Origin of the sequence: Aeromonas salmonicida, from assembly GCF_028355655.1 — a bacterium.
Classification (GTDB): domain Bacteria; phylum Pseudomonadota; class Gammaproteobacteria; order Enterobacterales; family Aeromonadaceae; genus Aeromonas; species Aeromonas salmonicida.
Window position 1 is genome coordinate 4,238,653 of the sequence record NZ_CP110645.1, and the last position, 113,392, is coordinate 4,352,044.

A 113,392-nucleotide genomic window follows, 5' to 3' on the forward strand; every position below is an offset into this window, starting at 1 on the left:
CAAGATCGACATGCACTGTGATTATTGCGGCGCCCAGTACCAGTTCGATGGGATCGACGTCGAAACCCTGTTCAGCAGGGCTCCCGATAATGATGCAAACAAGTTACACTAATTGAAGGCGGGCAAAACCCGCCTTTAACTTAAATAACAAAAAAATACCCTATTTTATAAAGTTTGATGGCGATCTCTAAACTCTACCACCTAAGTGATAGGATGAATGCCAGATAGAACCCTACCAACCTCTGAACCCAGGAGAATACAATGACAATCGTGGCAGAACCCACCCTGGCCCAACAATTAGAACTGGACCAGTACGGCATCAAAAACAGCCAAGAAATCGTTCGCAACCCCTCTTACGACCAGCTTTTCGCGGAAGAGACACGTTCTGACCTGGAAGGGTTCGAGCGCGGTGTAGTGACCGAACTGGGCGCCGTTAATGTCAACACCGGTATCTTTACAGGCCGCTCCCCGAAAGATAAATATATCGTCAAAGACGCCACCACCCAGAATACTGTGTGGTGGTCTGACCAGGGTAAAAACGATAACAAAGCCATTACCCCGGAAGTGTGGTCACATCTGAAATCCCTGGTGACCAAACAGCTCTCCGGCAAGCGCCTGTTTGTGGTCGATGGCTTCTGCGGTGCCAACCCGGATACCCGTCTGGCCGTGCGCGTCATCACAGAGGTGGCCTGGCAGGCTCACTTCGTCAAGAACATGTTCATTCGCCCGAGCGATGAAGAGCTGAAAGCCTTCAAACCTGACTTCGTGGTGATGAACGGTGCCAAATGCACCAACCCGAACTGGAAGGAACAGGGTCTCAACTCCGAGAACTTCGTTGCCTTCAACCTCACCGAGAAGATCCAGCTCATCGGCGGCACCTGGTACGGTGGCGAGATGAAGAAAGGGATGTTCTCCATGATGAACTACTTCCTGCCCCTGCGCGGTATTGCCTCCATGCACTGCTCCGCCAACGTGGGTCAGGACGGCGACGTTGCCATCTTCTTCGGCCTCTCCGGCACCGGCAAGACCACCCTCTCCACCGATCCCAAGCGTCAGCTGATCGGCGATGACGAGCACGGCTGGGACGATGACGGCGTGTTCAACTTCGAAGGGGGCTGCTACGCCAAGACCATCAAGCTCTCCAAAGAAGCCGAGCCGGACATCTTCAACGCCATCCGTCGCGATGCGCTGCTGGAAAACGTGACCGTTGCCGCCGATGGCACCATCGACTTCGATGATGGCTCCAAGACCGAGAACACCCGCGTCTCCTACCCCATCTATCACATCGAGAACATCGTCAAGCCGGTCTCCAAAGCGGGTCATGCCAACAAGGTGATCTTCCTGACTGCCGACGCCTTTGGCGTGCTGCCTCCGGTTTCCAAGCTGACCAAGGAGCAGACCAAGTACCACTTCCTGTCTGGCTTCACCGCCAAACTGGCCGGTACCGAGCGCGGCATCACAGAGCCGACTCCGACCTTCTCCTCCTGCTTCGGTGCGGCCTTCCTCAGCCTGCATCCGACCAAGTACGGTCAGGAGCTGGTGAAGCGGATGGAAGCGGCCGGCGCGGAAGCCTATCTGGTCAACACCGGCTGGAATGGCACCGGCAAGCGCATCTCCATCAAGGATACCCGCGCCATCATTGACGCCATCCTGGACGGTTCCATCGAGAAGGCCGAGACCAAGATACTGCCGGTCTTCAATCTGGAAGTGCCGACCGCACTGCACGACGTGAACCCGGCGATCCTCGACCCGCGTGACACTTATGCCGACAAGGCCGAGTGGGATGCCAAGGCAGAGGATCTGGCCCAGCGCTTCATCAAGAACTTCGAGCGCTTCACCGACAACGAAGAGGGCAAGCGCCTGGTCGCGGCAGGTCCGCAGCTGTAACGCCAGCCCCCATCTTCTTGCAAACTGCAATACCGGTCAGCCCTGCTGACCGGTATTTTTTTAACCAGATGGCGGCGTTTGATCCCCCCCAAACCTTGCCTTGTGGGCGGTTGCGCGTTAGATTCAGCCCAACTTTATACAATATACAATTTTGCAACTATTCCTCTGTGACTCGACCATGACCCCACCCTACAAGACCCGAACCCAGATGGTGATGGAGAACCTCCGCGGCCGGATCCTGCGTGGGGAGTTTCCCGCCGGCGCCCCTCTTCGTCAGGATGCCATCGCCAAGGAACTGGCGGTGAGCCGCATTCCGGTGCGGGAAGCCCTGATGCAACTGGAGGCCCAGGGACTGGTGAAATTCGAGGCCCACCGCGGCGCCGTGGTCACCATGCTGGACGCCTCGGCCATCGAGGAGCTCTTTTATTTGCGAGCCCTGCTGGAAGCCGATACCCTGTTTCACGCCGTCGACCTGATGACGGAGGAGACCTTTGCCAAGGCAGAGGCCATCCTGGCCCAGTTTGATCAGGCGCTCGAGTCAGGCACCCAGATCGAACACTGGGCAGAGTTGAACCACAGTTTTCACGCCACCCTCTATCAGGCTGCCGGTCGCCCCCAGGCGCTGGAGCTGATTGCCCAGATCAATCTGAGCTGTGACCGCTATGTACGCTTCGAGCTGCTGTTTGCCAGCGACGGAGTGGACAAGGCCGAACGTGAGCACGCCCAGTTGCTGGCGCTGTGTCGCGCCCGCCGCAAACACGAGGCTGTGGTGCTGCTCAAACAACATATCGAGGCGGCCGGCCAGTCGATCAAACGGATCCTGGACAGCGGCCACAACCACTGAACACTCACATCACTACAATCTGGCATTAACGACATGAATCATTTCGAGATTATTGAAACCCGCGTCGCCCAGGTCAGGGCCGCTCTGGCCATTCAAGAGCTGGACGCCTTCATAGTCCCCCACGATGACGAGCACCTGGGCGAATACATTCCCGCCTACGCAGAGCGTCTGGACTGGATCACGGGTTTCAACGGCTCCGCCGGACTCGCCATCATAATGGCGCAGCGGGCGGCCCTGTTCATCGACGGTCGTTACACGGTGCAGGCCCGCATGCAGGCACCGGCCGAGCTATTCGAGTTTCTTCATCTGAACGAAGATCCCCATGTGCAGTGGCTGGCTGAACAACTGCCGTCCGGTTCCCGGGTCGGCTTTGACGCCCGCCTGCACAGCTTCGCCTGGTATCAACACGCCAAGGCTCTGCTGACCGAACGCGGCATCGAGCTGGTACGGGTCGATGAGAACCCCATCGACCTGCACTGGAGCGATCGCCCTGCGCCGACCAAGACCCCGGTCATTCTCTACAGCGAAGAGCTGGCAGGCCAGTCGAGCCAGGCCAAGCGCGAACTGCTGGCCACAGACCTGCGCAAGCGCGGGCTGGATGCCGTACTGCTGACCCAGGCCGAGCCCATCAACTGGCTGCTCAACCTGCGTGGCCGTGACGTGGAGCGGCTGCCGGTAGTGCTGGGTTTTGCGGTGCTCTACGCCAACACCAGCATGGATTTCTTCGTCGACACCGACAAGATTGACTGCATCGCCTTCTCCAGACATGTGGGACAGGATGTCTCCGTCTACCCCATCGACAAGCTGGGTGACGTGCTGCAACGCATTGGTGAAAACCAGCAAAGAGTACTGGCCGACCCCAACACGGCCAACGCCTGGACCCAGCTCATCATGGAAGAGGCAGGCGCCATCCTGGTGGCCGGTCAGGATCCGACCATGCTGCCGAAGGCGTGCAAGAACCCGGTGGAGCTGGCCGGTATGCAGCGCGCCCACCTGCGTGACGGCGTCGCCGTTACCCGTTTCCTCGCCTGGCTGGATCGGCTGATCGCCTCCGGCGAATTCGAGGGGGTGGATGAAGGCACGCTGGCCGATCAGCTGGAAGCTTTCCGTCATGAGCAGGAACACTACGTCGAGCCGAGCTTTGACACCATTTCGGCGCTGGGGCCCAACGCCGCCATGTGCCACTACCGTCACACCAACGGCACACCACGCCCCTTCGGTCAGGACAGCATCTATCTGGTGGATTCCGGTGCCCAGTATCTGGACGGCACCACTGACATCACCCGCACCGTCAAGGTGGGTGAGGTGACTGACGAGCACAAGGCCATGTTTACCCGGGTGCTGCAGGGCCATATCGCGCTGGATCAGGCCCGCTTCCCGCGCGGTACCGCCGGCATCCAGCTCGACGTGCTGGCCCGCATGCCGCTGTGGCAGGCGGGTTACAACTATGACCACGGCACAGGCCACGGTGTCGGTCACTTCCTTAGCGTGCACGAAGGCCCCCAGCGCATCGCGCCCAAGGGGAGCCTGGTGGCGCTGCAACCAGGCATGGTGCTCTCCAACGAGCCGGGTTACTACCGGGAAGATGCGTTCGGCATCCGCTGCGAAAACCTGGTGGTCGTGACCGAACAGGAACAGATGGGCGAACTGGCGATGCTGGGCTTCGAGCGCCTGACTTATGTGCCGTTCGATACCCGCCTCATCGATCGCAGCCTGCTGAGCCCGGCCGAGTTCCGCTGGATCAACGAATACCATGTCGAGGTGTTCCGCCGCCTGAGCCCCCTGCTGGAGGGCGAGGATCTCCTCTGGCTGGAACAAGCAACCAGCCTCATCTGATGACACAGGGCCTGCGGGCCCTGTTTTTTTGCCTCCCGTCTTGACCTGTATCAACACCCAGTCCCCTCAGGTCAGGACAATGACCGCCATGAAACCCCATGATCCCGACTCAATGCACAGCACTCGTGCCAGCAAGGCATCCGAGCACCCCAGGCTCAAGCGGGAGCAGCAAACGGTCAGCGCCATGATCCGCCTCTACTGCCACCACCACCATCAGGATCCCTCCTGTCGGCACTGCCAGCAGTTGCAAGCCTTCGCCCACCAGCGACTGCGGCGCTGCCGTTATGGTCACGGCCACAAACCGACCTGCGCCAACTGCCACATCCACTGCTATGCCCCCGCCATGCGCAAGCAGATCCAGCAGATCATGAAATGGAGCGGTCCGCGCATGCTGTGGCGTCACCCCTGGCTTGCCCTGTGCCATCTGCTGGACAGCCGCCGCAAGGCCCCAAGATTGCCCAACAGCCGGCCCCTGCCGCCCTGACACAGACCTTCAACCACTCGCGCCCGACATCATCGGGTACGCTTGCATCAGCCAGGATGGCCCACTAACCTGTGACCCCTTTGACTGCCGCACGGCAGCACGCACGCAATGACAGGAGCCCGGATGCATCAGCCCCCCGTTTTGAGAGTGGCCACCCACGCCGACATGCACGCCATCTGGCAGATAGACGTCAACGTCTTCGGGGAGGATGTCTATCCAGGCTTCTTCTTTCGCCAGGCCATGGACCTGTGGCCCGAGCTGCTGCTGGTGGCCGAACTGGATGGCAAGCTGCTTGGCTATGCCCTGGGTGGATTGGGACAGGATCGGTCGCAAGGCTGGCTGCTCTCCCTGGCTGTGTTACCCGAGGCGCGCGGCTTCGGTCTTGCCGAGCGCATGATGCTGCAGCTGGAGCAGGCACTGACCCAGGTGCTGGTCGAACGCGTCAGACTGACGGTGGATCCGGCCAATCCGGCCAAACGCCTCTACTTTCGACTCGGTTATCAGCAAGTTGCCGAGGAGCGCGACTATTTCGGCCCGGGTGAAGATCGCCTGCTGCTGGAAAAAAGCCTCGGCTAATCCCGCCGCTGACGTCGCCTCCCGTCCCCGAGTCTCATAATTGGTTACACTTTGCTGGTTTCATGCTCAATCCGGTTGGCGTAAAGTTGCACTCACTGACCGAATTAACCAGATTAGATGCCAGCCCAGGAGGCCCATCATGTTGAAACGTATGACCCTTATCGCCTTGTTGGCCGCCACCACTGCCACCACCCTCAGCGGCTGTGCCAACAGCGATGTCTACTCCGGCGATGTCTATACCAAGGATCGTGCCAAGCAAGTCCAGACAGTGAGCTACGGCACCATACTCTCCACCCGCCCGGTCAAGATCCAGGCCGATGAGAACTCTCTGGTCGGCACCATAGGCGGCGCCGTGGTCGGTGGCCTGCTCGGCAGCACCATTGGTGGTGGCCGGGGCAGCGATATCGCCGCCGCAGGGGGTGCCATCGCAGGCGCCGCCGCCGGTAAAGCTGCCGGCGACAAGCTCAATCAGGTTGACGGCGTCGAGCTCGAGATCAAGAAAGAGAACGGCGAATCCATCGTGGTGGTGCAAAAAGCCAGCCCCACCTTCGTACCTGGCGCCCGGGTACGCATGACCCAGGGCAACGGCAGCATCAACGTGGCCGTGGTGAACTAAGTACCAACTACCAAACGCCCACGAAAAAGCCCTCGCACTGCGAGGGCTTTTTTTATCGTGTTTTCCAGCCAGGGTTACTGACGGATCAGGCGGAAGATGGCGTAGCCCGGATGCTTGGCATCGTCCATCGGCAGGGTGGACTTGTACTCCAGATCCGCGCCGGCCAGTTGTTTGGCCTCCTCGCGGGGAGAGGAGTAGAGCCGCACGTCCACGTTGGCGGGCAGGGCCTTCATGTGCCAGTTGTTGTTGGCCGCCGGGCTGAAACCACCCGGGTTGTCGGCAGACTGGGCCTTCAGGTACTGGGCAATGATCTCCCGCGTCTCGGAGGGATCTTCATGCACTATGTTGCTGCCGTCGATGCCCGGGAAGTGACCGCCACCGCTGGCGCGGTAGTTGTTGGTCACCACGTAGAACTTCTGGACCGGGTCAATGGGCTGGCCGTTGAAGGTGAGCGCACTGATGCGCTGGCCGTTGCTGACCTTGTCCCCTTCCTTGTTGTAACGGGCCGGCTGGGTGATATCCACTTCATAGTTCACGCCATCGATCACATCGAAGTTGTAGGTGGGGAACTTCTCGTTCACCAGCCACTGCACCTCTGTCTTGCCGGTATCGATCTGGTTGAACTGACCGGCGCTCATCTCCAGCCACTCCTTGACGGTGGCTCCGTTCACTTCGACCACCTGCAAGGTGTTCGGATAGATATAGAGGTCGGAGACGTTGCGCAGGGAGATGTCGCCCTGGGCCACATAAGTGAAGTCATTGATGCCGTTGCGACCACCACGGAAGGGGGCCGCCACTGACAGAATGGGGTAGGACTCCTTGAGCAGACCGTCTTGTTGCAGCTGTTCGGCATAGCGGCGCTGGGCATCGCTCACCAGTTGCACCGAGGGATCATCCTGTACCAGAGCAAAGAAGCTGTGGATGGAGGAGGTGATCTTGCCGAGCGGTTCATCCAGCCACTGGTTGGTGGCATCGTGATCCGCCTGTACCAGATCGACGACCCGCTGATCCACGGCGCTGCCTTCGCTGGAATCGATCTTGCGCAGGCTGGCCTGGCTTTGCTTCACCTGCCACTTGCCCTCAACCTGCTCCAGGGTGAGGTCTATGATGCCCAGATGGTTGCCCCAGTAGCCTGGCATCACGGTCGGCACGCCGCTCAGGGTACCGGCCTGGTTATCCACCTCCGGCAGATCCGGGAAATCACCGGGGAAGTTCTTGTGGGCATGCCCCAGCATGAGGGCATCCACCCCTTTTACCTTGGCCAGGTGCCAGGCGGAGTTCTCCATCATGGCTTCGTAGCTGCTGGCGTTGATGCCGGTGTGGGCGACCACGACCACTATGTCGGCACCCTTGGCACGCAACTCGGGCACATAGTGGTTGGCGGTCTCGACCATGTCGGCCACCACCACCTTGCCTTCCAGATGACGCTTGTCCCACTGCAGCACCTGTGGCGGGGTCAACCCCAATATGCCCACCTTGACGGTCTGCTCCTGCCCCTTGTCATCCTTCACCTTGCGCTCCAGCAGCAGGTAAGGGGTGAACTTGTTGCCACTCCAGTCGATCTGCCCCTTGGCATCGCGCTTGAAAGCGTCCGCCTCGAACACGTTGGCGTTCACATAGGGGAACTTGGCACCCTGCAGTGTCTTGGTGAGGTAATCCAGCCCGTAGTTGAATTCGTGGTTGCCCAGGTTTCCGGCGTCATAACCCAGCTCGTTCATGGCCTTGAACACGGGGTGGGCCTGCTTGTCGAGGTAACCGGTGCCAGATTGCTCGAAGATGTAATCCGCCAGCGGCGTGCCCTGAAGCAGGTCACCGTTGTCGAGCAGCAGGTTGTTGGGGTTTTCCGAGCGCGCCGCACGGATCAGCAAGGCGGTACGGGAGAGGCCAAACTTGCGATCTTCCTTGTTCTGGTAGTAATCGTATCCCAGCACGTTGGAGTGGATATCGGAGGTCTGGATCAGACGCAGGGCCACAGCGCCCGGTTGCGTCTTGCTGTCGTTTTCATTGCTACAGGCAGACAACAGCACTATGGCTGCAATAGCACCCAGCTTCATGGTTTTATTCACTGTTTTTTCCCTTTTATTATGAGTGTCGCTTTACCAGCGACGGGAATTTAACAGACGAATATGTCATGGCATGAAGCCGGGATTAATTTTTATGAGGTGTGGCACAAAAATAGCCTTATGAGGCCAGCAAGGCCCCACTCGCCAGTTGCAATGCCAGTCCCAACATGATTAAACCAACAATAGTATCAATAGCTTGCTGCACCCGGCCCCGTGCAAGCCAGGGTGAGAGCGCGGCCGCACCAAAGGCGAGACTGTAGAACCAGACCAGGGAAGCCAGCATGGCCCCTGCCGCAAAGGCCGGGCGCAACGGTTCGGCAAACTGGCTGCCAAAGGAGCCGAGCAGCATCAGGGTATCCAGATAGACGTGAGGATTGAGCAGGGTCACCCCGAGCGTCATGGCCAGCACGCTCTTGACCCCCATCAGCCGGGGTGAATCCACCAGCGCAGCCCCCTGCCCTTGCCAGGCACTGCGCAGGGAGCGCATGCCGAACCAGCAAAGAAACAGCACACCACCCCAGGTCAGCAGCGCCAGCCCGATGGGACTGGCTGCCAGCAGGTTGGCCCCGCCGAATACCCCAATCCCGATCAGGATGAGATCACACAGACAGCAGAGCGTCGCAGCCAGCAGATGGTGATTGCGATGTATACCCCGGCTCAGCACGAAAGCGTTCTGGGCACCGATGGGAATGATCATGGCAAGGCCAAGGGTGAAGCCTTGCAGAGTGGTCGCGAACATGGATAAACCGTCCAGAAGAGTGAGTGGACGGCACTATAAAGGGCGGTGGGGTATTCAGAGAAATTCATTAATCTGCTGAGTGATTCATTTCTCTAATCAAGCGGGATCCTGAGGGCAGGGATGAATTCCATCCGGCACCAACTGTCAATTGCATGATCTGACAATTGTGAGCCTGTCGCTCTGCCCCGAGAATCATTGGGTTTTATTGCATCAGCTTGGGGAAGTTGGTGACAACGACCTGCTCCAGATTGGGCAGCAAAATGCCACTGCTCACCCCCTTGGCGATGGCCTGGTAGCGATTCATCGACCCCGTTTTACGGGTGACCTGATTGAGGTGGTAGTTCACGGTACGTTCCGTGATCCCCAGGATGCAGGCAATTTCACCCGACGTTTTCCCTTCGCTGGCCCAGAACAGGCATTCGGTCTCACGGTCAGTCAGGGCCTCCTGAGGGTCATCTTCCCGCAGACTGACCCGCACAATCCGGATCGCCGCCTCGAAGATGTAGTTGGACATCCAGGAGAGGATGGGCGAGGACTCCAGCAGCAGATCGCTTGACGCCCGCTCGGCAGTGATGAACGACAGTATGCCGTTTTCCCCCGCCGCACCGTGCAGCGGAAACGAAATACCGTTTCGCAGCCCGAACTCCGCCGCCAACCCCATCACATCCAGACTGCCCTCTTGCAGAAAACGCGCCCGTTCATCCAGTCGGTTCCAATAAATGGGCAAGGTCTGCTTGCGGGCCAGCTGGATGATGGGATCACAGGCCAGCATATGGTTGGCCGTATAGGCCTGCACCCAGGAGTCAGGGCACTGATTGAACAGCACCACCTTGGGCCTTTGCATCGACATGGGAATGATCAGTGCGAACCGGTAGTAGTCATAGCCCATACCGAGCGTGAATCGACCGATCAACTCGGCCAAACGATCCCCGTCTGTTACCGAAGTGAAATGTTCGAGGTACTCAAGCAGTTGGTCTTGTTTCATATGCTAGCCCCCCTGGCCAGGGCCTCGATTATAGCGCCGAACACTGAAATGGAGACATCTGAATGCTTGTTTTCAAAGGAAAATTAAAAGAACACCCCAGATGGGAGGTAGAAAACGAGCTTTATCGCTTCCGTAATCGCGTCTTCTCCGATCGTCTCGGCTGGGATGTGGAGTCTCACCGTGGTCTGGAGCAGGACAGCTTCGATACCCCGGACACCCATTGGGTGCTGATCGAGGACGAAGAAGGCCTGTGCGGCTGCATCCGTCTGCTCAGTTGCGCCCAGGATTACATGCTGCCCAGCATATTTCCCACCGCTCTCGCCGGGGAGATGGCACCACGCAGCAGCGATGTGTGGGAACTGACTCGCCTCGCCATCGACGCCAACCGGGCGCCGCGCATGGGCAACGGGGTGAGCGAGCTGACCTGCGTCATCTTCCGCGAGGTTTATGCCTTCGCCAGGGCGAAGGGGATCCGGGAACTGGTCGCCGTGGTCAGCCTGCCGGTGGAGCGTATCTTCCGTCGTCTCGGCCTGCCCATAGAGCGACTCGGTCACCGTCAGGCCGTGGATCTGGGCGCCGTGCGCGGGGTCGGAATCCGCTTTCATCTGGATGAACGTTTCGCCCGTGCCGTCGGCCACCCCATGCAGGGCGAGTATGCCGATGCCAGGGAACTGGTCACCGAGTAAACGCCACATAAAAAAATCCCGGGATAAGGCCCGGGATTAAAAGTTCTCGCTATGGCCCGTTTCCACCCCATGCAAAAACGGACGCAAAAGAGTATCCCCTGAATACCTTTTGACCACCACTGTCACATCTCGCAGTGACAAACCCGCTTTCACCCCGCACACCACGCCAGCCGTGCCTCTCGGCGATCCGGTCAGAGTTTCGTTGTCGTCCTGCCGTCACTCCAGTAGCATCTCTTCTCAATACCCTCTCTGATAAGGAATGCTGATGAAGGCGTTGGACTACAAGCTGCTGCTGGCGCTGGATGCCGTAATGCAGGAGCAGAACTTCGAGCGCGCCGCCCAGCGCCTGCACATCACCCAGTCCGCCATCTCACAGCGCATCAAGCAGCTGGAACAGCAGTTTGCCGAGCCGCTGCTCATTCGCAGCCAGCCACTACAGGCGACCCCCCTTGGCCAAAAGCTGCTGGCCCACTACCGCCAGGTGCGCCAGCTGGAACTGGAGCTGGCCGGCGAGATCGCGCCCGACGAACCGCAGGCCCCGATCCGGGTCAGCATAGCGGTCAACGCCGACAGCCTGGCAACCTGGTTCCTGCCAGCCCTCGCACCTCTGCTGGAGCAGCACCCCATAGAGCTGAACCTGCTGGTGGATGACGAATGCCGCACCCTGGATCGGGTGCGCGAGGGTCAGGCCTTCGGTGCCGTCAGCCTGCACGGCCAGCCACTGGCGGGCTGCTGCGTGGACGAGCTCGGCGAGATGCGCTACCTGCTCACCGCCAGCCCCGCCTTCGTCGCCCGTCACTTTCCCGCCGGGCTCACCCCGGCAGCGCTGGCAAAGGCACCGGCGGTGGCCTTCGATCAGCGCGACGACATGCATGTGAGCTTCATGGCACGCCACTTCGGGCTGGAACCCGGCGGCTATCCCTGCCACACGGTGCGCTCGTCAGAAGCCTTCGTCGCCATGGCCGAGCAGGGACTCGCCTACTGCCTCATCCCGGAACTGCAGATCCGCCAGCAGCTGGCACAGGGGAGACTGCTCGATCTCAGCCCGTCACATCACCTCATCGAGCGCCTCTACTGGCACCGCTGGGTACTGGAGCGCGGGTTGCACAAACAGATCTCCCAGCGTCTGATCAGCGAGGGGCGCCGCGCACTGCAACCCGGTTGACGGGGCCATTCACCTTGGCTTTGAGGGGGTAAAATCGTATAGTGCTGGGCGTTTCTTCATCAGGTCTCCACTCAGGTTCCTCACTTATGTTCCAAGACAATCCGCTGCTGGCCCAGCTCAAGCAACAAATCCGCGAAAACATCCCCAAGAAAGAGGGTGTTATCCGCGCCTCGGACCGGGGCTTCGGCTTTCTGGAAGTCGATGAGAAGACCAGCTATTTCGTGCCGCCCCCCTACATGAAAAAGGTGATGCACGGTGACCGGGTGAGCGCCCTGATCCGTACCGAAAAAGAGAAGGAAGTGGCCGAACCGGATGCCCTGCTGGAGCAGGCAGTGACCCGTTTCGTCGGTCGCGTCAAAATGTTCCGTGACCGCCTCAACGTGGTGCCGGACCATCCGCTGATCAAGGATGCCATCAAGGCCCGCGCCAAGAAGGGTCTGGATGAGAAGTCCTTCAAGGAAGGGGACTGGGTGGTTGCGACCCTCAAGCGCCACGCCCTGAGTGATGGCAACTTCTCTGCCGAGATCATCGAAAAGATCGCCGATCAGGAAGACCACAATGTGCCCTGGTGGGTAGTACTGGCTCGCCATAACCTGGCCCAGATAGAACCGGCTGATCTGCCGGAGTGGAAGGTGATCGAGGAAGAGGAGCTGCCACGTACCGACCTGACCGCGACCCCCTTCTTCACCATTGACGGCGCCAAGACCAAGGACATGGATGACGCCCTGGCCATCCGCAAACTGGACAACGGCTGGGAGTTGCTGGTCGCCATCGCCGACCCGACCGCCTATGTGGCCGAAGGCAGTGAGCTGGACAAGGAAGCCGCCCAGCGCGCCTTCACCGTCTACATGCCGGGTCGCAACGTGCCCATGATACCGCGCACCCTCTCGGACGAGCTCTGCTCCCTGAAAGAGGGCGAGGAGCGCAACACGCTCTGCGCCCGCCTGCTGATCGCCGAAGATGGCCTGCTGCTGGAGGAGACCGAATTCTTCGCCGCCCGCATCATCTCCCATGCCCGTCTCAACTATGACGAGGTCTCCGACTGGGCCGAACAGGGTAAACCCCTTGAGATCGACGCCGGCGTGATGGCTCAGCTGCCGCTGATGAAGGCCATGACGGAGGCGCGGATCAAGTGGCGTACCGAGCATGCCCTGGTGTTCCCGGACAGACCCGACTACGACTTCGCGCTGGGGGAGAACGGCGCCGTGCTGGCCATTCACGTGGAGCCGCGCCGCATCGCCAACCGCATGATCGAAGAGTCGATGATCGCGGCCAACATCTGCGCCGGCCGCGTGCTGGGCAAGAGCGTCGGCTACGGCATCTTCAACGTCCACACAGGGTTCGATGAAGAGTCCCTCGACGGCGCCATCGACCTGCTGAAAAGTGCCGAGGCCCCATTCGAGCGCGACGAGATCGCCAGCCTGACCGGCTTCTGCGCCCTGCGCCGCTGGATAGACAACCTGGACACCCGCTGGCTGGATGGCAAGATCCGCCGCTTCCAGAGCTATGCGCTGATGTCCTCCGAACCGGGTGCCCACTACGGCCTGGGGCTGGATGCCTACGCGACCTGGACCTCCCCGATCCGCAAATACGGCGACATGGTCAACCATCGTCTGCTCAAGGCCGTCATCGCCGGCAAGACACCGGGTGAGCGCCCAAGTACTGAGCTCACCGAGCACCTGACCGCCTGTCGTCGTCTGCACCGCATGGTGGAACGCGACATCGGCGACTGGCTCTATGTCCGTTACCTCAAGGCTGCCGCCGGCACCGATCAGGTGTTCAACGCCGAGATCATCGACGTGATGCGCGCCGGTCTCAAGCTACGCCTGCGCGAAAACGGCGCAGTTGTCTTCATGCCCGCCCGTCACATCCTGGACAGCAAGGATCGGCTGGAGTGCAACTGGGACAATGGCCGCGTCTACCTGGACAAGACCGAAGTGGTCTATGAACTGGGTCAGGTTATCGAGGTCAAGCTGAGTGAAGCGGTGGAAGATACTCGCTCCCTCATCGCCAAACCGGCAGTGGAGCTGGTACCAGGCCCAGCACCAGAAGCCCCGGTGGCCGACAGTGCCGTAACCGAGAATACGGTAGCCGAAAGCACTGAGACACCAGCCGAGGCCGCCCCCAAGGCGGAATAAGCCAAGCCTCTACAGCTCGATGCAAAAGCCCGCAACCCTGCGGGCTTTTTTATACCCCTTGTTTATGGCCAGCAGGAAGACGATGCCCTCACCCTCAGCCCCCTTGAGCCAACAAACGAACGCTCTGAGGAGCGGGTGGCCCGACGAGGAGATGGCTAGGAGTGCAATGACCTTCTACCTGTCTTGGCGCTGACCGGCTTTGGGACCGGGTCCTCACTGACCACTCGGCGGACGCATGGCTTGCCCCGGAGTATGCCGACCAAGGCGATGCCTCCTCTTGGCTAACTGTGGCTTGCTTCTTTTTCACACCGGAGATAAGGTGAACACCACAAATGAACGAACGTTCGCTCAAATAATGTCGACTAGTAGAGAGGAAGCCGACCATGTCCATCAATCACAACCGCCTGGAGCAACGGCGGGAGCTGATCATCCAGGCAGCCCTCGGCTGCTTCATCGAGCGGGGCTTCCACCAGACAGGGATGCGTGACATAGCCGCCGCCGCAGGGGTGAGTCTGGGCAACCTCTATAACCACTTCGCCCGCAAAGAGGAGCTGATCGCGCTGATCGCCTCGCTGGAAGCCGCCGAGTTGCAGCCCCTGCTGGATGAGCTGGATCAGGGCTCCGCCCGCGCGGCACTGGCCCGCTTCGCCGCCGGCTATCTCGCCTGGTCGCAGACGCCGGAGAATCTGCTGCTCGGCACCGAAATCCTGGCCGAGCTGACCCGCCACCCCGAGATGGCCGCCACCTTCGCCAGCAACCAGCGCCAGCTGTGCGATGTCCTTGCCAATACGGTACGGCGGGGACAGCAAGAAGGATGTCTGGAGGCAAGACTGGACCCCGATCTCACCGCCCAACTGCTGCTGGACGGGCTGGAAGGGCAGGCACTGCGCGATGCACTTGCTCTCCATTCGGATCAGCCCTCAGCGGCGCAACGACTGCCACAGCTGCTGGACCTGCTGCTGGGGCCGGCCAACTGAGCCATGGATTCTTCTCCTGCGAGGCAAACCGCTCATGACATCGTCATCCAATAGACTGGAGGGGCTGGATCTGGCCCGCGCCATGGCCCTGCTCGGCATGGTGCTGGTGAACTTTCGCATCGCCATGGGTGTGCTGACAGGCGGACCTGACTGGCTCAAAGCCATGCTGGATGCGCTGGAGGGTCGTTCTGCCGCCAGCTTCGTGGTGCTGGCCGGCATAGGTCTCGGTCTCTCGACCCGCAAGCTGAGCTGGCCGACTGCCATGCAGCAAACCGCCAAGCGGGCCCTGTTTCTGCTGATCCTGGGACTGCTCAACTATTTGGTGTTTCCAGCCGACATCATCCATTACTACGCCGTTTACTTCCTGCTGGGGGCTTGCTGCCTGCGGTTACCCTCCCTCTGGCTGCTCTCCCTGATCCCCCTGCTGGCAGCGGGCTTCGTCATCCTGCTGTTTCACTTCAATTACGATCAGGGCTGGCAGTGGCACAGCTTCAGCTACCCCGAGTTCTGGGCCCTGAACGGCTTCGTCCGCAATCTGCTGTTCAATGGCTGGCACCCTGTGGTGCCCTGGCTGGGCTTTCTGCTCTACGGCCTCTGGCTGAGTCGTCAGGCCCTCGCGAACGCGAGCGTTCAGAGATGGCTGCTGGCCGGCGGTGTGGGGGCCATGGTGCTGGCCAAAAGGCTGTCGCTCTGGCTGCTGACACTAATCCCCCAGCCCGAACTGGCCCCCCTGCTCGCGACCGGGCCCATTCCTCCTGCCCCGCTCTACCTGCTGTTTGGCATGGGGGCGGCCAGCACCCTGATCGCGCTCTGCCTCTGGCTCGGCCGCGCCCTGCCCACAGCTCGCTGGTGGCGAGTCTGGCTGCCGGTCGGACGGCAGACGCTGACACTCTATATCGCCCATATCATGCTCGGCATGGGCGTGCTGGAGGGGCTGGGCTGGCTGAAGGGGCAAGATCTGCCCGAAGTGGTACTGGCTGCCACCGTCTTTGCCCTGACGGCTCTGTTGTTCGCCAATCTGTGGAGCCTGCGCTTCGCCAGAGGACCACTGGAGGGGGTAATGCGCCGCTTGTGCGGTTGAATGCCAATCATGAAAAACTGAAAGTGGGTTACAAACCTACTGATTCATTGGCGATTAATGAGCAAATACTATCTATCCATCGTTATCCCTCTCGGATTTTGCATCTCACACACTGACCCGTTTGAATACAAATTAAATATTCGTGACAGCCATCACATTGACAGCGGGTTTGCGCAAACCACAAAAGGTGACTCAAATCACACTAAATGGGTGGTGGCGGCAAGAAAGATCGAAATGTAGCCAAACTACAGAGCTTGAATGTGATCAGGGTCACTACTTAGGGAGGGGGTATGGCTGGGTATTTGAGAGGTACGTCACAAGACACCCCGTTTTCAGCCTAATTTGATCACAAGCTGGTAGATTGAAGTTGCTTAGACGACTGGGATGGGGGTTCGGCAAAACCCGTCATCCCGACTACCACTTTTAATCAAACAGGCTTAAAACGGGGTCCCGACATGTTATCACCGGATACCAAAGTCAAGATACAGAATTTTGGACGCTTCCTGTCCAATATGGTCATGCCCAACATAGGCGCTTTCATCGCCTGGGGCTTTATTACCGCTCTCTTCATTCCCACCGGCTGGCTGCCAAGCGAAACCTTGGCCAAGCTGGTCGGTCCCATGATCACCTATCTGCTGCCGCTGCTGATTGGCTATACAGGCGGCAAGCTGATGGGCGGTGAACGGGGCGGCGTGGTCGGTGCCATCACCACCATGGGCGTGATCGTCGGTACCGACATCCCCATGTTCATGGGTGCCATGATGGTCGGTCCGCTGGGTGGCTGGGCCATCAAGCGCTTCGACAAAGTGATGGAAGGGCGCGTCAAGAGCGGCTTCGAGATGCTGGTCAACAACTTCTCCGCCGGTCTCATCGGCATGTTGCTGGCTATCCTCGCCTTCTTCGTGATCGGTCCCTTCGTCAAGGTGCTCTCCGGCGTACTGGCGGGTGGCGTCGGCTTCCTGGTGGAAAACCACATGTTGCCGCTCACCTCCATCTTCGTTGAACCGGCCAAGATCCTGTTCCTCAACAACGCCATCAACCACGGCATCTTCTCGCCGCTGGGGATCCAGCAGGCGACCGAACAGGGCCGCTCCATCTTCTTCCTGATCGAAGCGAACCCGGGCCCGGGCATGGGCGTGCTGCTGGCCTACATGGTATTCGGCCGTGGCGCCGCCAAGCAGTCCGCGGCTGGCGCCTCCATCATTCACTTCTTCGGCGGCATCCACGAGATCTACTTCCCGTATGTGCTGATGAACCCGCGCCTCATTCTGGCGGTGATCGCCGGTGGCATGACAGGGGTCTTCACCCTGACTCTGTTCAACGCTGGTCTGGTCTCCCCTGCCTCACCGGGTTCCATCTTCGCCGTGCTCTTGATGACGCCGAAAGCCTCCCTGATCGGGGTTGCCCTCTCCATCATCAGCTCGACCCTGGTCTCCTTCCTGGTCGCAGCCGTATTCGTTCGCGCCCAGCAGCCGGAAGCCGACGAGGCCGACGCCCTGGGTGAAGCCACCCGCAAGATGAAAGCCATGAAGGGCGGCAAGCCCGAAACCGCGGCGGCCAAGAAGCCGGGCGGCGAGCTGATGGCGGTGCGCAATATCGTGGTCGCCTGCGATGCGGGCATGGGATCCAGCGCCATGGGTGCCGGCATGCTGCGCAAACGTGTGCAGGCCGCCGGGCTCGACATCAGCGTCACCAACCGCGCCATCGATCAGCTCGACGATCAGGTGGATTGGGTCATCACCCACAAGGATCTGACCGAACGGGCCCGTCGTCATGCGCCGAACGCTCACCATATCTCGCTCACCAACTTCCTCGACAACGGCCTCTATCAGGAGCTGGTGCAGAACCTGACGCTGGCGGCCAACGATGACGTGGCCAACCCGCAACTGCTGGTCGCGGCCAACGATGACAACTACGAACTTCAAGCGGCTGAAGTGTTTACCCTGAGTCGTCACGACGTGCATCTGGGGCTCAAGGCCGACAACAAGGAGGCCGCCATCCTGACCGCTGGTAGACTGCTGGCGGAACGGGGCTACGTGGCACCGGATTACGTCAACGCCATGCTGGAGCGCGAGCAGCTGGTCTCCACCTACCTCGGCGAGTCTATCGCCGTGCCCCACGGCACCATAGCCGCCAAGGAGTTTGTGAAGCGTACCGGCATCGTCATCTGCCAGTATCCGGCCGGCGTTGCCTTTGGCGAGGCGGCGGACGAGGTGGCACGACTGGTGATCGGCATCGCCGCCCGCAACGACGAACACATGCAGGTAATAACCCGCCTGACCAATGCACTGGATGAACCCGGTCTCATCGACCGGCTGGCCAGCACCACGGATCCCCAGGAGTTTCTGGATCTGCTGGGTGCCGAACAGGCTGCGTAATCATCCTTCATCGTCTTTGGTTGTAGAGGTTAATATCATGAAAACATTGCATTTTGGTGCCGGTAATATCGGTCGTGGCTTCATCGGAAAACTGCTGGCCGACGCCAGCCATCAGGTCACCTTCGCCGACGTCAACGAGACCCTGATCGATCAGCTCAACCACCGCCAGGAGTACAAGGTGCACGTGGTGGGGGCGGATCAAAAGCTGGACGTGGTACGCAACGTGGCGGCGGTCAGCTCCGCCGGACACGAGGTGATCGCCCGTATCATCACCGCCGATCTGGTCACCACGGCGGTCGGCCCCAACATTCTGGACAAGATTGCCAGCACCCTGGCCAAGGGGCTGCAGGCCCGTTTCGATGCCGGCAACCTGAGCCCGCTCAACGTCATCGCCTGCGAGAACATGGTGCGCGGCACCAGCCACCTCAAGCAGGAGGTACTCAAGTACCTGCCGGTCGCGTATCATGCCACGCTCGAATCCTGCGTCGGCTTCGTCGACTCGGCGGTGGATCGCATAGTGCCGCCTGCCGCGGCCAACGACGATCCGCTGGAAGTGACGGTGGAGAGCTTCAGCGAGTGGATCGTCGACCAGACCCAGTTCAAGGGCGAACTGCCCCAGGTGGCGGGCATGGAGCCCACCGACAACCTGATGGCCTTCGTCGAGCGCAAGCTGTTCACCCTCAACACGGGTCATATCGTCACCGCTTACCTCGGCAAGTTGCGGGGCTACCGCACCATTCGTGAGGCGATCGAGGATCCGGTGATCCGCAGCAAGGTGCGCCGCGCCATGGAGGAGAGCGGAGCCGTGCTGGTGAAACGCTACGGCTTCGACCCGCGTCTGCACGCCGCCTACATAGAGAAGATCCTGGCCCGCTTCGCCAACCCCTATCTGGTGGACGAAATTGACCGGGTCGGCCGTCAGCCGCTGCGCAAACTGGCGGCAGGGGATCGGCTGGTGAAGCCGCTGCTCGGCACCCTGGAATACGGCCTGCCCAGCGACCATCTGCAAGAGGGAATCGCAGCGGCGCTGCACTATCACAACGCCGATGATCCCCAGGCGATGGAGCTGCAGGCCCTGCTGGCGGAACTTGGGCCGGCCCAGGCCTTGGCCCGGGTGACCGGCCTTGCCGCCGACAGCGATATTGTCAGTGCCATCGTCGCCCGTTACGACAGCTTGAAGTGACCCTGATGGGGCGCACTCACCGCCAGACCGCCGCCTCAACCGGTTGAATGGCATGGGAATTCGCCTCATATGATAAAAACCGGGAGAGAGGCACTCTCTCTCCCAGTCAGCTGGACCCAATGCACCTATGACCACACACCAGGAAGATGAAGTACTGGAGCGGCTGAACGAGCAGGATGGCCCCCGCGGCTTCTTTCTCGAAGTCGTGACCATCCTGGAAGAGGCGGTCGACTCCCTGATGCGGCGAGCCTTTCGCCAGGAGGAGTATGCCGTCAAATACGCCATCGAACCCCTGCTCAACCAGAGCGGCCCCCTCGGCCAGCTGGAGGTGCGCCTCAAGCTTATCTTTGCCCTCGGCCTCATCTCTCTGGAGCGCTATCAGGATCTCGAAGCCTACCTGAAGATCCGCGATTTTCTGGTGCGCGACCCCAAGGATTACCGCTTCAGCGACAAGCCCATTCGCGATCTGCTGGACAGGCTGCATTGCCTGAACCAGGGCAGCATGATGCCGCAGGATCCCCCTGCCAACGAGGAGGACTGGCCCTTCTACCAGATGCAGCTCAACCGGCTCGATCAGGTGGTGCGCTCGGCCCTGGTGCTGGCGGTGGCCGACTGTGTCACCGACCTTCACAAAGAGAGCCCCATCTAATTCGACGGATAATGGCTACGTAGCGCCCCCCACTCCTCTGCGGCCACGCCCTTTCCGGCCCACCATGACGCCGACTGTCGCGCAGCTCCCCACGGCACTTGCTCCCGACCTCTGCGGGTGTCAATCTGGCCATCTTCCCCGCTACACTTCCTCCAAGCTCATTACCTGAATCGAGGTCTGCATGACTGCTCTTTCCTTGGCCGGGATCGCCCTGGTCTCAGTGCTGGCCCAGTGGCTCGCCTGGTCACTGCGAGTGCCCGCCATTTTGTTTCTGCTGCTCACCGGCCTGACCCTGGGCCCGGTCAGCGGCCTGCTCGACCCCGATGCCCTGCTCGGCGACCTGCTGTTTCCGCTGGTCTCTCTGTCGGTGGCCATCATCCTGTTCGAGGGTGCCCTGACCCTGCATCTGACGGAACTCAAGGGGATCGGCAAGGTGGTGCGCAACCTCTGCTCCACTGGCATGCTGGTCAGCTTCGCCGTCATCGGCAGCGCCAGTTACTTCCTGCTGGGACTGGACTGGCGGGTCGCCATGCTGCTCGGCGCCGTGCTGGTGGTGACCGGCCCCACTGTGGTTGCGCCCATGCTCAACGTGATCCGCCCCACCCGGGAGGTGGATCGCATACTGCGCTGGGAAGGGATCGTCATAGATCCCATCGGTGCCCTGTTCGCCGTGCTGGTGTTCGAGGCGTTACGCCTCGGCAGTCAGGGCGATCTGCTCAGTCACACCCTGCTGGCGCTGGCAAGAACCGTCGGGGTCGGTACCCTGATCGGGGTTGGAGCCGGCTGGCTCACCACACTGCTGATCCGCAAGGACTGGCTGCCGGTCAGCCTGCACAAGTTCGGGGTATTGGCGCTGGTGCTGGTCACCTTCAGCCTCTCCAACTGGCTCAGTCACGAATCCGGCCTGCTGGCGGTGACAGTGTTCGGCATCTGGCTCGCCAATCAGGAGGGGCTGGATCTGGAAGAGGTACTGGCGTTCAAGGAAGATCTCGCCGTCATCCTCATATCCAGCCTGTTTATCCTGCTGGCGGCACGCCTCGATCTGGCCCAGCTCTGGCAGCTCGGCCCCATGGTGCTGGCACTGCTCTGCGTGGTGCAGTTCGTGGCGCGCCCGCTCTGCATCCTGGTCTCGACCTGGGGCTCGGATCTCTCCTGGCAGGCCCGCGCCCTGCTGAGCTGGATAGCGCCGCGGGGCATAGTGGCAGCGGCGGTCAGTGCCTCCTTCGCCATCAGCCTGCATCAGGCCGATATTCCCGATGCGGACAAGCTGGTGCCCCTGGTGTTTGCGGTGATCATCTCCACTGTGGTGTTGCAGAGCCTCACCTCGGCGCCGCTGGCGGGCCTGCTAGGTATGCGTCAGAGCGCCCCCAACACCTGGCTCATCATAGGTGCCAACTCTGTGGCCAGGGCCATAGGCAAGGCGCTGGCGGATCAGGGAGTCCCAGTCTATCTTTCTGACCCTGCTTGGGAATTTTACAAGCAGGCACGCATGAGCAACCTGCCCTGCTATTTCGGCAACCCCCAGTCGGAACATGCCGAGCTGCATCTGCCGCTCACCAGCATCAGTACAGTGCTGGCGCTCTCCCCCAACCGTCACAACAACGCCCTCGGCGTACTGCACTTCGCCCACCTCTACGGTGAAGAGAAGGTCTACTCCCTGCGCTCCAGCGAACAGCACGGCAAGGCGAACCGGGAGAGTGCCACCTTCCGCGCCCGCCAGAACCTGTTCGGGCCCGATATCAACTACGCCCGCTTGAGCGGCCTGCTGAGCCGGGGCGGCCAGATCAAGGCGACTCGTCTGAGCGACACTTTCGACTGGGCGCAATATCAGGAAGCCAACCCCGGTGCCATACCGCTGTTCATACTGGATGCCAGGGCCCAGCCCCGCATCGTCACAGGTCCGGTCACGCCCCTGTCAGGAGAGTTGCTGATCGCGCTGCAACCGCCCAAGGAGACGGCCAGCTCATGAGTGAGACAGAGCACTGTCACAACCCACTGCTCGCCCCCCTGCTGACACTGCTACAAGAGGCGGCAGCCAGCTACAAGGTGCACGAACTGCTGGCCGCCCTGCGCCAGCAAGGAGCCATTCCCACCCTGGCCGGGGATGAACAGCTGCAGCTGTTTCGGGTCAACTTTCTGATCATGAATGCCCTCTACCAGTTGCAGGCTGAGCTCCATGACGCTGGGTGGTGGCTGGTGATCAGCTCCCTGGATATACGGCTAGAGCCCCTTGCAGGGATAACAGATACTCGCCAGAGGTTGGCCCTCGGCCAGTCTCTGCGCAACTACTACCTCGACTGGCAGGTGTTCTGGCAGACCGACCGGGAAGAGGTGGAGGCTCTGCTCAACCGCTTCTGGCGTGCTTATGACGGAGCGGGACACAGGGCGGAAGCGCTGGCCCTGTTCGAACTGACCGCCGATGCCAGCCAGGAGAGAGTCCGCCGACGCTGGCGGGAGCTTGCCCTGCAACACCATCCGGATCGGGGTGGCGATGCAGAGACCTTCATCCGCATGCGCTGGGCCTGGGAGTGTCTGAACACGGCCAGATGAATCAGGCAGATTCAGCCACTAGACTTGAAGAGGCGCTATGAGTCACAGGAGGACGTCATGACAGTCAATGAGCTTCGCCTGCTCTATCAGCAGCAAGCCTTCAAGGAAGCCGAGATACTGCAAGATGCCATACTGCCGGGCTGGATCGTGGAGTTCAGAGGGCAAGATGGCCGTTTGTACGAGATGACTGACACCCTTGGTTGCCCCCTCTCGTTCGGATCGGTCGAAGAGGCCCGCCAGCACATTCATCTGGTGGCAGACTGCCCCATCCAGGTCGAGCATCTCTATCGCTTCTTCGAACGCTGATAGAGACACATGATCAAAAAAAGGCTCCGTTAGGAGCCTTTTTTTCATTCTGGCTGCAGGGGGTCTGCCACCTTGCCCTCCAGTCGCCTGACCGGCTTTTGCAGGATCAGGTTGGCGGGATAGGTGACCAGATCGCCGTTGTCATCCCGCACCCGCACATAGAAGAGACCGATCTCGGTGATGACGCCGGTGACGGAATCATCCTTGTCGAGGATGCGGATCCGGTCGCCAATCTTGTAGGGAAAGGCGAAGAAGATGGTGATGCTGGCGGTGATGTTGGAGAGGATCGACCACTGGGCCACCATGGCCACCCCGAGCACGGCGAAGAAGGAGGAGGCGAGCACCACCAGCCGTGAAAAATCGAGCCCCCATACCCCGGCCAGGATCAGCAGGGTGGCGCAACCGAGCAGAAAGTGGAAGACGTGCTCCACATAGAGCACGCGGTTCTCGCTCACTTGTCGGGTATGGGCCAGCGCCAGCAGACTCTTGTGAATGAGGCTGCGGATCAGGGTGTGGCCCAACAACAGCAGCAGGGTCACGCCAAAAGATTGCCAGGTTGTCATGATTGCTCCTTACCACCAGCGTCTATGTTTGAGCCAGACCGCCAGCCCGGTGGCCAGCGCCACCAAGGATCCGCAGAAGACCCAGAATGCGGTCGGGCTCTCGGCCCCCGGAATGCCGCCCAGGTTGATGCCAAACAGACCGGTCAGGAAACTGGCGGGCAAGAACAGCAGCGCCATCACCGACATCTGGTAGGCGCGGCGGTTGGTCGCCTCCGCCATCAGGTTGTTGATCTCGTCCGCCAGCACACCGGTGCGGGCCACGCCGGCATCGAGATCATCGAGCCAGCGGCGCAGACGGTCAGCGATGTCGAGCAGGCGGCGGCGGTCATCTTCGTCCAGCCAGCTGATCTTCTCGTTGGCCAGACGCGCCACCAGATCCCGCTGGGGGGAGAGGTAGCGGCGGATCATGATGAGTTGCTTGCGGATCCGTGCCAGTCGGCCGTTGGCGGGCAGGTCGCGGGCCAGCACATGCTCCTCCAGCTCCAGGATCTGATCGTGCAGCTCTTCCACAAACTCCCCCGCCCTGTCGGTCAGGGCATCACACACCTCCACCAGCCAGTCGGCCGGGGTATCGGCACCACCGCCCTGCGTCAGCTGGTTGAACACGTCCTGCTCGGAGAGCAGCGGACGACGACGGCTGCTGATGATGAGATCCGGTGTGATGAAGATACGCAGCGCCACCATCTCTTCCGGCCTGTGATCCTTGTTGTGATTGATGCCGCGCAGGATCAGCAGCACAGTCTCTCCCATCCGCACCAGCTTGGGCCTGTTGCTCTGGCCGAGCAGGGACTCCTTGGCAGCATCATTGAGCAAGGGGGTTTGCAGCAGCCAGCGGGCCGCCTCCGGATTACCGTAATCCAGATGCAGCCAGCCAGGGCTCTTCCCCGGGATCTCGCTCCCCGCCGCCAGTGGCTGCATGCCACCCTTGCCATCCAGGGTCAGGGCATAAATCACATCACTGGGTACCCGATCCATCTGCTCGTCCTTTTCATTCAGTCTCATCGGGCCAGCTTACACTAAAGCCCGGCCTGACTCAGCCCCGGGGCAGCCGCTCCTCACCAGCCGTGCTAAGATGCGACCCTCGTTTCAGACACAGGAAACCATGCCATGCCCATCTGGGTTGATGCCGATGCCTGCCCCCTCCCGGTCAAGGAGATCCTTTACCGCGCCGCCCACCGCGCCCAGGTCGTCACCACCCTGGTGGCCAATCAGGGACTGCGGGTTCCCCCCTCCCCCTACATCAAAACCCAGCAGGTAGAGAAGGGGTTCGATGTGGCAGATCATGTCATTGCCCAGCAAGTCATACCGGGGGATCTGGTGATCACCGGCGACATTCCCCTCGCTTCCTGGGTCATAGATGCCGGTGGCGAGGCGCTCAATCCCCGTGGCGAGATCTACACCCGCGAGACCATACAGGCACGTCTCGGCATGCGTAACTTCATGGAAGAGCTGCGCTCGGCCGGGGTGCAGACAGGCGGCCCTGCTCCCTTCAACGCGGCCGACAAGCAGCGCTTCGCCAACGCCCTCGACAAGTGGCTGCTCAAGGGCAAGCTGAGCTGATCCCGCCTCCCCGGCTTGCGGCCGGGGATATTCATGCCTATCCCCTTTTGCTTAATTTTTCCTTAAGTCTGACGCCCTAACCTTGCGGCTGTTCATCCCCCACCCGCAAGGAACCCGCAATGAAACTGACACCACTGCTGTTACTGCTCCCCCTGTTTAGCGCCACTGTACTGGCCGGCCCCCAGTGTACCCAGACCGACAAGACGCAATGGCTGAGCGAAGCCGAGGCCCAGCAGCAGATCAAGGCCATGGGCTACAACATCAAGAAGTTCAAGGTGACCAAGACCCACTGCTACGAGATCTACGGTTGGGACAAAGACAAGCGCAAGGTCGAGATCTACTTCGACCCGACCGACCTGAAGAAAGTGAAAGAAGAGATCGACCAGTAGCGCAACCATGGGCCGGTCCGTCGCCGGCCTCTTTGACGGAGTCTTGCCATGACAACCTCGTCTGAAGTGAAGGTCTGGGATCCCCTCATCAGAGGGTTTCACTGGGCGACCGTGATCCTCTGCCTGCTCAACTTCTTCGTACTGGAAGAGGGCAGCAGGAACCACAGGTATGTCGGCTATGGGTTGGCAGCCCTGCTGCTGATCCGGCTGCTGTGGGGTCTGGTGGGCTCTTACTACGCCCGTTTCGGCCAATGGTGGCCGACCCCTACCCGCGTCCGTGACTACCTGCGCCAGCTGGCCCGGGGTCGTCACCCCTACTATCTGGGTCACAACCCGCTCGGGGCCCTGATGATCTGGGTGCTGTTGCTGTCACTGGTCGGCACCATAGCCACCGGCTGGCTCACCAGCTGGGATGCATTCTGGGGGGAAGAGTGGATGGAAGAGGCCCATGAGGTCGTCGCCAATACCCTGCTGGCCATCATAGCCGTGCACGCCGCCGTGGTGATCCTGACCGACCTCCTCACCCGCAGCGATCTGCTGCGTGCCATGGTGGTAGGGAAAAAACGGGTGCCCGCCGATGCCAGAGTGGAAGATCCGCGCAGTTAATGACCGGGCCGGCCCACCGGCCCCGGTTTTTTGCTACAATGGCCCGCGACACTGGTAAGATGCGCCGCCATTTCTCCACGCCGTAATCACCATGACCGCCCAAGGGCATCTGCTGTTTTCCGTTACCTGCACCCTGCTCGCCCACAAACTCCAGCTCACGCCAGCCCTGTCGGATGCCAGCCTGTGGCAGACCATACCGGCGGCGCTGGCCAGCGCCCTGCTGCCGGATCTCGACCACCCCAAGTCCGTGCTGGGGCAGCGGCTGCCCTGGATCTCGAAACCGCTCTCGCGACTGTTTGGTCATCGCGGCTTCACTCACAGCCTGCTGGCGGTCGCCGCAGCCGTGTGGGGACTGGATCAGAGCCTGGCGCCCGACCTGCTGCCCGCCGGGATCAAGGATGCGCTCATTATCGGCTACCTCAGCCACCTGCTGGGGGACTGGCTCACGCCAGCGGGTATTCCGCTGTTCTGGCCCATCAAGCGCCGCTACCGGCTGCCAGGCTGGCCCCTCAAGAGTGGTGGCGCCATCGAAACCGGCTTTTGCACTCTCACCCTGCTGGCGGCCGGCTGGTGGAGCCACTGGCTCGGCTGAACCGGCCCAGGCACGGCATGTCTGCGAAGGTGGGGACGCATTTGCCCACCCCCGAAAAAAACAAACCCCTGCCAAGGCAGGGGTTTGTCATGGTGATGGCGAGGTGTGACTAGATCATCACACCGGCAATCACGGCGGAGAGCAGGCTCACCAGAGTAGAACCGTACACCAGCTTCAGACCGAAGCGGGAGACCATGTTGCCCTTCTCTTCGTTCAGTGCCTTCACAGCACCGGCGATGATACCGATGGAGCTGAAGTTGGCGAACGACACCATGAAGATGGAGAGGATGCCGACGGTACGCGGGGAGAGCTCGGCAGCAATCTTGCCCAGATCCATCATGGCCACGAATTCGTTGGTCACCAGCTTGGTCGCCATGATGGAGCCGGCTTGCAGGGCCTCACCACTGGGGATACCCAGGATCCAGGCGATTGGGTAGAAGATGTAACCCATGACGTACTGGAAGTTGACGCCAAACGCCACTTCGAACAGGTAGTTGACCAGGGCGATCAGGGCGATGAAGCCGACCAGCATGGCACCCACTATCACGGCCACGGTGAAACCGGCCATGATGTACTCGCCCAGCATCTCGAAGAAGTTCTCTTTCTTCGGTGTGTGGTGCTCGTCGCCTTCGGCGATGGCTTTCAGGTCGGTGACCGAGTTATCCGGCTCGTACGGGTTGATCAGCGACAGCACGATGAAGGTACTGAACATGTTGAGCACCAGCGCGGCCACCACGTAGCGCGGCTCGATCAACTGCATGTAGGCGCCGACGATGGACATGGAAACGGTGGACATGGCGGTCGCCGCCAGGGTGTACATCTGCTTTTCATTCAGGTGCGGCAGTGTGTTCTTGAGCGCGATGAAGTTCTCGGACTGGCCGACGATCATGGAGCTGATGGCGTTGAAGGATTCCAGCTTGCCCATGCCGTTCACCTTGGCCAGCACTGTACCTATGCCACGGATGACGATGGGCAGCAGACGGATGTACTGCAGAATGCCGATCAGTACAGAGATGAAGACGATGGGCATCAGTACCATCAGGAAGAAGGAGAAGGCCCCTTCGTTGACCAGACCACCGAATACAAAATCGGTCCCCTGTTTGGCAAACTCCATCAGCTTGGTGAAGCCGGCGGCAAAGCCACCCACCACGGCCAGGCCCACTTCGGAGTTCAGCATGAACCAGGCCAGCGCCAGTTCGACCACCAGCAGTTGGCCAATATAACGCAATTTGATCTGTTTCCAGTTGTGGCGGTTGGCCAGCAAAGCGAGAGCAAGGACCATGACGAGTCCGAGTATAAAGTGAACGTATTCCATACCTGTAGCACCTGAGTGAATTGTTATATTTGATGGGCGCCATCATAGACATATGCATATTTAAAAATCAGATAGCCATCACAATCTGCGGTAAAAATATGCATGTTGGATAATACAAACGTTTTTAAATTAATTAAACGTATCAGCAGGTAATTAAATACGACAATAAAAAAATTAAATAGCTATAAAACAATCACTTAAATATAAATCACTCAACTTTAAAAGCTGACATTCACATCATCATCACATCTATTTAAATTCACCAACATCTAATTCATGTCATCAGGATAAATTGAAGATATAAATACTGAATCAAAACAAGGCGACAAACGTTTACCTTGCCTTCGATTAATTAGTCAGAAACCATCTACATACACTTTGACCATGCCTGGCATTCTGTTTTGCCACACTAAGCAGGAGAAGCTCCTTTTTTCCCTTCACACTCCTTGCTGCCAGCCTTTGCTCATGCGTTCAAAAATCCGCCACATCCGGTGCCGCATTCTGGTACAATGCGCGCCCTTAGCGCTGTGCGCACCCCGTATTCTCCGAAATAGAGTCCTTTTGTGAACAACACCGAATTTAGCAGCCTCAATCTCTCCCCCGCCCTGCAAGAGAACCTCACCAGCCTGGGTTATCTGCAGATGACCCCGATCCAGGCCCAGAGCCTGCCCCTGGTGCTCGACGGCAAAGACCTGATCGCCAAGGCAAAAACCGGCAGCGGCAAGACAGCGGCCTTCGCCCTCGGCCTGCTCGCCAAGCTCAACGTCAACCGCCTCGAAGTGCAGGCGCTGGTGCTTTGTCCGACCCGCGAGCTGGCGGATCAGGTAGCCCAGGAGATACGTCGTCTGGCCCGCGCCCTGCCCAACGTCAAGCTGGTCACCCTGTGCGGCGGTACCCAGACTGCCCCCCAGTCTGCCACCCTGAGCTTTGGTGCCCACATCGCCGTCGGCACCCCGGGTCGCATTCTCAAACACCTGGAGCAGGGCACTCTCGAACTCTCCGGCCTCAAGACGCTGGTGCTGGATGAAGCGGATCGCATGCTGGACATGGGTTTTGGCGAAGAGATCAACCGGGTCATCAGCTATGCACCCGAGCAGCGTCAGACCCTGCTCTTCTCCGCCACCTATCCGGAGGGGATCGCCCAGATGAGCCGCGGTGTGCAGCGCAATCCGGTCGAGGTCAGCGTGGAGTCCCTGCACGAGGGGAGTGCCATCGAACAGAAGCTATATGAAGTCCCGGCCGGTCAGCGCCTCGACGCCCTCACCTGGCTGCTGAGCCACTATCAACCGGCCTCCTGCGTGGTGTTCTGCAACACCAAGCGGGCCTGCAACGACGTGGCCGATCATCTGGCCGCCAAGGGCTTCTCGGCGCTGGCACTGAACGGCGATCTGGAACAGCGGGAACGGGATCAGGTGCTGGTGCGCTTTGCCAACGGCAGCGCCACCATTCTGGTGGCCACCGACGTGGCCGCCCGCGGGCTCGACATCAAGGAGCTGGGCGCCGTCATCAACTACGAGCTGACCTATGATCCGGAAGTGCACGTGCACCGCATCGGTCGTACCGGTCGTGCCGGCCAGCAGGGTCTGGCCCTGAGCCTCTACCAGCCGAACGAGGCCCAGCGCGTCAACCTCATCGAGGAGTACCAGCAGGCCCCCATGCCGCAGGGCGATCTGGCCGAGATTGGTCGCGAGATCAAGCCGATTGCGCCGCAGATGGTGACCCTCTCCATCGATGCAGGCCGCAAGACCAAGGTACGCGCCGGTGACATTCTGGGCGCCCTGACCGGTGAAGGTGGCATTGCCGGTGCCGATGTAGGCAAGATCCAGATCTCCGAACAGTACTCCTACGTGGCGGTAAAGCGCAGCGTAGGGAGCGCCGCCCTCAAGCGGTTGCAGGAAGGCAAGATCAAGGGCCGTACCTACCGCGCCCGCAAACTGGGTTAACGACGCAGCCTGGCAGCTCATCTGCCGGGCTCAATCTTGACCACGACTCGGGCGCCTTTGCAGGTGCCTGTTTTTTATCGCACATGTGCCATTCCCATGGCATGGACAACACAGATGAACAGAGAACCCCAAGCCGAAGTCAGCTGCCAGAACTGCGAAGCCTGCTGCTGCCGCCTCGAAGTCATGCTGTTTACCGATACCGGCGTACCGGATCGCTACGTGGACGAGATAGAAGGACAGGTGCCCGTGATGCACCGGCTGGAAGATGGTTGGTGTGCGGCGCTCGATCGCAATACCATGATGTGCCGTATCTACGAAGTTCGCCCGCTTATCTGCCGCGAATTCGAGATGGGCGAGCCCGACTGCGTCGACGAGCGGGATAAATGGTTTATCAACCTGAGCTAGTCACGATACGAAGGTACTGACCTAGGCCTGTTTCGCGGCCAGCTGCTGCTTAAGCCAGTGAAGCGCCTCGTCGGTCTGCCCGAAGTAGCGAACCTCCTGAAATGGCAGGTCGTGGAATATCTGATCCGCCAGGTATTGCTTGAAGCTCCCCGCCAGCACCACAGCCAGAAAGGCGCAGCCGTTGGCGGCACACCAGCCGAACTGGCGACGAAAACGGGCTAGAACCTCGGGCCCTGCTGCCTCAAATTCGGTTGCTACCTCGACGATTCCCCAGGGCGCATCACGCAACTGGGCGAGTTGCTGGCTGAAGGCTGACTCATAGGCCATGGCCCCCATCAGATTGAAGGGACCGCTCGGCTGACAGATCAGCACCTGTCCCTGCCGCTGCATCTTGAAATGACCGTGTGCTTGTAACGTCACGTCCGCCTCCTTCCATGGATTTTCACTGTGCCAGCACAGCCGGATGTTGCAACAAGGTAAGGATTTATCTACAAAAAGTCCATGCTACATCCAGCGCCCTGACGCCGACTGCGCCACCTTTTGACTCCCCTGGCCTGACGCTGACGCTCTGTATCACTCCCAGAACGAGCCCATCATGTTCTGTTGCAGTTAACAAAACGTTGCTGTTATCATCCGCGCCGCCACAAACATTCCACCAACAGAAACGTTGGTCATTAGCGCAAGGATCAGAGATGAAAAACAGGGCCTCGAGCCATTACCAGCGGATCTGGCGCTGGCACTTCTACGCCGGCCTCTTCGTCGCCCCCTTCCTGATCCTGCTCTCACTGACAGGGATCGTTTATCTGTTCAAACCCCAGCTCGACAATTTGCTCTATCCCGAGCTGATGAAGGTGCCCCCCGCCGCCCACATCCTGAGCGCCGATCAACTGTCGGGCAAGCCCCTTGGCGCCGATGCCCTGTGGGCCAAGGCACGGGCCACCATGCCGGACGCCAACCTGAGCAAATACCTGCCACCGGCCGCGCCGGATACCAGCGCTCAGTTTATCGTCACGCAACAAGGCAATGAACTCACCTTGTTTATGGATCCTGTCAGCGGCACCCTGCTCGGCACTATGGATAACAAGTGGAACTTGCAGGCGGTGGCTCGCGCCCTGCATGCCGATCTGCTGCTCGGCACCACAGGGGATCGGCTGATCGAGCTGGCCGCCGGCTGGGGCATAGTGCTGCTTGTCAGCGGCCTCTATCTCTGGTGGCCACGCAAGGGCCCGGGGGTCGGCGGTATCCTGTGGCCACGGCTGAACCAGCGAGGACGCCTCTGGTGGCGAGATCTGCACGCCGTGGTCGGCTTCTGGGGCGCGGGCTTCCTGCTGTTGCTGCTGTTGAGCGGCATGACCTGGACCGGATTCTGGGGAGCTCAATTCGCCGACCTCTGGAATCGCTTCCCCGCCGCCATGTGGAACGAAGTCCCCAAATCCGCCCCTCTCGTCCGCAACCTCAACCATTCCCATGAACAAACAGTGCCCTGGGCGGTGGAGACGATGCCGATGCCGAGTTCACAGCCAGCAGCCAAGCGTCATGATCACAGCACCATGCACCAGGGCGGCGAGCAGGATGACATTGTCATGGCCAGCCACCGCATTCCGCTGCAACAGGTGGTGGAGATCGCACAGGCACGCCAGGTCAGCCCGGGTTACAGCATCACACCACCGGTCGGTGAGAGCGGCGCCTACACCATAGCCCTGTTCGCCGACGATCCGCGCAACGATGCCACCTTGCATATCGATCAGTACAGCGGCAAGGTACTGGCCGACGTGCGCTGGCAGGATTACGGCCCGGTCGCCAAGACGGTGGAAACCGGCGTCATGTTGCACATGGGCAAACTCTATGGCTGGCCCCATCAGCTCGCCATGCTGGTCATCTGCCTGATGGTGCTGCTGAGCTCGGTAAGCGGCCTCTGGATCTGGTGGAGCCGCCGCCCGCAGGGTCGTCTCGCCGCCCCGCCGCTGCCTGCCAAATTACCCCCCATGCGCGGTGCCATCGCCCTGCTGATCCTGCTCGGTATCGCCTTCCCGCTGGTGGGCGCCTCCATGCTGGTCATCTGGCTGCTGGACAGCCTCTTCTTCTCCCGCCGGGCCCCCAGATTGGCCCAAGCCAGCTGAGTGTCACTTACCCGAACGACGGGGTGACAAATCCATATGCAAGCAGGGCTCCTTCTTGGAGCCCTGCTTGTTTCATCCCTGTCCTACTTGCTCCCCTCGACCAGCTGGAGGATCTTTCTGGCCTTCTCGAAATGATCGAGTCTGTGAGTCTGGATCCACCAGGTCGCCACCTCCATCAGCAAGTCGGGGTCGTCATTTCTGTTGGCGAAAAAAGCATAAAAAGAGAGCCCGACCGTCTCCCCCTTCTGCGCTATTTTCTGGCGGCAAACCTGGATGATTTTCTGTTTGAGTGACTCGCGCATAAGCCGTTCTCCTGTCTGACTGGTGACGTGCCAACGAGTCGCGTCAGCACACAAAAAGGGCTCCCGCATCGGGAGCCCTTTTCACATAAAAAAACAAGCAAGCATCCCATCAGGAGATCGCCAACCCGATGGAGAGCAGCAGGCTGAACAGGAAGGCGCTGATGGCGGTCTTCTTGAGGGCACCGGTCAGCACCTCGCCATCGTAGCTTTCACGCAGGGTGCGCGCAGCATCGGTGAGGGGCTTCATGGCAGGCAGGAAGATCCAGGGCCAGAAACTGGCGGGCTGGGTCAGCAGGAAGGCGATGGTGCTGACCAGCGCCGCCCCCAGCAACAGCCAGTGGTAGGCGATGGCACGGTTGCGACCCAGCCGCACCGCCAGGGTGATCTTGCCGCTGACCGCATCCGTCTCTATATCCCGCACATTGTTGATGTTGAGAACGGCAGTCGCCAGCAGGCCGCAGGCAGTGGCCGGCAGCAACAGATCCCACGCCAGTGTCTTGGTAAACAGATAGTAGGAGCCGAGTACCCCCAGCAGACCGAAGAAGAGGAACACCGAGATATCCCCGAACCCACGATAGCCGTAAGGGGTCTTGCCCACCGTGTAGGTGATGGCCGCGACTATGGCTGCGCCACCCAGCACCACGAAAGTGAGGATCTGCAGCCACTGATCGCCAAAGGCGCAACCCAGCAGAGAGAGGCCGCTAACCACGGCAGCCAGGGCGGTCAGCCCCATGGCCACGCACATCTGCTTTTGGGTGATGAGACCCGAGACCACGGCACGCTGGGGGCCAATCCGCTCGCCATTGTCCGCACCGGATACCGCATCCCCGTAATCGTTGGCCAGATTGGAGAGGATCTGCAGCAGTATGGCGGTCAGCAGGGAGAGCGCCATTATGGTGCCATCAAAGGCCCCACGACTGGCCGCCAGCCCCGAGCCCAGCAAAATGGAGGAGCACGCGAGCGGCAAGGTTCGCAAACGCGCCGCCAGCAACCAGATAGAGAAGGTATTTGTCATATTGTGATGGCCAAACAATCAGATATTGATCGTGTTAAGGGTTATCGAACTGGATTTCGGTATACTTGGCGCCTCGGGAGGTAAGCTCCCCGGGCGATTTACATGGACGAATGGGCAGATAATATATAGGAATAATCGCTCCTTTGGCATAAACCAACGGCATCCTTCTGCAGGATTGACCGTCACTATCGGCTCATAGACGAAATCCATGTTGGCTCAGACCCATATCAAGCAACAACTGGACGCCCTGCGTCACAGCAACGCCAGCGGCTTCGTCCGGCTGCGCGTGGCGATCGAGGTCGGCTCCTTTCTGGGCTGGCTCGCGGCGCAGACTCTCTATCCCCGCATCTATTGGCATGCCAGAGGGCACGACAAGCCCGAGTATGTGGCGCTGGGTTGCATTCGGGAACTGACCCGTCCGCAAGACATACAACAGGTCTGCGAGCACGCCAACCAGCCCTACGACGACAGCCCGCGCTACTACGGTGGACTGGCGTTCGATCCCGCTCAGCCCGGTTGGCAGGGATTCGGCCCCTGCCGCTTCGTGCTGCCCCGCATCGAGCTGGTGCGCCGGGGCGAGTGTGTCAGCCTTTGCCTCAATCTCTGGCTACCGGAGCAGCAAGGGGCGGCCGAGTTCGATGCCGAAATGCTGGCCGCCGAAAGAGCGCTTGATGCCCTGCTGCCGGAAGCACCGCTTTCCCCCTTGCTGCGGCGCGACTGGCAACGCCAGGATTGCCCTGCCCAGCCGCACTGGCAGCAACTGGTGGAACGGGTCACAGCCCCCGATTTTCAGGCGCACACCCCCAAGGTAGTGCTGTCGCGGGAGAGCCGTCTTACCCTGAATGACGCAAGGGCTGATGCCACACATGATGCCGGCAATGCCGTCTCCCCCTGGGCCCTGCTGGCACAGTGGGCACAGCACGCCCAGGACTGCTTCCACTTCGGCTTTCAGTTTTCCCCCGAGCAGAGCTTCATCGCCTGCTCCCCCGAGCGGCTCTACCGCCGGGAACAGGATCATCTCTTCACCGAGGCACTGGCAGGCACCATACGCCGCTCCGGCGACGAAGCGACCGATGCGGCCCTGGCCGCCGAGCTGCTGGCCGACAGCAAGAACCGGCTGGAGAACAGGCTGGTGCATGCCGACATCCTCAGTCGACTGGCCCCGCTCACCACGGGCGCCAGCCTGACCGAGCCGCGCATTCTGAAACTGCGGCTGTTGCAACACCTCAAGTGCGACATAGAGGCCGAACTCAAGCCTGGTGTGTGTGACTGGCAACTGCTGGACGCCCTGCACCCCACCCCCGCCGTGGGCGGCGCCCCGCGCGAAGCCGCTCTGGCCTTCATCCGCGAGTTCGAGCCCCATGATCGTGGCTGGTATGCCGGTGCCTGCGGCATGCTGAGCCGGGAGACCTCGGAGTTCTCCGTCGCCATCCGCAGCGCCCGCGTCACGGCGCAGACAATCACACTCTATGCCGGGGCTGGCATAGTGGCGGGATCAGAACCCGCCGCCGAGTGGGCCGAACTCGACAACAAGATCGCCAATGTGCTCTCCCTGCTGGGATAGCGTTTTCTCATCGACCCCTCATTCAGCGAGAGCCTCATGTTTGCCAGTCAACATGCCACCTTCAATCACGTCTGGTCTTCCCTCTTGCTGGAAGAGCTCTATCGCCTCGGCGTGCGAGACATAGCGCTGGCCTCGGGCTCACGTTCCGCGCCGCTCACCATGGCCGCGGCCGCCCATGTCGGCTTTCGCCGCCATCTGCATTTTGACGAGCGGGGCTTGGGGTTTATGGCGCTGGGGCTGGCCAAGGGCAGCGGTCGACCGGTGGCGGTGATCATGACCTCGGGCACAGCGGTCGCCAACCTTTGGCCCGCCGTGGCAGAGGCGCAACTCACAGGCGTGCCGCTGATTATCCTCTCGGCCGATCGGCCGCCCGAGCTTATCGACAACGGCGCCAACCAGGCGATCGATCAGCAGGGGATCTTCGGTCGCTACCCCGTCTATCAACAGAACCTGCCGAGCCCCACCCCGACCATACCCGCGGCCTTCGTGCTGAGCTCGGTGGATCAGGCGCTGGCCCAGCAGGCGCTGACTCCCGGACCTGTCCATTTCAACTGCATGTACCCCGAGCCCCTCTATCCCGGCGATGAGTACCTGGATTTTTCCGGCTATCTGGACCCTCTCGGCGACTGGCTGCATTCAAGCGAGCCCTGGAGCCCCTGGCAGCAGAATGAGCAGATCTGTCCCCGCCAGCCCGATTGGGCGGCCTTGCAGGGCAAACGCGGCATCATAGTTGCGGGACGCATTCAGGATCCCGCCCAGGCGCAGGTGGTGGCCGAGCTGGCCGAGCGCCTCGGCTGGCCGCTGCTGGCGGACCTGCAGAGCCAGATCCGCTTCGATGCCCGCAACCTAATCCACATGGATCTCGCCCTGCAAAACAGCTGCTTCGTGGCCGAGCTGGCCCGCGCCGAAGTGCTGCTGCAATTCGGTGCCCGCCTCATCTCCAAGCGGCTCGGCAAGTTCATCAAGCAGCACCCCTGGCAGGATTACTGGCTGGTGGACCCGCAGCCGGCGCGACTCGATCCCGATTACCGGCTGCGCCGCCGTCTGGTGTGCGAGCCCGCCGCCTTCGCCGCAACCCACAAAGTGAGCACTCGCCACCTGCCCTGGCACCGGCTGGCGGAGCGCCAGCAGAGCGCCACCCGCCAGATCCGCAGCGCCTGCGATCGCTTCTCAGAGCTCGGCGTCTGTCATCGGCTGGGCAACCTGATTCAAGGCCAGTTGTTTGTCGGCAACAGCATGCCGGCCCGGCTGATGGACATGCTCGGCGAAGCGGGCAAGGGGCCGAGCCGGGTGATGACCAACCGCGGCGCCTCAGGCATCGATGGCCTCATCGCTACCGCCTATGGTTTTGCCCAGTCGAGCGAGCAGCCAACGACCCTGTTGATTGGCGATCTCAGCGCCCTGCACGATCTCAACAGTCTGGCCCTGCTCGGCAAATCGAGCCGGCCGCTGGTGGTGATCCTGCTCAACAACGACGGCGGCAGCATCTTTCGCATGTTGCCGGTGCCCACCGGCGATCAGCTGCTGGAGACCTACTACTGCCTGCCCCACGGCCTGCACTTCGAGCACGCCGCCGCCATGTTCGGCCTCCATTATCGGGCGCCAACCACGCTGGCTGAATTCGAGCAGGCCTACACCGCAGCCCTGAAAAAACCGGCGTTGGAAAAGAAAGTAACCCTGATTGAAATCAAGGTACCGAGCAGCGAAGTCGCCGAGGATCTCAAGGCACTGGGGGCGGCTATTCGTGGCCTCTAACCCGAACGGCCAGGAACTGCCTCTGGTACTGCTGCACGGTCTGCTCGGCGATGGCCGCGACTGGCAGCCAGTGATCGAAGCCTTGCCTGGAATAGATTGCCACGCGCTGGATCTGCCGGGCCACGGCAGCCATCAAGGGGTGAGTGTGACCGGCTTCGAGCAGGCTCATCAGTGGCTCTGTGATGCGCTAAAGGCACTCGGCATCGAGCAGTACCGACTGGCCGGCTATTCGCTGGGCGGGCGGCTCGCCCTCTATCATGCCAGCCAATCCCCTGCCGGATTGCAGGCCCTGCTGCTGGAAAATTGCCATACCGGTCTGCCACTGGCCGAGCGGGCCGCTCGCATCGAACACGACGAGTGCTGGGCCCGGCGCTTCGAGCGCGAACCGCTGACAGAAGTGCTGGCCGACTGGTATCAGCAGGGGGTCTTTGCCGATCTCGACGAGGCCGCTCGCGCCCGCCAGATAGCCGGACGCCTTGGCAATCAGGGCCTAGCCGTCGCGACCATGCTGCGCGCCACGTCGCTGGGCCAGCAGCCGGATCTCGCGCCCTGGCTCGTCAGTACCCGGTTGCCGGTGACCTGGATCTCCGGCAGCCGGGATCACAAATTCCATCAACTGGCTTGCCAGTTGGTAAAGCAGGGCTGCAATATCAATCACTTGACCCTGGATGGCAGCCACAATCTGCACGCCAGCCAGCCCGAGCGCTTTGCCTCGTGCCTGCGCGACTGGATTGCGAGTACGCCATAAAACGGCATGACACCCTTTACCCGAGCCGGCGTCGCGGGCTTATCACCAACAAGAAAAAGAGAGTGCACATGATTGACGCAATGACGGAAGCGGGACTGTATACCCTCGTCCAGCATGACGATATTGCTCAACTCTATTGTTCAACTCTGCTCTACCAGATCAGAAGGAAAAAACCATGATTGAGGCAATGACGGAAGCGGAACTGTACGCACCTGTCGAGTGGCGCGATTGCTCCGCCGGTTACGAGGATATCCTCTATCACAAGTCCGGCGATGGCATTGCCAAGATCACCATCAATCGTCCCCAGGTCCGCAACGCCTTCCGTCCCCGCACCGTCAAAGAGATGCTGCAGGCGCTGGCCGATGCCCGCTATGACGATCATATCGGCACCATCATACTCACCGGCTTCGGCGAGAAGGCGTTCTGCGCCGGTGGCGATCAGAAGATCCGTGGCGACTACGGTGGATACCAGGACGACGAAGGCACTCACCACCTCAACGTGCTCGACTTCCAGCGTGACATCCGCACCTGCCCGAAACCCGTGGTCGCCATGGTGGCTGGTTACGCGGTCGGCGGCGGCCACGTGCTGCACATGATGTGCGATCTCACCATTGCCGCCGACAACGCCCAGTTCGGCCAGACAGGTCCGAAAGTCGGCTCCTTCGACGGCGGCTGGGGCGCCTCCTATATGGCCCGCATCGTCGGCCAGAAGAAGGCCCGCGAGATCTGGTTCCTCTGTCGCATGTACGATGCTGGCCAAGCGCTCGACATGGGGCTGGTCAACACAGTCGTGCCTTTGGCCGAGCTGGAGCGCGAAACCGTGCGCTGGTGCCGCGAGATGCTGCAAAACAGCCCGATGGCGCTGCGCTGCCTGAAAGCGGCCCTCAACGCCGACTGCGATGGCCAGGCCGGCTTGCAGGAGCTGGCGGGGAATGCCACCATGCTGTTCTACATGACCGAAGAGGGTCAGGAAGGGCGTAACGCGTTCAACGAAAAACGTCGTCCCGACTTCTCCAAATACAAGCGGAATCCCTGATGAAACTCGCTCTCTATCGCTACCAACTGCCTTTTACCCAGCCCCTGACCTTTCACGGCAAGGTGGAGGTGGCGCGAGAGGGCCTGCTGGTTCGCGTTGACAAGGGCTGGGGGGAGATAGCCCCCCTGCCCGGTTTCTCCAAAGAGACCCTGGCCGAAGCGCAAGCCGAAGCGCTCGCTTGTCTGGAGCAACTGGCTCAGGGACAGCCCATCTCGCCCCTGCTGCCTTCGGTGCAATTTGGGTTCGATTGCGCGCGCCGGATCTGGCCTGAACAGGCCGCCACCCTGCCCGCACCCTATCCCCTTATTCAAGGCTCCCCCCAGGAGCTGCTCAAACACTGGAAGGACTGGCTGCACCAGACCCCCAGCAAGGCCAAGCTGAAAGTGGCCCGTTACCCCATGCGCGACGAGCTGGCGCTGATCCGCCTGCTGTGCGATCGCATCCCCACTCTCAAGCTGGTGCTGGACGCCAACCAGGGCTGGACCCGTGAGGAGGCCTGGGCCTTCTGCGGTCACCTGGATCCGAACCGAATCGAATATCTGGAAGACCCTTGCGCCGACTTTGACGACATCGCCTTCGTGGCGAACCGCACCGGCATGCCGGTCGCCATCGACGAGCTGTTGGCACAAGGCAAACCCTGGGAACCTATCCCGCAACTGAGAGCCCTGGTGCTCAAGCCCATGCTGCTCGGTTCTCTGGCCAACAGTGAAGCCCTGGTGGCCCGCGCCCGCGAGCTGCGCCTGAAAGTGATCGTCTCCTCCTGTTTCGAGTCCGGCCTCGGCCTCGGCCAGCTCGCCCGTCTCGCGGGTGAATGGGCGCCGGATCAGGCACCGGGGCTGGACACCAAACGCTGGCTGGCAAGCGACCTGCTGGATACCCAGGGCACCCCTGACCTGAGTCTGCTGGAGCCCCTGTTTCACCGTGACTGAAGGGGCCTGCATGCTGCCGACATCTGACCATCACTCCCATTTAGAACCATGCCCGGTGCGCCACTGGGCACAAGCCGCGCCCCACCGGATCGCCATCCACACAGCAACCCCCCTCAACTATCAGCAGCTGGATGCAAGGCTCAACAGCCTGTGCCTGCAACTGGAAGGGGCCGGCTTGAAAAGCGGCGACCGGCTGGCTGCCGTGGTGCGCGGCGCTCTGCCAGACGTCTTGCTGGCCTGGGCCTGCGTGCGCAGCGGCATCATTTTCTGCCCGCTCAACCCCGCCTTTCCACTGACCAGACAGGCCGCACTGGCACAGCAGCTGGACGTGGCCGCCTTCTGGTCGGCCGACGAAATTCCGGTGGGAAGTGGGTGCCCACTGCGGCTGGATTTCAGCACAGAAGTGGCGGCTACCGAGCAGCCCTGGCCACTTGCGCCTGCCCAGTTGAACAACATGATCCTCACCTCGGGCTCCAGCGGCACACCGAAAGCCGTGGTTCATCGCCTTGCCAACCACCTGGCCTCGGCGCGGGGCTCAGCCTCCCTGATCCCGCTGGATGAAGAGTGCGGCTGGCTGCTCTCCCTGCCGCTATTTCACGTCGGCGGCTACGCCATCCTGTTCCGGGTCTTTCTGGCAGGCGCCAGCCTGGTGCTGGACGATCGCAGTCAGCCCCTCAAGGCGCGCCTCGAATGCCAGCCCATCACTCACCTGTCGCTGGTACCGACCCAGCTCTGGCGGCTGATGGCTGAGGGTTTTGACCCCGCTCGCACCCGCTTGCGCGAGCTGTTGCTCGGTGGCGCCGCCATCCCGCAGCCCCTGGTTGCTCGCCTTGCGGCCATGGGCTTCACCCCCAAGGTGAGTTACGGCCTCTCCGAGATGGGCAGCCAGGTCTGTACCGGCCAGGCGACCACTGCGGGCCTGGTTGGCAAACCGCTGCCGGGGCGGGAAGTCTGCATTCAACAAGGGGAAATTTGCGTACGCGGTGACACTTTGTTTGCCGGTTATTTCAAGGAGGGCGTACTGGAGCGACCGCTCGACGAGGCTGGCTGGTTTCGCACCCGCGACAAGGGGCATGTCACCGCCGACGGAGAGCTGGTGGTGGAAGGGCGGATCGACAATCTGTTTATCTCGGGCGGCGAGAATATCCAGCCCGAGACCATAGAGCAGCGGCTAGCGGATCACCCTGCCGTGGCCCAGGCACTGGTGGTGCCCATACCGAGTGAGGAGTGGGGGCAAAGACCCGCCGCCTTCATCGACTGGCATGGCGAACCTGTGCCCTATCCGGAGCTGGCCGCCTGGATCAGGCAGACATTACCCGGCTTTATGGTGCCGGACCTCTGGCAACCCTGGCCGGACATGGGCGGGGCTCTCAAACCACAGCGAAAGCTGTATCAGCAGTCAATCTTCAAGCAATAAACCGCCATACGACAAGATCTGGCACAACAGATCCATCCGATCCGCACCGTATTCAACAAAACTCCTGAACGAGGCCAAAAACATACTCAGGCTGCAAACTAAGTGAGAACGATTACATAAATGGCCATCTTTTTGAGTGTTTTTTGAACCAAATTAATAACCTGTAGTACCATACCCGCTGCCAAGCACCTCAATGGAAACCTAAATAATTGATAATTAAAGATATTGTAGTTTTTTCATTATTTGAACAACTGCCACATGATGGTAAAATGCACTCCTTGGCGGTAAGACGAGTCACACATGAGTAACAAAAATTATAAAATTGCAGAGGATATTATTTTCTCCGCTGCAATATTCAAGCTCTCAAAGGGAGAAAGAGACATCAAGCTCAGCAACAAGGAAGCAGAGCTACTCGAAATGCTGTGTGATGAGGCAGGCAGTGTCATTGCCAGAGGCAAGCTGCAGGAGACCTTGTGGCCAAATCAGGACAATACCGATACCAACCTTAACCGTCAGATCCTCTCTCTGCGCAGAAAACTGGAATCCATTGGTTTACTGGATGCAATCGATACTATACCGAGAGTCGGTTATATCTTCTGTGCACCGGTTGAGATCAGCGGAGAAGAAGAGGAAACGATAGCTACTGATAACATAGTGCCAACACCTGCAAGCATGCCACAACCAAGACGACAATATAGCCGTAGACGATATGACCGCTATTTCAGTCCAAAACGCATCATGCTGTTTGCATTGATCATGGTATCTATTACCTCATTGGTGATATTCATTTACCATTATGCCAATGCCAATACCCTGAGAACGATCAATCTCAGCCATGTTTCTCTCTATATGACCAGTGAGACAGAGCATGCGTTGAAATTGAACATTGCGACTCTGACTCCGCTTGCTCAGCGCATCCCTCATTATGAAGATGAACATGTTTCCATTCTCATCGGAAAGGAAGCTATCAGCTACTTTTCCATTGACAATAAAAACAAACTTCTGTCAGAAAATATTTTCCTGTTGAGAGCGGGCCACCCTGTCATGGAAGAGGTGCAATGTGTCGTGGCAACGATGGCGCTGCAGGGAGAGAATGTTTCGCACAATTATTATAATAATCCGCATACCGTTGTCAGATACCATAGCAGCTGCCTAGCGCCAGAGAACTGGGTAGAAATAACCAGAAAAAGCAAGATGATTGTCACCATGAACAGAGAGATTGTGGTAGCGACCGTGATTGCAACCGATCATAAGGGACAGACACTGTTCAACCTGGATTCCGTCGGGGATGTAGAGCGTGATGATGATGATATTGCGGTCGAAATAAAGAATACTATTGTCAACTTCATTGACCAGAAAGCACTCATCAATAATAGCATGGTCGCCACTCTGGTCGCAGCCTTGACGCCACCAAAACAGAAGGCGCTGTTCATCCAACTGCCGGGTGGAATATATTTATCCAGCTATATGGGGGGCGTTCTCTCCTGGCCCAGCAGAGAAAACTTGAAGGTCATCCAGCGCAATGACCCTTGAGTTATTCATAGGCGACAATGAAATTGGCCACGGCGGTATAATCGCCAGGTTTGATATTCCTTGCGGCGATGGCATCCGGGTGGCCTTCAACCCGAGCGAAAAAATTCAGCTCATTTTCTGTTGAATTGCCCAGCACATAGCCGCGGGAAGGAGTACCCAAATCCAGCGGGGATTGAGTGGCGTCATACAACCTGATACCCGCCCCCTTGGCAGAACCAGCGGAAAAAGCCAGAGCACCGCTCATCTGCTGATCTGCCGAACCGCTGAAGGTCACCTTGGCCATGCGGAAAATACCTGGCTTGCAGTTGGTCAGGCGGATAACAAAAGGCACTTGGGCCCCGGCACCTGCTGAATAGAGTTCCCTGACGTCAACCACCCCCATGTCGACCGACTGATCGGCTGACTCGGGTGATACCAGGCATGGCTGGTCAATAATTCGGCCATGAAGATGAAGTGTATTGCCCAATAACTCCAGGTCTTCACCCGCTCGTGGTGCAGCCATCACTGCCAGTGACGGGCAAAGCAACAACCCTATCCAGAACGTCCTGAACATGTGACTTTCCCTCACTGGAATTCGGCAACGATAGTTGCTGTGGCGTAAAAATCACCCGCGGCTATATCTGCACCAACCGGTGATATAGGGGCAGCAATGAATCCCCAATCGCCAATATTACCTTGCATGGTGACTGGGTAAAATTCATTAAGCCTTAATACGGAGCCATCCAGTTGCTTGAACTTGATCCCCAAGTTATTAATGACCTGTCCACCTTGATAGCCATCCTTGGTAGTCCGCAAATAGTCCTGACTAAAAGATGTTGGCTTTCCAGAAATACCAAGGTTGATCTTCAAGGCATCACCTTCGAAAGCTCCCCCTTCACAACGGAAGGTCAAAGGGAGCGTTTTTTCATAATTACTTCCATCCAGCCCAGTACCAGGTAAATCCCCAAACTCCACTTCTATCGTCTGACCGCCATTGATTACACACTTCTCTGGCACATAAAGAATTGTCGAATTAATGACAATTCTAGACATGGCTATGTTGTTGAAATCAGAAGAGGTAGCACCCAGTCTACCGAACATTTCCACTACCTGCCGATCTGAAATCTGAACGCCATTGATAATTTGCTTTCGGACTCGGAAAGTAACTCGCCCTTTGCTGCCACTCTCAAAATTAGTTATCCGAGTCTCTCGACCTTGGGTGCAAGAGTGATTTGGGTAATCATTACTTTCATTTGGGAAAGGAGCCGCTACATACTTCTTTTTCCAGCCAGCTATCCATATTTCAACCTTCATATCCAGAAAGTCATTCAGTTTTACAAATCCATCACCCACCTGAGGTAGACCATTGCTCATGACCGCCTTGTAATACACCGGTGAGCTAGGAATGCTTCTATCGGGACAAGTAACAGTTCCTGCATACTGTCCTCCCAAATTCCACTCAAAAGCTCTTGTCTTGTAGCCAGGCTTGTTTTCAATATCCTCTTTACCGAGATCAACCCTGTATTCATGATCCCCATCAGGAATGACATAACCATTTGCCAGCGCTGTGCCAGCAAACAGCAAAAAACCGGAGCAAAAAACGGAACGTAACATAACCTTACTCGCTCTTCATGGCTTTACAGGCATTGCCGACACACTGGTACTTGATATCCATATATCCGCCGTAATCGTTTACATAGCTGATAATGAATTCACTGCCCAACGTCTCGGGGATCTTGGCATCCAGCTCGGATTTGGGGGCCACCATAAAGGCAGAGAAGCCTTTAATGGATGTTTTCTCTTTGCCCTTGGGATGAGCCAGGCCGACATAGGTGACGTAGTAAGGGGTCGGGTTATTGACCTTCAGGGTTGTGCCCTGCTTGGTGATCGTCACTTGATCCTGCCAGACGGCACCACGCTCAGGGAGGATAGCCTCGGGGCGGTAGAAGAGCTTGATCTTGGATTGCACGGCAATCTGCATGACGTTGCTCTTCTCGCTCTTAGGCGGGATCTCGCGCAGGTTGAAGTAATAGATAGATTCGCGATCTTTTGGCAACGTCTCGATCGCAGGCACGGAGGCGATCCTGACAATCGACTTCTGATTGGCATCCACCCGCTGTACTGGCGGCAGCACCACGAAAGGCGAAGCGATCTTCTGCCCCTGGGCATCTTCAATCCAGGCCTGCGCCAGATAAGGCAGCTTCTGATTTTCGTTTTTGATGTTGAGACTGATGGATTTGGCGCCACCAGGATAAACGGCGCGAGTACGATCCAGCACAATCGCGGCACTGACGTTCAGTGACGTCATACCCAGTACGGCCAGACAGGTAAAAGAGAGCAGCTTTTTCATCGGGTTCCCATTACTTACAAGTGAGCGTCTTCATCGACAGATCGGTTACGTCGTGCGGTGCCGCTATCTTGCACTGACGGGCACCACCCCAGGAAAGTTCAAACGATTCATCCGGTTTTACCCCCGCCAGATAGACCAGACCATCCTCATCCACGACGGAGAGTACCCGTCCGGCGTCATTGACGACGGTTGCACCGAAGGGCGGATAGGAACCATTGGGCAGCCTGACGCTGGCCAGCAACTTGAAGCCCTGGGCAATTTCAAAGGCATTATACCCAATCGCACCTTCCGTCAGGGTTCCCTGCTTGATGGCATTCATGGCATCTATGTCATCGCTCAGCTGGTCCACGTCGATACGGGTATCGCTCTTGCGATAATCGGTCATGTCGCTGATCACGGCCACGCCAAACCGGTTCGTTACCGCACGTCCATTATTGAAAGAGACATCGGCGACCTTGCCGGTATCTACCATCATGCGGGTTCCTCCACGTCGGGTCGCCTGATGCAAGGCGGCGCCATGTTCGGTCGCCGTCAAACCGCCCCGCATGCTGGCACCGACCGAGGTGTATTCGCTCTGTACGCTGTAGGCATTGAGGCTGACGGCGCCGATGTCACTGTTGTGGTTGTAATAACCTCGCGCGACCGCATGACCATTGCTCTGCACCCCGGCCCCCAGCTGATAGGTATCATCCGGCCGGCTGTAATCCTGATAGGTTGCCAGGTGGGTGACCTTGCCGTTGGAAGACTGCACGCTGTATCCCGCACTCTTCCTGTCCCCGATCGGCATACTGACCGTCAGCATGACACTCTTGTCATCCTCATAATTCTCTGTCTTGGTCTTGTAAGCAGACAAATAGAGAGAGACATCCTTGAAACTGCCAATATTCACATTCTTGTTGATGGACAGGCCGTAACGATCTTCCGCGTCGTGATTCCAATAGGTTCTATGGGTGTAATCCATATACATGGTCAATGCCTTGGCGGCATCATCAGCCCAGAATGTCTTGTTGGCAGTAATGGTATATAGCTCTTTATCACCCCAGGTATTGTAATCATCACTCGATGCAACGTTATTATTTTCCAGTCGATCCTTGTTACTCAGGAACTGCGACATTGTCATGAAGTTATGTTGCGAGAAACGATAACCCGCAAAGGTGATGGCGCTGTTGTATTCATCGAACTGCTTGGCATAGTTCAACCGAAATGACTGGCCAATCTTGGTAGATAAACCTGGTAATTTCGCAATGGATTGGGTCAAGTCAGCAGAAATAGCACCGAATGCATACAGGTCGCGACCAATCCCCAGGCCCATGGAGTTATATTCGCCAGCAACCAGACTACCACCATAAAGAGACCAGGAGTTCGCCACCCCCCATGAGAAGTCCCCCGTCACAAAACCAGGACCATGGATATCGTGAGCAGAGTCACCCAGTTCTGATGGGGCGCCGACCGAGATGTTGTAGCGAACATACCCTGGCCGGGTCAGATAAGGCACGGTTGCCGTATCCACCTGAAAAGAGCTGACGCTGCCATCCTGCTCCTCCACCCGCACATCGAGGCGACCACGCACAGAACTGTCCAATCCCTGAATACGAAATGGGCCGGCAGGCACGTTGGTCTCATAAATGATGCGGCCAGACTGGGAGATGGTGACTTTGGCGTTGGTCTTGGCGATGCCGCTCACCTCGGGGGCATAGCCTTGCAAGCTGGGCGGCAACATGCGCTCATCATTGGCCAGATTGACACCTGTATAACGAAAACCATCGATCAATTGGGAGTTGAGCTGTTGTTCGCCCACGGTCAGCTTGGCGGCCATGGTCGACAGAGGCCGGTATGCGTAGAGACGGTTAAGCTCGGCTGACGACCGCTCGTCATCCCCCCAATAAGCGCTGGCCTGGTAATCGCCACGCAGGCGCCAGGGACCGTAGTTCGCCCCCAGGGTACCGTAACTGCTGAGGTTGCTGTTGGAGTAGTCGCGCCCTTCATTGACCTGGGCATTGAGGTTGTAATCCAGCATCAGACCAGTGACGCCGACGTCCCACTGCTCGGGCGGAATCCAGTTGGGGTCACTGTATTTCAGCCAGGCCTGGGGGACGGCAATCCTCAGCAAGCCGTTACCAATATCATTGGAGATGATGACCCCATCCAGCGCCAGGAGGTTGGCACACTGACCCTGATGCCAGCTGTCAATCTTGGCGATGGCTTCATCCGTCAGCGCCATCCTGGGGACAAGATCCTGAGGCAAGCAGGCAACACCGCCCTTTCCCTTGCCGTCTTCCACTTCATAAAAAGGGATTTTCTGGAGTGGCAGCTTGTTCTTGTTGACCTCAATCTCAAGATAGTAATCACCCGGCAGGATATAACCTTCATCTGCAAACTGGGAAAGGTCTATCTTGGTTCGCTCGTCCAGATCAAGCGCATCAATATTAAACTCCGTTTCTGCCAACGCGTTATCTGCCACAGCCAACAGGCAAGGCACGCATAGCATAAAAGCCATTTTTAGATAATGTGTTCTAACAGAGTTTGATGTTGAAACGCTCATATATTCACTCTAGGGGTAACATAACGGTCTCACATAATGAGGTATCTACACTAAGCAATCGGGTTGCTTACATATAATTGAGTTCAAATAGGGCTGTATTGCTCGGATAGAACAACACTCCATTATTCACCCTCAAATCAAGTTCCATATCACGATTGACAATATCGGAGACAATAAAATATTCCCCAGATACCTTGTGATATTTCCCATCACTGACAATACCCAGTTCATCATTCACGACACCATGAACAGACATGGATATAAAAGGCAGTGAGGTATCCACTCGCCCTTCTATCTGACAACCACTGACTTTCAGTACTCTATGGTTGGCTTGTTGCTGGGGAGTTTTTCTTTGTTCATCCAAAGTGCAGCCTGACTCGGCCAACCCATCCGTTACTTCATTTGCATACGCAGGCATTGCCATCATCACAACCTGCAACACGACTGGCACAATCATTGGAGTTTTCATGGTCAAGGCACGATGTGGGGGAAACCATGTGTGAAGTTGTGGTGGTTTGCACCACCACAACCCGTATCACACGTTAAGGCAGACTATTACTCGTAGGAGAGAGTAAAGTTGGTCACTGCAGTGAAGGCACCGGCAGTCAGCGGGTTGGCAGTCTGGTCGGCATAGCCTTTCAGCACGGCGCTGAAGGGCAGTTCGTTATCACCGTTCACCAAGTTGAAGGCAGTGGTAGGCTCGCCCAATACAATGGCAGCACCACCCGGAGCAGTCATCTTGATACCAGCACCTTTAGCTTGACCACCACCGATAATCAGCAGGCTCGGATCAATACTATCTTTGATGCCACTGAAGGTGACTTTTACAGCATCTTCATCAGGAGTGATTTCACAGTTCAGCAGTTTGATGCTGAACGGCTTGGAGTTGGACTCACCACCTTTGACCAGCTCTTTGGTGCTGATCTGGCCCATTTCAACAACCTGGTCAACAGACTCGGGAGCAACGGAGCAAGGGGCATTGATAATTTCACCGTTAAAGGTGACTTTACCTGAACCAGCACCGCCGGCAGCAACAGCAGAGCCGCACAGCAGCATGGAACCAACACCCATAGCAACCAAAATTTTATTAGCGTTCATTCTTTATACCTACATTAACGTGTGTTTTATCTCATTACCTAAACCATGCTGGAGTCACAGTGTTAAATAATGAGACGATATGCCACACAGCTACTCTTGCATGACTTTTTCTTCATTAAGCCGGTGAAGATATGAGCCAGACAATCAGTTGCTCTGTGTATGTCCAATTTTATCAAGCCAAGGCAGAAGACCGTATCAAAGGCAGTTCCCGCTACCTTTTATATCTGCACGAATACATATCCATGTAAGCCGTGTAGAAATACTGCTTTCAACCTTTGCTTGGGAAACAAATTAACGACGTATTTGATGCACATCAAATACATTTTGATTTTTATAAATCTTTTTTTAAACACTTTAAAATCATACACTTACAATCGCAACGGAACACATTGAAATAACAAAACACCATTATCAGCACTGTATTGAACATTGGCGATATTAAATTAACCAATAACCTAATCACACCACAAACCAAATTAACAAAAAACCAACATTGAGCACGATAAATATACTCTCCTGGCCATGTTTCTGATCACGTTCAGGCAATCAGGCAATCAGGCAATCAGGCAATCAGGCAATCAGGCAATCAGGCAATCAGGCAATCAGGCAATCAGGCAATCAGGCAATCAGGATTATCTGAAGCTGCCTGTGATGCACAAGAGGTCACACCTTGCTCTCACGGCAGGGATAACATTCAAAGTTTCCATGTCAAATAACATTGGCTTTAAAACATCCGCAGTTGTTGGCTCACTCTTCACAGGCATTCATAATAATAAATTTAATTGGAAGGAAATAAAATATCATCAATATGGGACCGGCATATTTCCCCACCAATACTAATCGACACTTGTGAGGTGTGACTTATATCCCATCTTTTTTTATAGCGATTGATTTCTCAAAGTGGGGTGTTATCATCCGGACATAGAGTAAAGGGCAAACCGATCGAAAGGTCGGGACGCAAAGCCACCGGTCTAAGGGTGTAGATACCTAAGACAGCGGAGCTGCCAACTGAGAAGAGTGATGTCATGATCTGAATGCCATTCTCTTTGATTGCGTTGCCCTTTTCGTACAACGACATGTGACGAAAAGGACATAAAATGAACACTTGCATCCCCTCCACCGGTTCTGTCCGCAAAAGCATTATCCGTTGCGCCTCCTCAGCCGCCACCGCCTTGCTGCTTGGTGCTGCACTGTTGCCCGCTACCGCGTCGGCTTACGATGGCACAGTGACCCTGACTGGTACCATTTATGAATCACCCTGTGACTTTTCTGACAACAGCGTGACCTGCTATTCCGGCGCACAGCGCCAAACCCTGGATTTGGCCAGCCTGCGACAAACTGGCAGCCTCAACGCCATCAATGGCACCCTGAATTACAAGCTGTCAGAAGGCAGCAATAGCATGGCCATAGTGACCGTCAGTTACCTCTAGTTTCCTCCTGAGCCTGGCTCAGGATTGCTTGAGGATCAGGGCCGGCATACCGATTGGTTTGTCGGCAGCCTGTCTTGGCCACTGGCAAAGCAACCTCTGTTGCCTTTGTGTCGCGTCCCTCTTGTCAGTCTCGGTTGCCCCTCTGCTCCGCGTCCTCTCGACCTGTTCCCCTTCCCTATCCACCCTTTCCTGGGTCACAGCATCATGACCACATAAACGCCTGGCGATCGCCAGCACAGAGCCTCCATACCATTCGGACATGAGGCACACCTGCCCACGGCACAGCAAACCTCAAACGAGAGCTGGATCACATTCACAGCGTGGAGGCTTAGATCCCCCCCAGATGGCAGATGAGTCCTTGCTATCACTGCAGCCCCCAATGAGACTCAATGTGTTTTGATAGATGCTAAATAAATGATTTATATGGCCTGATTGGTGAGTTGATACCCTTTTGGAACTTAGTACATTGCCCGCGATAACCACGCAGACTCTCATCCAAAGGGATAAAAATGAACAATCTGGGTACAAGGTTGCTGCTTCTGGCAGCACCGGGCCTGCTCGCCACCTCGGCGCTGGCCAATTACTCCCCCACCGACTGGCAAGCATACCGGCTGAACGGTGAATCGAGCCGCCAGCTGAGCGATCGCGTCACCGAAGTCACCTACGAGCTCAGCGCCCGCAATGACGATGCCCCCTATCAGCAACTGCGCGTCTATCGCCGCTTCGACTGGAACGATAGCGACCTCAGTGCTCTGGCGGAGCAAGTCTGCGGCGAGCCGCAGCTCAGGATTGAGCAGGGCTGGCAGATCCGTTACCTCAGCTGCGAGCAGGTGGTGCCGGCAGGCAAGGCCATCCCGGCCAGCAGCTATGACTATGGTTACGGCATGGAGCAGGGCCGCTGGGAGCCATTGATCGGCACCCCGACCGCACCGCGCCAGGATCGTATGCCGCTGGTCGAGCGCATCATACTGGGTCACAGCGAGCAGGAGCTGGATCGCTGCGAGCTCAACGCCCAGGGCCGCTGCGCCGAGCAGGTTTGGCAATATCAGCCGCAAAACTGGCAGCAACTCAGCGTGCTGGAAGAGACCCCCAACGAGCGGGATGGCCGCCTCGAGCAGATCTTCTTCCGCCTGCAACCCGTGCCAGGCAGTCAGGCTGCCAGCCAGGTGAGCGAGATCCACGTATGGCGCAAGTACAGCTGGCAGCTGGATGAAACCAAAACCCAGCAGGAGTGCGATGAACCCCAGACCCGCCAGGAAGGGGACAAGACCATCAGCTATCGGGTTTGCCGCCAGACCCTGCCCGCCGGCAGCGAGGTGCAGGTAGTACTGAAAGACACCGGCTATCAATACCCGGTCGGTGGCAGCGAATGGCAGACACTGCCGGAAACCGACGAGTGGCAAGAGAGCCGGGTGCTCAATCGCCCCATAGTGCTGGCCAGCAAGGAGGAGCAGCTCGACTGCCGTCGCGCCGATGGCCGCGCCTGCTCCGAGCCGGAGCAACCGGGCACGGATCTGCTGGATGCTGACGCCGCCAGGATAGTGCAGGACGCCAGCGGCCAGCCCGCTCCCGTCTGGCAGGAAAACTATGGCCACGATGACACCAAGCTGCTGGCCGTGTCACGGGGCATGCAGAGTCTGCTGGCGGCCAATCAGCCCGCCCATCCGGCCATGAAGCTGCTGCTCGAATATGTGCGCGCCCACAACTATCACAACTACGGCAAGCACAAGGAAGATGGCCCGGCCGCCGCCGAGGCGCTGGCTGAAGCCCTGACTGCGCTCGGTGCCCATCCGCTGCTCTATCCGGAGCAGGCCAGCGATGAGGTGGGAGCCGTCATGGGTGCCTGGAGTATCGCCCTGCATGGCCAGTTCAAGAGCCCGGCGGTGCAGAGCCGGTTCGGTACCCTGCTCGGCCAGTTCAACCAGATGCTGGCTTACAGCACCCGCCACGCCAGCGAGATCAATGGTCAGCATGCCTGGGCAACGGGTCTGTTCGATCTGCTCAACTTCCTCGACTTCGCCAGTGACTACAGCGATGCCTTCGCCGCCGATTTCCGCCAGCAGGATGGTGAGCTGCGCAAACAGCTGCACGCCCTCGGCATGAGCGAGCTGTCGCTGTGGCAAGGACGGGATGGCAAGGATCTGTTCCTGCTCAACAACGTGCTGGATGCCTACACCCGCCTCTATCGGGTCACCCGTTATACCCGTCCCGACGAGAGCGAAAACTATCGCACCCTGCTGGATGGCTCAGTCATCGATCTCATCCGTCATCACAGCCTGATCCCGGGTGGCCAGCAGAGCCAGGATCTGCTGGAAGACATGTCGCTGACCCTCTCCACCTACTATCTGACCTACACGGATCGCACCAGCGAAGCCTGCATCAGCGGCGAGTTTGCCGGTCTCTGCACCCCGATACGGCTGGAGGATGTGCTGCCGTTCGAGCACACCTGCTCGCCGACCCTGCGCCTGCGGGCCCAGGAGCTGAGCCAGGATCAGGCCGACGGCATCTGCCGCGAGCTGGGCGCCGAGGAGCAGCAGTTCCATCAGCAAATGGAAACAGGCTGGCAGCCGGTGGCGGATGACAACAACGAGGCACTGGAGCTGGTGATCTTCAACTCCTCCGCCGACTGGAAACGCTACGGCGGCGCCCTGTTTGGTGGTGTCTCTACCGACAACGGCGGCATCTACATCGAAGGAGATCCGGCTCGCCCCGGCAACCAGGCCCGCTTCTTCGCCTATGAGGCTGAGTGGAAGCGCCCCGCCTTCCAGGTGTGGAACCTGCGCCACGAGTATGTGCACTATCTGGATGGCCGCTTCAACCAGTACGGCAGCTTCGGTCACTACCCGCTCAATCGCACCACCTGGTGGTCGGAAGGGCTGGCGGAGTTCATCGCCCACGGTCAGTGCTTCGCCCGTGGCATGGACAATGTAGCGGGTCGCCCGGCGGCCGAACGACCTAGCCTGGCCGACATACTGCACCTGGATTACGACAAGGGTGGCGAGATGGTCTACTCCTGGTCCTATACGGTGCATCGCTTCCTGAACGAGACCGGCCGTGGTGCCAGCTGGCTTGCCATGGCACAGGCCCTGCGCAACCCGGACCAGCAGCAGGCGATGAGCGCCTTCGAAGCCGAGCTGGATCAGCTGATAGCAAGCGACAGCGAGGCCTACCAGAGCTGGCTGAGCCGCGATCTGCTGCCATGGTGGGAGGCCAACAAGGAGTCTGACGAGTGCAAGGCCAACGACTCCTCCCACTGAGGGTGAGGCGTTAGCGACAGAGGGCAGCCACGGCTGCCCTCTGTTTTTATATGAATACTTTATATGGGTGAGGTATCAAGCGGTTAGAAGACAGCCAGATGCGACAGCCTCTGCCCGAGTGACGCCATAGGCAGTTATCAAGCCTGACGCGCAGCGGCAACTTGTAATAGAATGACCCTCTGTCACCTCCTACTTCAGACCCGAACTGCACCGCGCATGAAGAAGTTTGCCAAGATCCTCCTCGCCTGCTTTTGCCTGTTGCTGGTAGCTGCCGCCATGCTGCTGGGCTACAGCGAGTGGACCGTCTCGGACACCCGCCACTACACCTATGACGACGTCGATGCGGTACCCTACAACAGGGTCGCACTGGTGCTCGGCACCTCCAAGTACCTGATTGGCGGCAGTTCGAATCACTACTTCAAGTACAGGATCAAAGCCGCCGCCGAGCTCTACAACAATGGCAAGGTGGACTACATACTGGTCTCCGGTGACAACGCGACCGTCCAGTACAACGAGCCACGCCAGATGCGGCGTGCCCTGATCCAGGCCGGCATTCCGGCCAAGGTGATCTACAGCGACTACGCCGGCTTTCGTACCCTGGACTCCATAGTGCGCGCCAAGGAGGTGTTTGGTCAGGCCCATTTCACAGTGGTGTCGCAGGCCTTTCACAACGAGCGAGCCATCTTTATCGCCCGCCACTTCGGCATCGAGGCCGTCGGCTTCAACGCCAAGGATCCCAGCGCCTATCAGGGTATCAAGACCCGGGTGCGCGAGGTGTTTGCCCGGCTGATGGGGCTGCTCGACCTCTATGTTTTGGACAAGGGACCCAAATTCCTCGGTGAGCCCATCGTCATCGGCGGCCCGGTTCCCTGTCTGACATTGAGTACCCTGGGTATGAGCCAGCCCTGCCTGCCTATTCCCCCTGTGACGCAGGACAAGCAGCCGCGCGACAAGACAGCTCCCGCCGTCAATGCCGCCAGCTCGGCCGCGGCGACCAGTGCCGCATCGACCACGAGCGCAGCAGCAACGACTGGTACATCGCCTGCAACCAGTGCTGCCACAGCGACCAGTTCGTCGGCTGCAACCACATCGGCCAGTTCGTCGCCTGCAACCAGTTCAGCAGGCGCCAATCCAACGCCCTGACCAGACAAAAAGAGACCCGCCGGATAGCGGGTCTCTTTTTGTGAATGGAACAAGACGCTAGCAGATCAGGCCAGCGCCTGCCGGTAACGACGCTCCACCTCGTCCCAATCGATCACCTTGTAAAACGCGGCTATATAGTCGGGACGCTTGTTCTGGTACTTGAGGTAATAGGCGTGCTCCCACACGTCCAGCCCCAATATGGGCGCATGGCCCTGCATCAGGGGACTGTCCTGATTGGCACTGCTCTCCACCTGCAATTTACCCTCCTTGTCGACCACCAGCCAGGCCCAGCCGCTGCCGAAGCGGCTCAACGCCGCCTGGGTGAAAGCCTGCTTGAAAGCATCCAGCCCTCCCAGATCCCGCTGGATCGCCTCCGCCAGCTCGCCAGTCGGCTCACCGCCGCCTTGCGGGCTCATCACCCGCCAGAACAGGCTGTGGTTGGCATGGCCCCCCCCATGATTGCGCACCGCCCCCTGCACTTTGACCGGCAGGCTGTCGAAGCGGGCAAGCAGCTCATCCACCGGCAGGGCGGCCAGCTCGGGGAACGCTTCCAGTGCGACGTTGAGGTTGGTGATGTAGGTCTGGTGGTGACGACTGTGGTGGATCTCCATGGTCAGCGCGTCTATGTGGGGTTCCAGCGCATCGTAGGCGTAAGAAAGGTCTGGCAGGGTATGGCTCATGATCACCTCTTTTTATTGTGATTAATGCAGTTGATGGGCTGGCTCGGCGTGGCACAGGCACTGACCGAGACAACGCTGAATGGCATCCTGAGTGCCGTGCTTGCGCACGAAGGCGATCAGCTCGGTATGGGTGCTGCGGGTATGGCGCAGAGCCGCGGCCCGCAGTGGGCTCGGACAGGCGGGGGACTGGCTGGTAGCAAGCAGGCAATCGTGGATATGGCACAGCAGATCGGCTGCGCGGTCCGGCAGCGTCATGGCGATCAACAGATCCGCCAGATTGTGATGAGCCACCACCAGGGCAGCCACTGCCTCGTCTGCATCGTGCCAGAAAGAGAACTGCTGGCGAGCCAGCCACAGCGCCTGCTGATAATAGGAGAGTGCCTTGGCGTACTCGCCGACATCGAAATAGCGATTGCCACTCAGGGTCTGCTGCTTCCAATGCACCATGCTGCTGTCCGAGTCGGTTGTCCCGACCCATCCCTTCACCCAGGTTCCTGTCATGATCCCAGCCACTCAAATGATAATAATTATTATTTAACTTATGTGGTGACCGAATACAAGGGATACTTGATCTTCGCCGGTCTGACGCCCTCTCCCCTCCTGCCCATATGGGTAGGGCTTTTTTGAATCTGTCTGTTTAGTGATCACTTGCACAGATGCAACTGGCCGGGTTGGCCATGCTGGCGGGTACTGGCATGAAGCCGGTGGCTGTCGGATGGACAGCCTATTTCACAAGGATGATGACGATGAAAAGATGGCTATTGGTGCTGCTGTGCGCCCTGCCCATGCTGGGTCAGGCGGCAGGTTATACCCAGACCCGTTACCCCATGGTGCTGGTGCATGGATTGTTCGGCTTCGACAAGCTGCTCGGGGTCGATTACTTCTACGGTATCCCCCAGGCCCTGACCCGGGACGGTGCCCGCGTCTATGTAGCGCAGGTCTCGGCTACCCACAGCTCGGAACTGCGCGGTGAACAGTTGCTCAAGCAGGTGCAGCAGGTGCTCGCCATCACGGGTGCTGACAAGGTCAACCTCATAGGTCACTCCCACGGCAGCCCGACCATACGTTATGTCGCTTCTGTCGCCCCGGAACTGGTCGCCTCCGCCACCAGCGTGGGGGGCGTCAACTATGGCTCCGAGATAGCGGACCTGGTGCGTGCCAACGTAGCCCCTGGCTCGATAGCCGAGAAACTGGCGGTCGCGGCCGCCTCGGCACTCTCTGGTGTCATCTCGCTGCTCTCCGGTGGCAGCCAGCTGCCACAGGATCCTCTCGCCTCCCTCGATGCGCTCACCAGTGCGGGAGCCCAGCGCTTCAACCAGCGCTACCCCGAGGGGCTACCCAGCCAGTATTGTGGCGAAGGGCTGCTGCGCGCCGCCAACGGCGTCTACTACTTCTCCTGGAGCGGGCGCGGCAGCATGACCAATGTCCTGGATCCGGTGGATCCTGCGCTGGCCCTCACCAGCACTTTTTTCAGCGAGCCCAATGACGGCCTGGTCGGGGTATGCAGCAGCCACCTCGGCAAGGTGATCGGCACCGGCTACCGGATGAACCATCTGGACGAGGTCAATCAGTCGTTTGGCATCCATCACCTGTTTGATACCGATCCTGTCACCCTCTACCGCCAGCACGCCAACCGCTTGCAGGGTCTGGGGCTATGAAGCGATCCCTCCTTCTCACCCTGCCTCTGGGCGGAGCCTTCTTGCTGGGGGCCGCCCTGTTATGGCCCGACCCGCCGCCGAGTCTGAATGCCGCCCCCGAACAGGGAGCCTTGCGTCATCAGCTGGCCCAACGCCTAGAACAGGGCGAGGTTGACGCAGAAACCTCACTGCTGGCCCGCTACCAGGTTTTTCTGGCGGCGGAGGGCCGCCTGACGGTGCCGACGGATCCGGACCTCGCCAGCCTGCAGCAGCTGTTTGACCAGCGTGAGCAACTGCGCCAGCAGAGCTTCACCCCGGCCGAGCAGGATCAGCTGTTTGCCGAAGACAGACTGATGGAGCAGTGGACCCTGCGCCGCAAGGCGCTGGCCCAGGCGAGCGATGCAGACAAGAAGATGCTGGCCGGTGAACTCGAACTCTGGCTGACGGAGCAGCCCCAATGGTTCAGAGAAGCAGAGGTCAACAGCCGCCTGCTCGGCGAGTTGCAGACGCTGGCGCAATTACCCCCCGCCGAGCGGGAAGCCGTGCTGCTGGAGCAGCTAGGACCAGAGGCCGTGGATCGACTACATCAGCTGGAACAGAGTCAGCAAGGGTTCGAGCAGCAGCTGGCAGGCTATCTGGCCGAGCTTACCCCCCTGCCCGCCCTTGATCGGGCCGAGCAGCAACAGGAGATACTGGCGCGCTGGTTTCCCGCCGAGCAGTGGCGGCGGGTCGAGGCACTGACCCGACTGCGGCTCGAAGAACAGCCATAAACAACAAGGGGGCCGCGATGGCCCTCTTGCTTCATGCTGCAACCGCACTCATTGTCGCTTGTTGGCCCTCGGCAGTAGCTGCCAAGACCACAACGACAAGGGGCCCCTGACGGCCCCCTTGTTTCATGCTGCAACCCTACTTATTGCGGCTTGTTGGCACCAGGCAGTGGCTGCCAGGTGAGACGGGTCACCTGGGTGCCTTGCACATCGCACTTGAGGTTCAGATCCTGCCAGCCCTTGTCCTGGCGCAGGGAGACCTCTCCTTCGATGCCCGATTCACTCACCTTGAGCGTCTTCTGCTCGAAGGTCACCTTGTCGCCCCTGGCCAGATCCATCAGCTTGCCGTTGCAGAGCCAGTGGGTGAGTTCGGCACCTTTCAGCTTGACGCTGCCACTGCTGGCTTTCTGCTCCGCAGGGCTGATGGCAAACAGCCTGGCCAGGTCGGCAGATCGCTTGGTGAGCCAGGCTTCACGCTGTTGCATGCTTATTTTGCTGACGAACTCGGCGGGCTGTCCCTTGTTGTCAAGCCAGTGGGTCAGCTTGCCTTGCTCATCGAAGGCAAACTGGGCGGCAGGTTCTCTGACTCCGAACAGCTTGCCCCCCTTGAAGTAGTAACGGCTCTCCCCTTGCAGCTTGCCCTGCTCGTTCATGATGGGCACGGCTATGATGACGGGGGTGCCATCGATCCAGGCCTTGATCTCCACACCGTCATGACTGAACAGACGGGTATCGAGGGCGCTCTCGGCCCCCCGGTCGATCAGGGTGAACTGCTCCGCAAGAGAAGCGGCCAGAGAAGGTAGGGAACAGAGTCCCAGTGTCAGAGCAGTCACTGTGTTGCGCATTATGTTCCTGTGCATGGTTTTCCTGTGGTAGGCCAACAGGCCAAGGTTAACTCTCTATCAGCCAGGCCCGCAGCGCTTCCCTGTGCTTGTCACTCAAGGGAAGGGATTGGCGGGTCTGATAGTCAAAATGGATCAGGGTCGTTTCGCCGGTGACGGCCAGCTCACCGCCCTGCCAGGCTTCCTGCCAGAGCGTGAAGGAGCTGGAGCCGATGCGGCGCACCCCTGTGTTGATCGATACCTGCTGACCATAAAATAGCTCGCGTTTGAACTGTACCGTATAGCCCGCGATGATCAGGTGCCAGTTATGCACATCCAGCTCGGGAGAGAAGATGCGAAACAGGGGATCCCGCGCCGCCTCGAACCAGACAGCCGGCACCGTATTGTTGATGTGGCCGAGGGCATCTGTCTCTTGAAAACGGGGTTGGATCTGCATTTCCAGCATGGGCGACTCCTTGTCAGCAGGGGCTTGGCAGCTAGCCATCATCAATGAATCAAGATGTTACCTGATATCCAGTCCAAAAGGACAGGGGCTGCACTGCTCCCCGGTACTGGCCAATCTCTGTCGCAACCCCTGGCAAGCCTTGGCTCAGGACAAAAAAATACCCCGCACACCCGGGTGTGCGGGGCCGTCGGGTCAGCCTTAACTCATCAGATCAAAGCGGTCCGCATTCATCACCTTGTTCCAGGCACTGATGAAATCGCAGACGAACTTCTCCTTGTTGTCATCCTGGGCATAGACCTCGGCGTAGGCACGCAGTACCGAGTTGGAGCCGAACACCAGATCGATCCGGGTCGCCGTCCATTTCACCTTGCCGCTCTTGCGATCGCGCACTTCATACAGACGATCTCCCGACGGGTGCCAGGTGTTGGCCATGTCGGTGAGGTTGACGAAGTAGTCGTTGGTCAAGGCCCCTTCCCTCTCGGTAAAGACACCATGCCGGGTGCCGCCATGGTTGGTGCCGAGCACCCGCATGCCACCCACCAGTACCGTCATCTCATGGGCCGTCAGCCCCATCAGCTGGGTACGATCCAGCATCAGCTCCTCCGCCGTGACCGCATAGTCCTTCTTCAACCAGTTGCGGTAACCGTCGGCCAGCGGCTCAAGCACGTCGAACGACGCCACATCGGTCTGGGCCTGACTGGCATCACCGCGACCCGGACTGAAGGGAACTGTCACCTCGACCCCGGCGGCCCTGGCCGCCAGCTCAACACCCAGGTTACCCGCCAGCACTATCACATCCGCCACGCTGATCTGGCTGGCGGCGGCGATGGGCTCCAGCACCTTGAGTACCCGCGCCAGTCTGGCTGGTTCATTGCCTTCCCACTCCTTCTGCGGGGCCAGCCGGATACGGGCACCGTTGGCACCGCCACGCAAATCCGAGCCCCGGAAAGTACGGGCGCTGTCCCAGGCGGTACTGACCATGTCGCTGATGGAAAGGCCACTTGCGGCAATGCTGGCCTTCACCGCAGCCACGTCATAATCGGTACGCCCGGCAGGCACAGGATCCTGCCAGATCAGATCTTCAGCCGGCACATAAGGCCCCACATAGCGGCTTTTCGGCCCCAGATCCCTGTGGGTCAGCTTGAACCAGGCGCGGGCAAAGGCATCGGAGAAGGCCGCCGGATCAGCGCGGAAACGCTCGGCGATCTTGCGGTACTCGGGATCGAACTTCAGCGCCATGTCGGCGTCTGTCATGATGGGGTTGCGGCGAATGGCAGGATCTTCCACATCCACCGGCTTGTCCTCTTCCCGTATATTGACGGGCTCCCACTGCCAGGCACCGGCCGGGCTCTTTTTCAGTTCCCACTCGTAGTTGAACAGCAGATAGAAGTAACCGTTATCCCAACGGGTGGGGTGGGTGGTCCAGGCCCCTTCAATGCCGCTGGTCACCGCATTGCGACCAATGCCGCGCTGGGTCTTGTTGAGCCAGCCCTGCCCCTGATCCTCGACAGCGGCACCTTCCGGCTCGGGCCCGAGCAGCCTGGCATCCCCATTGCCGTGACATTTGCCTACCGTGTGCCCCCCGGCCGTCAGGGCGACCGTCTCTTCGTCATCCATCGCCATGCGGGCAAAGGTGACCCGCATGTCCTTGGCGGTTTTCAGAGGATCAGGATTGCCGTCGACCCCTTCCGGGTTGACGTAGATGAGCCCCATCATCACTGCTGCCAGCGGGTTGTCCAGATCCCGCTCGCCAGAGTAACGGCCACCGGGCTTGCTGCTCGGTGCCAGCCACTCCTTCTCCGCGCCCCAATAGATGTCTTTCTCGGGGTGCCAGATATCCTCGCGGCCGAAGGCGAAGCCGAACGTCTTGAGCCCCATGGACTCATAAGCCACGGTGCCGGCCAGAATGATCAGATCGGCCCAGCTGATCTTGTTGCCGTACTTTTTCTTGATGGGCCACAGCAGACGCCGGGCCTTGTCCAGGTTGGCGTTGTCAGGCCAGGAGTTGAGCGGAGCAAAACGCTGATTGCCGGTACTGCCACCACCACGGCCATCGGCGATACGGTAGGTACCGGCCGAGTGCCAGGCCATGCGGATCATCAGGCCGCCGTAGTGGCCCCAGTCTGCCGGCCACCAATCCTGGCTGTCGGTCATCAGGGCGGTCACATCCTGCTTGAGGGCGGCCATGTCGAGCTTCTTGAGCTCTTCCCGGTAATTGAAACCGGGCCCCAGCGGATTGGTCTTGGTGTCGTGCTGATGGAGAATGTCGAGGTTGAGGCTCTTCGGCCACCACGCCATGTTGGCTTGCTCGCCGGAGGTGGTACCACCGTGCATGACCGGGCATTTTCCTTGGGAACGTTCTGAATTGTTGCTCATCTTTTTCCTCATTTGCTCTGCTTTCCATAACCTGAACCAGCATGGCACTTTGGAATTGAATGTCCAATGAACTGCGACCCGCCGACCCATAGTAAAAACGGCAATTAAAACAGGATGGCGATCTGCCGGAAGAGCACCTTGCAGGTACAAGGTGAGGCGAGACAGGTTCAACCCGCCACATAAGCATCGTCCTTACTCGGGGCGAAGCCAGGCACTGCGAAAATCAAACCAGCCGAGGGCCGTCATGCGCACCCCGTGCACACCGACCCGGCTCTCCAGCTCCAGCCAGTGGTGGAACAGGGGCACGAACCAGCCCTGTTGCTGCACCCGGGCCAGCAGGGCGCGCGGGCCCGGCTCCTCACCGCTGGCACGCCACCGGGTCAGGCCCTGCCACAAAGCATGCTGGCTGGCCCACACCTTGTGCAACAGCGGGGTGCCCAGCAGCCAGGCGTAGGGGGCGAAGGCATGCTCGTGCTCCAGATTGAGGGTGCCGAGCCAGAGATCCACATCCTCATCCATCCCGCTCACCCAGCGGCCGTAATCCAGAGTGCGAACCTCCAGCCGGATCCCCTGTTCTGCCAGCAGGCTGGCCATGGCACCGGCACACTCGTTGAACTCAAGATGCTGATTGAAACAGGCCAGCACCAGCCGCGCCGGCAGTTGCTCCGGCGTTGGCAATGACGCAGGCAGGGCCTCGCGCCAGTGGGGTAACAGACCCAGCGCACTGGTCCAGCCCCGCTGCAACTCGGGGGCGACTCGTGCCATCAGGGCGATGGGGTTGAGCAGCTGGGCCAGCCAGTGACGCAGGGCGGGATCCTGCAAGGATACGGATCTGTCGTCCTGCAGCAGGAAGTAGCAGCCGGATTCAAGCTCGGATTCACCGCGCATGCTGCCCAGTTCAGGGCTGTCACGTCCCAGCTGCAGGTGGGTCTCCAGCCGCTCCGCCAGCTCCGGCAGCATCCAGATGTCGATCTCGTCGAGCAGGGCACGCAGACCGAAGTAGTCGTCAAACGCCTCCAGACAAAGGTGGAGGGGATCGTTGGCGGTCACCTTGTAGGGGCCCGTGCCCACCGGCTGCAGGGCAAAGCCCGCCTCCCCCTTGAGCTCCCGCGGCAATATGGTCGCCACCGGTTCGGCCAGCAGATGGGGAAGCAGAGGATCCGGGCTGTCGAGATACATATCCAGAGTGCGTGGCCAGGGGCTCTCCAGCCGAACCAGATGGGCGAACAGGGGACGATCCCGCAGTGCCAGCAGACTCTCCATCACATCTTCTACCACCAGCTCGCGACCGTGGTGAAAGCGCACCACCGGCCTCAGATAGAAGCGCCAGTGGCAGGGCCCCAGACACTCCCAGTGGTGGGCCAGATCTCCTTCGATTTCCCCATTTTCCTCATTTCGTCGGGTGAGACCGTTGAAGATCTGCCGGCTCAGGTGAATTTCGGAGCGACGCAGCGGATCCGTGGGCAGCAGCTGGGGCAGCGGCCGATAGTAGGGCACCCGCAGGATCTGGCGCCCCTCCCGGGTGGCCTGGCCGAGCTGCTCGATCAGCAGCGGGGTGAGCAGATCCAGCCGACCTTCCGCCAGCCGCACCGCCTGGGCAAGCTGGCCCTGACTCAACAGATCCCGCAGCCGGCGCCGGGTCAGACTCTCCTGGCTGTCGAGCAGGGTGAGCCGGGAGCGCCGTCCCCTGCCCGCCTCGGCTGACCAGCTGAGCCAGCCCTGATCCTGCATCCGCCGCAGCAGCAGGCGGGCGTTGCGCGGGGTGCAGCAGAGCAGGTCCGCCACTTCGGCGAGACTTGCCTCCCGCTCATCGCAGCCAAGCTGCTGGGCGAGTCGTTGAAACTGCTGATAGAGGCGACTGGTCGGCATAAAAGAGGAAATCCTGTTGCTATAAGTCATCAGTTTTTACTTCCTCATTTTAGCTCAATACTGCTGATGAACATGAGAGCCACAGCACAGGAGCATCATCATGAACCAGCAAAGCGCCCCCAAACCGAACCGGATCCAGCAAACCCTGCGTCGCTACTTCAAGCGGATCCTGCCTCGCCCGCTGACCCTGATCGAGGATCCCATGAGCCAGCTCAACCGCCTGATGCAGTGGGACATGCACCAGATCGATGACAAGGAGTATCGTCGCCGCCTCTGAGTGCAGCCCCGGTTGCTCAAAGGCGAGGCCCATCGCCAGCGGATGCCATTGCTTTACCGGATTGGGTGGTTTACATCGCCGCTGAGCCTGATAGATTGGACGTCTATCCATCTATAACTGCCCAGCTGTCACTGCGACAAGCAACATACAACAAGGAGTGTGTGATGAAAGATGCGACCCTGGCCCTGCACCACGGCTTTTCCAGCGATCCCACTACCAAGGCGGTCGCCGTGCCCATCTACCAGACGGTAGCCTACGAGTTCGACAGCGCCCAGCACGGGGCGGACCTGTTCAATCTGGCGGTGCCGGGCAACATCTATACCCGCATCATGAATCCCACCAACGATGTGCTGGAACAGCGGATGGCCGCGCTGGAAGGGGGCATCGCCGGGCTGGTGGTCTCGGCGGGTTCCGCCGCCATCACCTACGCCATCCAGGCGCTGACCGCCGCCGGTGACAACATAGTCTCCACGCCCCAGCTCTATGGCGGCACCTACACACTGTTCGCCCATATGCTGCCGAGCTTCGGGGTCGAGGTGCGCTTCGCCAAAGATGACAGCGCCGAAGCCATCGCCGCCCTCATCGACGACAAGACCAAGGCAGTCTATTGCGAGAGCATAGGCAACCCGGCGGGCAACATCGTCGATCTGGCAGCCTTCGCCAAGGTGGCCCACGCCCGTGGCGTGCCGCTCATCGTCGACAACACTGTCGCCACCCCTGTGCTGTGCAAACCCATAGAACACGGCGCCGATATCGTGGTGCACAGCCTGACCAAATATGTCGGCGGCCACGGCAACTCGCTGGGTGGCGTGGTGGTCGACTCGGGCAAGTTCCCCTGGGCGGATCACGCCGAACGCTTCCCCCAGCTCACCCAGCCCGAGCCCTCCTACCACGGTGTGGTCTATACCGAGGCTTTTGGCCCGGCTGCCTTTATCGGTCGGGTACGCACAGTGCCCTTGCGCAATACCGGCGCGGCGCTGGCACCCATGAACGCCTTCCTGCTGCTGCAGGGGCTTGAAACCCTGAGCCTGCGCATGGAGCGCCACGTGGACAACGCCCTTCAGGTCGCCCACCACCTCAAGCATCATCCCAAGGTAGCCTGGGTCAGCTACGCCGGTCTGCCGGGACATCCCCACTACCTGCTGGCGGAGAAATACATGGGGGGCCGGCCGTCGGCCATCCTCTCGTTTGGCTTGAAGGAGGGCTATGAGGCCGGGGTGCGCTTCTACGATGCGCTCAAGATCTTCAAGCGGCTGGTCAATATCGGCGACGCCAAGTCGCTGGCTTGCCACCCCGCCTCCACCACCCATCGCCAGCTGAGCGAGGAGGAACAGGTCAGGGCTGGGGTCAAGCCGGAGATGATCCGCTTGTCTGTGGGGATAGAAGCGATCGAGGACATATTGGCGGATCTGGATCAGGCGCTGGAGGCCTGAGTCAGCCAACGAGAGAGCGGGCACTGCCCGCTCTCTTGATTTCTCCATGCCGGTGAACCAGTCACCTCGCCGACGCGTATACCGACTCCTGCCACCGAATCGAGGTTCCAATGATAATCCTGCACCACCTGAACAAATCCCGCTCCCAACGCATCATCTGGCTGCTCGAAGAGCTGGGCTTGCCCTACCAGATCAAGGCCTACCAGCGCGATGCCACTACCTTTCTGGCGCCGCCCGAGCTGAAAGCTATCCACCCCCTCGGCAAGTCGCCTGTCATCGAGCTGGAAGGACGCGTGCTGGCGGAATCCGGCGCCATCACAGAGTACCTGATTGCCCGCCACGCCCCCGAGCGGCTGGCGCCAGCTCAGGATAGCCCCGACTACCCCGAATACCTGCAGTGGATCCACTTTGCCGAGAGCTCCGGCATACTGCCGCTGCTGCTCGACATGTTCGTGCGCAAGGATGGCAGCCCGATGCGCTTCCTGCCGGACTACGCCAAAGCGGAGTGCGCCAAGGTGCTGGGTTATCTGAACCAGGTGCTGGCAAGCCGCCACTATCTGGTGGGGGACCGTCTCTCCGGCGCCGACATCATGAACTCCTTCCTGGTGGATCTGCTGGCCCAGGGCGGCCAGCTGGCACACTTCCCGCACCTGCAAACCTACTGGGAACGTCTCAATACCCATCCGGCCCGCCAGAAGGCCGCGACACTGGAGCGTGAGCTGGATCTGGGCGCCTGATCCTCTGCCCTCAGCGCCTCACCCCTGAATGCAAAACGCCCCGACAATCGGGGCGTTTTCTTTTCAGCTCGTCAGCCAAATGCTCAGAGCGCCTGGGAAAGGACCCTCGCTACTATATTGCCCGGCTCTCTCCTTCGCCCGAAGCTGGCACCCCAGACTTAAAGGGCATGTGAAAGGATCCTGGCTACCTTGTCCGGATCTATGTCCTGCTGCTCCCCGAGCGCGGTCAGGCCGAAACGCTTGAGGTTGGAGCAGATACCTGGGATGCAGCTCTCGCTCAGACCGTAGTCGGCGAGACGGGTGCCCACCCCCATCTGCTGGAAGAACTGCTCGGTGCGGATGATCGCCTCCTCGATGCGCAGCGCCTTGTCCTCCCGGCTCGAATGCCAGACCCGTTCGGCGAACTGGGCCAGCTTCTCCTGCTTCTGGGCCGCCTGCTCACGCAGCAGGGAGGGCAGTACCACCGCCAGGCTCTGGGCATGATCCAGCCCGTGCAGCGCGGTGAGCTGGTGGCCGATGGCGTGGGTGGACCAGTCCTGCGGCACGCCGCGGCCGATGAGACCATTGAGCGCCAGGCTGGCGGCCCACATCAGGTTGGCGCGCACCTGATAATGGGTGGGATCCACCAGGGCTTTGGGGCCGTTATCCACCAGCACCTGCAGCAAGCCTTCCGCCAGCCGGTCCTGTACCTCGCCCCCCACAGGGAAGGTGAGGTACTGCTCAATGATGTGGACGAAGGCATCCACCACCCCATTGCCGATCTGGCGGGTGGGCAGGCTGTAGGTGGTGGTGGGATCGAGCACGGCAAACACAGGTTGCACCAGCGGATTCATGAAGGAGAGCTTGGCCTCCCCCCGGCTCACCACAGCGGCGGGATTGCTCTCCGAGCCGGTGGCGGGCAGGGTCAGCACGCAGCCCAGCGGCAAGGCCGCCTTGACGGGCGCCTTGTGCAGCAGTATCTCCCAGGGATCCCCCCCCTCGAAGCAGGCCGCCGCGGCCACGAACTTGGTGCCGTCCACCACGGATCCGCCGCCGACCGCCAGCAGGAAGTCGATGCGCTCGCGCTTGACCAGCGCCACCGCCTCCATCAGCTGATCGTACTGGGGGTTGGCCCCTATGCCTGAAAACGCCTGCCAATCCCTCCCCGCCAACGCCTGGGTCAACTGGTCATAGACGCCGTTTTTCTTGATGCTGCCACCGCCGTAGAGCACCAGCAGGCGACTGCCTGCCGGGATCAGGTCGGGCAGCGTGGCTATCTGGCCGTCACCAAAACAGACCCGGGTGGGATTGGCATATTGGAAGTTGTACACGGCAAAGCCCTCGGTTGAATGCATGCAAGGGGATTGTGCGCCCGTGGCTCCGGCAGGTCAAAAAACGGGAGCCGGCTATCAAAACACGCATTGCGTTCGAGTCCAGCAGGTTGGTCAGGCGCGGCTCTGCTATGGTCTGTCAGGAAGGCGGTGCCATGTGCCATCCGGGCCTGCATGCCCACCTCCTTTCATCCTCATTTCCCGTCATAAGGTCTGAAACATGAAATTGAAGCATGCATGGATTGCCGGTCTGCTCTCCCTCTCGACCTGCCTGGTGCAAGCCGCCGAGGTGGTCACCGAAGTCGCGACCGCCCCGGGCAAGGCCAGTCTGGTTGAAGCCGTGACTGCCCAGGCGACGGTGACTGCCATCGACATGGCGAGCCGCAAGGTCAGCCTGAAAAATGACGCCGGTGAAGCGTTCGACATAGTCGCCGGTGAACAGGTCACCAACCTGCAAAACCTCAAGGTTGGCGATACGGTGGTACTGAAATACCTGCAGATGCTGGATCTGGAACTGCTCAAGGGCACGGCTGGCATCAGACAGCGCGTCGTCGAGGTAGATGCGGACAAGGCCGCCGCTGGCCAGAAGCCGGGGGCCGGGGTGGGGGTCAAGGTCACACTGTATGGGGACGTCATCGACGTCGACAAGGCGCAGCAGACGGTCACGGTCAAAGGGGTGGATCACACCCTGGTGGTCAAGGTGCATAACCCGGCGCAATTTGCCCTGATCGCCAAAGGGGATCAGATCAAGGCTGTCCAGACCCAGGCGGTGGGTATCGGCATTGTGCCCGAGAAAAAATAGTACCCGAGAAGAAATAGCGCCTGAGAAGACATAGCGCCGGAGCAGAAATGGGGCCGGGAAGGCAGCAGCCCCAAGAGCCCGTCAAAAAGGGAGGGACATCACCCCTCCCTTTCTCATTGTGATGTCATCATCCTTTCCACATGGGAAAGGCAGCGTCATTACCCGAGGCAACACCTTGCCCCCGATGACCATGGATTGCCGTTCGAGTCGTGCAGGCAATCACTCAGGTAGTCTTGGTCTCTTCCTTTGGCTCGCTCTTCTTGCCGGTGAGGCGATCCATGGCATCTTGCAGCATGGTCTCCTTCTGCTCGTTCAAGGCCTTGCTCTGCTGCTCGCGCTCTTCGGGGGTCAGCTGCCTGTTGTCGGCGATCGCCTTGAGCTTCTCCTCTATCTCGTTGAACTTCTTGCGATCAAACCCAAGCGCCTTGTCCACCAGCTGCTGCATCATGCCACCCTTGTCCGAGTTCATGTCCAGCGCGGGCGGCAGCTTGCTGTTCTTGGCCAGATGCTCATAGGTGAGCGCCTGCTGCGCCTTGCTGGTCAGTCGCTGGGAGGAGAGGTTGACCAACTCCTCCCAGCCGCCACCCTGACCACTGTCGGCACCGCTGAGGGTGGCGAGGGCGCGGGAGTTGGACGCACTCTGGGCAAATTGCTGGCTGTAGGGTTTGATATCCATGGGGACTCCAATCTGTATGCCGATCCGGCATGACGCTTTGGCTGATTCGATAACATGGGGCGCCAGGCCCCACCATTGTCAATTAAACCAGCAAGTTACAGGCCAACTTTCCAGATGGGGCCAAATCCCGCACTCAGGCTGGCGCCACGCCCATTGCTCGTAGCAAGCCGGGCGTCAGAATCATGACTCCTGCGCCACCCCGTCATGATATTGCGGCACATCTCTCTACACTCGAACGCCTCTGCCAGAGAAAGCCAAGGATTAGCGCGTAGATCACAAAACAAACAACTGCAGAAGCCTACAATTTTGGCGCACGATAGAACCAGCAAGCAGTGTTATGGATGAAATGTTTGCGACATCAATGATCGGCAGACCAATCCACCGGCATACTTCCATGCCGCCATCGGCCTGCGGCAGCGCGCATCCCATCCCACCGCCTGACTTTCACTCACAGTTACGCTTCGGGCAATCCCATGAAAAAACACACCTTGAGTCTCCTCTCCGCCACCCTGCTCACCCTGCTTGGCACCAGCGCCGACGCCTGCACCGGCCTTGTCGTCGGCAAGGGCGCCAGCGCGGATGGCAGCGTGATGATCGCCAGAAACGAGGATTTTGGCGTCAACAACTGGAACAAGTACCTGGCCTTCCGGCCCGCCCAGCAGAACGAGGGCAAGAGCTGGAAGCTGGGCAACGGGCTGGAAGTGCCCATGCCCAAGGCCTTCCTCGCCTACTCCGCCATTCGTGACTGGGACGCCACCACCAGCGACCCGGCAGGCAAATATTATGAAGAGCGCGGCATCAACGAGTTCAACGTCGCCCTCTCGGCCACCACCAGTGCCGAGGTCAACGACAAGGCCCAGAAGGCGGATCCGCTGATCGAGAAGGGGGTCATCGAGGCCATCATCCCGACCCTGATCCTGCCGCAGGCCAAAACGGCCAAAGAGGGGGTCGAGCTGCTTGGCCGCTATGTGGAGCAATATGGCGCCGGTGAGGGCAACAGCCTCTATCTGGCGGATGTGAACGAGGCCTGGCTGATGGAGATAGGCTCCGGCCACCACTGGATCGCGGTGCGGGTGCCGGACGACAGCTACGCCATGGTGGCCAACGGCCTGCGCATCCACGGCGTCAATCTAGACAGCGCCGATGTGCTGCACTCGCCCAAGCTGCTGGAGTTCGTGCGCGAGCACAAGCTGCTGGATAACGCCGACCCCAAGGACTTCAACTTCGCCAAGGCATTCGGGGTCATTGCCGACCCCTACAACGTGGATCGGGAGTGGCTCGGCCAACAAATGCTGACCGCCTCCCACCAGCAAGCCACCCGGCAGGCGCAATATCCGCTGTTCATGAAGCCTGACGCCCCTATCGCCGTGCCGGACGTGGCCAAGGTGCTGAGCGCCACCTATGAGGGCACGCAGCTCGCTGGCAAGGCGGAGCGACCGATCCGCATCGATCGTCAGCTCGAATCCCACGTGATCCAGCTGCGCAAGAAGATGCCCAAGGAGCTGCAGGGGCTCATCTGGCAGAGCTACGGCGTGTTGGCCGAATCTGTGATGGTGCCGCTCTACAGCCCGCTGGAATCCTACCCTCTGCCCTATCGCATCGGCAGCGACAGCTACTCCGATGACTCCGCCTACTGGCAGTTCCGCAGCCTGACAGCGCTGGCCAACACCAATCCGGACAAATATCTGCCGCTGCTGCGGGGCGTCTGGAGCAAGGAGAGCGCCAAGCTCTACAAGGAAGTGGCGGTGCTCGACAAGACCCTCAAGCAGACCTACGCCAACGATAAGGCCACCGCGCTCGGGCTGGCCGCCGACTACTCCTACGGCCAGCTGGAGCAGACCTACCAGATGGCCAAAGAGTTGCGCTACAAGCTGATGACGGATCTCACCAAGAGCACGGAGAAGAAGTACTCGGAGGAGGAGTTCAAGAAGATCATGAGCCTCTGACCGACTCGGAAAACAGAAGAGGCACCCCGGGGTGCCTCTTTCATTTCATCAAGCAGGGAACTCAGCCACGGCTGATATGGAGCGGACCAAAAGTCTGGGCCACCGGCATTATCTCTATGCTGTTGATGTTGACGTGGGCAGGCTGCTGGCTGACCCAGAGCACTGTATTGGCGATGTCTTCCGGCTGAATAGCCTGCACCCCCTGATAGACGGTAGCGGCTTTGACGTCGTCACCGTGGAAGCGCACGTTGGAGAACTCGGTGCCGCCACACAGACCCGGCTCCACGTTGGTGACGCGGATAGCGGTGCCCGCCAGGTCGGCGCGCAGGTTCAAGCTGAACTGTTTCACGAATGCCTTGGTGGCGCCGTAGACGTTGCCGCCCGGATAGGGGTAGGTGCCTGCGATGGAGCCTATGTTGACCACGTGGCCGCGATTGCGCGCCACCATGCCCGGCAGCAGCAATCGGGTGAGCAGGGTCAAACCGCTGATATTGGTGGCTATCATCTGCTCCCAATCTTCCAGATCCGCCTTGTGGGCGGGTTCCAGCCCCAGCGCCAGACCGGCGTTGTTGACCAGCAGATCCACTTCTTGCCAGGCAGCCGGCAGGCCAGCGATGGCGGCTTGAGTCGCCGTCTTGTCCTGCACGTCGAATACCAGCGGCAGGAAGCTGTCACCCAGCTCATCGCCCAAGGCAGCCAGACGTTCAGCACGTCGGCCTGTGCCTATCACCCTGTAACCCGCGTTCACCAGCTGACGGCTGATGGCCTCCCCAAAGCCGGACGAAGCACCCGTTACCATTGCAATCATCTGAACCTCCATATCTACACAGATATTGTTATTTATGTGTTTGAATCCAATCTGATTCATTCATCGCTCAATTCACGCGCGGTCACCTTGCGCCAGACAAATACCACCAGATGGAGCAGGAACAGGCCTGAGCCTCCCAGCGCGAACAGCAGGCCGGTGAGGGCATTGACCGAGGTGTCGGCACCACACCACCACCACACCAGCCAGCCGATCAGGCCGATGACAAACGTCTGGATGGCGCAGACAGGGCAGCGCCCCAGCTTGGCCTTGATGGCGGTGGCAAGGCAGTCTTCACAACTCATCCTGAGCAGCCCGCCTTGCCGTGTTGCAAGGCTGCTTTACCGCCTATGCGGTGCTTGCGGGCCAGACCGCGCAGCTGACGCTCCTCGTCACCAATGAGTGACAACACCAGCCGGTGAGCATGCTGGTCTCGGCCATAGTAATCCGGCAACCTCTGCTGAGCCTTGAATCCCAGCGCCTGATAGAGGGCAAGCGCCTCTTCATTGGCATCGCCCACCTCGAGGCGCACAGCCCCCCAGCCAGCTTCGCGCCCCTCCCGGATCACCTGCTCCAGCAGACGGCGGGCCCAGCCCTGACGACGAATGGTCCAGCGGATGGCGAGGGTCTGGATCACCAGCCGATCCCACCCTCTGTGCTCCAGCAGGCTGAGATATCCCATCAGCTGCGACGTCTCATCCAGCAGCAGCAGGGTGCGCCCCTTGGCGTGGGTGAGCAGATAGTGCCAGCGGCTGCGGCCAAAGGCGACTTCGGGGGGAAAGCAGTAGCGTTCCAGCTTAACGATGGCGCCCAAATCATCGGTTCGGGCCGCGCGCACGGTCAACACAGGGAGTCCTTGTTCGGTTATTTATCTTCAGCACCAGAAATGCGACTTGTATCACAAGTTACCAAAGCAGAATATTAGGCACTGTAACCTCTTGTTTCCCCTCGCGCCATTGTCGTGCTTGTCGGTGCATCGAAGCCCACTGGGGATACTGCCATTCAAGGCAGTCTGATCTGTGGAGCCGAAGAACTATGAGTACCTATGTCATCGTCGAAGAGCTGGGCGACTGGCCTTGCCATGCCGATTATCTGCTGACCGCCCGCACCTACCTGCAACACGGCGTGCCTACCACGGGCGGCAGACCCCGCATCATCAACCTCTGCCGCGATCTGGAGCACCTGAGCGCGGGCTACTACTGCTCCCTGCTGGCGCAGGCCAGGGGCCATCACTGTCTGCCGGGATTGCAAGCCATCAGCGTGTTGCAACCCCAGCAGCCGCCGGCCAAGCTGTGGCGCAAGGTGCAGGGCTGGCTGGCCCAGCAGAGCGAGGATCGCATTCGGGTGCGCGCCATCTTCGGTCAGAGCGAACAGAGCGAGCTGGCGGGGCTGGCCCGCTACTACTACGGCCTGAGCCAGTTGCCGCTGCAGGAGCTGACCCTCAAACGCGGTCGGCACGGCTGGTCGGTGCGCCAGCAACAAAGTCTGTCTCCGCTGGATCTGAGCCAGAGCGAGAAGGCACTGATGCTGCACCATGCCCAGGCGCTGGTTGGCGCCGGGGATGGGGAGCATGCGGCGCCGCTCTACCAGCTCGCCATCCTGGTGGATCCCGATGATGGCCGCGCCAGCAGCGATGCCCTGGCCCTCGACCGCTTCATCAAGGCGGCCGCTGCACAGGGGATCCAGGCCGAGATACTTGCCCCCTCCGCCATAGAGCGGCTGCCGGAGTTCGACACCCTCTGGCTGCGGGCAGAAACCGCCGTCGGCCACTACACCTTCGAATTTGCCCGCCGCGCCGAGCAGCTCAAGATGCCGGTGATCGACAGCTCCCGCGCCATCCTCGCCTGCAGCAACAAGCTCTATCTCTACGAGCTGATGGTGCGCAGCGGCGTGCCCATGCCGCCCACCATGGTGGTCACACGCCGTGGTCGCCACCAGGTGGACGAGCTGGTGCAGCGGCTCGGCCTGCCGTTGATGGTAAAAGTGCCCGACGGTGCCCAGGGGCGGGATCTCGCCATGGCCAGCGATGAACAGCAGCTCGCCCGCCTGTTGGACGAGGGACTGGGTCGCTCCGCCCTGCTGCTGGTGCAAAGCCGGATCCCTGCCGAATTTGACTGGCGCATCGGCTTTCTCGACGGCTCGCCGTTGTTCGCCTGTCGCCGCTACCGCCCGGAACCCGGCAACCGCATCCGCCGCCGCAAACACCCCCTCGACATGAGCCGGATAGAGGCACTGCCGCTCACCGAGGTACCGGAGCGAGTGCTGCAAACGGCCCGCCGCGCCGTGCATCAGCTTGGCAACAGCCTGTTCGGGGTCGACCTGCGCCAGCAGGGGCGCGACTGCGTGCTGCTGGAAATCATCGACAATCCCTGGATACGTGGCGATATTGAGGACAGAGAGGCAAAGGACCTCTACGAGCGCCTGGCCAGGGCCTTCCGGCAACGGCTGGAAAACCGGGGGCAAAGCGCGGCAGGATAACAAGCATCGACAGCAGAGGTGATTATGATGACAGCGGATTGGTGGGACATAGCGCCCCTTGGCTGGGAGAACATCCTGGCCTGCCTGGTATGCGGCACCCTGGTGGGGCTGGAGCGGCAACTGCGCGGCAAGCCGGTCGGGATCCGCACCTCCTCGCTCATCATTCTCGGCACTTACTGCTTTCTCGCCATCGGTGCCGCCGTCAGCCCCCAGGGAGCCGATCAGGCACGGGTGCTGGGTCAACTCATCACGGGGATCGGCTTTCTCGGCGCCGGCGTCATGATGACCCGGGATGGTCAGGTACTGGGCGTCACCTCGGCTGCGACCGTCTGGATGCTGGCGGCACTCGGCGCCCTCATCGGCATGGAGATGCTGCACCAGGCCGTGCTGCTCACCGGCGTCACCCTGGCCATTCTGGTGGGGGTGGATTATCTCGAGACCAGCTTCAAGAGTCTGCGCCGCGGGGTGCACAACCGGCTGGAGAGCTGGCGCCACGGCAATAGCCATGCGCCTGCCACCAATACCCATCAGGACGAGCTTGGCAGCGGTATCGAGAAGTAACCCACCACAATGAACAAGGGCTCCAAACTGGAGCCCTTGTTGTTACTCGCCAGCCTTATTGCAACAGCAGGAAGCGGCCGCTCAGCGGTGGCAAGTCCACCGTCACGCTGCTGCCACCCAGCGCCAGACTCTCGCCGCTTTGCAGATCCACCAGGGCACTGCCACTGCGCAGTTTGCCGACCGGCAGGGCATAGCTTTGAGGCGTGGTGGAGACGTTGAGCAGGTAGACAATCTGCTCTGCCGCCGTCTGTTTGATGTCGCCATAAACGCTGCCATCGGCCACCAGCTTGACTCGCTCCCCCTGATAGAGGGCGGGATGCATGGCGCGCATCGCCAGCAACTGGCTGAGCCACTGCTTGAGTTCGGCCTGATCGCTGCTCGGCACGAAACCGGTGACACCGGGCACCTTGCCATCGCTGCGGGCCACGTGATCGTCACAGAGTCCCTGCGCCGCGCAGTCGCCGCTCACCTGCTTGGCAAAGCCCGGTACCTCGTCGCCAAACTCCTCGCCGTAATAGAGGGTGATGGGGCCTGAGCGGGCCGCGAGGAAGCTGAAGGCCGCCTTGTGGCGCTGCCAGTAGTCCGCCGGATTGAAATTTCCCCGCTCCAGCAGGTCACCGAAGCGTACCAAATCGTGGTTGCCCAGCATCAGATTGGGCATGGCGTGGCCCGGATAGCTCTCCACCTTGTTCCAGCTGGCATCCAGCACGCTGGCCCCCTGCCCGCCCTTGCCGGACTCCTCCACCGCCAGCGCCTGTACTATGCCGTAGCGCAGCGGGAAGTCGAATGCCGAGGAGAGCGCCGGCTTGTCGCTCGGGCCATAAGCCTGGGCCCGGATCTCGTCAGCACTCTTCCATACCTCACCCACCATGTAGCCCAGGGTGCCCCACTGCTGGCCCGCCGCCTTGCGTGCCGCACTGGCCTGTTCGACCTCGCCGCGAATGGCACGCCATTCGTCCAGCCCCAGCTGATAGGCCTGATCCAGTCGCCAGCCGTCGATGCCATACTGTTCGACCCAGTAACGCGCCACCTCCTTGAAGTAGGCGAGGCTCTCGGGTTGGCTGTAATCCACCAGCTGACCGGGATAACCGGCCCCCCCGCTCTTGAGCGCAGGCTGACGCCCCGCTGGCGACGGCTTGCTCACTCCCACCTTGTTGACGTGACCGAACACGCCATCGAGAAAGACGTAAAGGCCGCGCTGGTGCGCCGCATCCACCAGCTGTTTGAGCTGGGCATTGCTGCCAAAGTTGGGATCCACGGTGAAAAAATCACAGGCGAAGTAGCCGGTAGCATCCAGTTTGTCATCCCCCCCCTGACCCGCGCAGGAGTCAAATACAGGGGTGAGCCAGATGGCGTTGACGTTGAGGCTCTTGATGTGATCCAGGCTGTCGATGATCCCTTGCAGATCGCCGTTGTGCCCGGAGGGGCCATAACCGACGCCATAGTTGGCGGCGCTGTCGCCATCGACGAAAGACTCCACCATCACCTGATAGGTTCTCAGGTTGCAGGCGGCCTGGTCATTGCCGTAACAGGCGCGGCTGGCCGAGGTCACCGGTGGATTGACCACGGGGGGCTGAGCCTCGCTGCTGGAGCCACCGCCCCCGCTGCCGCACGCCGTCAGGAACAAGGCGGCCCCGAGCAGGCCGCCATAGCGCAAACGTCCTTGTTTCATTGTTATCTTCCCGCTGTGGTGTTGCTGGCGCAGAGCGCGCCACCCTTTAGGCCATGATACCCAGCTCACCACTGCGGGTCTGTGACTGAAAACGTTACCCGCTTCAGTCGGTTAGAGCCCCCTGGCTGGCAGTTGGCACGTACCCGGTTCAAAGCACGCCGGCAGAGGCGAAGCGATAGTTGACTGACAGCCAGAAGGCGCGGCCCGGCTCGGGAATACGGCCAATCTGCTCATACCCCAGCCCCGCCTGGCTGGCGTGTACCGACTTGGAGAGGTGCTCGTAGTAGAAGGTATCGAACAGGTTGTCGATACCGGCGGACAACTGCCACCCTTCGCTCACCTGCCAGGCACCGCTCAGGTTCATGGTGAAGAAACCAGGTGTCTCCCCCTGATCCTGACCGGCCACTGTGCCAGATCCCACATCTACCCTCTTCTGCGCCGCGACGGCGCGCCCCAGCAGCGTAAAGCTCCAGTCCTCATCAGGCTGCCAGCCCAGGGCCAGCTTGCCATCGAGTGGCGGCATCTGGGCCAGCGGCTTGCTGTCGCTCTGGTTTTCGCCGTAGACCACTGCCAGACCACCATCGAGGCGCCACTGTTCGGCAAACTGCCAGCGCCCTTCCAGCTCGCCGCCCCGGGTCTGGGCCTCTATGTTGCGCACCTGGTTCGACTTGCTGTGATAGAGCAGGTAGTCCTTGATGTCGGCACTGAACAGGGAGAGGGTCAGATCCAGATCGCGGCTGCGCAGGGCCAGCCCGGCATCCCACTGGCGGCTCCGCTCGGGGTTGAGGGTGAAGGGGACGCTGTCCTTGCTGCGTTCCCAGTAATCCGGTGCCCGCTCGGCCTGGCCCCAGGCCAGATAGCTCGACCAAGCTGGTGACCACTGGTATTCGTAGCGGCCAAAGCCGCTGTCGAGCACCAGCTTGTCGCTATAGAGGGTCTGATCGCCGGCGCCATATTTGGTGGTCTCCACCCGATCCTGACGATAACCCCCCTTGTAGCTGTGGGCCCCCTGCTGGCGACCCAGCTCGGCGAAGCCCCCCTGCTGTTCGAAACGCAAAGTACGCTGGCGAGGCTGGCTGGCGTAATCCACCCCGCTGCGGGCCCTGTGCTGATCCCGGTTGGCATCGAGTCCGGCGGTCAGCAACCAGTCGGCCGGCAGGGCGATATCGTTGGCCCAGCGGCCGCCGGTATTGCGACGATCCGGGTTGGAAAGCATCTTGATGCCGCTGTTTGGCCGCAGGCTGAAGTTGTCCATGATGTGGTCTATGTCGTTGTCCCACAGCGTCAGCTCACTGCGGCGCCACTGTTGGCTGATCGCCTCCTGCTTGAACTTGAGACCGAAAGACTCCCGGTCGAACATGGGGCCATCCATCATGCGATCCGCGTAGGCGGCGCGGGCGTTGCTGCGCTCGGCGGTCAGCTCGAGCAGGGTGTTGTCGCCCGGCGTCCAGCCCAGCTGGGCCGTGCCGTTTTCCCGGCGATAGAAGGAGCGCACCTTGTCGCCGTGACCATCGCGGTAGTCATCGCTGTCGGAGTGAGTGAACTGGCCGCGCAGATAGCCCTCGGGGGCGCCGACGGTGGCATCCAGCATCTGGTCGTCACGACCGGAACTGCCATACAGCGCCGAGGCTTCGGCCTTGACACCGGGAGCACTGAACTCGGGTCTGTCTCGCTCGAACAGCACGGTTCCCGCCAGGGTGGCACCCTGCTCCAGGGATTGCGGCCCCTTCAACACCCGTATCCGGTCGAAAGATTGGGGAAATACATAGGCGGTGGGCGGGTCCATGCGACCGCCACAGCCACCGGCCAGCATGCCACCATCCATCTGCACGTTGAGGCGGGACATGCCCATCCCCCGCAGCACGGGATCGCCCCCCAGCCCCCCTTTGCGCACCATGCTCATGCCGGTGACGTTCTTCAGATAACCGGCGCCATCGGCGGCAGGCATGGGGGAGCCCGGCTTCTTGGGATCCAGCGTCACTTCCAGAGTGCTGGTCGGGCGGCTGGCAACCACCACCATGGGCTCCAGTCGTTGCACCTGCTCCTGACCGGCTGCGCCGTGGCAGGCGAGGCCGCCCACCAGCAAGGCGAGAGGGGTCCGCATAAAATGAGCCATGAACTTTCCTTATCTATCTGTTTATCTTGTTTTTTTAATCTCTACCAACAAACCTTTCTGCCGGGGAAAGGTTTGCCGTCTGGCCGCAAAAAAGGCCTGCGACCAAGATGTGGCAAGCCTTGTCAGGCGACGGCAAGAGAGGGTTGGCAAAATGTTGCGCAGGTTTTACCCAAATTGGGTAGAGAAGGCAAACGGACAAACATTCCAGTTACAGGAATCTGGGGATGGCTCACAAAAAAGAGGGTTAGTTGAAGGCTTCCCGCTCATTGATGGGTTTGATCAGGTGATACACCTCGTGGGCCGAGAGGGTGCAGCCAGCGGGCCATTCCAGCTGATGACGGCGGTTGATGAAGACCCTGGCACAGCGCCGCTCCGAATCCAGCGCCGCAAACAGGGGCTGTGCGCGCCAGGGGGCCAGATCCAGCGCTCCTGTGGTACCGTCGGAGAGCACCACAAACAGCCGCCATCCCTGCAAATATTCCACATCGATAAAGACCGGCATCCCTTCGGCTCCGATTGAGAAAATTCGGCGCCATTATAAACAAGCCCCCAGCGCCGCTTTGCAGGACGGATCACACTTTTTCCAGCCATTTATGCTGTCTTCAATCCCTGCGTCTTGTCACATAAAAGGCATAAATCGTGCCAGAACATCTCTTTTACCGGCACCTGATGCAACCTTTCCCCAAGCACAAGGTCATAACCCTGCAATATAAAAACAATGTGCCCGAGGACGGGTGCAAACAGGCTTGTAGGAACAACAATGACCACTATCAAACAATGGCTGGGACCGTTTTGGCCCATCGCCGTTTTTTCATTTATCGCGCTTGTCTCTCTCTCCGCCAGCCGAGTCGGCCTCGGCGTGTGGCAACTGGAACGGGTCGATGCCGTCGCAGGTTGGCCAGAGATGCTGCTGCAAGGGCTGCGGGTCGATATCGCGACCCTCTGCTGGATATGGGGTGTCCCCGCCATGCTGACCATGCTGCTGGCCGGGCCCCACGCCATTGGCCGGGCCTGGTTGCAGCTCATCAGGGTCTGGCTGACGCTGGGACTCTGGCTGATGCTCTTCCTCGAGATCTCCACTCCCTCTTTCGTGACCGAGTACGGCGTGCGGCCCAACCGCCTCTATGTGGAGTACCTCATCTATCCGAAAGAAGTGCTCTCCATGCTATGGGCCGGCCGCAAGGGTGAACTGCTGATCGCAGTGCTGTTCAGCCTGCTGACTCTGGGAGGAGGTTGGTGGCTGAGCGGTCGTCTGCTGCGCGGACTGAGCTTCCCCCGCTGGTATCTGCGCCCGGCCTTCGCCCTGCTCATTCTCGCTATCGGCTTCCTCGGCGCCCGCTCCAGTCTGGGTCATCGCCCTCTGAATCCGGCCATGGTCGCCTTTGCCAGCGACCCTCTGATCAATGCCCTCACCGTCAACTCCGCCTACTCGGTGTTTTTCGCCATCAAGCAGATGGGGGGCGAAGAGGATGCCAGCCAATTCTATGGCCAGTTGCCTCGGCAACAGATCCTCGACCTCATTCGCCAGGAGAGCGGCCGCGAGCTCCATGACTTCAGCTCGACGGCCCTGCCCAGCCAGACCTTCAACGAAGCCAGCTATAGCGGCAAACCCAAGAATCTGGTGATCCTGTTGCAAGAGAGCCTGGGAGCCCAGTTCGTCGGCTCCCTCGGCGGCCTGCCGCTCACCCCCAATCTGGATGCGCTCTCGCAACAGGGTTGGGCATTCGAGCAGCTCTACGCCACTGGTACCCGTTCGGTGCGCGGCATAGAAGCTGTGCTGACCGGTTTCACGCCGACCCCGGCCCAGGCCGTGGTCAAGCTAGGCAAGAGCCAAACCAACTTCTTTACCATCGCGGATCTGCTCAAGCAGCGCGGCTACGACACCAGCTTCATCTATGGTGGCGAGAGCCATTTCGACAACATGCGCAGCTTCTTCCTCGGCAACGGCTTCACCACCATAGTCGAGCAGAAAGACTTCAAGAACCCGGTATTCGAGGGGTCATGGGGCGCCTCCGACGAGGACCTGATGACCAAGGCAGACGAGACCTTCAAGGCACTGCACAAGGAGGGCAAGCCCTTCTTCAGCCTGGTGTTCAGCTCCAGCAACCACGATCCCTTTGAATTCCCTGACGATCGCATCGATCTCTACGAACAACCCAAGCAGACCCGCAACAACGCCGCCAAGTACGCGGACTACGCCATCGGCGAGTTCTTCAAGAAGGCGAAGCAGTCCGACTACTGGAAAGACACCCTGTTTCTGGTCATCGCCGACCACGACAGTCGAGTTGGTGGTGACAGTCTGGTCCCAATCCCCCGCTTCCACATTCCCGGCGTCATCGTCGGTGACGGCATAGCCCCGAAGCAGGACCCGCGCATCGTCAGCCAGATCGACATGGCACCGACGCTGCTCTCCCTGATGGGGATAAGCGCCGACTATCCCATGCTGGGCAAGGATCTGACCCGCATGCCAGCCGACTGGCCGGGGCGCGCCATCATGCAGTACGACAAGAACTTTGCCCTGATGCGGGGCAAGGATGTGGTGATCCTGCAACCGGAGCGCCCGGCGCAAGGCTTCATCTATGAGGATGCCAGCGAAACCCTCACACCTGCACCGCAACCGGATGCCATGAAGGATGCCGCCCTAGGGCTGGCGCTGTGGGGGAGTCTGGCCTACCAGAAAGGGCTCTACCAGACGGCGCCGGATACCCGGACCGTACTGAACTGACCCCGCCAACGCAACAACATAAAACCCGCCAGTTGGCGGGTTTTATGTTGGGCGAGACACGCCATCAGATATTGAGGAAACAGGGCAGGGAACGGCTGAATCTGTGCTCGAACACCAGCGAGGTTTCGAGGTGCACCACCTCTTCCCGTGAAGTGAAGTGATCGAACACGAAGTTGCGCAGGTGCTCGGTATCGGCGACGCAGAGGTGCACCAGAAAGTCATCCTTGCCACCCATGTGAAACAGGCTGATCACCTCGGGCAGCGCCAGTATAGCATCGCGGAAGGCATCGATGATCTGGCGACTGTGGCGCGCCAGTTGCAGCGAAACCATGGCCTGGATATGGCCACCCAGCGCCTGATGATCCACTTCGCAATGTGCCCCCTTGAGCACCCCGTCCTGCTGCAGCTTGCGCACCCGCTCCAGGCAGGTGGACGGAGCCACCCCGACCAGGGCAGCCAGATCCTTGTTGGTCATGCCCGCATCGCGAAACAGATGGGCCAGGATATCCAAATCCAGTTGATCCAGGTTTCTCATCTTAACTCCTTGAACCGATCAATTTTTTAGACTCTGCCCGTAAACCGGGCCGAACACAACGCAGATTGACATAGAGACAGCACCCCCTATGCTTTGGCGCACTCAGGATCCGGGCCATGTCAGGCCCCCTCCCCCTTGCAGGCCTCATAAGGACCTTTATGTACTCGTCTCATCCCTTCTGGAGCCAGGAAGTGCCCCGCGTCGATGGCCAGTTGCTGCTGACCCCCTGCCCCGGCACCCAGCAGGTACCGCTGCCACTGGCACTGGATCAGCTGAGGTTTGCCGGTGCCCACGGGGTAGTAACGCTCATGACCGCCACCGAGCTGGCAGAGCTGGATCTGGCGCACCTCGGTCGTCAGGTCGAGCAGGAAGGCATGCGCTGGTTCCACCTGCCCATCGAAGACGATCAGGCCCCCGATACCGCCTTCGAACACGCCTGGCAGCTGGCGTTGCCACAACTGACCGCACTGCTGCACGATGGCAAGCATCTGGTCATCCACTGTCAGGGGGGCAGCGGCCGCACCGGTCTGGTAGCGGCCGCCCTGCTGATCTCCCTCGGCCAGCCACAACAGGAGGCCATGGCCGCCATCAAGGCCCACAGGCCCAAGGCCTTCACCCTGCCGGCGCATCGCCAATGGCTGGATGCCCTGGCCACGCGGCTGGATCAGGCCGACTGACCCTGACCGCTGGCCCTACTTGGGTTGCTGGTAGGTAAACACCTTGCCGATATCTTCCACCCGATAGCTGGTGAGCTGGTAGACGTAGTAGTTGAGCCAGTTGGAAAACAACAGGTGGCCATGGCTGCGCCAGCTGGCGCGCGGCGGCTGGGCTGGATCATTGTTCGGGTAGTAGTTGACCGGAATGACGGGGTCGAGCCCGGCCGCCAGATCCCGCTGATACTCTCCATCCAGGGTCAGCACATCGTATTCAGGGTGGCCGGTGACAAATACCTGACGACAATCCTTGGTGGCCGCCAGGTAGACCCCCGCCTCCTCGGACTCGGCAAAGATCTGCAGGTCAGTGTGGGCACGGATGAGATCCCCGTCGAAGGCCGCATAGCGAGAGTGAGGCGCGACGAACTCGTCGTCGAAACCGCGCAGCAGCGGTTCGTTCTCATCGAGGCGATGGTGGCGATAGACACCGGAGAGCTTCTCGCCATGCGTCTGCTTCTCCATGCCATACAGGGCCTTGAGCGCCGCCTGTACGGCCCAGCAGAGGAACAGGGTCGAGGTCACGTGTTGATGGGACCACTCTATGATCTCGACGATGCGCGGCCAATAGACCACCTCCTCGAACTCCACCAGCCCGAGCGGTGCCCCCGTGATGATCATGCCGTCATAGTTGTTGCCGCGAACCTGCTCGAAATCGTGATAGAAGTTCTCGAGATGGGCCTGAGGCGTGTTCTTCGACTCCCGATCGTCGATCCGCAGCAGATCCACATCGACCTGCAGCGGCGAGTTGGAGAGCATCCGCATCAGCTGGATCTCGGTTTCAATCTTCTTGGGCATCAGGTTGAGGATCAACACCCGCAATGGGCGGATGTTCTGGGTGACGGCCCTGGATTCCGTCATCACGAAGATGTTCTCCTGCCCCAGCACTTCGGCGGCAGGTAACTGATCCGGGATCTTGATCGGCATGCTTACTCCCTGTACTGCATCGGTAAATATGTCTGGACATCCAGAAGCCTATAACAAAGCCACCCAGCCTGTCATCAGATACCTTTTGTATTCACCCCCACCTTTGACTAGCATACGGCTCAGTGTGTCTCTCGCAGCCAAGACAATGACAGGTATCAAAATTTCCGTAGACCGACTGCAAGTCGGCAATTTCGTCTCTCTGCCACTGGGTTGGCGCGAACACCCCTTCCTGTTTTCCAGCTTCAAGCTCAAGAATGAAGAAGAGATAGAGTTGATCCGTCGGCTCGGGCTCAAGATGGTCACCATCATTCCGGACAAAAGTGATGCGCCGCCCAAGCCACTGAGCCAGATCCAGGCACAGCCTGCAGAGGCGCCGGACACCTCGCTGCGCCAGGCCGAGATGCAGCGGGATAAAGAGCAGCGCATCGAGCAGTTGCAACAGTATCGTCGTGATTTGCAGCAGTGCGAGAAGCAGTTCCAGCAATCCCTGGCGCAGGTACGCAGCGTCATGAGCAAGATCCAGTCCCGTCCCCTCAACGCCATCGGCGAGGCCCAGGAGCTGATCAACGCCATGACGGAGCAACTGCTGGCGGTGGATGAGATGGTGCTGCACCTGGTCTCCGACAGCGAAGATGGCAACAACCTCTACTTCCACTCCCTCAACGTCAGCGTGCTCAGCATGCTGCTGGCCAAGGAGTGCAACATGTCGGCCGACCAGATCCGTCAGGTCGGCATGGGTGCCCTGTTCCACGACATCGGCAAGCTGAAGATCCCGAGCCAGATACTGCGCAAGACAGAACCACTCACCAAGCCGGAGCAGAACCTGATGGCCCAGCATTCACGCTACGGCCTGGATCTGCTCAATCTGGCCAAGGATTTCCCCGCCGAGGCGAAGGGGATAGTGCTGCATCACCATGAATATCTGGATGGCAGCGGGCCCGAGGGGCTCAAGAAGGGACAGCTGGACCCGCTCACTCAGATGGTGTCGCTGATCAACGAGTACGACAACCTCTGCCACCTGCAAGCCAAGGTGCCCTACTCGGCCCTGAGCGGCCTCTACAAGCAGCGCAAGGCCCAGTTCAACCCTGAATACCTCAGCATGCTGATCCGGCTGATGGGCATATACCCGCCAGGCAGCGTGGTGCAGCTCTCCAACGGTCAGGTGGGACTGGTGATGTCGGTCAATGCCTCCCGCCTGCTCTACCCCTCTGTGCTGGTGTACGATCCCCGCATCCCCCGCCAGGAGGCAGCGATAATAGACCTGCAGCAGGCCGAGCTGTCCATTGCCAAGGTGATCCACCCCAAACGACTGCCGCCGGCCGTGTTCGAATACCTCAATCCGCGTACCCGGATCAGCTACTACTTCGAGCACGCCAAACCCTGATTGCCCCGGCCATGGATCATGGCCGTCCCGGTTCACTTCCCCAGCCCAAGGAGCACCCATGCGTATCGAGATCATCAGCACCGGAGACGAGATAGTGACTGGGCTGGTGGTGGATACCAATGCCGCCTGGCTCAGTGCCCTGCTGCTGGATCAGGGCTGGCAGGTGCGCCGCCGTGCCACAGTGGGGGACAACCTCGCCGACCTGAAAACCGTGCTGCAGGAGAGCGCCAGCCGCGCCGACGTTGTGCTGGTATGCGGCGGTCTGGGCCCCACCGCCGATGACCTCACTGCGCAAGCGGCGGCCGAAGCGTTCGGACAACCGCTAACTCTGTTCCCTGAGTGGCTGGCCACCATAGAGGCACGCTACGCCAGTCGGGGACGCCCCATGGCGCAAAGCAACGCCAAGCAGGCCTGGCTGCCACAGGGGTGCGAGATCCTGGACAATCCGGTCGGCACCGCCTGCGGTTTCGTGGTCAGTCAGATGAACGGCCATGGCCGGTGTCAGCTCTTCTTCACCCCGGGCGTACCGTTCGAGTTCAAGCAGATGGTGCGCGAGCAGATTTTGCCGCGCCTCAAACAGCTGGCTGGGGAGCAGACAGACACTGAGCTGCGCCGTTTCTACAGCTTCGGCATCTCGGAATCGGCCCTCTCGGACATGCTGGATGCGACGCCCTGGCCGGCAGGTATAGAGCTGGGTTATCGCTCCGCCATGCCGTTGATTGAGCTGAAACTCATCGGCCACGGTGCGACCAGGGCAGACATGGAGGCCGCCGAGGCACGGCTGCTCGCAGCCATCCAGCCCTGGCTGGTGGGACGCGGGAATGACGAACCCGCGCAGCAGATCCTGACCCTGCTGGGAGACAAACCGCTGACGCTGCTGGAGGGGGAGAGCCGGGGTGCCCTGCTTGCTCTCTGCCACGATCACCCCCGGCTGGAGGCTCACTACAGCCCCCATCTTGCCAGCGATCTGGCATTGCTGCCCGGCACCGCAGCGGGCTTGCATCTGACCATAGGACAAGAGGGGGCTGACGGCGTGCCGCTGCTGCTCTGCGCCCATGGTCAGCAGACCGGCCAGACGGTGAGGGTCAACCATCCGGACCCCGAGAGCCGACGCAAAATCCTCGCCTTCGCTGCCCTCGACATGCTGCGCCGCCACCTGCAAGGCTTGCCCGTGCTTGGCGACTATCTCACCCTGCCCAGAACGACGCAGCGCAGCAGCTAGGCATCAAACGCCGCTAACCGCGCAATCTGGCATCGGCGTACGCTTCAATCCAGACTCTTCTTGAACCTGTGGGCGGCCAGGGTCAGCACCAGCAGGGTGAACCCCGCCAGCCAGAGCACATCCGGCAGCAACTCCGACAGCTCCCCGCCCCGCAGCACTATGCCCCTGATCAGCCTCATGAAGTGGGTGGCAGGCAGCACCTCTGCAATCCACTGGGCCGCCACCGGCATCCCCTCGTAGGGAAACATGAAGCCCGACAGCAATATGGATGGCAGCAGTATGAACACCGTCATCTGCATCGCCTGCAACTGGGTCTGTGCCAGAGTGGAGATGAGCAGCCCCAGAGTCAGGCTGGCGGCAATAAACAACAGGGTCGCCAGCAGCACCTGACTGAGTGCCCCGTTGATCGGTACGTCAAAGATGAAGTGGCCGAGCCCGAGTATGATAGCCACCTGGACCAGCCCCACCCCGATATAGGGCAGTATCTTGCCAAGCATCAGCTCCATGGAGCTGACCGGGGTAGTGATGAGCAGTTCCAGATTGCCGCGCTCCCGTTCGCGCACTATGGCCGCTGAGGTGAACATGATCATGGTCATGGTGAGGATCACCCCGAGCAGGCCGGGCACTATGTTGACCGCAGATCGCCTAGCCGGATTGAAGTAGAGCACTGTCTCGAAAGTGGGTGGGGCAGATTCAAGACCCGGTTTCAGATCCGAGAGCGGCATGTTGCGAAGACCGAGCAGGGCCCCGGCTATCATGGTATCCGAGCCATCCACCAACCACTGGCCCGCCGTCTCACCGGCGCTGAGGCGGCGGCTCAAGTCAGGGGGCAGCACCAGCACGGCCCGCACCTCGCCCCGGGTCAGGGCGGCCTCCGCCTCCTGTACCCCCACGTAATGCCGTTCTATGCGCACCACCTGGCTCGCCTTTACCGCCTCCACCAGCAGCCGTCCCGGCACGCTCTGGCTCATCTCCACCAGCCCCACCGGTATGTGGCGCACATCCGTGTTGATGGCGTAGCCGAACAGCAGCAGCTGGATCAGGGGTATCATAACCACCATGCCAAACGTCAATCTATCCCGCGCCAGCTGCCTGAGCTCTTTCTGGGTAATGGCCCAGAGCCGTCGCAGACTGTTCATGCCCTCGGCTCCTGACCGGTGCAGCTGACGAACACATCCTCCAGGCTGGGTCTGACCAGCGCCATGGCTGCCCCGCTCAAGGCCGGACAGGCCTGCTGCAACCAGGCAACCGGTTCAGCCAACTCCTTGTCCACCAGCACCCGCAACCGCTGGCCCAGCTGGGCGGCGGATCGCACCTGTGCCAACTGCAGCAACTGCTGCTTGAGCAACCGCAAGTCGCTGGTCTGCACTTCCACCACCCGGGTGCTCATGGCATCCATCAGCGCCTGTGGCGATCCCTGGGCCCGTACCTGCCCCGCTTCCATGATGGCTAGCGCATGGCAGCGCTCCGCCTCGTCCATGTAGTGGGTGGTCACCAGTATGGTGGTGCCCCCTTCGCTGAGATCGAACAGTTTCTCCCAGAAATCGCGCCGGTTCTGCGGATCCACCGCCGAGGTGGGTTCGTCGAGCAGCAGCAGGTCCGGATGGTGGATCACCGCCGCCGCCAACGCCAGCCGCTGCTTCTGGCCGCCACTCATGGCACCGGCCCGCTGCCGCGTCAGCGACGTCAGTTCATAGGTCTCCAGCAACGCGTGCAGGCGCGCCGTCAACGACTGGCCAGCCATGCCGTGAATACGCCCCATAAACTCCAGATTTTCCCAGGTCGTCAGCTCGTCATAGAGGGAGAACTTCTGGGTCATGTAGCCGATCCGGCGCCTGAGCGCTTCGGCTTGTTTCGGAATGCTCAGACCCAACACCTCCACCTCTCCCGCCGAGGGAGTGAGCAGGCCGGTCAGCATGCGCAGTGTGGTGGATTTGCCGCAGCCGTTGGGGCCGAGAAAACCGTGGATCTGCCCTCTGGGCACGCAGAGATCCAGCCCGTTCACCGCCAGAAAATCGCCAAAGCGCCGGCTGACACCCTTGGCACGGATCGCCAGCTCACTCATGAGCGCGCCTCTCATCGCCTGGATCGGCCTGCAGCGGCAAGCCGCTCGGCAGATCCTGCGCCCCGTCGGGCAGGTCTATCTCGGCCAGATAGACGAGTCGGGCCCTGTCCTGTTCGTTGAGGGCGTAGTAGGGAGTGAAAGCCGGTTCTTTCGAGATCCATCGCAACCGGCCAGTGAGCGGCTCGGTCACCCCATCCACCACCACCCGCACCGGCTGGCCGATGCGGTAACTGGCGAGGGAGGGCTCCGGCACATAGACCCGGGCGTAGGGAGCCTGATCCGCCTGAATGGCGACCAGCACGGCACCGACCGACACCCTTTCGCCGATATGATAGGGCAGGCTGTCGAGCCGGCCACTGCGAGTGGCGACGATGGAGAGATCAGCAAGCTCCCGTTCGGCCAGCGCTACCTCGGCACTGGCTGCCTGCAAGGCAGCATCGGCCTCGTCAATGTCTTCGCTGCGCACGCCACGGGCCAACTTGTCGAGCTGCTGGCGAGCCCCATCCTGCTCGGCCAGCGCGCCGTCGCGCAGGGCGCGGGCCTTGTCGAGATCCGCCGGGCTGACCAGCTTCTGACGCACCAGTCGGTCGATGCGCACGAAGTTGCGCTCGCTCTCCCTGACATTGGCCTCGGCCTTGTCGAGATTGGCACGGGCGGCGGCAATGTCCTCCGGTCGCTCGCCATTGGTCATGCGGGCGAGGGCAGCACGAGCTTGCGCCTCCCCGGCACGGGCACGGGCCAGCACCGCCTGCTGGCGGCGATCGTCCAGCCTTGCCAGCAGGGTCCCCTCCTCCACCATGCTCCCCTGGGCCACCGGCAAGGCCCGGATAATCTCGCTGGCGGTGGCGGTCAGCAGCACCCGATCCCGCTCCAGCGTACCGAGCGCCGTGGTAGAAACCTGTGGCTGACAGGCAGTCAGCAGGCTAAACAGACCTAAAGGCAACAGACAATGACGCAAGATCGACACTCCTCTCGTGACCTGCAATCTCGTCCCGATACAAGGCATTCCGGGGCGTAGGGCCGGCACGTCTCTCACTGACAAGCCGGTTCATTGAGTGGTCAGCATACCCGCTGTCATCCCTGATTTCCTCGTCCCAGCTCACCCATTTGTGCTTAGCGCGTTGACCCAAAAAGAGAAATACCCGAATACTGCAGACCGACATCATGTTGATGGCTCGCGTTTTTAATTAAAAGCCGATTAAATAGAAGCAAGTAGCGATCTCACTGGAGATCATGGCGAGAGTAAGGGAGCCGGGTGTTAAGCAAAGAGTGGTTACTGTTATCAGCCGATATGGAATACGCCTGTCTGCGCATCGTGCCCGGGTTGACCAAGCCCGTTTCAGAGAACGATATTCAGGCGCTGTTGCTGGCCTCCAACTGTCGCCGCTACCAGCCGCTGACGGAGGGGATCAAGCAGGCCATCAGCTTGCTCAATACCCTGTTGAGCAACCCGGCTACCTCTCTGCCCGGCAACCCAGTCCCCATTGCCCAGCGCCACGATGCCCGCGTCACGCTGGTCATCGAGAAGGACCGGATGAGCGCCATTGCCCAGATCACCGCAGACTGGGGCGGCAAGTTTCTCACCACAGAACAGCTGGAGCAGGCAATCCAGACCAGCGAGGTCAGCCAGGGGGTACAGACCTCCCTTATTACGGCCGCCATTCTGGCCGCCAAGGAAGCTGCGCCGGGCACAGTACTCAAGTTGCCGGTAGCACTGGGCAAGGCGGTGGTCAATGGCAAGGACTCCCGTCTGGAGCGACTGGTGGAGACACCCGCCGAGCGGATCCTCAAGCCCCAGGAACGGGATGATGGCCGGGTCGACATGCGGGATCTCGGTACCATAGTCACGGTCAAAGCCGGCGCCCAGTTGATGCGGCGCCACCCCGCGACTCAGGGGGAGCCCGGGTTTACCGTCACGGGCCAGGATCTGCCCGCCAAGAATGGCAAAGACAGCCCCATGAGCGCTGGCGATGGCACTTATCTCTCCCCTGATGACCCCAACCTGCTGATTGCCAGCCGGGCCGGCCTTCCCTGCCAGGAAAAAACGGGCATGAAGGTGGATGAGGTATTGAGTGTCAAACAGGTGGATGCCCGCCACGGCCATATCACCTTTGAAGGGGGGCTCATCGTCAATGCCGACGTCCAGCCCGGCATGAAGGTCAAGGTCAGTGGCGACATCGTCATCGGTGGTTTTATCGAAGGGGGCGAGATCGAAGCCGGCGGCAGCATAACGGTTCGCCACGGCATCATTGGTCGGCGCAACGAGCAGGGTGAATACCTGTGTCATCTCAATGCCCAGGGTGAAATCCACGCCAGCTATGCCCAATACGCCAAGCTGGAGGCTGGGGGTGACATCCAGATCCAGAGTCAGCTCAACCACTGCTACAGCCGCAGCGGGCAAGACCTCAAAGTGGGCGACAGCGGCATGCGCAAGGGCCACCTGATTGGTGGCATCAGCATCGCCAATCGTCTCATCATGGCTCCCATCCTGGGAGCCTCTGCGGCCAACCACACCAAGCTGCAAATCCTTGGCGGCTACTTCACCCACAAGGAGCAGGAACTGGCCCTGCGCCAACGCAAGCAGGAGTGCCGGGATCAATTGGACAAGCTGCAGGATCTGCTGCTCAAGTTGCTGCAGTTGCCCACCGACAAACGCAACCCCGAGACCCTGCAGAAGATAAAGCTGATCCGTACCAAGCATCTCGAGGAGAGCAAGCTGCTGGATGAGCAGCTGGAGGCAGCCCAGGAGGAGCTGCAAAAGCTGATGGCGGAGATGGACATCATCGCCGCCCAACGGGTCTTCCCCGGGGTCGAGGTGGAGATGGCACACTATCACTGCCGGGTCGATATCGAACATGGCCCCATCCACTTTGCCATTCGCGAGGATCAGGTACAGCTGATCCCGTACGAACCACACAAATGACCCGGGCCGGAGACTACCGGCCCTCTCCTCATCGCCCTTCCACCTTGCGAGCGGGCGCCCAATACTCGGGATCCATCCCGTCATCCGTGATCCAGGCGGCGATTTTCGCTACACTCGGCCTCCCATTGGCCCCATTGGGCGGGCCAGCCAGACTTCAGGTAGTGAAAGATGTACAAGCTGATCGCATTGGATATGGATGGCACCCTGCTGAACCCTCAGGGCCAGATTTCACCCCGCACCCACGCCGCCATTGCCGCCGCCCGCGCCAAGGGAGTGACGGTGGTACTTGCCTCGGGCCGCCCGCTGGAAGGGATGAGCCGCTATCTTGTAGAGCTCGGCCTCACGGGTCAGGATGACTACGTCATCTGTTACAACGGCGCTCTGGTACAGCAGGTTGCCGACCAGCGCATCATTCGCAGCCAGCTGCTCACCGGAAGCGACGCCAGTGCCATCGCCAGACTGGCCGACGAGCTGGAGGTGAACGTACACGGCTTCTCGGTCAGCCAGGGCCTCATCAGTCCCAAAGTCAGCACCTATACAGAGCACGAATCCCGCCTCATCGGCATGCCCATCAATCTGATCGATTTTGCCACTCTGGCGGCCGACGAACAGATCATGAAGGTGATGATGATCGACGAGCCGCCCCAGCTCTCCCGCGCCATCGAGCGCCTGCCAGCCGAACTGTACGAGCGCTACACAGTGGTGCAGAGCGCCCCCTTCTTCCTCGAATTCATGAACAAGCAGAGCAACAAGGGCACAGGGGTCGCCGCCCTGGCCGAACATCTGGGCCTTGACGCCTCCCAGGTCATCGCCGTGGGGGATGCAGGCAACGACCATCACATGATTGAATACGCCGGACTGGGCGTGGCCATGGGCAACGCCACAGATGAAATCAAGGCGCTGGCCCAACACATCACGGGCCGCAACGACGAGGATGGCGTCGCCCAGGTGATCGAGCGGTTCATCCTGAACGCCTGAGCCAAACAAGGGGCCTCCACCAGGGCCCCTTCTGCTATCCGGCCAATCTGGTCAAATGTTTAATATATCCACCACAGCTATCCCCTTCATACCCACTGCATAGCATCAAAGCCCCTATAAAAGGGACTCAAGCCTGTGTGCTGCTCATGACGATTAACATTTCAGTATCATTTCGTTTGACATATTGAACGGCCTTGGCAGACTGAGATCAGGATCCAGGCCGTCATTGCCCAGGCTGACCGACGATTCTGGTACTGCGGCACGACCCTGATCCCACGACCATGCCTTGAGGCATGCCCTTGCCCTCTCGCTGGCAGCAAGGGCCTTCCCAAGGCGCAGGATTGCAAAGGATAGCCAAGGTGAATCATGACTCGCATCCCCCACACCCCATGTAAGCCCGTCGTACTGATGACAATGGGGGCCCAGCCCCGCAACGGTCACGCCTACCAGGTAATGACCCACAAATACATCACGCCCCTGGTGGAAATCAGTGGCTGCGTCCCCCTGCTGGTACCGACCTGCTGCGGAACGGAAGACCTGGCGCAGTATCTGGATCTGGCCGATGGCGTCTATCTGAGCGGCGCCGGATCCAACATAGATCCTGCCCTCTATGGCCAGGAGAACCTTACCCCGGAGAAGCAGCAGGACAGAGACAGGGATCTGTTCGACATTCCGCTGGTACGTGCCGCCCTCGATCGCGGTCTGCCAATTCTCGGGATCTGTCGCGGCATGCAGGAGATCAACGTGGCCCTCGGGGGCGACATACACCAGAAGGTCTACAACGAGCCCGGCTATGACGATCACAGGGAAGATTCGGACGATCCGGTCGATGAACAGTACGGGGAGAGTCACCAGATTGAACTGGTGTCCGGCAGCTGGTTTGCCGATCTGATGGGGCAACCTGCTATCCCCGTCAACTCGCTGCATGGACAGGGGATCAAGACGCTGGCAAAGGGGCTTGAGCCGCTGGCCCATGCCGAAGACGGGCTGGTAGAGGCCATTCATGCCCCCACACTCTCCCCCTTCCTGCTGGCGGTACAGTGGCACCCGGAGTGGAAAGCGACCGAGAATCCCCACTCCGTCAAGATCTTCCAGGCTTTTGGTGACGCCTGCCGTCAGCGCAGGACTCGCACCTCACACACCTGAACCTGTGTTGTCTAGTCGCCAAACCCCCGCGCCTTGAGCTTGGGCAAGCCACCACGCTCGGGGCGCAATGTACGGCACACATCCATGCCCTTGAGCCCGCGCTGGATATGGTCCGGCGTGTGGCCAAACACCATGCCGTTGCTGCGGTAAAGGTTGTCATCGTCAAGCTCGAACAACTCGCCGCCGATGAGCAGCTGCTCACGGCCATTCACCACCTTGCCCCGTTTCAGTGGCAACGTCATGTCGGTCAGCACCTCGCCGGTGGCACAACCCTCACGCCAGCGGGCCTCGTCGGAGAAAGGGGTAATGGCAATCTCGCGCCAGGATCCATCCCTGAACTCGACCCGGTATTTGTCTGCCAGCAGGTCGCATCCTGCCAGTGGCAGCAATGCCACCAAGCAGATGATTTTCTTTGTTAATTGCACCAAGTCACACTCTCCTGTCGAGACTGCCAACAGCATAAATAAATCGTGTCGCCAGCGCACCCTTTACCCTTGTCTAACCAGCTATGCTGGAAATATCCAACGATAAGGGGCTGTTATGTTTAGCGATAATTTCGTTGCCCTACCTACCTTGCAGTGGATTGGCGAGCACCCGTTCTGGACCCTGCTGACCCTGTTCTTGCTTATCACCCATTTTTTGCGCAGCCCGGGGCGGCGGCGCGAGCTGGTTTCCGAGCTCGGCTTCGTCATGATGAGCATGGTCGTGATCCTGCTGATCCAGTTCGAGGGAGGCTGGTTCCGCCTGCCGCTACCCCACCGCTGGCTGGTGGAAATATCCAGTCTGCTGGCCGGTCTGGTACTGGTGAAGGTCTGGGGCATACTGCTGTTCCAGTTTCTGCTGCCCCTGTGCCAGATCCGCATACCGCGCATCATAGCGGACATCGTCATCACCATCGGCTACATCAGCTGGTGCCTGTTCAGGCTATACGCTTCCGGCATGGCCCTTGGCGAGATAGTCACCACCTCGGCCGTCATCACCGCCATCATCGCCTTCTCCATGCAGGACACACTGGGCAACCTGCTGGCCGGAGTCTCCATCCAGCTGGACAACTCCATCGCCATCGGTGACTGGTTGCAGGTGGAAGCCATCCAGGGCCGGGTGGTGGAGATCAACTGGCGCGCCACCACCATGGAAACCCGCAACTGGGAAACCGTGGTGATCCCCAACAGCCACTTGCTCAAGCAGCGTTTCACCGTGCTGGGACGGCGACAAAATGCCCCCCTCCAATGGCGGCGCTGGGTCTGGTTCGATCTGACCCTGGATACATTGCCGACCCAGATCATCGCCCTGATCGAGAAGTCCTTGCGGGAAACCAACCTGCCCTGTGTGGCCAAATATCCTCAACCCGACTGTCTGTTGATGAATGTGGAAGGGGGAATTGCCCGTTATGCCGTTCGCTACTGGCTGACCGACCTGGCGCGGGACGACCCGACCGATTCCATGGTGCGCAGCCTGATCGATGCCGCCCTGCGCCGTAACGACCGGCGTCTCACCCCCCCTATTTTCAATGTCTTCATGGCCAAGGAGAAACAGCATCAGGATGCCCGCCACAAGCGCCACACCGTCGAGCGCACCGCCACCCTGCGCAAGTTGCCGCTGTTTGCCATGTTGCAGGAGGATGAGCTGATCCAGCTCGCCGATCAGGTCAAATTCGCCCCCTTCGTCAGTGGCGACATCATGCTGGAGCAGGGGGAGGTTTCCAGCTGGCTGTTTGTGCTGGTCAAAGGGGAAGCTGAAATGCTGGTCAAGGTGGAGGGGCGTGAATTGCCGCTCGGCACCCTCAATACCGGCGACTTCTTCGGCGAGCTGAGCCTGCTCACCGGCGACCCCAGTCCCTTCACGGTGCGGGCACTCGGCACCGTTGAAACCTACCGCATCAATCAGGCCATGTTCCAGGAGCTGGTGATGCACAGGGAGTCCCTGGTCGAGCCGCTCTATCGGGTGCTAAGCAGTCGCGAGCAGGAGCAGCAGACACTGTTGGCAAGGGAGGCGGAGTCCATGAAGCAACCGCCGCAACAGCGTGATCTGCTCAATAAACTGATGAAGCTGTTCAGTGGAGGATGACGTAGCATGGGGCACCACATAATGCCGGGAGACCCCACACAATGTTACTGACCGCACTGGCTTTGAGCGCCAGTTTGCAATTTGACTGCCCGCCAGCCATAGACACCCGCCAGCAGCTGCTGAGCCAGCCTCGGGGCTGGCAAGCCGTGGCCCGAAACAACCAGGGAGAAGCGGGCCAGACCCTGAGCCACAGGCTGGATAACCTAGCCCTGTTCGATGGTGATCCGGGCGAGCTTGCCCAGCTCAAACCGGACAATGGTGACAATGACGAGACTCACTACTGGAGTCTGGACAGCCGCAATCCGCGACCATTTTATCTGGTCTGCCACTATGGGGGCACAGCCATCACCTTGCAGCAGGCGCTCCCCCCGGGCATCAACTACTGCCGCGTCAACCAGACCGATAGTGACCAGCTGCACGGACTGATTTGTCGTCAATAAGGGCCGCGAACAGCTGCCGGCGAACACGATCAGAGCAGCAGGTCTGCCAGCTCTCCCAGTCCGTTCAGTTCCACATCCGGCAACAATGGCAACTGCCGCCAGGATCGCTGGCGGTCATTGAGCCAGGCGGCGCGAAAGCCGTGCAGGCGGGCGCCCAGCACGTCCGTCACTGGATGATCCCCCACGTGCAGTATCCGGTCTGGTGCCAGCTTGAGGGCAGCCTGCGCCTGGACAAACATGTCCGGCGCCGGTTTCATCCTGGCACCCGCCCCCGCCTTGCAGACCAGGGTGAAGTAATCATTCAGCCCGGCCTGGGCCAGGTCCAGATTGCCATTGGTGATCACCACCAGCGGATAGCGCTCGGCGAGTCGTGCCAGCAACTCATGGGTCGCGTTACTCACCTCAATCTTTGAGCGTTCGACGAGAAAGCCGGCGAACACCTGCTCCGCCTCGCGACTGGCGATGGCTGCCGCCATGCCTCCCTGCAACATGGCCTCATGAATGGTCCGCTGGCGCGCCAGACTGACATCCTGGCGCAGCTCGGGATGGGCGATCAGCATGATGCGTTTGAGATCCAGCCAGCGCGGCTTGTCCAGCATGGCGGTCGCCAGGTATTCGCTGCGCAGATGCTCAAGCATCCACTGCTCGGCCCGTTCAATGGCCGGGCCGTTGTCGTAGAGGGTGTCATCGAGGTCGAACGAGATGGCAGCAACCGGCTGCCAACGGCGATAAAAATGCATTCATGCTCCTTCACGGCGGGGTAATCAGGCCCCCTTGTTCATCTTCCGGTATATCTGGCTACCCTGGCGGTTTGGATGCTCAGATAACCCCAGACACTCCTTCACAGAGGTAAAGGTCACTCATCTTCCGGCGTGGCAGGATCCCGCTTGGCCCTGGGGTGGGCATTGTCATAGACCTTGGCCAGATGCTGAAAGTCGAGATGGGTATAGATCTGGGTAGTGGAGAGATCCGCATGACCTAGCAACTCCTGCACGGCACGTAGATCGCCGGAGGACTCCAGCATGTGAGTGGCGAAGCTGTGGCGCAGCTTGTGGGGATGGACGTGGGCATTGAGCGCCTGCTTGTTGCCCCAGCCATCGAGCCGCTCCTGTACGGAACGGGCCGACAGCCGCTGTTTGCGCTTGGAGACGAACAAGGCGTCGGCCTCGTCCCCCGCCAGCAGAGGGCGTACCTTGAGCCACTTGTGCAGCCACTCCACCGCCATTCTTCCCATGGGCAGCACCCGCTCCCGCGAGCCCTTGCCGGTCACCTTGAGCTGACGGTCATCGAGCTTGATGTCACCCAGATTGAGCCCCACCAGCTCGGCCAGCCGCAGGCCGGAAGAGTACATCAGCTCCATGATGGCCCGATCCCGTACCGCCAGGGGATCCTGCTCGTCTGTGATGTTGAGCAACTGGTACATCTCGTCCACATCCAGATTTTTCGGCAGCGGTCGCCCCTGCTTGGGGGTCACTATGCCGCGGGCCGGGTTGGCGGTGAGCCGTCCCTGGCGCACCTGCCAGTCGCAGAAACTGCGCAAGGCGGAGATCTTGGTAGAAAGGGAGCGGGGAGCGAGCCCGGCCTTGTGCATCCGGGTCACCAGACTGCGCACCTGGCTCGCCTCGAGCCGGGCCCAGTCGCTTACACCCAGCCTGACCAGCTCGGCGGCCATGGCCTGCAGATGGGATTCATAGTTGCTGCGAGTGTGAGGGCTGAGCTGACGCTCGACCCTCAGGTATTCGATAAAGGCCGCCAGCTCATCGGCCAGAGAGGCTGGCAGAGGCTCGGTGGCAGGGGCAGACGCTTTGGCCGGTTCCCTAGCCATGGGTCAGTTCAGGCAGACGCAACTGCAACAAGCGACCCAGCTGACCCAGCAGCAGGGTGTCGTTATGGGGGCTGAAGTGGCTGGGATCGGAACTGGCAAAGGCCAGCACGCCGAGATCGCCGAGCCGCATCAGGGCCACGGAGTTGACCAGCACATCGTGGCCAAACAAGGCCTGCTTCTCACTCTGGTTGAGGCGGCCAAAATAGTAATCCTGCCCCGGCAGCCGTTGACCCAGCAGTTGCTCGAGTTGCTTGCCGTCCGCCATGAAGCGCAGCTCGGGGCCGCTCAACTGGAATTTCTTCGGACTGAGCCAGAGCCGCAGGCCGGTCAGCCGCAGCCGCTGCACGAACGCCTTGCCCATCACGGCGCTCACCTCGAACAGAGACTGGCAACCATAGAGCTCGCCGTAGAGGTCGGCATAGACCCGGAAGATCCGCTCGTTCTCGCTGGCAATCCCCATCAACTCAGTGATCTCCTGCTCCAGCTGCTCGATGCGCTCCCGCTGCCTGTCCATCTGGCGTTCAACCAGAGAGACCGAGCCTTTGCGTTCATGGGGAATGCGGATCCGGTCCAGCATGGCCGCGTGGCGCTGGAAAAACTCGGGATAACGGGCCAGGTACTCCAGCACTGTGGCTTCATCCACCAGTGGCTCCTGCCGTTTGAGTTCGCTCATAAATTGGTTGGTCCATTACAGAAAAAGGGCACTGGGCCCTGACATTATCGCGCAGCAGAGAGGGCTTGCGCCCTCGTCATGCCTATAACTCTATCTGGCCGTCGAATACATGCTCGGCCGGGCCCGTCATATAGACCGGCTGACCCGGCCCCTTCCAGGCTATGGTCAGCTTGCCACCCGGCAGACTGACGGTGACCCGCTCCTTGAGCTTGCCCTGACTGATGCCAATCACCGCCGCCGCACAGGCACCGGTACCGCAGGCCAGGGTCTCACCTACACCGCGCTCGAATACCCGCAAACGGATCTCGGTGGCGTTGACCATCTCCATGAAGCCGACGTTGACCCGTTCGGGGAAACGCTCGTGCCGCTCCATGATGGCACCCAGAGTCTCCACCGGCGCATCAGCCACCGACGGAACTTCAATGACGCAGTGGGGGTTGCCCATCGAGACCACACCACACATCACAGTATGCTCTTGTGCCCGCAACAGATAGGTTTTTTCCGCCTTCTGAGCCCGAAACGGGATCTTGCCCGGCTCAAACTGGGGAACCCCCATGTTGACCGTGACCTGATTCTCCCCTTCCAGCTGCAGGCTAATGCGGCCACGGGCCGTGCTGACCGCGATGCGATTCCGGTTGATTAGCCCCTTGAGGCGCACGAAACGGGCGAAACAGCGGGCACCATTGCCGCACTGCTCCACCTCGCTGCCATCGGCATTGAAGATGCGATAGTGGAAGTCGAGTTCAGGGTCATAGGGCGGCTCCACCAGCAACAGCTGGTCAAAACCGATCCCGAAGTGGCGATCCGCCAGCTTCTTGATGACGTCATTGCTGAAAAACACCTTCTGGGTGACACCATCCACCACCATGAAGTCGTTACCCAGCCCATGCATCTTGGAAAAATCTATCAACATAGTGCGTTCCTGTACCCTTTAGGCAGTAAATGCTCGGCGCACCAGCGATCCGCTCAATCGTGCGTTCCCCTGCTATCAGGGCCGTCAATGCTCGCAACACCGGCAATCGGTCAACTGCTCGCGCGTTCAACGCACACAGAGACGCGTCTGGAAAATCCAGTCGCCGTGGTGCCTTCCTGTGTTCAGGGCAGTAGATGCTCACCACGCCAGAGATCGGCCAACTGCTCGCGCTCTCTGATGAGGAAGGATTGGGTGCCATCCACCAGCACCTCGGCCGCACGCGGACGAGTGTTGTAGTTGGATGACATGGTAAAGCCATAGGCACCAGCGGAGCGTACCGCCAGCAGGGAGCCCTCGGCGATAGCCAGGGTGCGCTCCTTGCCGAGGAAGTCACCCGTCTCGCACACGGGGCCGACCACGTCATACAGCGCCTTCTCATGGGCCGTGCGGCTGTCCACCTCTATGATGTTCATCCAGGCGCCGTAGAGAGAGGGACGCAACAGGTCGTTCATGCCGGCATCGATCAGGGCGAAGTTGCGGGTTTCACCCGGCTTCAGGTACTCCACCCGGGTCAGCAGCACACCGGCGTTGGCAACGATGGCACGGCCCGGTTCGAACAGCAGGGTCAGATCCCGGCCCGCCAGCTTCTGCTTGAGCGCCTCGGCATACTCGGTGGGATGAGGTGGCTGCTCGGCACCATAGTTGACCCCGAGGCCGCCGCCCACGTCCAGGTGATGGATATGAATACCTTCCGCCGCCAGGGTGTCGATCAGGCGCAGCAGCTTGTCGGCCGCCTCCATGAAGGGGTTGAGTTCGGTCAGCTGGGAACCGATGTGGCAATCCACCCCCTTGATCTCTATGTTGGCCATGGCCGCCGCCTTGCGATAGATGGCAGGCGCCTGCTCGATGGGGATGCCGAATTTGTTCTGCTTGAGGCCGGTAGAGATGTAAGGGTGAGTGCCGGCATCGATATCCGGATTGACCCGCACCGAGACCCGGGCCTTCTTGCCCATGCTGCCCGCCACCCGGTTCAGACGCTCCAGTTCGGCTTCCGACTCCAGGTTGAAACAGAGGATCTCTTTATCCAGCGCCAGCCGCATCTCGGCTTCGCTCTTGGCCACGCCGGAGAAAACCACCTTGGCCGGATCACCGCCCGCCGCCAGCACCCGCGACAACTCGCCGCCGGAGACGATGTCAAAACCCGAGCCCAGGCGGGCCAGCAGGTTGAGCAGGGCCAGATTGGAGTTGGCCTTGACCGCATAGCAGATCAGATGAGGAATATCGCCCGCTGCCTGATCGAAGGCATGCCAGTGGCGTTCCAGGGTCGCACGGGAGTATACGTACAGCGGGGTGCCGTATTGCTCGGCAAGGTGTTGCAGCGAGGTTTGCTCGGCCTGAAGCTGGCCGTCGGCATCGTAGTTAAAGTGATCCAAGGGGGCGGTTCCTTCCTAAATTATTGCGGCGCGGCCTCTGGGGCAGCTTCGACGGTCGCAGGCGTCTGTGCTTGCGGTGTACTCTCGGTCTGGGGCTGCTCGGGAGGCGGCATGTAAAGCGGTCCCGTCAGGCCACACGCGGCCAAACCAAGAGACAGAAGAGTGGCGAGCAGACACTTGGTAAGCTGGGTAATCATAATGGTTCGCTGCGAAAAAATTTTTGGCCCTCTATAATCGCACTCACATTGTTAAAAGCAACAGGATAAACCGATGAAGGATCACGAGTATCACGCCCTGACCGACGCCTTTTTCCAATATGTGGAAGACATTGTCGACGCAGGATATCCGGATATTGACTGTGAACGTGCCGGTGGGGTCTTGACCCTGTCGTTCGAGAACAAGACCAAGGTCATCATCAACAAGCAGGAGCCCCTGCACCAGATCTGGGTCGCCACCCGCGAGAACGGTTTCCACTTCGAGCTGCAAGGGGAAACCTGGATCGACAACCGCTTCGGCCATGAGCTCAAGGCGCTGCTGACCAAAGCCTGCACCACCCAGGCAGGTGAGTCAGTGGTATTCCCATGATTGACATTCATCCACAGGACGCCCGCCACGCCGTGATCTGGCTGCACGGGCTGGGGGATTCCGGGGCCGGGCTGGCCCCGCTGGTGGACGCACTGGACTTGCCTGCCGACCTGCCGGTTCGTCATCTGCTGCCCGATGCGCCCGAGCGGCCCATCACCATCAACATGGGCTACAAGATGCGCGGCTGGTACGACATCAAGAGCTTCGACGATCCGGCAGACCGCGCCGTTGAGTCCCATGTGCGTGAATCCGCCGCTCGCATCGCTGCCCTGCTGGACCAGCTGGTGGCCGAAGGGTTTGCCCCAGAGCGCATCCTGCTGGCCGGTTTCTCCCAGGGCGGAGTGATCGCCTCCTTCACTGCTCTGCGCCATCCGGTTCGGCTGGCTGGCCTGCTCTGCATGTCCACCTATCTGGCGGCGCCCGAGCAACTGGTCGAAGAGATGAGCGAGGCCGCCCGCAGCCTGCCCATCTGCTACATGCACGGCATCTATGACGACGTGGTGAATCTCTCCATGGGCTGGGATGCCAAGAACCGGCTGGAAGCGGCGGGGCTCACCCTAGAGTGGCACGAATATCCGATGCGCCACGAGATCTGCCGCCCCCAGCTTGACGACATCCGCAGCTGGCTGCTGGCACGCCTCAGTGCCTAAACGGGTTCACGACGGATAAAACAACGGCCTGCTTCTGCAGGCCGCTTTCTATTCGATTTGTTCGAGGCTGTTCGTTTGCCTCTCTTGCGACCCTTCGCCGGGCCACATGAGCTAGCCAGTGGCAGACCCCAGCTCGCGGGCCGGACTGGCGTTGTCACGCATCTGCCCCTGACTGCGGTAGGGGATCACCTCCAGCTCGCCGTTGATCTGCACTATCTCGTAGTACTGGGGCAAGTTGAAGTTGCTGAACTGGCCCGCATCGCTGAAACGCTCGTGACTGGAGGCATAGAAACGGTTCACCCCCTGCACCAGCTCATCCTTGTTGCCGGCAAAATGCTGGTAGATCTCCACCCGGTTCGCCTCATCCAGAATATAGATGTTGGTGCCCGCATCCCGGGTATCGAAGAAGAACTGCACCAGCCCTTCACTGGCGTAGGCATCGACTATGTCGGGCAGATGCTGGCTGTGGGTCTTGTCGAGCCGCAGCGGCAGGTGATCCAGCTTGTTGTGGGAGATATGGCGGTAGAAGTCGATGGCGTTTTCCAGCTTCTTGACCGACACGCCGCGCCGTTCGAAGAAGATGCCGTACTTCTCGCGGCCCAGCGCCAGCGTCTTGACCAGTTGCAGCTTGTCGCGGGCGAGACGCAACTCGATGCACTCGGCCACCAGTTGCTGGAAGCGGGTCCGAATCAGAGAGCGGAAGTGCTGGCTGTAACAGAACACTTCGATCATCTCGGGAGCCGCCGCATCCTGATGCATCTTGCCGAGAATGGTGGTGAGAGCATCCACCACGGCTTCGTCGCCCTGGAAGTGCAGGGTACGGATCTCGCTCCAGGAGTTGCGATAGACCAGATCCACCGAGCCCACCAGACACTCCTGATTGCGACCGAACGAGAACACATCGGCAGCATTGGCGTCGAACTCGATCACCTGACCCATCCAGTGGCTGGTCGGATCCGTCTCCAGGTTGAGGAAAATGGAGAGCTGACGGATCTCGCACGGACGGCTGAGGGCCAGGTTGGTAGCGCGGGGATACTTGACCGGAAAGGTACCGGACAGGTCGCGGCAGAACTGGTGCAGATTGTCGATGTGCAGATCCGAGCCCTGATTGAACAGGTGCACCCGGGACTGGGGCGTCAGCAGGCCGTTGAAGTATGCCCAGGAGACCAGCTTGCTGATATAGCCGTTATATTCGAGCGGCGCCCGGCCAATGATGTCCACCGGATCCAATGAATGCTTGTAGAGATACCAGCCGGCACGGTTGAGGCGACCATGGGGCACCTGCACCAGGCTGAGATCCGGCTCGCTCAGATCTGGCGCTATGGTCAGATTGATGCGCTGCACCTTGCCCGGCAGGCTCTCGAACGCGGCGTAGAGCTTGCGTGACAGTATGCCTATGTCTTCCGGGTTGATGGACTCGCTGATGTTGTTGCGCCGGGCAAACTGGATCAGGTTGCGATAGCTCTGCATCAGGGCTTCCAGCAACTCGGCGTGGGCCACCTTGACGTCTTCGACCTTCCACTCCTGGCGGTGATCCAGATGGTGGAGCCGCTCCGGGCTCCAGCCCCAGTAGGAGACCAGCTGGGTCATCTGTTCGCGGCGCCAGGCCGGGGAGTGCTCCTCCTTCGGATGGCTGAGGCCGTCACACACTTTCAGATAGAAGCAGCGGCGCACCAGATCGAGGCGCTGCATGTCACCAATGGACTTGAGGTAGTTGGTCACCTTGTCCAGCATCAGACAATAGTTGTCGAGCCGGTAGTGCATGCCATCGTTGTGCTGGAACCAGTCGCGACTGGTGACCGACAGCAGACGGGTGTTGGGATACTCGTGAGAGTAAGCCTCCATCAGCACCGACTTGAGCACGGCTTTGTAAGGGGAGTCGATGCCCTTATAGAGCTGCCACAAGGCGGAACCGAAGTACTCCTCGGCCGGAATCCGGTTGAACCCACCCAGATCGAGCCAGTCATCCTGACTCAGCTTGCCATCCGCAAACAGGCTGTCCACATACTCGTCGTAGTGATCGTCATACTCGGCAGGCACCAGATACCAGAGCAGGCGCTTGCCCGCGATCAGCATGGCGCTGCGATAGAACTCGTCGAGCAGCAGCAGGTGCTGGGCGCTGCCACAGCTCTCTCCCTGCATCTGGGCGTCGTTGCACTGGCGGAACTTGTCTTCGGGGATCAGGAAGAAGTTGAGATCCACCCCCCGCTGCTCGGCCCACTTGGAAAGTTGCTGACACTTGAGATCCAGCAACTCGAGCCGCGCCTGCGACAAACCGGCCACGTGGCAGACCCAGATGTCGAGATCCGAGTGGCAGCACTGACCAATGGACGAAGTGCTGCCCATGGAGTAGAGCCCCTGGATCGACTTGTCATGGGTAGTAAGGCCGTTCTGGCAGTTGGCGTTCTGGCACAGATCCTGGATGAAGGCCTGCTGGGCCTCGTTGGCGGTAAAACTCCAGATGCCGTGGGGCACATCACCTGCCACATAACCGGGCAACAGGGGATGATTGAAGTGCAGCATGACAGGCAGCAGTTGGAAGACCTGCTGCCCATAGCGACTCATGAGACCTAACGCCCGTTGCGTCTTGAGACGATTGAGTTCGTCGTAGCGCGCCACCAGCGTATCGAGTTTTACCAGCAATGCCCTGCCTATACCAAGGTAAGAAATGACGCACCAAAACGGGGAGACGTCAAAAAAGTGTGATCATGTTAACAATGCAAACAGCGGTGGTAAACAAGCCCGCACTGAATCACCGGATTATTTCTGACAAGCCACTAAACAGTATCAATGGAAAGCAATAAAAATTAATAATTTCATGTAGTTAATAAATTAATTCACCTTAATGAAAATCATTTTCAGCAGCCCTTTTTGAGCTTGGCCCCGCTTTTGCTGGCTGCGCCATGAAAGCCCCTGCAAAGGGTGGTAAGATCGTTTTCCTTCTAAAGATGAAACAACTGATTGATATGGCAGCCCGAACCCTGAAAATTGCCACTCGCAAGAGCCCATTGGCCCTGTGGCAGGCCAACTTCGTCAAAGACCGGCTGGAAGCCCTGTACCCCGAGTTGCAGGTCGAGCTGGTGCCCATGAGCACTCAGGGTGACAAGATCCTGGATACCCCTCTCGCCAAAGTGGGTGGCAAGGGGTTGTTCGTCAAGGAGCTGGAAACCGCCATGCTGGAGGGCCGAGCCGACATCGCCGTCCACTCCATGAAGGATGTGCCGGTGGAGTTCCCGGAAGGGCTGGGCTTGCACACCATCTGTGAGCGCGAAGATCCGCGCGATGCCTTCGTTTCCAACCATTTCAGCCAGATAGAAGCACTGCCGCAGGGTGCCGTGGTCGGCACCTCCAGCCTGCGCCGTCAGTGTCAGCTGCGGGCCTCCCGCCCGGATCTGGTGATCCGCGACCTGCGTGGCAACGTCAATACCCGTCTCGCCAAGCTGGATGCCGGTGAATATGACGCCATCATTCTCGCCGCCGCCGGCCTGAAGCGTCTGGAGATGGCACATCGCATCACCGCCTTCATCGAGCCGGAGCAGAGCCTGCCTGCCAACGGTCAGGGTGCGGTCGGCATCGAATGCCGCCTCGACGATCACGAGCTACACACCCTGCTGGCACCGCTGGAGCACGCCGAGACCCGGATACGGGTGCTGACCGAGCGAGCCATGAACCGCGCCCTGCAAGGGGGCTGTCAGGTCCCTATTGGCGCCTACGCTCTGGTACAGGGGGATGAGGTCTGGTTGCGCGGTCTGGTGGGCAGCCCGGATGGCAGTCAGGTGATCCACGACGAGATCCGCGGTCCGCTGGCAGACGGTGAGTCCCTCGGCCACACCCTGGCCCAGCGTCTGCTGGCGGCTGGTGCCGACGTTATCCTGGCCGAGGTCTACCGGGCATGATACCCCTGGTGGTGCGCCCGGCCGCTCAGTCCGCCGAGCTGGTGCAACTGCTGCGCCAGCACGGCCACGCACCGCTCTGCTGTCCACTGCTTGAAACGGCAGCGGGCAGCGAACTCCCCCGCCTGCCCGAACTGCTGCCCCAGGCTGACATCGTCATTGCAGTCAGCGTGCATGCAGTTCATTTCACTCATCATTTTCTGTTGCAAACTGGTCAGACCTGGCCAAGTATTGACTACTTTGCGGTCGGCCAGGCCAGCGCGGATGCCTTCGCCGAAGTCGGTATAGAGGCGAGCTGCCCTGACGATCCCCGTAGCGAAGGGCTGCTGGCCCTGCCCGCCCTGCAACAGGTGAGAGGCAAGCGGGTATTGATACTCAGAGGCAACGGGGGCCGGGATCTTATCGCCCGGACGCTGGCCTCACGCGGTGCTCTGGTGCACTATTGTGCGGCCTATGAGCGCCACTACCCCGAACTCGACGGGGACACATTGACTCGCCATTGGCAGGCAGCCGGGCTCGACAGCCTGCTCATTACCAGTGGTGAACTGTTGCAACGGCTGCTGGAGCTGGTGCCAGGCCAGCAGCAGCCCTGGCTTTATGACCGCCTCTTGGTGGTGCCCAGCCCCCGCGTGGCCGACATGGCCAAGATGGCGGGCTTTACCCATATCACGATTGCCCAGGGTGCATCCAACCAGGCCCTGACGGCCGCTCTGGAACTGAGGAAGATGGAATGACTGAACAACAAGAATCCCAGGTCAAGCCCCAGCCGACCGCCGTGGTCAATGGCGGCAAGAGCCGCTCCGGCGTTCTGCTGGGTGGCGTTGCCATACTGCTGGCCCTCGGCCTGACTGGCGGTCTCTACCTGCATGGCCACCAGAGCGCCGTGGCCCAGCAGGGGGAACTGGATCAGCTCAAGCAGCAACTGGCCGAGGCCATGAACAAGCTGGATCAGAGCAACAGCAAGGATAGCGAGCAACTGAGTGCGCTGGGCAAAACCCAGCAGCAACTGCAAGAAGAGCTCAAGGGTCTGCAGAATCGGGTGCTGGATCTCAACGACAAGCGTCCCAACGACTGGATGCTGGCCGAATCCGAATACCTGGTACGCATGGCGGGCCGCAAGTTGTGGCTGGAACATGACCTCATCTCCGCCATTACCTTGCTTGGCAATGCCGACGAGCGGATCAAGGCGCTCAACGATCCCAGCCTGATGCCCATTCGCAAGGCGCTGGCGGAAGACATAGCCCAGCTCAAGGGGATGCCGCGCATCGACCGTGAAGGATTGACTCTGAAACTGGCCGCCCTCTCTGACCAGATAGAGCTGTTGCCCCTCTCCACCGTCAGCATGCCGGAAGCCAAGACCGAGCCGGATCAAGCCGTCAGCACCAATCCGGACGAGTGGGAAAGCAACCTGAAGAAGAACTGGGTCAAGTTCACCGAGAACTTCATCACCATACGTCGCCGCGATGGCGCCGTGGAAGCCCTGCTCTCCCCGCAGCAGGAGATCTTCCTGCGCGAAAACCTCAAGACCAAGCTGCTGCAAGCCCAGCTCGCCGTCTACCGCGAGCAGCAGGCACTGTATGACGACAGCCTGGAGAAGGCACAGCGCTGGCTGACCCAGTATTTCGATACCGACAACAGCGCCACTCACTACATGCAGTCCGAGCTGGACAAGCTCAAGAGCGAGCAGATCCAGTTCACCTATCCGGATCGCTTCAAGACCCAAGCCATGCTGGAAGAGGTGCTGACCGAGCGCCTGCAACGCATTCTGGCCAGCAACTGAGGAGGGCACCATGATTCGTCTGATTGTTCTGGTGGCCGTGATGATAGCCGGGCTGATGTTTGGCCCTGAAGCATCCGGCAACAAGGGGTATGTGCTGATCGCCCTGGGTAACTACACGGTAGAGTCCTCTGTCACCAGTGCCGTGATCCTGGCCGTGCTGTTCTACGGCGCCCTGCTTGTCATCGAATGGCTGCTGGGCAGGGTATTCGGTCTGCGCCGCAAGACACTGGGCTGGTACGGTTCGCGCCGGCGCCGCAAGGCCAACCAGCAGACGGTGGCAGCGACACTGGCCATGGCCGAAGGTCACTACAGCCAGGCCGAGAAGCTGATGCTCAAGGGCGCCAGCAACAGCGATACCCCGCTGCTCAACTATCTGAGTGCCGCCAAGGCAGCCCAGGCCCGTGGCGACGACGTCCGCCGGGATCAATATCTGCAAAAGGCGCAGGAGGAGAACCCCAAGGCCGAGCTGGCACTGACCCTGACCCAGACCCAGCTGCAAATTGAGCAGGGCCAATACGACACTGCGCTGGCCATGCTGGAATCCGTCTACGCCCTCAACCCGCGCCATCCCATGGTGCTGGATCAGCTGCGTCAGGTACATCTGGCGCGCGAGGACTGGGCGGCCCTCATCGACCTGATCCCCGTGCTGCACAAGGTGGGCAAGCTGACCCCCAAACAGGAAGAAGATTTGCTGCATCGGGCCTGGACCGGTCGGCTCAAGGCTGCCAGTGACGCCCTCGAAACCCTGCGCCCTGTCTGGCAGGATCTGCCCCGCAAGCTGCGCCAGGATCCGGATCTGCTGGCCGCCTACGGCGATCGCCTGCGTGAGCTCGGCGCCGACAGCGAAGCCGCCGAACTCTGGCTGGACGCGCTGCGCAAGCAGGTCTCCCCCCAGTTGCTGGCTCGCCTGCCCAAACTCAAGCTGGAGAGCTACCAGCCGGTGCTGACCCTGTTGCAGAAGATACAGGATCAACCGGGTGTCGAGGCGGCCCTAGCCCAGATCTATCTGCTGGCGGGTCAGCTGGACCAAGCCCAGCGCCTGCTGGAACAGGAAGTGGCAAAGACACCGAGCGCCGCCATCTACCACGCCCTTGGCCAGGTAATGGACAAGCGCCGGCTAACCAACAAGGCCAACGAGTATTATCGTCAGGCCCTGGCGCTGGCCGACGTCTGACCCTGCTGCCGCTGACGGATACCACCCAAAAAGAGAGGCCGCGATTGCGGCCTCTCTTTTTTCTGTTCTGCTCTGATTTTACGCCGCGGCCGGTTTATGCCGTCTGCCGCTCCAGCTCACCGATGAGCCAGATGGCCTCTTCCCGATGAAAGCCGCACACATCCTGCATGGGTCGAAAACCCCCGCAGACCGCCGGCCGATCAGGCTGGTCGAAGATCTTGCACCCCAGCTGCATGTCGAGCTGTACGCAGGGCACACCGGCCGGCTTGCCGGCGGGCATACCCGGGATGGCACTGCTGATACTGGGGGCGATGCAGCAGGCACCACAACCTTGACGACATTCCATGTAACGCTTTCCTCTGCGTGGCGAACCAGTCTAGCAAAGAGCCGTGATTCCCCTTAGCCTTATCCCGGCGCTCCCTGAAATAGCGACCTCCCAGACAACAAAAAGCCCGACGGCAACAGCCGTCGGGCTTTTTCAACAGCAGCGTCAGCGCATCACAGAATGATGTCGCGCACCACGCTGTCTTTGCGCTCCAGGAAGTGGATCGACTTGATGCGACGAATCGTCCGCGACTTGCCACGGATCAACAGGGTCTCTGTGGTCGCCATGACGCCATCGCTGGTGATGCCGTCCAGCAGATCACCCTTGGTGATGCCGGTCGCCGAGAAGATGACGTTGTCATTCTTGGCCAGATCTTCCAGCTTGAGCACCTTGGTCACATCGATGCCGAGCTCCACGCAGCGAGCAATTTCCTGCTCGCCCAGCGCACGCACTTCCGGGCTGTCGCCCTTGACCTGATGACGGGGCATCAGGCGAGCCTGCATGTCACCATCCAGCGCACGGATCACCGCCGCCGAGATCACCCCTTCCGGCGCGCCGCCGATGCCATACAGCATGTCGACTTCGCTGTCCGGCAGACAGGTGAGGATGGAGGCTGCCACGTCGCCATCAGGGATGGCAAACACCCGCACGCCCAGTCCCTGCATCTCCTTGATAGCCTTGTCGTGACGCGGCTTGGCCAGGGTGATCACGGTCAGGCGGGAGAGCGGCTTGCCCAGCGCCTTGGCCACGGCCTTGAGGTTCAGCTCGAGGGCCTGATCCAGGTCGATGGCCCCCTTGGCCTTGGGACCCACGATCAGTTTTTCCATGTACATGTCGGGCGCCTTGAGGAAGGAACCCTTGTCGCCGACCGCCAGCACGGCCAAGGCGTTGGCCTGGCCCATGGCGGTCATGCGGGTACCCTCGATAGGATCGACCGCGATATCCACGGCATCACCCAGCCCGGTCCCCACCTTCTCGCCTATGTAGAGCATGGGGGCTTCGTCGATTTCACCTTCACCGATCACAATCTCACCATCGATCTGGATCTGATTGAGGATATGGCGCATGGCCGCTACGGCCGCCCCATCGGCGATATTCTTGTCACCACGTCCGAGCCACTTGTAGCCAGCCAGTGCAGCCGCTTCCGTCACTCGGGAAAACTCGATTGCCAGTTCACGTCTCATCGCATATCCAACCTTTGGAGCTCGAAAACGGGCGGCATTCTATCACAAGGGCAAACCTTTGCGCGCAAAAGTGGCGGATGGTCACACAAATCCCGGACCGTCACCAAACTGACATCAAACCGCCATCGACACTTAACGGGATTGTCACCCCGCCGTCATTCCCCCTGCCTAGCATGGCCCCGTCTTTTAAAACAAAAGCTTGCAACAAGGGATCAAGATGAAAAAGCTGACTGTAGTGGCACTGGCTCTCACCGCGGCCTTCCAGGCTCAGGCCGTTGAAGTGTACAAAAACGACACCACGATGGTGGATTTGTATGGACGTATCTACGCTGGCCATTTCTTCGGTGACAAGAAGGAAGGGGTCGACACTGCCAACCCGAATGGCACTCATGACTACAGTGCCAAGCAGGGTGCAAACCAGTTTGTCCGCTTCGGCGCCAAGGTGGATAGCCAGATCAACAGCCAACTGAAGGCGCTGGCCCAGTACGAAGTGCAGATGTACATCAATGACAGCGAAAAAACCATCAGCGACAACTCAGACAACCTGCGGACCCGCCTGGCGTTCGCCGGTGTGGGCGCTGACTGGGGCAACATCACCTTCGGTCGCCAGAAGGGAGCCCCCGGCTTCCTGGCCGACTGGACTGACGTCTCCCTCTCCGATGGCTATGGCAACGAAGCCCTCGGCGCCAAGACCGACACCTTCGCCACCAACCGTGCCGGTTCAGTGCTGAAATACTCCGGCCTGTTCAATGGCTTCCAGATAGACACCAGCTACAAGTTCGATGGCGGTGATACCGAAGAGACCACCAGCAAGGACAGCGATGCCGCCTACGGTGCCGCCGTGGCTTACACCTTCCCGTTCGACCTGGCACTGGGTACCGCCTACAACGTGGGGATCCGTGACAAGAGCGGTGAAGAAGATGCCAAGCTGTGGCTCATCTCCGCCAAATACGACAACAAGGCAGTCTATGCCGCCCTGAGCTATGCCGACGGCACTGACTTCCTGGCCACCGGCACCGACCACACAGGTTGGGAAGCCGCGCTCGGTTACAACTTCGAGAACGGTTTCGGCCTGATGGCACTGTGGAACAAGCAGGAACAGGACAAGGCGGGTACCAAGAAAGACAATCTGGATTACTACACCCTGGGCGCCCAGTACAAGTTCAACAAGAACTTGCGCGTCATCGGCGAGTACCGCATCAACAACCTGGACAGCGTTGCCGGTAAGGCAACCGCCAACAAGGATGACTTCCAGCTGGCGGCCCGTTACGACTTCTAAGTCGGGTTTTCAGCAAGAAAAACAACGCGCTGGCTTATGCCGGCGCGTTTTTTTGTGGCCCCCTGTCAACCCGGCATCCAGCCATGACCTAGGCTCAACAGAACCATGAAGAGGAGATCACCATGCTGTTACGCCTGCTTGTCTGCTGCTGCCTGTTGCTCACCCTTCCCGTTCAGGCGCTGACCATCGCCATGGTGCTGTGGCGCGGTGAAACCGATGCCGAGCGGGGCTTTCGTGCCGAACTGATCCGGCTGGGATACAACCCCAGCTTCATCACCTTCAACGCCAATCAGGATCGCTCTGCCCTGGCGACACTGCTGCGCCAGCAACTGCTGCCCTCCCTCGCCCAATACGACTATATCTACAGCTTCGGTACCACGGCCACCACCATGGTCAAGAGTCTGATCGGTGAGCGCAAGCCACTGATTTTCAATATAGTCTCTGACCCTGTCGGGGCCGGGATCCTGTCAGAAGAGCGAAGCGACAACCCCATGGTGGCCGGCTCCAGCAACCTGGTGCCCATGGCACTCCAGCTCGCCAACGCCCGCAAACATCTGCCCAACAGCAAGGGGCTGCTGCTGCCCTTCAACCCCCGCGAGCAGAACACCTTGCTGACCGCTGAACTGCTGCTGCGTGAAGCCAAGCGCTACCAGTGGGACCTCACGACCTGGCGCATAGCACCGGACAAACGGCGGCTCACAAACGAGCTCAAGCGCCTGCAGCAGGATGCGAAACAGAGCATCGTCTTCCTTGCCGCCGACAGCTATCTGCTCTCCATCGCCCCCGAGCTGCTGGCCGCCCTCAACGAGGCGGGCATCCCCACCATCTGCAGCGCCGAGCAGTTTGTCCAACACGACTGTACCGTCAGCACCATCAGCAGCTATGACACCCTGGGACGGATGACGGCCAGCATCATCCACCGCCACTTGCAGGGCACGCCGCTGCAAGAGATACCACTGCAGACGGATCCGGCTCCGCGACTGGTGCTGGGCAAGCAACTGGCGCCATAGCACCGGACTTTTCTACCCATACCCTCAACCCCCAGTCACTCGTCCAGCCACACGGGCCTGACGTCATGTGCGCTCCATCCGATCCCCCTGCATATTTGCATCACATCTTTATGTTGCAGAGCTAATGAAAATCAATATCATTAGCATCCTCTCAAATGAGAGAAACCAATAATTATAAATAAATCAATAAGTTCAGACCATCAGGTCGCTTCCTCAAGAGTCAACACGCAACATGTACACACCGAATCACCCACGCGCCCTGCTGGGCGTGGCTCTGCTGGCCCTGAGTGCCGGCGCCCGCGCCGAAGACGAGACCATGACGGTCGTCGGCAAACGCAGCCAGCATGAAGAGGTCGCCACCGCGACCCGCACCAACACCCCGGCCAAGCTTGTTCCCCAGGCCATCGACAGCGTCAAGGCCAGCGAACTGACCGCCTTCGGCCAACCCACCCTGAGCGAGGCCCTGACCGGTATTCCCGGGGTCAACGCCAGCGGTGACACCCGCTTCGATAGCGTCAATATCCGTGGCTTCAGTGCCAGCAATGACTTCTATCTGGACGGCTTTCGCGATGACATGCAGTACACCCGGGATCTCGGCAACATAGAGAGGGTCGAGGTGCTCAAGGGCCCGGCGGCGGTGCTGTACGGCCGTGGCAGCACGGGTGGCATCATCAACCGGGTCAGCAAGAAACCGCAGAAGGGCCAGGAGTCCAGCGTCACCGCCCTGGTGGGCAGTTTCGATACCAGGCGCGTGGCCGCCGACCTCAATGCCGAGGCGGGTGAACGGGTGCAGCTGCGCCTCAACCTGGCACAGGAAGACAAGGACAGTTTTCGCAACGACGTGACCAGCAAGCGCACCCTGCTGGCCCCCTCCGCCAACTGGGAGATCAGCGACAAGCTGAACTGGCTGGTACAGTACGAGCGCAATGCCCACGACCGCACCCCGGATCGCGGCATTCCCGGCGTCAATGGCCGTCCGGCCGACGTGCCGAAGGAATATGTCTACAGCGATACTCGCCGCGACTTTATCGACGACGTGGCGCAATCCACTCGCTCCCGCCTCTCCTGGGACATCAACGATCAGTGGCAACTGCGCCAGCAGCTGGGCTACAGCACCCTCGACAGCCAGTTCGACAACACCTATGTCACTAGCGTCAAAGGGGATCAGGTCACCCGTGCCCGCTGGCAGCAGGATCTCAAGGCCAACAGCCTGATCAGCAACACAGAGGCCGAAGGCCAGCTGCAGACCGGCCCCGTCGAACATCGCCTGCTGATCGGGTTGGAGCGGAACTGGCAGGAGCGCACCCCCAAGCTCTACCAGAACGCCAGCCCCATCCCGGCCGGCAATCTTTACGATCCGGGCTCACTGCCCACCTATGATGG

106 protein-coding genes and 1 riboswitch (2 of these 107 running past the window's edge) are annotated in these 113,392 nt (G+C 60.1%); of the genes, 62 read left to right on the forward strand and 44 right to left on the reverse strand.

Features of this window, described 5'->3' with window-relative positions:
- The 7 genes from hslO to ONZ54_RS19775 all read left to right on the forward strand — a co-directional run.
- Nucleotides 1–112 carry the 3' end of an Hsp33 family molecular chaperone HslO gene (gene hslO, locus ONZ54_RS19745; RefSeq protein ID WP_058394888.1) on the forward strand. Its footprint begins 773 nt before the window's first position, so the window shows 112 of its 885 coding nt (coding positions 774–885); its start codon lies off the left edge, out of view; it ends in the stop codon at nt 110–112.
- Between the two features lie 149 nt (nt 113–261).
- Nucleotides 262–1,887 carry a phosphoenolpyruvate carboxykinase (ATP) gene (gene pckA, locus ONZ54_RS19750; protein ID WP_058394887.1) on the forward strand — a complete coding sequence of 542 codons (1,626 nt, stop codon included), beginning with the start codon at nt 262–264 and terminating at the stop codon, nt 1,885–1,887.
- A 178-nt stretch (nt 1,888–2,065) separates the two neighbouring features.
- On the forward strand, nt 2,066–2,731 hold the full coding sequence (locus ONZ54_RS19755) for a GntR family transcriptional regulator (RefSeq protein ID WP_005315877.1): 666 nt from the start codon (nt 2,066–2,068) through the stop codon (nt 2,729–2,731).
- A gap of 33 nt (nt 2,732–2,764) precedes the next feature.
- On the forward strand, nt 2,765–4,567 hold the full coding sequence (locus tag ONZ54_RS19760) for an aminopeptidase P family protein (protein ID WP_059168728.1): 1,803 nt from the start codon (nt 2,765–2,767) through the stop codon (nt 4,565–4,567).
- A gap of 79 nt (nt 4,568–4,646) precedes the next feature.
- Nucleotides 4,647–5,051, forward strand: coding sequence for a nitrous oxide-stimulated promoter family protein (locus tag ONZ54_RS19765; protein ID WP_416995598.1), 405 nt, complete (start codon nt 4,647–4,649; stop codon nt 5,049–5,051).
- Between the two features lie 123 nt (nt 5,052–5,174).
- Nucleotides 5,175–5,627, forward strand: coding sequence for a GNAT family N-acetyltransferase (locus ONZ54_RS19770; protein WP_059168727.1), 453 nt, complete (start codon nt 5,175–5,177; stop codon nt 5,625–5,627).
- Between the two features lie 139 nt (nt 5,628–5,766).
- Nucleotides 5,767–6,243, forward strand: coding sequence for an outer membrane lipoprotein (locus ONZ54_RS19775; protein ID WP_005315904.1), 477 nt, complete (start codon nt 5,767–5,769; stop codon nt 6,241–6,243).
- Nucleotides 6,244–6,317: 74 nt separating this feature from the next.
- Here ONZ54_RS19775 and ONZ54_RS19780 read toward each other — a convergent pair whose 3' ends face one another.
- From ONZ54_RS19780 to ONZ54_RS19790, 3 genes are all read right to left on the reverse strand, one after another.
- Nucleotides 6,318–8,297: a bifunctional 2',3'-cyclic-nucleotide 2'-phosphodiesterase/3'-nucleotidase gene (locus tag ONZ54_RS19780; protein WP_271788310.1), complete on the reverse strand. Its 1,980-nt coding sequence runs from the start codon at nt 8,295–8,297 to the stop codon at nt 6,318–6,320.
- Between the two features lie 127 nt (nt 8,298–8,424).
- Nucleotides 8,425–9,045 carry an L-lysine exporter gene (lysE, locus tag ONZ54_RS19785; RefSeq protein WP_265461999.1) on the reverse strand — a complete coding sequence of 207 codons (621 nt, stop codon included), beginning with the start codon at nt 9,043–9,045 and terminating at the stop codon, nt 8,425–8,427.
- Between the two features lie 202 nt (nt 9,046–9,247).
- Nucleotides 9,248–10,030 (reverse strand): LuxR family transcriptional regulator, encoded by a 783-nt coding sequence (locus tag ONZ54_RS19790; RefSeq protein WP_005315931.1) that lies wholly within the window; start codon nt 10,028–10,030, stop codon nt 9,248–9,250.
- 62 nt (nt 10,031–10,092) lie between these two features.
- On the opposite strand from ONZ54_RS19790, the gene ONZ54_RS19795 reads away from it, so the two are divergent.
- From ONZ54_RS19795 to ONZ54_RS19845, 11 genes are all read left to right on the forward strand, one after another.
- Nucleotides 10,093–10,716: an acyl-homoserine-lactone synthase gene (locus ONZ54_RS19795; RefSeq protein ID WP_058394881.1), complete on the forward strand. Its 624-nt coding sequence runs from the start codon at nt 10,093–10,095 to the stop codon at nt 10,714–10,716.
- A gap of 265 nt (nt 10,717–10,981) precedes the next feature.
- Nucleotides 10,982–11,881 (forward strand): LysR family transcriptional regulator ArgP, encoded by a 900-nt coding sequence (locus tag ONZ54_RS19800; protein WP_021140128.1) that lies wholly within the window; start codon nt 10,982–10,984, stop codon nt 11,879–11,881.
- Nucleotides 11,882–11,967: 86 nt separating this feature from the next.
- A complete protein-coding gene (locus ONZ54_RS19805; protein ID WP_271786966.1) occupies nt 11,968–14,019 on the forward strand; it encodes an exoribonuclease II in 2,052 nt (683 codons plus the stop codon).
- 383 nt (nt 14,020–14,402) lie between these two features.
- Nucleotides 14,403–14,996 carry a TetR/AcrR family transcriptional regulator gene (locus ONZ54_RS19810; RefSeq protein WP_271786967.1) on the forward strand — a complete coding sequence of 198 codons (594 nt, stop codon included), beginning with the start codon at nt 14,403–14,405 and terminating at the stop codon, nt 14,994–14,996.
- Between the two features lie 34 nt (nt 14,997–15,030).
- Complete coding sequence (locus ONZ54_RS19815; protein ID WP_271786968.1) at nt 15,031–16,077, forward strand: DUF418 domain-containing protein; 1,047 nt, start codon at nt 15,031–15,033, stop codon at nt 16,075–16,077.
- 455 nt (nt 16,078–16,532) lie between these two features.
- On the forward strand, nt 16,533–18,455 hold the full coding sequence (locus tag ONZ54_RS19820; RefSeq protein WP_059111577.1) for a PTS mannitol transporter subunit IICBA: 1,923 nt from the start codon (nt 16,533–16,535) through the stop codon (nt 18,453–18,455).
- Nucleotides 18,456–18,492: 37 nt separating this feature from the next.
- The gene (locus ONZ54_RS19825; RefSeq protein ID WP_058394875.1) at nt 18,493–19,638 is read left to right on the forward strand and encodes a mannitol-1-phosphate 5-dehydrogenase; all 1,146 of its coding nucleotides are present in this window, start codon (nt 18,493–18,495) and stop codon (nt 19,636–19,638) included.
- 127 nt (nt 19,639–19,765) lie between these two features.
- On the forward strand, nt 19,766–20,287 hold the full coding sequence (locus ONZ54_RS19830) for an MltR family transcriptional regulator (RefSeq protein ID WP_005315973.1): 522 nt from the start codon (nt 19,766–19,768) through the stop codon (nt 20,285–20,287).
- A 181-nt stretch (nt 20,288–20,468) separates the two neighbouring features.
- On the forward strand, nt 20,469–22,256 hold the full coding sequence (locus tag ONZ54_RS19835) for a cation:proton antiporter (protein WP_271786969.1): 1,788 nt from the start codon (nt 20,469–20,471) through the stop codon (nt 22,254–22,256).
- Entirely contained in the window at nt 22,253–22,837 is a 585-nt protein-coding gene (locus tag ONZ54_RS19840; RefSeq protein WP_271786970.1) for a DNA-J related domain-containing protein, read from the forward strand. The genes ONZ54_RS19835 and ONZ54_RS19840 overlap by 4 nt, the downstream gene beginning before the upstream one ends.
- 57 nt (nt 22,838–22,894) lie before the next feature.
- Nucleotides 22,895–23,143 (forward strand): hypothetical protein, encoded by a 249-nt coding sequence (locus ONZ54_RS19845; RefSeq protein ID WP_005315976.1) that lies wholly within the window; start codon nt 22,895–22,897, stop codon nt 23,141–23,143.
- Nucleotides 23,144–23,187: 44 nt separating this feature from the next.
- Here ONZ54_RS19845 and ONZ54_RS19850 read toward each other — a convergent pair whose 3' ends face one another.
- Nucleotides 23,188–23,706, reverse strand: coding sequence for a mechanosensitive ion channel domain-containing protein (locus ONZ54_RS19850; protein ID WP_017412795.1), 519 nt, complete (start codon nt 23,704–23,706; stop codon nt 23,188–23,190).
- A 9-nt stretch (nt 23,707–23,715) separates the two neighbouring features.
- Nucleotides 23,716–24,708 (reverse strand): zinc transporter ZntB, encoded by a 993-nt coding sequence (gene zntB, locus ONZ54_RS19855; protein ID WP_005315978.1) that lies wholly within the window; start codon nt 24,706–24,708, stop codon nt 23,716–23,718.
- Between the two features lie 105 nt (nt 24,709–24,813).
- Between zntB and ONZ54_RS19860 the strand changes: the two genes are divergently transcribed.
- The 4 genes from ONZ54_RS19860 to ONZ54_RS19875 all read left to right on the forward strand — a co-directional run bounded on the left by ONZ54_RS19860 (nt 24,814) and on the right by ONZ54_RS19875 (nt 26,853).
- Nucleotides 24,814–25,266 (forward strand): YaiI/YqxD family protein, encoded by a 453-nt coding sequence (locus ONZ54_RS19860; protein ID WP_005315979.1) that lies wholly within the window; start codon nt 24,814–24,816, stop codon nt 25,264–25,266.
- Nucleotides 25,267–25,385: 119 nt separating this feature from the next.
- A complete protein-coding gene (locus ONZ54_RS19865) occupies nt 25,386–25,655 on the forward strand; it encodes a PepSY domain-containing protein (RefSeq protein WP_271786971.1) in 270 nt (89 codons plus the stop codon).
- A gap of 48 nt (nt 25,656–25,703) precedes the next feature.
- Nucleotides 25,704–26,261 carry a cytochrome b/b6 domain-containing protein gene (locus ONZ54_RS19870; protein ID WP_059111582.1) on the forward strand — a complete coding sequence of 186 codons (558 nt, stop codon included), beginning with the start codon at nt 25,704–25,706 and terminating at the stop codon, nt 26,259–26,261.
- A 91-nt stretch (nt 26,262–26,352) separates the two neighbouring features.
- On the forward strand, nt 26,353–26,853 hold the full coding sequence (locus ONZ54_RS19875; protein ID WP_058394869.1) for a metal-dependent hydrolase: 501 nt from the start codon (nt 26,353–26,355) through the stop codon (nt 26,851–26,853).
- Between the two features lie 109 nt (nt 26,854–26,962).
- On the opposite strand, the gene ONZ54_RS19880 is transcribed toward ONZ54_RS19875, so the two are convergent.
- On the reverse strand, nt 26,963–28,168 hold the full coding sequence (locus ONZ54_RS19880; RefSeq protein ID WP_058394868.1) for a NupC/NupG family nucleoside CNT transporter: 1,206 nt from the start codon (nt 28,166–28,168) through the stop codon (nt 26,963–26,965).
- A 563-nt stretch (nt 28,169–28,731) separates the two neighbouring features.
- Here ONZ54_RS19880 and dbpA point away from each other — a divergent pair.
- Together dbpA and ONZ54_RS19890 are read left to right on the forward strand one after the other, a co-directional pair.
- The gene (gene dbpA / locus ONZ54_RS19885; RefSeq protein WP_021140116.1) at nt 28,732–30,111 is read left to right on the forward strand and encodes an ATP-dependent RNA helicase DbpA; all 1,380 of its coding nucleotides are present in this window, start codon (nt 28,732–28,734) and stop codon (nt 30,109–30,111) included.
- 114 nt (nt 30,112–30,225) lie between these two features.
- The gene (locus ONZ54_RS19890) at nt 30,226–30,516 is read left to right on the forward strand and encodes a YkgJ family cysteine cluster protein (protein ID WP_005315990.1); all 291 of its coding nucleotides are present in this window, start codon (nt 30,226–30,228) and stop codon (nt 30,514–30,516) included.
- 21 nt (nt 30,517–30,537) lie between these two features.
- On the opposite strand, the gene ONZ54_RS19895 is transcribed toward ONZ54_RS19890, so the two are convergent.
- On the reverse strand, nt 30,538–30,906 hold the full coding sequence (locus ONZ54_RS19895) for a hypothetical protein (protein ID WP_373885411.1): 369 nt from the start codon (nt 30,904–30,906) through the stop codon (nt 30,538–30,540).
- Nucleotides 30,907–31,208: 302 nt separating this feature from the next.
- Here ONZ54_RS19895 and ONZ54_RS19900 point away from each other — a divergent pair, with 302 nt between their 5' ends.
- Nucleotides 31,209–32,636, forward strand: coding sequence for a PepSY-associated TM helix domain-containing protein (locus tag ONZ54_RS19900; protein ID WP_125597509.1), 1,428 nt, complete (start codon nt 31,209–31,211; stop codon nt 32,634–32,636).
- 83 nt (nt 32,637–32,719) lie between these two features.
- Here the strand turns inward: ONZ54_RS19900 and ONZ54_RS19905 are convergent, their stop codons facing one another.
- Both ONZ54_RS19905 and ONZ54_RS19910 read right to left on the reverse strand, forming a co-directional pair.
- On the reverse strand, nt 32,720–32,938 hold the full coding sequence (locus ONZ54_RS19905) for a DUF6500 family protein (RefSeq protein WP_271786973.1): 219 nt from the start codon (nt 32,936–32,938) through the stop codon (nt 32,720–32,722).
- A 109-nt stretch (nt 32,939–33,047) separates the two neighbouring features.
- The gene (locus ONZ54_RS19910) at nt 33,048–33,953 is read right to left on the reverse strand and encodes a 1,4-dihydroxy-2-naphthoate polyprenyltransferase (RefSeq protein WP_192896264.1); all 906 of its coding nucleotides are present in this window, start codon (nt 33,951–33,953) and stop codon (nt 33,048–33,050) included.
- Nucleotides 33,954–34,161: 208 nt separating this feature from the next.
- Here ONZ54_RS19910 and ONZ54_RS19915 point away from each other — a divergent pair, with 208 nt between their 5' ends.
- From ONZ54_RS19915 to ONZ54_RS19945, 7 genes are all read left to right on the forward strand, one after another.
- Nucleotides 34,162–35,517: an isochorismate synthase gene (locus ONZ54_RS19915; RefSeq protein ID WP_271786974.1), complete on the forward strand. Its 1,356-nt coding sequence runs from the start codon at nt 34,162–34,164 to the stop codon at nt 35,515–35,517.
- Nucleotides 35,518–35,553: 36 nt separating this feature from the next.
- Nucleotides 35,554–37,272, forward strand: a complete 1,719-nt coding sequence (menD, locus tag ONZ54_RS19920; protein WP_271786975.1) for a 2-succinyl-5-enolpyruvyl-6-hydroxy-3-cyclohexene-1-carboxylic-acid synthase — start codon at nt 35,554–35,556, stop codon at nt 37,270–37,272.
- Nucleotides 37,262–38,020 (forward strand): 2-succinyl-6-hydroxy-2,4-cyclohexadiene-1-carboxylate synthase, encoded by a 759-nt coding sequence (gene menH / locus ONZ54_RS19925; RefSeq protein ID WP_271786976.1) that lies wholly within the window; start codon nt 37,262–37,264, stop codon nt 38,018–38,020. The genes menD and menH overlap by 11 nt, the downstream gene beginning before the upstream one ends.
- Nucleotides 38,021–38,195: 175 nt before the next feature.
- Complete coding sequence (gene menB / locus ONZ54_RS19930) at nt 38,196–39,056, forward strand: 1,4-dihydroxy-2-naphthoyl-CoA synthase (RefSeq protein ID WP_059111589.1); 861 nt, start codon at nt 38,196–38,198, stop codon at nt 39,054–39,056.
- On the forward strand, nt 39,056–39,985 hold the full coding sequence (gene menC / locus ONZ54_RS19935; protein WP_271786977.1) for an o-succinylbenzoate synthase: 930 nt from the start codon (nt 39,056–39,058) through the stop codon (nt 39,983–39,985). Before menB ends, menC begins: the two co-directional genes overlap by 1 nt.
- A gap of 10 nt (nt 39,986–39,995) precedes the next feature.
- The gene (locus ONZ54_RS19940; RefSeq protein ID WP_271786978.1) at nt 39,996–41,402 is read left to right on the forward strand and encodes an AMP-binding protein; all 1,407 of its coding nucleotides are present in this window, start codon (nt 39,996–39,998) and stop codon (nt 41,400–41,402) included.
- A gap of 300 nt (nt 41,403–41,702) precedes the next feature.
- Complete coding sequence (locus ONZ54_RS19945; RefSeq protein ID WP_271786979.1) at nt 41,703–42,935, forward strand: winged helix-turn-helix domain-containing protein; 1,233 nt, start codon at nt 41,703–41,705, stop codon at nt 42,933–42,935.
- Nucleotide 42,936: 1 nt separating this feature from the next.
- On the opposite strand, the gene ONZ54_RS19950 is transcribed toward ONZ54_RS19945, so the two are convergent.
- The 6 genes from ONZ54_RS19950 to ONZ54_RS19975 all read right to left on the reverse strand — a co-directional run bounded on the left by ONZ54_RS19950 (nt 42,937) and on the right by ONZ54_RS19975 (nt 48,904).
- Nucleotides 42,937–43,488 (reverse strand): fimbrial protein, encoded by a 552-nt coding sequence (locus tag ONZ54_RS19950; RefSeq protein ID WP_011899127.1) that lies wholly within the window; start codon nt 43,486–43,488, stop codon nt 42,937–42,939.
- 11 nt (nt 43,489–43,499) lie between these two features.
- On the reverse strand, nt 43,500–44,528 hold the full coding sequence (locus ONZ54_RS19955; protein WP_005316019.1) for a fimbrial protein: 1,029 nt from the start codon (nt 44,526–44,528) through the stop codon (nt 43,500–43,502).
- Between the two features lie 4 nt (nt 44,529–44,532).
- Nucleotides 44,533–45,264 carry a fimbrial biogenesis chaperone gene (locus tag ONZ54_RS19960; protein WP_058394850.1) on the reverse strand — a complete coding sequence of 244 codons (732 nt, stop codon included), beginning with the start codon at nt 45,262–45,264 and terminating at the stop codon, nt 44,533–44,535.
- A gap of 10 nt (nt 45,265–45,274) precedes the next feature.
- Entirely contained in the window at nt 45,275–47,806 is a 2,532-nt protein-coding gene (locus tag ONZ54_RS19965; RefSeq protein ID WP_334312714.1) for a fimbria/pilus outer membrane usher protein, read from the reverse strand.
- 67 nt (nt 47,807–47,873) lie between these two features.
- A complete protein-coding gene (locus ONZ54_RS19970) occupies nt 47,874–48,263 on the reverse strand; it encodes a hypothetical protein (RefSeq protein ID WP_005316026.1) in 390 nt (129 codons plus the stop codon).
- Between the two features lie 98 nt (nt 48,264–48,361).
- Nucleotides 48,362–48,904, reverse strand: a complete 543-nt coding sequence (locus ONZ54_RS19975) for a fimbrial protein (RefSeq protein WP_058394847.1) — start codon at nt 48,902–48,904, stop codon at nt 48,362–48,364.
- 922 nt (nt 48,905–49,826) lie between these two features.
- Nucleotides 49,827–49,913, forward strand: a riboswitch (cyclic di-GMP riboswitch).
- Nucleotides 49,914–50,001: 88 nt separating this feature from the next.
- Between ONZ54_RS19975 and ONZ54_RS19980 the strand changes: the two genes are divergently transcribed.
- The 3 genes from ONZ54_RS19980 (at nt 50,002) to ONZ54_RS19990 (ending at nt 54,734) form a co-directional block, all read left to right on the forward strand.
- Nucleotides 50,002–50,334, forward strand: coding sequence for a hypothetical protein (locus tag ONZ54_RS19980; RefSeq protein WP_005316030.1), 333 nt, complete (start codon nt 50,002–50,004; stop codon nt 50,332–50,334).
- 509 nt (nt 50,335–50,843) lie between these two features.
- Nucleotides 50,844–53,591 carry a collagenase gene (locus tag ONZ54_RS19985; protein WP_271786981.1) on the forward strand — a complete coding sequence of 916 codons (2,748 nt, stop codon included), beginning with the start codon at nt 50,844–50,846 and terminating at the stop codon, nt 53,589–53,591.
- A 171-nt stretch (nt 53,592–53,762) separates the two neighbouring features.
- A complete protein-coding gene (locus tag ONZ54_RS19990) occupies nt 53,763–54,734 on the forward strand; it encodes a SanA/YdcF family protein (RefSeq protein ID WP_271786982.1) in 972 nt (323 codons plus the stop codon).
- Between the two features lie 65 nt (nt 54,735–54,799).
- On the opposite strand, the gene ONZ54_RS19995 is transcribed toward ONZ54_RS19990, so the two are convergent.
- On the reverse strand, nt 54,800–55,414 hold the full coding sequence (locus tag ONZ54_RS19995; RefSeq protein ID WP_271786983.1) for a superoxide dismutase: 615 nt from the start codon (nt 55,412–55,414) through the stop codon (nt 54,800–54,802).
- 21 nt (nt 55,415–55,435) lie between these two features.
- Nucleotides 55,436–55,861, reverse strand: coding sequence for a hypothetical protein (locus ONZ54_RS20000; RefSeq protein WP_271788311.1), 426 nt, complete (start codon nt 55,859–55,861; stop codon nt 55,436–55,438).
- Between the two features lie 299 nt (nt 55,862–56,160).
- On the opposite strand from ONZ54_RS20000, the gene ONZ54_RS20005 reads away from it, so the two are divergent.
- Entirely contained in the window at nt 56,161–57,072 is a 912-nt protein-coding gene (locus tag ONZ54_RS20005) for a lipase family alpha/beta hydrolase (RefSeq protein ID WP_271786984.1), read from the forward strand.
- Nucleotides 57,069–57,821: a lipase secretion chaperone gene (locus ONZ54_RS20010; protein WP_271786985.1), complete on the forward strand. Its 753-nt coding sequence runs from the start codon at nt 57,069–57,071 to the stop codon at nt 57,819–57,821. Before ONZ54_RS20005 ends, ONZ54_RS20010 begins: the two co-directional genes overlap by 4 nt.
- A 140-nt stretch (nt 57,822–57,961) precedes the next feature.
- Here the strand turns inward: ONZ54_RS20010 and ONZ54_RS20015 are convergent, their stop codons facing one another.
- The 4 genes from ONZ54_RS20015 to sgrR form a co-directional block, all read right to left on the reverse strand.
- On the reverse strand, nt 57,962–58,663 hold the full coding sequence (locus tag ONZ54_RS20015) for a hypothetical protein (protein ID WP_021138976.1): 702 nt from the start codon (nt 58,661–58,663) through the stop codon (nt 57,962–57,964).
- A 46-nt stretch (nt 58,664–58,709) separates the two neighbouring features.
- Complete coding sequence (locus ONZ54_RS20020; protein WP_005316053.1) at nt 58,710–59,105, reverse strand: acyl-CoA thioesterase; 396 nt, start codon at nt 59,103–59,105, stop codon at nt 58,710–58,712.
- Between the two features lie 198 nt (nt 59,106–59,303).
- A complete protein-coding gene (gene katG, locus ONZ54_RS20025) occupies nt 59,304–61,481 on the reverse strand; it encodes a catalase/peroxidase HPI (protein ID WP_271786986.1) in 2,178 nt (725 codons plus the stop codon).
- Nucleotides 61,482–61,673: 192 nt separating this feature from the next.
- Nucleotides 61,674–63,350, reverse strand: coding sequence for an HTH-type transcriptional regulator SgrR (gene sgrR, locus ONZ54_RS20030; protein ID WP_059169233.1), 1,677 nt, complete (start codon nt 63,348–63,350; stop codon nt 61,674–61,676).
- Between the two features lie 100 nt (nt 63,351–63,450).
- Here sgrR and ONZ54_RS20035 point away from each other — a divergent pair, with 100 nt between their 5' ends.
- From ONZ54_RS20035 to ONZ54_RS20045, 3 genes are all read left to right on the forward strand, one after another.
- Nucleotides 63,451–63,627, forward strand: a complete 177-nt coding sequence (locus ONZ54_RS20035) for a hypothetical protein (protein ID WP_005316058.1) — start codon at nt 63,451–63,453, stop codon at nt 63,625–63,627.
- A 164-nt stretch (nt 63,628–63,791) separates the two neighbouring features.
- Complete coding sequence (locus ONZ54_RS20040; RefSeq protein ID WP_219593069.1) at nt 63,792–65,060, forward strand: O-acetylhomoserine aminocarboxypropyltransferase/cysteine synthase family protein; 1,269 nt, start codon at nt 63,792–63,794, stop codon at nt 65,058–65,060.
- 110 nt (nt 65,061–65,170) lie between these two features.
- The gene (locus tag ONZ54_RS20045) at nt 65,171–65,797 is read left to right on the forward strand and encodes a glutathione S-transferase family protein (protein ID WP_271786987.1); all 627 of its coding nucleotides are present in this window, start codon (nt 65,171–65,173) and stop codon (nt 65,795–65,797) included.
- 158 nt (nt 65,798–65,955) lie between these two features.
- On the opposite strand, the gene ONZ54_RS20050 is transcribed toward ONZ54_RS20045, so the two are convergent.
- Complete coding sequence (locus ONZ54_RS20050) at nt 65,956–67,131, reverse strand: iron-containing alcohol dehydrogenase (RefSeq protein WP_271786988.1); 1,176 nt, start codon at nt 67,129–67,131, stop codon at nt 65,956–65,958.
- A gap of 196 nt (nt 67,132–67,327) precedes the next feature.
- Between ONZ54_RS20050 and ONZ54_RS20055 the strand changes: the two genes are divergently transcribed.
- Nucleotides 67,328–67,909, forward strand: a complete 582-nt coding sequence (locus tag ONZ54_RS20055; RefSeq protein WP_271786989.1) for a hypothetical protein — start codon at nt 67,328–67,330, stop codon at nt 67,907–67,909.
- Between the two features lie 223 nt (nt 67,910–68,132).
- On the opposite strand, the gene ONZ54_RS20060 is transcribed toward ONZ54_RS20055, so the two are convergent.
- Entirely contained in the window at nt 68,133–68,585 is a 453-nt protein-coding gene (locus tag ONZ54_RS20060; RefSeq protein WP_271786990.1) for a hypothetical protein, read from the reverse strand.
- Between the two features lie 473 nt (nt 68,586–69,058).
- Between ONZ54_RS20060 and ONZ54_RS20065 the strand changes: the two genes are divergently transcribed.
- Entirely contained in the window at nt 69,059–70,531 is a 1,473-nt protein-coding gene (locus ONZ54_RS20065; RefSeq protein WP_271786991.1) for a C69 family dipeptidase, read from the forward strand.
- 61 nt (nt 70,532–70,592) lie between these two features.
- Here the strand turns inward: ONZ54_RS20065 and ONZ54_RS20070 are convergent, their stop codons facing one another.
- Genes ONZ54_RS20070 through ONZ54_RS20080 form a run of 3 tightly spaced genes read right to left on the reverse strand, consistent with a single transcriptional unit; the run spans nt 70,593 to nt 72,183 of the window.
- Nucleotides 70,593–71,339 (reverse strand): SDR family oxidoreductase, encoded by a 747-nt coding sequence (locus ONZ54_RS20070; protein WP_271786992.1) that lies wholly within the window; start codon nt 71,337–71,339, stop codon nt 70,593–70,595.
- 56 nt (nt 71,340–71,395) lie between these two features.
- Nucleotides 71,396–71,641: a DUF3624 domain-containing protein gene (locus tag ONZ54_RS20075; protein ID WP_271786993.1), complete on the reverse strand. Its 246-nt coding sequence runs from the start codon at nt 71,639–71,641 to the stop codon at nt 71,396–71,398.
- On the reverse strand, nt 71,638–72,183 hold the full coding sequence (locus ONZ54_RS20080; RefSeq protein WP_011899119.1) for a GNAT family N-acetyltransferase: 546 nt from the start codon (nt 72,181–72,183) through the stop codon (nt 71,638–71,640). Before ONZ54_RS20080 ends, ONZ54_RS20075 begins: the two co-directional genes overlap by 4 nt.
- Nucleotides 72,184–72,371: 188 nt before the next feature.
- Between ONZ54_RS20080 and ONZ54_RS20085 the strand changes: the two genes are divergently transcribed.
- Together ONZ54_RS20085 and ONZ54_RS20090 are read left to right on the forward strand one after the other, a co-directional pair.
- Entirely contained in the window at nt 72,372–73,814 is a 1,443-nt protein-coding gene (locus ONZ54_RS20085) for a RimK family protein (protein ID WP_271786994.1), read from the forward strand.
- Nucleotides 73,815–73,838: 24 nt separating this feature from the next.
- Nucleotides 73,839–74,375 (forward strand): MgtC/SapB family protein, encoded by a 537-nt coding sequence (locus tag ONZ54_RS20090; protein WP_165484177.1) that lies wholly within the window; start codon nt 73,839–73,841, stop codon nt 74,373–74,375.
- A gap of 55 nt (nt 74,376–74,430) precedes the next feature.
- Here ONZ54_RS20090 and ONZ54_RS20095 read toward each other — a convergent pair whose 3' ends face one another.
- The 3 genes from ONZ54_RS20095 to ONZ54_RS20105 all read right to left on the reverse strand — a co-directional run bounded on the left by ONZ54_RS20095 (nt 74,431) and on the right by ONZ54_RS20105 (nt 78,665).
- Nucleotides 74,431–76,047, reverse strand: coding sequence for an alpha-amylase family protein (locus ONZ54_RS20095; RefSeq protein ID WP_271786995.1), 1,617 nt, complete (start codon nt 76,045–76,047; stop codon nt 74,431–74,433).
- A gap of 148 nt (nt 76,048–76,195) precedes the next feature.
- Nucleotides 76,196–78,163: a TonB-dependent copper receptor gene (locus ONZ54_RS20100; protein WP_271786996.1), complete on the reverse strand. Its 1,968-nt coding sequence runs from the start codon at nt 78,161–78,163 to the stop codon at nt 76,196–76,198.
- A gap of 244 nt (nt 78,164–78,407) precedes the next feature.
- On the reverse strand, nt 78,408–78,665 hold the full coding sequence (locus tag ONZ54_RS20105) for a DUF2442 domain-containing protein (protein WP_005316103.1): 258 nt from the start codon (nt 78,663–78,665) through the stop codon (nt 78,408–78,410).
- A 258-nt stretch (nt 78,666–78,923) separates the two neighbouring features.
- Between ONZ54_RS20105 and ONZ54_RS20110 the strand changes: the two genes are divergently transcribed.
- Nucleotides 78,924–80,888: an LTA synthase family protein gene (locus tag ONZ54_RS20110; RefSeq protein WP_096117788.1), complete on the forward strand. Its 1,965-nt coding sequence runs from the start codon at nt 78,924–78,926 to the stop codon at nt 80,886–80,888.
- A 64-nt stretch (nt 80,889–80,952) separates the two neighbouring features.
- Here ONZ54_RS20110 and ONZ54_RS20115 read toward each other — a convergent pair whose 3' ends face one another.
- Nucleotides 80,953–81,423, reverse strand: a complete 471-nt coding sequence (locus tag ONZ54_RS20115; protein ID WP_021138960.1) for an Lrp/AsnC family transcriptional regulator — start codon at nt 81,421–81,423, stop codon at nt 80,953–80,955.
- Between the two features lie 158 nt (nt 81,424–81,581).
- Between ONZ54_RS20115 and ONZ54_RS20120 the strand changes: the two genes are divergently transcribed.
- The gene (locus tag ONZ54_RS20120; RefSeq protein ID WP_170946446.1) at nt 81,582–82,100 is read left to right on the forward strand and encodes a cyclin-dependent kinase inhibitor 3 family protein; all 519 of its coding nucleotides are present in this window, start codon (nt 81,582–81,584) and stop codon (nt 82,098–82,100) included.
- A 15-nt stretch (nt 82,101–82,115) separates the two neighbouring features.
- On the opposite strand, the gene metA is transcribed toward ONZ54_RS20120, so the two are convergent.
- The gene (gene metA / locus ONZ54_RS20125) at nt 82,116–83,060 is read right to left on the reverse strand and encodes a homoserine O-acetyltransferase MetA (RefSeq protein ID WP_021138958.1); all 945 of its coding nucleotides are present in this window, start codon (nt 83,058–83,060) and stop codon (nt 82,116–82,118) included.
- A 145-nt stretch (nt 83,061–83,205) separates the two neighbouring features.
- On the opposite strand from metA, the gene ONZ54_RS20130 reads away from it, so the two are divergent.
- Both ONZ54_RS20130 and ONZ54_RS20135 read left to right on the forward strand, forming a co-directional pair.
- Nucleotides 83,206–84,444, forward strand: a complete 1,239-nt coding sequence (locus ONZ54_RS20130) for an HD-GYP domain-containing protein (protein ID WP_005316119.1) — start codon at nt 83,206–83,208, stop codon at nt 84,442–84,444.
- Nucleotides 84,445–84,502: 58 nt separating this feature from the next.
- Entirely contained in the window at nt 84,503–85,666 is a 1,164-nt protein-coding gene (locus tag ONZ54_RS20135) for a CinA family nicotinamide mononucleotide deamidase-related protein (protein WP_271786997.1), read from the forward strand.
- Nucleotides 85,667–85,710: 44 nt separating this feature from the next.
- On the opposite strand, the gene ONZ54_RS20140 is transcribed toward ONZ54_RS20135, so the two are convergent.
- Genes ONZ54_RS20140 through ONZ54_RS20150 form a run of 3 tightly spaced genes read right to left on the reverse strand, consistent with a single transcriptional unit; the run spans nt 85,711 to nt 88,698 of the window.
- Nucleotides 85,711–86,805 carry an ABC transporter permease gene (locus ONZ54_RS20140; protein WP_005316125.1) on the reverse strand — a complete coding sequence of 365 codons (1,095 nt, stop codon included), beginning with the start codon at nt 86,803–86,805 and terminating at the stop codon, nt 85,711–85,713.
- Complete coding sequence (locus tag ONZ54_RS20145) at nt 86,802–87,731, reverse strand: ABC transporter ATP-binding protein (protein WP_271786998.1); 930 nt, start codon at nt 87,729–87,731, stop codon at nt 86,802–86,804. The genes ONZ54_RS20140 and ONZ54_RS20145 overlap by 4 nt, the downstream gene beginning before the upstream one ends.
- Nucleotides 87,724–88,698 (reverse strand): HlyD family secretion protein, encoded by a 975-nt coding sequence (locus ONZ54_RS20150; RefSeq protein WP_125597423.1) that lies wholly within the window; start codon nt 88,696–88,698, stop codon nt 87,724–87,726. The genes ONZ54_RS20145 and ONZ54_RS20150 overlap by 8 nt, the downstream gene beginning before the upstream one ends.
- A 288-nt stretch (nt 88,699–88,986) precedes the next feature.
- Between ONZ54_RS20150 and ONZ54_RS20155 the strand changes: the two genes are divergently transcribed.
- The 3 genes from ONZ54_RS20155 (at nt 88,987) to ONZ54_RS20165 (ending at nt 92,778) form a co-directional block, all read left to right on the forward strand.
- Nucleotides 88,987–90,654, forward strand: coding sequence for a DUF342 domain-containing protein (locus ONZ54_RS20155; RefSeq protein WP_334312715.1), 1,668 nt, complete (start codon nt 88,987–88,989; stop codon nt 90,652–90,654).
- A gap of 168 nt (nt 90,655–90,822) precedes the next feature.
- On the forward strand, nt 90,823–91,632 hold the full coding sequence (gene yidA / locus ONZ54_RS20160; protein WP_271786999.1) for a sugar-phosphatase: 810 nt from the start codon (nt 90,823–90,825) through the stop codon (nt 91,630–91,632).
- Nucleotides 91,633–91,998: 366 nt separating this feature from the next.
- Nucleotides 91,999–92,778 carry a gamma-glutamyl-gamma-aminobutyrate hydrolase family protein gene (locus tag ONZ54_RS20165; RefSeq protein ID WP_058394819.1) on the forward strand — a complete coding sequence of 260 codons (780 nt, stop codon included), beginning with the start codon at nt 91,999–92,001 and terminating at the stop codon, nt 92,776–92,778.
- A gap of 11 nt (nt 92,779–92,789) precedes the next feature.
- On the opposite strand, the gene ONZ54_RS20170 is transcribed toward ONZ54_RS20165, so the two are convergent.
- A complete protein-coding gene (locus tag ONZ54_RS20170; RefSeq protein WP_170321039.1) occupies nt 92,790–93,203 on the reverse strand; it encodes a hypothetical protein in 414 nt (137 codons plus the stop codon).
- 115 nt (nt 93,204–93,318) lie between these two features.
- Between ONZ54_RS20170 and ONZ54_RS20175 the strand changes: the two genes are divergently transcribed.
- A complete protein-coding gene (locus ONZ54_RS20175) occupies nt 93,319–94,845 on the forward strand; it encodes a mechanosensitive ion channel family protein (protein WP_059169219.1) in 1,527 nt (508 codons plus the stop codon).
- Nucleotides 94,846–94,886: 41 nt separating this feature from the next.
- Nucleotides 94,887–95,285, forward strand: coding sequence for an STY0301 family protein (locus ONZ54_RS20180; protein ID WP_087757059.1), 399 nt, complete (start codon nt 94,887–94,889; stop codon nt 95,283–95,285).
- A 29-nt stretch (nt 95,286–95,314) separates the two neighbouring features.
- On the opposite strand, the gene ONZ54_RS20185 is transcribed toward ONZ54_RS20180, so the two are convergent.
- The 6 genes from ONZ54_RS20185 to lptM all read right to left on the reverse strand — a co-directional run bounded on the left by ONZ54_RS20185 (nt 95,315) and on the right by lptM (nt 100,326).
- Nucleotides 95,315–96,025, reverse strand: a complete 711-nt coding sequence (locus ONZ54_RS20185; RefSeq protein WP_271787000.1) for an HAD-IA family hydrolase — start codon at nt 96,023–96,025, stop codon at nt 95,315–95,317.
- Between the two features lie 116 nt (nt 96,026–96,141).
- Complete coding sequence (gene xerC, locus ONZ54_RS20190; RefSeq protein ID WP_265451545.1) at nt 96,142–97,110, reverse strand: tyrosine recombinase XerC; 969 nt, start codon at nt 97,108–97,110, stop codon at nt 96,142–96,144.
- Nucleotides 97,103–97,783 (reverse strand): DUF484 family protein, encoded by a 681-nt coding sequence (locus ONZ54_RS20195; RefSeq protein WP_005316158.1) that lies wholly within the window; start codon nt 97,781–97,783, stop codon nt 97,103–97,105. Before ONZ54_RS20195 ends, xerC begins: the two co-directional genes overlap by 8 nt.
- 82 nt (nt 97,784–97,865) lie before the next feature.
- A complete protein-coding gene (gene dapF, locus ONZ54_RS20200; protein ID WP_334312716.1) occupies nt 97,866–98,696 on the reverse strand; it encodes a diaminopimelate epimerase in 831 nt (276 codons plus the stop codon).
- A gap of 182 nt (nt 98,697–98,878) precedes the next feature.
- Nucleotides 98,879–100,129, reverse strand: coding sequence for a diaminopimelate decarboxylase (gene lysA, locus ONZ54_RS20205; RefSeq protein WP_005316164.1), 1,251 nt, complete (start codon nt 100,127–100,129; stop codon nt 98,879–98,881).
- A 20-nt stretch (nt 100,130–100,149) separates the two neighbouring features.
- On the reverse strand, nt 100,150–100,326 hold the full coding sequence (lptM, locus tag ONZ54_RS20210) for an LPS translocon maturation chaperone LptM (RefSeq protein WP_073531790.1): 177 nt from the start codon (nt 100,324–100,326) through the stop codon (nt 100,150–100,152).
- Nucleotides 100,327–100,399: 73 nt separating this feature from the next.
- On the opposite strand from lptM, the gene cyaY reads away from it, so the two are divergent.
- Nucleotides 100,400–100,714, forward strand: coding sequence for an iron donor protein CyaY (gene cyaY / locus ONZ54_RS20215; protein ID WP_271787001.1), 315 nt, complete (start codon nt 100,400–100,402; stop codon nt 100,712–100,714).
- Entirely contained in the window at nt 100,711–101,364 is a 654-nt protein-coding gene (locus ONZ54_RS20220; RefSeq protein WP_271787002.1) for an alpha/beta hydrolase, read from the forward strand. Before cyaY ends, ONZ54_RS20220 begins: the two co-directional genes overlap by 4 nt.
- Before the next feature lie 111 nt (nt 101,365–101,475).
- On the opposite strand, the gene ONZ54_RS20225 is transcribed toward ONZ54_RS20220, so the two are convergent.
- Complete coding sequence (locus tag ONZ54_RS20225) at nt 101,476–104,007, reverse strand: class I adenylate cyclase (protein ID WP_058394812.1); 2,532 nt, start codon at nt 104,005–104,007, stop codon at nt 101,476–101,478.
- 323 nt (nt 104,008–104,330) lie between these two features.
- Between ONZ54_RS20225 and hemC the strand changes: the two genes are divergently transcribed.
- From hemC to ONZ54_RS20245, 4 genes are read left to right on the forward strand one after another with little or no spacing between them, the layout of a single operon-like run.
- A complete protein-coding gene (gene hemC / locus ONZ54_RS20230) occupies nt 104,331–105,260 on the forward strand; it encodes a hydroxymethylbilane synthase (protein ID WP_271787003.1) in 930 nt (309 codons plus the stop codon).
- Nucleotides 105,257–105,991, forward strand: coding sequence for a uroporphyrinogen-III synthase (locus tag ONZ54_RS20235; RefSeq protein WP_271787004.1), 735 nt, complete (start codon nt 105,257–105,259; stop codon nt 105,989–105,991). The genes hemC and ONZ54_RS20235 overlap by 4 nt, the downstream gene beginning before the upstream one ends.
- On the forward strand, nt 105,988–107,037 hold the full coding sequence (locus tag ONZ54_RS20240; protein ID WP_005316199.1) for a uroporphyrinogen-III C-methyltransferase: 1,050 nt from the start codon (nt 105,988–105,990) through the stop codon (nt 107,035–107,037). Before ONZ54_RS20235 ends, ONZ54_RS20240 begins: the two co-directional genes overlap by 4 nt.
- Nucleotides 107,038–107,047: 10 nt before the next feature.
- Nucleotides 107,048–108,211: a heme biosynthesis HemY N-terminal domain-containing protein gene (locus tag ONZ54_RS20245; RefSeq protein WP_058394809.1), complete on the forward strand. Its 1,164-nt coding sequence runs from the start codon at nt 107,048–107,050 to the stop codon at nt 108,209–108,211.
- A 94-nt stretch (nt 108,212–108,305) separates the two neighbouring features.
- Here ONZ54_RS20245 and ONZ54_RS20250 read toward each other — a convergent pair whose 3' ends face one another.
- Together ONZ54_RS20250 and glpX are read right to left on the reverse strand one after the other, a co-directional pair.
- Nucleotides 108,306–108,557, reverse strand: a complete 252-nt coding sequence (locus ONZ54_RS20250; RefSeq protein ID WP_005316205.1) for a YkgJ family cysteine cluster protein — start codon at nt 108,555–108,557, stop codon at nt 108,306–108,308.
- A 152-nt stretch (nt 108,558–108,709) separates the two neighbouring features.
- Nucleotides 108,710–109,720: a class II fructose-bisphosphatase gene (glpX, locus tag ONZ54_RS20255; protein ID WP_005316208.1), complete on the reverse strand. Its 1,011-nt coding sequence runs from the start codon at nt 109,718–109,720 to the stop codon at nt 108,710–108,712.
- Between the two features lie 217 nt (nt 109,721–109,937).
- Between glpX and ONZ54_RS20260 the strand changes: the two genes are divergently transcribed.
- The 3 genes from ONZ54_RS20260 to ONZ54_RS20270 all read left to right on the forward strand — a co-directional run.
- The gene (locus ONZ54_RS20260) at nt 109,938–110,999 is read left to right on the forward strand and encodes a porin (protein WP_005316211.1); all 1,062 of its coding nucleotides are present in this window, start codon (nt 109,938–109,940) and stop codon (nt 110,997–110,999) included.
- A gap of 122 nt (nt 111,000–111,121) precedes the next feature.
- Nucleotides 111,122–112,009 (forward strand): ABC transporter substrate-binding protein, encoded by an 888-nt coding sequence (locus ONZ54_RS20265; RefSeq protein WP_271787005.1) that lies wholly within the window; start codon nt 111,122–111,124, stop codon nt 112,007–112,009.
- Nucleotides 112,010–112,241: 232 nt separating this feature from the next.
- Nucleotides 112,242–113,392, forward strand: partial view of a TonB-dependent receptor gene (locus ONZ54_RS20270; RefSeq protein ID WP_271787006.1) — the 5' portion only. 892 nt of this gene lie beyond the right edge of the window; only the first 1,151 of its 2,043 coding nucleotides appear in the window; it begins with the start codon at nt 112,242–112,244; its stop codon lies beyond the right edge, outside the window.

What these genes read in the sequence shown, in the direction of transcription:
- pckA (WP_058394887.1), top strand. Translation starts at nt 262, where the DNA reads ATGACAATCGTGGCAGAACCCACCCTGGCCCAACAATTAGAACTGGAC.
- ONZ54_RS19755 (WP_005315877.1), top strand. Translation starts at nt 2,066, where the DNA reads ATGACCCCACCCTACAAGACCCGAACCCAGATGGTGATGGAGAACCTC.
- ONZ54_RS19760 (WP_059168728.1), top strand. Translation starts at nt 2,765, where the DNA reads ATGAATCATTTCGAGATTATTGAAACCCGCGTCGCCCAGGTCAGGGCC.
- ONZ54_RS19765 (WP_416995598.1), top strand. Translation starts at nt 4,647, where the DNA reads ATGACCGCCATGAAACCCCATGATCCCGACTCAATGCACAGCACTCGT.
- ONZ54_RS19770 (WP_059168727.1), top strand. Translation starts at nt 5,175, where the DNA reads ATGCATCAGCCCCCCGTTTTGAGAGTGGCCACCCACGCCGACATGCAC.
- ONZ54_RS19775 (WP_005315904.1), top strand. Translation starts at nt 5,767, where the DNA reads ATGTTGAAACGTATGACCCTTATCGCCTTGTTGGCCGCCACCACTGCC.
- ONZ54_RS19780 (WP_271788310.1), bottom strand. Translation starts at nt 8,297, where the DNA reads ATGAAGCTGGGTGCTATTGCAGCCATAGTGCTGTTGTCTGCCTGTAGC.
- lysE (WP_265461999.1), bottom strand. Translation starts at nt 9,045, where the DNA reads ATGTTCGCGACCACTCTGCAAGGCTTCACCCTTGGCCTTGCCATGATC.
- ONZ54_RS19790 (WP_005315931.1), bottom strand. Translation starts at nt 10,030, where the DNA reads ATGAAACAAGACCAACTGCTTGAGTACCTCGAACATTTCACTTCGGTA.
- ONZ54_RS19795 (WP_058394881.1), top strand. Translation starts at nt 10,093, where the DNA reads ATGCTTGTTTTCAAAGGAAAATTAAAAGAACACCCCAGATGGGAGGTA.
- ONZ54_RS19800 (WP_021140128.1), top strand. Translation starts at nt 10,982, where the DNA reads ATGAAGGCGTTGGACTACAAGCTGCTGCTGGCGCTGGATGCCGTAATG.
- ONZ54_RS19805 (WP_271786966.1), top strand. Translation starts at nt 11,968, where the DNA reads ATGTTCCAAGACAATCCGCTGCTGGCCCAGCTCAAGCAACAAATCCGC.
- ONZ54_RS19810 (WP_271786967.1), top strand. Translation starts at nt 14,403, where the DNA reads ATGTCCATCAATCACAACCGCCTGGAGCAACGGCGGGAGCTGATCATC.
- ONZ54_RS19815 (WP_271786968.1), top strand. Translation starts at nt 15,031, where the DNA reads ATGACATCGTCATCCAATAGACTGGAGGGGCTGGATCTGGCCCGCGCC.
- ONZ54_RS19820 (WP_059111577.1), top strand. Translation starts at nt 16,533, where the DNA reads ATGTTATCACCGGATACCAAAGTCAAGATACAGAATTTTGGACGCTTC.
- ONZ54_RS19825 (WP_058394875.1), top strand. Translation starts at nt 18,493, where the DNA reads ATGAAAACATTGCATTTTGGTGCCGGTAATATCGGTCGTGGCTTCATC.
- ONZ54_RS19830 (WP_005315973.1), top strand. Translation starts at nt 19,766, where the DNA reads ATGACCACACACCAGGAAGATGAAGTACTGGAGCGGCTGAACGAGCAG.
- ONZ54_RS19835 (WP_271786969.1), top strand. Translation starts at nt 20,469, where the DNA reads ATGACTGCTCTTTCCTTGGCCGGGATCGCCCTGGTCTCAGTGCTGGCC.
- ONZ54_RS19840 (WP_271786970.1), top strand. Translation starts at nt 22,253, where the DNA reads ATGAGTGAGACAGAGCACTGTCACAACCCACTGCTCGCCCCCCTGCTG.
- ONZ54_RS19845 (WP_005315976.1), top strand. Translation starts at nt 22,895, where the DNA reads ATGACAGTCAATGAGCTTCGCCTGCTCTATCAGCAGCAAGCCTTCAAG.
- ONZ54_RS19850 (WP_017412795.1), bottom strand. Translation starts at nt 23,706, where the DNA reads ATGACAACCTGGCAATCTTTTGGCGTGACCCTGCTGCTGTTGTTGGGC.
- zntB (WP_005315978.1), bottom strand. Translation starts at nt 24,708, where the DNA reads ATGAGACTGAATGAAAAGGACGAGCAGATGGATCGGGTACCCAGTGAT.
- ONZ54_RS19860 (WP_005315979.1), top strand. Translation starts at nt 24,814, where the DNA reads ATGCCCATCTGGGTTGATGCCGATGCCTGCCCCCTCCCGGTCAAGGAG.
- ONZ54_RS19865 (WP_271786971.1), top strand. Translation starts at nt 25,386, where the DNA reads ATGAAACTGACACCACTGCTGTTACTGCTCCCCCTGTTTAGCGCCACT.
- ONZ54_RS19870 (WP_059111582.1), top strand. Translation starts at nt 25,704, where the DNA reads ATGACAACCTCGTCTGAAGTGAAGGTCTGGGATCCCCTCATCAGAGGG.
- ONZ54_RS19875 (WP_058394869.1), top strand. Translation starts at nt 26,353, where the DNA reads ATGACCGCCCAAGGGCATCTGCTGTTTTCCGTTACCTGCACCCTGCTC.
- ONZ54_RS19880 (WP_058394868.1), bottom strand. Translation starts at nt 28,168, where the DNA reads ATGGAATACGTTCACTTTATACTCGGACTCGTCATGGTCCTTGCTCTC.
- ONZ54_RS19890 (WP_005315990.1), top strand. Translation starts at nt 30,226, where the DNA reads ATGAACAGAGAACCCCAAGCCGAAGTCAGCTGCCAGAACTGCGAAGCC.
- ONZ54_RS19895 (WP_373885411.1), bottom strand. Translation starts at nt 30,906, where the DNA reads ATGCAGCGGCAGGGACAGGTGCTGATCTGTCAGCCGAGCGGTCCCTTC.
- ONZ54_RS19900 (WP_125597509.1), top strand. Translation starts at nt 31,209, where the DNA reads ATGAAAAACAGGGCCTCGAGCCATTACCAGCGGATCTGGCGCTGGCAC.
- ONZ54_RS19905 (WP_271786973.1), bottom strand. Translation starts at nt 32,938, where the DNA reads ATGCGCGAGTCACTCAAACAGAAAATCATCCAGGTTTGCCGCCAGAAA.
- ONZ54_RS19910 (WP_192896264.1), bottom strand. Translation starts at nt 33,953, where the DNA reads ATGACAAATACCTTCTCTATCTGGTTGCTGGCGGCGCGTTTGCGAACC.
- ONZ54_RS19915 (WP_271786974.1), top strand. Translation starts at nt 34,162, where the DNA reads ATGTTGGCTCAGACCCATATCAAGCAACAACTGGACGCCCTGCGTCAC.
- menD (WP_271786975.1), top strand. Translation starts at nt 35,554, where the DNA reads ATGTTTGCCAGTCAACATGCCACCTTCAATCACGTCTGGTCTTCCCTC.
- menB (WP_059111589.1), top strand. Translation starts at nt 38,196, where the DNA reads ATGATTGAGGCAATGACGGAAGCGGAACTGTACGCACCTGTCGAGTGG.
- menC (WP_271786977.1), top strand. Translation starts at nt 39,056, where the DNA reads ATGAAACTCGCTCTCTATCGCTACCAACTGCCTTTTACCCAGCCCCTG.
- ONZ54_RS19940 (WP_271786978.1), top strand. Translation starts at nt 39,996, where the DNA reads ATGCTGCCGACATCTGACCATCACTCCCATTTAGAACCATGCCCGGTG.
- ONZ54_RS19945 (WP_271786979.1), top strand. Translation starts at nt 41,703, where the DNA reads ATGAGTAACAAAAATTATAAAATTGCAGAGGATATTATTTTCTCCGCT.
- ONZ54_RS19950 (WP_011899127.1), bottom strand. Translation starts at nt 43,488, where the DNA reads ATGTTCAGGACGTTCTGGATAGGGTTGTTGCTTTGCCCGTCACTGGCA.
- ONZ54_RS19955 (WP_005316019.1), bottom strand. Translation starts at nt 44,528, where the DNA reads ATGTTACGTTCCGTTTTTTGCTCCGGTTTTTTGCTGTTTGCTGGCACA.
- ONZ54_RS19960 (WP_058394850.1), bottom strand. Translation starts at nt 45,264, where the DNA reads ATGAAAAAGCTGCTCTCTTTTACCTGTCTGGCCGTACTGGGTATGACG.
- ONZ54_RS19965 (WP_334312714.1), bottom strand. Translation starts at nt 47,806, where the DNA reads ATGAGCGTTTCAACATCAAACTCTGTTAGAACACATTATCTAAAAATG.
- ONZ54_RS19970 (WP_005316026.1), bottom strand. Translation starts at nt 48,263, where the DNA reads ATGATTGTGCCAGTCGTGTTGCAGGTTGTGATGATGGCAATGCCTGCG.
- ONZ54_RS19975 (WP_058394847.1), bottom strand. Translation starts at nt 48,904, where the DNA reads ATGAACGCTAATAAAATTTTGGTTGCTATGGGTGTTGGTTCCATGCTG.
- ONZ54_RS19980 (WP_005316030.1), top strand. Translation starts at nt 50,002, where the DNA reads ATGAACACTTGCATCCCCTCCACCGGTTCTGTCCGCAAAAGCATTATC.
- ONZ54_RS19985 (WP_271786981.1), top strand. Translation starts at nt 50,844, where the DNA reads ATGAACAATCTGGGTACAAGGTTGCTGCTTCTGGCAGCACCGGGCCTG.
- ONZ54_RS19990 (WP_271786982.1), top strand. Translation starts at nt 53,763, where the DNA reads ATGACCCTCTGTCACCTCCTACTTCAGACCCGAACTGCACCGCGCATG.
- ONZ54_RS19995 (WP_271786983.1), bottom strand. Translation starts at nt 55,414, where the DNA reads ATGAGCCATACCCTGCCAGACCTTTCTTACGCCTACGATGCGCTGGAA.
- ONZ54_RS20000 (WP_271788311.1), bottom strand. Translation starts at nt 55,861, where the DNA reads ATGGTGCATTGGAAGCAGCAGACCCTGAGTGGCAATCGCTATTTCGAT.
- ONZ54_RS20005 (WP_271786984.1), top strand. Translation starts at nt 56,161, where the DNA reads ATGAAAAGATGGCTATTGGTGCTGCTGTGCGCCCTGCCCATGCTGGGT.
- ONZ54_RS20010 (WP_271786985.1), top strand. Translation starts at nt 57,069, where the DNA reads ATGAAGCGATCCCTCCTTCTCACCCTGCCTCTGGGCGGAGCCTTCTTG.
- ONZ54_RS20015 (WP_021138976.1), bottom strand. Translation starts at nt 58,663, where the DNA reads ATGCGCAACACAGTGACTGCTCTGACACTGGGACTCTGTTCCCTACCT.
- ONZ54_RS20020 (WP_005316053.1), bottom strand. Translation starts at nt 59,105, where the DNA reads ATGCTGGAAATGCAGATCCAACCCCGTTTTCAAGAGACAGATGCCCTC.
- katG (WP_271786986.1), bottom strand. Translation starts at nt 61,481, where the DNA reads ATGAGCAACAATTCAGAACGTTCCCAAGGAAAATGCCCGGTCATGCAC.
- sgrR (WP_059169233.1), bottom strand. Translation starts at nt 63,350, where the DNA reads ATGCCGACCAGTCGCCTCTATCAGCAGTTTCAACGACTCGCCCAGCAG.
- ONZ54_RS20035 (WP_005316058.1), top strand. Translation starts at nt 63,451, where the DNA reads ATGAACCAGCAAAGCGCCCCCAAACCGAACCGGATCCAGCAAACCCTG.
- ONZ54_RS20040 (WP_219593069.1), top strand. Translation starts at nt 63,792, where the DNA reads ATGAAAGATGCGACCCTGGCCCTGCACCACGGCTTTTCCAGCGATCCC.
- ONZ54_RS20045 (WP_271786987.1), top strand. Translation starts at nt 65,171, where the DNA reads ATGATAATCCTGCACCACCTGAACAAATCCCGCTCCCAACGCATCATC.
- ONZ54_RS20050 (WP_271786988.1), bottom strand. Translation starts at nt 67,131, where the DNA reads ATGCATTCAACCGAGGGCTTTGCCGTGTACAACTTCCAATATGCCAAT.
- ONZ54_RS20055 (WP_271786989.1), top strand. Translation starts at nt 67,328, where the DNA reads ATGAAATTGAAGCATGCATGGATTGCCGGTCTGCTCTCCCTCTCGACC.
- ONZ54_RS20060 (WP_271786990.1), bottom strand. Translation starts at nt 68,585, where the DNA reads ATGGATATCAAACCCTACAGCCAGCAATTTGCCCAGAGTGCGTCCAAC.
- ONZ54_RS20065 (WP_271786991.1), top strand. Translation starts at nt 69,059, where the DNA reads ATGAAAAAACACACCTTGAGTCTCCTCTCCGCCACCCTGCTCACCCTG.
- ONZ54_RS20070 (WP_271786992.1), bottom strand. Translation starts at nt 71,339, where the DNA reads ATGATTGCAATGGTAACGGGTGCTTCGTCCGGCTTTGGGGAGGCCATC.
- ONZ54_RS20075 (WP_271786993.1), bottom strand. Translation starts at nt 71,641, where the DNA reads ATGAGTTGTGAAGACTGCCTTGCCACCGCCATCAAGGCCAAGCTGGGG.
- ONZ54_RS20085 (WP_271786994.1), top strand. Translation starts at nt 72,372, where the DNA reads ATGAGTACCTATGTCATCGTCGAAGAGCTGGGCGACTGGCCTTGCCAT.
- ONZ54_RS20090 (WP_165484177.1), top strand. Translation starts at nt 73,839, where the DNA reads ATGATGACAGCGGATTGGTGGGACATAGCGCCCCTTGGCTGGGAGAAC.
- ONZ54_RS20095 (WP_271786995.1), bottom strand. Translation starts at nt 76,047, where the DNA reads ATGAAACAAGGACGTTTGCGCTATGGCGGCCTGCTCGGGGCCGCCTTG.
- ONZ54_RS20100 (WP_271786996.1), bottom strand. Translation starts at nt 78,163, where the DNA reads ATGGCTCATTTTATGCGGACCCCTCTCGCCTTGCTGGTGGGCGGCCTC.
- ONZ54_RS20105 (WP_005316103.1), bottom strand. Translation starts at nt 78,665, where the DNA reads ATGCCGGTCTTTATCGATGTGGAATATTTGCAGGGATGGCGGCTGTTT.
- ONZ54_RS20110 (WP_096117788.1), top strand. Translation starts at nt 78,924, where the DNA reads ATGACCACTATCAAACAATGGCTGGGACCGTTTTGGCCCATCGCCGTT.
- ONZ54_RS20115 (WP_021138960.1), bottom strand. Translation starts at nt 81,423, where the DNA reads ATGAGAAACCTGGATCAACTGGATTTGGATATCCTGGCCCATCTGTTT.
- ONZ54_RS20120 (WP_170946446.1), top strand. Translation starts at nt 81,582, where the DNA reads ATGTACTCGTCTCATCCCTTCTGGAGCCAGGAAGTGCCCCGCGTCGAT.
- metA (WP_021138958.1), bottom strand. Translation starts at nt 83,060, where the DNA reads ATGCCGATCAAGATCCCGGATCAGTTACCTGCCGCCGAAGTGCTGGGG.
- ONZ54_RS20130 (WP_005316119.1), top strand. Translation starts at nt 83,206, where the DNA reads ATGACAGGTATCAAAATTTCCGTAGACCGACTGCAAGTCGGCAATTTC.
- ONZ54_RS20135 (WP_271786997.1), top strand. Translation starts at nt 84,503, where the DNA reads ATGCGTATCGAGATCATCAGCACCGGAGACGAGATAGTGACTGGGCTG.
- ONZ54_RS20140 (WP_005316125.1), bottom strand. Translation starts at nt 86,805, where the DNA reads ATGAACAGTCTGCGACGGCTCTGGGCCATTACCCAGAAAGAGCTCAGG.
- ONZ54_RS20145 (WP_271786998.1), bottom strand. Translation starts at nt 87,731, where the DNA reads ATGAGTGAGCTGGCGATCCGTGCCAAGGGTGTCAGCCGGCGCTTTGGC.
- yidA (WP_271786999.1), top strand. Translation starts at nt 90,823, where the DNA reads ATGTACAAGCTGATCGCATTGGATATGGATGGCACCCTGCTGAACCCT.
- ONZ54_RS20165 (WP_058394819.1), top strand. Translation starts at nt 91,999, where the DNA reads ATGACTCGCATCCCCCACACCCCATGTAAGCCCGTCGTACTGATGACA.
- ONZ54_RS20175 (WP_059169219.1), top strand. Translation starts at nt 93,319, where the DNA reads ATGTTTAGCGATAATTTCGTTGCCCTACCTACCTTGCAGTGGATTGGC.
- ONZ54_RS20180 (WP_087757059.1), top strand. Translation starts at nt 94,887, where the DNA reads ATGTTACTGACCGCACTGGCTTTGAGCGCCAGTTTGCAATTTGACTGC.
- ONZ54_RS20185 (WP_271787000.1), bottom strand. Translation starts at nt 96,025, where the DNA reads ATGCATTTTTATCGCCGTTGGCAGCCGGTTGCTGCCATCTCGTTCGAC.
- xerC (WP_265451545.1), bottom strand. Translation starts at nt 97,110, where the DNA reads ATGGCTAGGGAACCGGCCAAAGCGTCTGCCCCTGCCACCGAGCCTCTG.
- ONZ54_RS20195 (WP_005316158.1), bottom strand. Translation starts at nt 97,783, where the DNA reads ATGAGCGAACTCAAACGGCAGGAGCCACTGGTGGATGAAGCCACAGTG.
- dapF (WP_334312716.1), bottom strand. Translation starts at nt 98,696, where the DNA reads ATGTTGATAGATTTTTCCAAGATGCATGGGCTGGGTAACGACTTCATG.
- lptM (WP_073531790.1), bottom strand. Translation starts at nt 100,326, where the DNA reads ATGATTACCCAGCTTACCAAGTGTCTGCTCGCCACTCTTCTGTCTCTT.
- cyaY (WP_271787001.1), top strand. Translation starts at nt 100,400, where the DNA reads ATGAAGGATCACGAGTATCACGCCCTGACCGACGCCTTTTTCCAATAT.
- ONZ54_RS20220 (WP_271787002.1), top strand. Translation starts at nt 100,711, where the DNA reads ATGATTGACATTCATCCACAGGACGCCCGCCACGCCGTGATCTGGCTG.
- hemC (WP_271787003.1), top strand. Translation starts at nt 104,331, where the DNA reads ATGGCAGCCCGAACCCTGAAAATTGCCACTCGCAAGAGCCCATTGGCC.
- ONZ54_RS20235 (WP_271787004.1), top strand. Translation starts at nt 105,257, where the DNA reads ATGATACCCCTGGTGGTGCGCCCGGCCGCTCAGTCCGCCGAGCTGGTG.
- ONZ54_RS20240 (WP_005316199.1), top strand. Translation starts at nt 105,988, where the DNA reads ATGACTGAACAACAAGAATCCCAGGTCAAGCCCCAGCCGACCGCCGTG.
- ONZ54_RS20245 (WP_058394809.1), top strand. Translation starts at nt 107,048, where the DNA reads ATGATTCGTCTGATTGTTCTGGTGGCCGTGATGATAGCCGGGCTGATG.
- ONZ54_RS20250 (WP_005316205.1), bottom strand. Translation starts at nt 108,557, where the DNA reads ATGGAATGTCGTCAAGGTTGTGGTGCCTGCTGCATCGCCCCCAGTATC.
- glpX (WP_005316208.1), bottom strand. Translation starts at nt 109,720, where the DNA reads ATGAGACGTGAACTGGCAATCGAGTTTTCCCGAGTGACGGAAGCGGCT.
- ONZ54_RS20260 (WP_005316211.1), top strand. Translation starts at nt 109,938, where the DNA reads ATGAAAAAGCTGACTGTAGTGGCACTGGCTCTCACCGCGGCCTTCCAG.
- ONZ54_RS20265 (WP_271787005.1), top strand. Translation starts at nt 111,122, where the DNA reads ATGCTGTTACGCCTGCTTGTCTGCTGCTGCCTGTTGCTCACCCTTCCC.